Source organism: Micromonospora sp. C28SCA-DRY-2 (assembly GCF_030519475.1).
Taxonomy (GTDB): domain Bacteria; phylum Actinomycetota; class Actinomycetes; order Mycobacteriales; family Micromonosporaceae; genus Micromonospora.
The window spans coordinates 536,235-642,405 of record NZ_JAUMKD010000004.1 but is presented as its reverse complement, the minus strand read 5'-3'; the positions used below and the strand labels follow the sequence as shown (position 1 = coordinate 642,405).

At 70.7% G+C, this 106,171-nt stretch carries 92 protein-coding genes, 1 tRNA gene, 3 pseudogenes and 1 riboswitch (1 of these 97 running past the window's edge); of the genes and pseudogenes, 50 read left to right on the top strand and 46 right to left on the bottom strand.

What is annotated here, in order from left to right; all coding sequences use genetic code 11:
- The 8 genes from Q3W71_RS20660 to Q3W71_RS20625 form a co-directional block, all read right to left on the bottom strand.
- Window positions 1-1,022 (bottom strand): NAD-dependent epimerase/dehydratase family protein (locus Q3W71_RS20660; protein WP_302920990.1); only part of this gene is annotated, 1,022 nt, incomplete at its 3' end.
- Window positions 1,023-1,231: 209 nt separating this feature from the next.
- The gene (locus Q3W71_RS20655; protein ID WP_302920989.1) at window positions 1,232-1,534 is read right to left on the bottom strand and encodes a hypothetical protein; all 303 of its coding nucleotides are present in this window, start codon (window positions 1,532-1,534) and stop codon (window positions 1,232-1,234) included.
- Window positions 1,535-2,631: 1,097 nt separating this feature from the next.
- Window positions 2,632-3,816: a hypothetical protein gene (locus tag Q3W71_RS20650; protein WP_302920988.1), complete on the bottom strand. Its 1,185-nt coding sequence runs from the start codon at window positions 3,814-3,816 to the stop codon at window positions 2,632-2,634.
- On the bottom strand, window positions 3,813-5,996 hold the full coding sequence (locus tag Q3W71_RS20645) for an ATP-binding protein (protein WP_302920987.1): 2,184 nt from the start codon (window positions 5,994-5,996) through the stop codon (window positions 3,813-3,815). Before Q3W71_RS20645 ends, Q3W71_RS20650 begins: the two co-directional genes overlap by 4 nt.
- Window positions 5,997-6,258: 262 nt before the next feature.
- Window positions 6,259-9,168, bottom strand: a complete 2,910-nt coding sequence (locus Q3W71_RS20640; RefSeq protein ID WP_302920986.1) for a Z1 domain-containing protein — start codon at window positions 9,166-9,168, stop codon at window positions 6,259-6,261.
- Complete coding sequence (locus tag Q3W71_RS20635; RefSeq protein ID WP_302920985.1) at window positions 9,165-10,154, bottom strand: PD-(D/E)XK motif protein; 990 nt, start codon at window positions 10,152-10,154, stop codon at window positions 9,165-9,167. The genes Q3W71_RS20640 and Q3W71_RS20635 overlap by 4 nt, the downstream gene beginning before the upstream one ends.
- Window positions 10,151-11,665 (bottom strand): ATP-binding protein, encoded by a 1,515-nt coding sequence (locus Q3W71_RS20630; RefSeq protein WP_302920984.1) that lies wholly within the window; start codon window positions 11,663-11,665, stop codon window positions 10,151-10,153. The genes Q3W71_RS20635 and Q3W71_RS20630 overlap by 4 nt, the downstream gene beginning before the upstream one ends.
- Window positions 11,666-11,705: 40 nt before the next feature.
- Entirely contained in the window at window positions 11,706-13,691 is a 1,986-nt protein-coding gene (locus Q3W71_RS20625) for an AIPR family protein (protein WP_302920983.1), read from the bottom strand.
- 495 nt (window positions 13,692-14,186) lie between these two features.
- On the opposite strand from Q3W71_RS20625, the gene dcm reads away from it, so the two are divergent.
- Window positions 14,187-16,145, top strand: coding sequence for a DNA cytosine methyltransferase (dcm, locus tag Q3W71_RS20620; RefSeq protein WP_302920982.1), 1,959 nt, complete (start codon window positions 14,187-14,189; stop codon window positions 16,143-16,145).
- Here the strand turns inward: dcm and Q3W71_RS20615 are convergent.
- From Q3W71_RS20615 to Q3W71_RS20600, 4 genes are all read right to left on the bottom strand, one after another.
- Window positions 16,135-17,451, bottom strand: coding sequence for an ATP-binding protein (locus Q3W71_RS20615; RefSeq protein WP_302920981.1), 1,317 nt, complete (start codon window positions 17,449-17,451; stop codon window positions 16,135-16,137). The two genes, dcm and Q3W71_RS20615, sit on opposite strands and share 11 nt — an antisense overlap.
- A gap of 421 nt (window positions 17,452-17,872) precedes the next feature.
- Window positions 17,873-18,361, bottom strand: a complete 489-nt coding sequence (locus Q3W71_RS20610; protein WP_302920980.1) for a very short patch repair endonuclease — start codon at window positions 18,359-18,361, stop codon at window positions 17,873-17,875.
- 131 nt (window positions 18,362-18,492) lie between these two features.
- Window positions 18,493-19,365: a restriction endonuclease gene (locus tag Q3W71_RS20605; RefSeq protein ID WP_302920979.1), complete on the bottom strand. Its 873-nt coding sequence runs from the start codon at window positions 19,363-19,365 to the stop codon at window positions 18,493-18,495.
- 14 nt (window positions 19,366-19,379) lie between these two features.
- On the bottom strand, window positions 19,380-20,033 hold the full coding sequence (locus tag Q3W71_RS20600; protein WP_302920978.1) for a hypothetical protein: 654 nt from the start codon (window positions 20,031-20,033) through the stop codon (window positions 19,380-19,382).
- A 47-nt stretch (window positions 20,034-20,080) separates the two neighbouring features.
- Between Q3W71_RS20600 and Q3W71_RS20595 the strand changes: the two genes are divergently transcribed.
- Window positions 20,081-20,719 (top strand): tyrosine-type recombinase/integrase, encoded by a 639-nt coding sequence (locus Q3W71_RS20595; RefSeq protein ID WP_302920977.1) that lies wholly within the window; start codon window positions 20,081-20,083, stop codon window positions 20,717-20,719.
- A 76-nt stretch (window positions 20,720-20,795) separates the two neighbouring features.
- On the opposite strand, the gene Q3W71_RS20590 is transcribed toward Q3W71_RS20595, so the two are convergent.
- The 4 genes and pseudogenes from Q3W71_RS20590 to Q3W71_RS20575 all read right to left on the bottom strand — a co-directional run bounded on the left by Q3W71_RS20590 (window position 20,796) and on the right by Q3W71_RS20575 (window position 24,189).
- A tRNA-Lys gene (locus Q3W71_RS20590) sits at window positions 20,796-20,867 on the bottom strand.
- A gap of 215 nt (window positions 20,868-21,082) precedes the next feature.
- A pseudogene (locus tag Q3W71_RS20585) lies at window positions 21,083-21,762 on the bottom strand (GPP34 family phosphoprotein).
- Window positions 21,763-21,773: 11 nt separating this feature from the next.
- A pseudogene (locus Q3W71_RS20580) lies at window positions 21,774-22,786 on the bottom strand (acetamidase/formamidase family protein).
- The gene (locus tag Q3W71_RS20575; RefSeq protein WP_302921029.1) at window positions 22,783-24,189 is read right to left on the bottom strand and encodes an APC family permease; all 1,407 of its coding nucleotides are present in this window, start codon (window positions 24,187-24,189) and stop codon (window positions 22,783-22,785) included. Before Q3W71_RS20575 ends, Q3W71_RS20580 begins: the two are co-directional and overlap by 4 nt.
- A 562-nt stretch (window positions 24,190-24,751) precedes the next feature.
- On the opposite strand from Q3W71_RS20575, the gene Q3W71_RS20570 reads away from it, so the two are divergent.
- Window positions 24,752-26,389: a prolyl oligopeptidase family serine peptidase gene (locus tag Q3W71_RS20570; protein WP_302920976.1), complete on the top strand. Its 1,638-nt coding sequence runs from the start codon at window positions 24,752-24,754 to the stop codon at window positions 26,387-26,389.
- On the opposite strand, the gene Q3W71_RS20565 is transcribed toward Q3W71_RS20570, so the two are convergent.
- Window positions 26,365-27,753, bottom strand: coding sequence for a helix-turn-helix transcriptional regulator (locus Q3W71_RS20565; protein WP_302920975.1), 1,389 nt, complete (start codon window positions 27,751-27,753; stop codon window positions 26,365-26,367). The genes Q3W71_RS20570 and Q3W71_RS20565 overlap by 25 nt on opposite strands.
- A gap of 313 nt (window positions 27,754-28,066) precedes the next feature.
- On the opposite strand from Q3W71_RS20565, the gene Q3W71_RS20560 reads away from it, so the two are divergent.
- From Q3W71_RS20560 to Q3W71_RS20490, 15 genes are all read left to right on the top strand, one after another.
- Window positions 28,067-28,783, top strand: coding sequence for a hypothetical protein (locus Q3W71_RS20560; protein WP_302920974.1), 717 nt, complete (start codon window positions 28,067-28,069; stop codon window positions 28,781-28,783).
- Window positions 28,783-29,466, top strand: coding sequence for a dTMP kinase (locus tag Q3W71_RS20555; RefSeq protein ID WP_302920973.1), 684 nt, complete (start codon window positions 28,783-28,785; stop codon window positions 29,464-29,466). Before Q3W71_RS20560 ends, Q3W71_RS20555 begins: the two co-directional genes overlap by 1 nt.
- Window positions 29,456-30,292, top strand: coding sequence for an isocitrate lyase/phosphoenolpyruvate mutase family protein (locus Q3W71_RS20550; RefSeq protein ID WP_302920972.1), 837 nt, complete (start codon window positions 29,456-29,458; stop codon window positions 30,290-30,292). The genes Q3W71_RS20555 and Q3W71_RS20550 overlap by 11 nt, the downstream gene beginning before the upstream one ends.
- 35 nt (window positions 30,293-30,327) lie before the next feature.
- Window positions 30,328-30,789, top strand: coding sequence for an NUDIX domain-containing protein (locus tag Q3W71_RS20545; protein ID WP_302920971.1), 462 nt, complete (start codon window positions 30,328-30,330; stop codon window positions 30,787-30,789).
- A 5-nt stretch (window positions 30,790-30,794) separates the two neighbouring features.
- On the top strand, window positions 30,795-31,451 hold the full coding sequence (locus tag Q3W71_RS20540) for a TylF/MycF/NovP-related O-methyltransferase (protein ID WP_302920970.1): 657 nt from the start codon (window positions 30,795-30,797) through the stop codon (window positions 31,449-31,451).
- Window positions 31,448-32,356, top strand: a complete 909-nt coding sequence (locus Q3W71_RS20535) for a D-isomer specific 2-hydroxyacid dehydrogenase family protein (RefSeq protein WP_302920969.1) — start codon at window positions 31,448-31,450, stop codon at window positions 32,354-32,356. The genes Q3W71_RS20540 and Q3W71_RS20535 overlap by 4 nt, the downstream gene beginning before the upstream one ends.
- Window positions 32,353-33,231, top strand: coding sequence for a hypothetical protein (locus tag Q3W71_RS20530; protein WP_302920968.1), 879 nt, complete (start codon window positions 32,353-32,355; stop codon window positions 33,229-33,231). The genes Q3W71_RS20535 and Q3W71_RS20530 overlap by 4 nt, the downstream gene beginning before the upstream one ends.
- A 2-nt stretch (window positions 33,232-33,233) precedes the next feature.
- Entirely contained in the window at window positions 33,234-35,069 is a 1,836-nt protein-coding gene (locus Q3W71_RS20525; protein WP_302920967.1) for a radical SAM protein, read from the top strand.
- A gap of 28 nt (window positions 35,070-35,097) precedes the next feature.
- Window positions 35,098-35,817: a hypothetical protein gene (locus Q3W71_RS20520; protein WP_302920966.1), complete on the top strand. Its 720-nt coding sequence runs from the start codon at window positions 35,098-35,100 to the stop codon at window positions 35,815-35,817.
- Between the two features lie 89 nt (window positions 35,818-35,906).
- The gene (locus tag Q3W71_RS20515; RefSeq protein WP_302920965.1) at window positions 35,907-36,062 is read left to right on the top strand and encodes a hypothetical protein; all 156 of its coding nucleotides are present in this window, start codon (window positions 35,907-35,909) and stop codon (window positions 36,060-36,062) included.
- A 73-nt stretch (window positions 36,063-36,135) separates the two neighbouring features.
- On the top strand, window positions 36,136-37,050 hold the full coding sequence (locus Q3W71_RS20510; protein WP_302920964.1) for an HEXXH motif-containing putative peptide modification protein: 915 nt from the start codon (window positions 36,136-36,138) through the stop codon (window positions 37,048-37,050).
- Window positions 37,051-37,181: 131 nt separating this feature from the next.
- A complete protein-coding gene (locus Q3W71_RS20505) occupies window positions 37,182-38,708 on the top strand; it encodes a multiprotein-bridging factor 1 family protein (RefSeq protein ID WP_368050941.1) in 1,527 nt (508 codons plus the stop codon).
- Window positions 38,709-38,774: 66 nt separating this feature from the next.
- The gene (locus Q3W71_RS20500; RefSeq protein WP_302920962.1) at window positions 38,775-39,833 is read left to right on the top strand and encodes an asparaginase; all 1,059 of its coding nucleotides are present in this window, start codon (window positions 38,775-38,777) and stop codon (window positions 39,831-39,833) included.
- On the top strand, window positions 39,826-40,290 hold the full coding sequence (locus Q3W71_RS20495; protein WP_302920961.1) for a PPC domain-containing DNA-binding protein: 465 nt from the start codon (window positions 39,826-39,828) through the stop codon (window positions 40,288-40,290). The genes Q3W71_RS20500 and Q3W71_RS20495 overlap by 8 nt, the downstream gene beginning before the upstream one ends.
- A gap of 176 nt (window positions 40,291-40,466) precedes the next feature.
- Window positions 40,467-40,844, top strand: coding sequence for a hypothetical protein (locus Q3W71_RS20490; protein ID WP_302920960.1), 378 nt, complete (start codon window positions 40,467-40,469; stop codon window positions 40,842-40,844).
- Between the two features lie 57 nt (window positions 40,845-40,901).
- Here the strand turns inward: Q3W71_RS20490 and Q3W71_RS20485 are convergent, their stop codons facing one another.
- Window positions 40,902-41,102, bottom strand: coding sequence for a hypothetical protein (locus Q3W71_RS20485; RefSeq protein ID WP_302920959.1), 201 nt, complete (start codon window positions 41,100-41,102; stop codon window positions 40,902-40,904).
- A gap of 346 nt (window positions 41,103-41,448) precedes the next feature.
- Window positions 41,449-42,012 (bottom strand): annotated as a pseudogene (locus tag Q3W71_RS20480) (NADAR family protein).
- Window positions 42,013-42,100: 88 nt separating this feature from the next.
- Between Q3W71_RS20480 and Q3W71_RS20475 the strand changes: the two are divergent.
- Window positions 42,101-42,463 carry an ADP-ribosylation/crystallin J1 gene (locus Q3W71_RS20475; protein ID WP_302920958.1) on the top strand — a complete coding sequence of 121 codons (363 nt, stop codon included), beginning with the start codon at window positions 42,101-42,103 and terminating at the stop codon, window positions 42,461-42,463.
- Between the two features lie 6 nt (window positions 42,464-42,469).
- Window positions 42,470-42,961, top strand: a complete 492-nt coding sequence (locus Q3W71_RS20470) for a hypothetical protein (protein ID WP_302920957.1) — start codon at window positions 42,470-42,472, stop codon at window positions 42,959-42,961.
- A gap of 145 nt (window positions 42,962-43,106) precedes the next feature.
- Here Q3W71_RS20470 and Q3W71_RS20465 read toward each other — a convergent pair whose 3' ends face one another.
- From Q3W71_RS20465 to Q3W71_RS20455, 3 genes are read right to left on the bottom strand one after another with little or no spacing between them, the layout of a single operon-like run.
- Window positions 43,107-45,110 (bottom strand): hypothetical protein, encoded by a 2,004-nt coding sequence (locus tag Q3W71_RS20465; protein ID WP_302920956.1) that lies wholly within the window; start codon window positions 45,108-45,110, stop codon window positions 43,107-43,109.
- The gene (locus tag Q3W71_RS20460) at window positions 45,107-46,261 is read right to left on the bottom strand and encodes a 5'-methylthioadenosine/S-adenosylhomocysteine nucleosidase (protein WP_302920955.1); all 1,155 of its coding nucleotides are present in this window, start codon (window positions 46,259-46,261) and stop codon (window positions 45,107-45,109) included. The genes Q3W71_RS20465 and Q3W71_RS20460 overlap by 4 nt, the downstream gene beginning before the upstream one ends.
- 2 nt (window positions 46,262-46,263) lie before the next feature.
- Window positions 46,264-46,989, bottom strand: a complete 726-nt coding sequence (locus Q3W71_RS20455; RefSeq protein WP_302920954.1) for an NUDIX domain-containing protein — start codon at window positions 46,987-46,989, stop codon at window positions 46,264-46,266.
- Window positions 46,990-47,267: 278 nt separating this feature from the next.
- Between Q3W71_RS20455 and Q3W71_RS20450 the strand changes: the two genes are divergently transcribed.
- Window positions 47,268-48,263, top strand: coding sequence for a hypothetical protein (locus Q3W71_RS20450; RefSeq protein WP_302920953.1), 996 nt, complete (start codon window positions 47,268-47,270; stop codon window positions 48,261-48,263).
- 513 nt (window positions 48,264-48,776) lie between these two features.
- On the opposite strand, the gene Q3W71_RS20445 is transcribed toward Q3W71_RS20450, so the two are convergent.
- Genes Q3W71_RS20445 through Q3W71_RS20435 form a run of 3 tightly spaced genes read right to left on the bottom strand, consistent with a single transcriptional unit; the run spans window position 48,777 to window position 51,759 of the window.
- On the bottom strand, window positions 48,777-49,997 hold the full coding sequence (locus Q3W71_RS20445; protein WP_302920952.1) for a site-specific integrase: 1,221 nt from the start codon (window positions 49,995-49,997) through the stop codon (window positions 48,777-48,779).
- Window positions 49,997-50,194 (bottom strand): excisionase family DNA-binding protein, encoded by a 198-nt coding sequence (locus Q3W71_RS20440; RefSeq protein ID WP_302920951.1) that lies wholly within the window; start codon window positions 50,192-50,194, stop codon window positions 49,997-49,999. The genes Q3W71_RS20445 and Q3W71_RS20440 overlap by 1 nt, the downstream gene beginning before the upstream one ends.
- Window positions 50,191-51,759, bottom strand: a complete 1,569-nt coding sequence (locus tag Q3W71_RS20435; RefSeq protein WP_302920950.1) for a replication initiator — start codon at window positions 51,757-51,759, stop codon at window positions 50,191-50,193. Before Q3W71_RS20435 ends, Q3W71_RS20440 begins: the two co-directional genes overlap by 4 nt.
- A gap of 603 nt (window positions 51,760-52,362) precedes the next feature.
- Here Q3W71_RS20435 and Q3W71_RS20430 point away from each other — a divergent pair.
- From Q3W71_RS20430 to Q3W71_RS20420, 3 genes are all read left to right on the top strand, one after another.
- Window positions 52,363-52,851 (top strand): hypothetical protein, encoded by a 489-nt coding sequence (locus Q3W71_RS20430; protein ID WP_302920949.1) that lies wholly within the window; start codon window positions 52,363-52,365, stop codon window positions 52,849-52,851.
- 703 nt (window positions 52,852-53,554) lie between these two features.
- The gene (locus Q3W71_RS20425) at window positions 53,555-54,016 is read left to right on the top strand and encodes a hypothetical protein (RefSeq protein ID WP_302920948.1); all 462 of its coding nucleotides are present in this window, start codon (window positions 53,555-53,557) and stop codon (window positions 54,014-54,016) included.
- Between the two features lie 87 nt (window positions 54,017-54,103).
- On the top strand, window positions 54,104-54,328 hold the full coding sequence (locus Q3W71_RS20420) for a hypothetical protein (protein WP_302920947.1): 225 nt from the start codon (window positions 54,104-54,106) through the stop codon (window positions 54,326-54,328).
- Between the two features lie 315 nt (window positions 54,329-54,643).
- Here the strand turns inward: Q3W71_RS20420 and Q3W71_RS20415 are convergent, their stop codons facing one another.
- Complete coding sequence (locus tag Q3W71_RS20415; RefSeq protein WP_069088172.1) at window positions 54,644-55,045, bottom strand: winged helix-turn-helix domain-containing protein; 402 nt, start codon at window positions 55,043-55,045, stop codon at window positions 54,644-54,646.
- Window positions 55,046-55,418: 373 nt separating this feature from the next.
- Between Q3W71_RS20415 and Q3W71_RS20410 the strand changes: the two genes are divergently transcribed.
- Window positions 55,419-55,637 (top strand): flavin reductase, encoded by a 219-nt coding sequence (locus Q3W71_RS20410; RefSeq protein WP_302920946.1) that lies wholly within the window; start codon window positions 55,419-55,421, stop codon window positions 55,635-55,637.
- Window positions 55,634-55,807 carry a hypothetical protein gene (locus tag Q3W71_RS20405; protein WP_167435514.1) on the top strand — a complete coding sequence of 58 codons (174 nt, stop codon included), beginning with the start codon at window positions 55,634-55,636 and terminating at the stop codon, window positions 55,805-55,807. Before Q3W71_RS20410 ends, Q3W71_RS20405 begins: the two co-directional genes overlap by 4 nt.
- 464 nt (window positions 55,808-56,271) lie before the next feature.
- Here the strand turns inward: Q3W71_RS20405 and Q3W71_RS20400 are convergent, their stop codons facing one another.
- Complete coding sequence (locus Q3W71_RS20400; RefSeq protein ID WP_302920945.1) at window positions 56,272-57,192, bottom strand: tetratricopeptide repeat protein; 921 nt, start codon at window positions 57,190-57,192, stop codon at window positions 56,272-56,274.
- 406 nt (window positions 57,193-57,598) lie between these two features.
- On the bottom strand, window positions 57,599-58,417 hold the full coding sequence (gene map, locus Q3W71_RS20395) for a type I methionyl aminopeptidase (protein WP_302920944.1): 819 nt from the start codon (window positions 58,415-58,417) through the stop codon (window positions 57,599-57,601).
- An 89-nt stretch (window positions 58,418-58,506) separates the two neighbouring features.
- On the opposite strand from map, the gene Q3W71_RS20390 reads away from it, so the two are divergent.
- Window positions 58,507-58,788, top strand: a complete 282-nt coding sequence (locus Q3W71_RS20390; RefSeq protein WP_302920943.1) for a helix-turn-helix domain-containing protein — start codon at window positions 58,507-58,509, stop codon at window positions 58,786-58,788.
- On the opposite strand, the gene Q3W71_RS20385 is transcribed toward Q3W71_RS20390, so the two are convergent.
- Complete coding sequence (locus Q3W71_RS20385) at window positions 58,785-60,365, bottom strand: serine/threonine-protein kinase (protein ID WP_302920942.1); 1,581 nt, start codon at window positions 60,363-60,365, stop codon at window positions 58,785-58,787. The genes Q3W71_RS20390 and Q3W71_RS20385 overlap by 4 nt on opposite strands.
- A gap of 108 nt (window positions 60,366-60,473) precedes the next feature.
- Here Q3W71_RS20385 and Q3W71_RS20380 point away from each other — a divergent pair, with 108 nt between their 5' ends.
- Window positions 60,474-60,761: a DUF1905 domain-containing protein gene (locus Q3W71_RS20380; protein ID WP_302920941.1), complete on the top strand. Its 288-nt coding sequence runs from the start codon at window positions 60,474-60,476 to the stop codon at window positions 60,759-60,761.
- A 7-nt stretch (window positions 60,762-60,768) separates the two neighbouring features.
- Here the strand turns inward: Q3W71_RS20380 and Q3W71_RS20375 are convergent, their stop codons facing one another.
- Window positions 60,769-61,593 (bottom strand): DinB family protein, encoded by an 825-nt coding sequence (locus Q3W71_RS20375; RefSeq protein ID WP_302920940.1) that lies wholly within the window; start codon window positions 61,591-61,593, stop codon window positions 60,769-60,771.
- A 141-nt stretch (window positions 61,594-61,734) separates the two neighbouring features.
- Here Q3W71_RS20375 and Q3W71_RS20370 point away from each other — a divergent pair, with 141 nt between their 5' ends.
- The gene (locus Q3W71_RS20370; protein ID WP_302920939.1) at window positions 61,735-62,622 is read left to right on the top strand and encodes an SdrD B-like domain-containing protein; all 888 of its coding nucleotides are present in this window, start codon (window positions 61,735-61,737) and stop codon (window positions 62,620-62,622) included.
- Between the two features lie 61 nt (window positions 62,623-62,683).
- On the opposite strand, the gene Q3W71_RS20365 is transcribed toward Q3W71_RS20370, so the two are convergent.
- Window positions 62,684-64,261 (bottom strand): carboxylesterase/lipase family protein, encoded by a 1,578-nt coding sequence (locus Q3W71_RS20365; protein ID WP_302920938.1) that lies wholly within the window; start codon window positions 64,259-64,261, stop codon window positions 62,684-62,686.
- 136 nt (window positions 64,262-64,397) lie between these two features.
- Between Q3W71_RS20365 and Q3W71_RS20360 the strand changes: the two genes are divergently transcribed.
- A complete protein-coding gene (locus Q3W71_RS20360) occupies window positions 64,398-64,976 on the top strand; it encodes a TetR/AcrR family transcriptional regulator (protein ID WP_302920937.1) in 579 nt (192 codons plus the stop codon).
- 77 nt (window positions 64,977-65,053) lie between these two features.
- Here the strand turns inward: Q3W71_RS20360 and Q3W71_RS20355 are convergent, their stop codons facing one another.
- Window positions 65,054-66,217 carry a low temperature requirement protein A gene (locus tag Q3W71_RS20355; protein ID WP_302920936.1) on the bottom strand — a complete coding sequence of 388 codons (1,164 nt, stop codon included), beginning with the start codon at window positions 66,215-66,217 and terminating at the stop codon, window positions 65,054-65,056.
- A 200-nt stretch (window positions 66,218-66,417) separates the two neighbouring features.
- On the opposite strand from Q3W71_RS20355, the gene Q3W71_RS20350 reads away from it, so the two are divergent.
- A complete protein-coding gene (locus tag Q3W71_RS20350; protein WP_302920935.1) occupies window positions 66,418-66,882 on the top strand; it encodes a hypothetical protein in 465 nt (154 codons plus the stop codon).
- Between the two features lie 60 nt (window positions 66,883-66,942).
- On the opposite strand, the gene Q3W71_RS20345 is transcribed toward Q3W71_RS20350, so the two are convergent.
- The gene (locus Q3W71_RS20345) at window positions 66,943-67,434 is read right to left on the bottom strand and encodes a GNAT family N-acetyltransferase (protein ID WP_302920934.1); all 492 of its coding nucleotides are present in this window, start codon (window positions 67,432-67,434) and stop codon (window positions 66,943-66,945) included.
- A gap of 236 nt (window positions 67,435-67,670) precedes the next feature.
- Complete coding sequence (locus tag Q3W71_RS20340; protein ID WP_302920933.1) at window positions 67,671-70,058, bottom strand: glycoside hydrolase family 65 protein; 2,388 nt, start codon at window positions 70,056-70,058, stop codon at window positions 67,671-67,673.
- A 170-nt stretch (window positions 70,059-70,228) separates the two neighbouring features.
- On the opposite strand from Q3W71_RS20340, the gene Q3W71_RS20335 reads away from it, so the two are divergent.
- A complete protein-coding gene (locus Q3W71_RS20335; RefSeq protein ID WP_302920932.1) occupies window positions 70,229-70,864 on the top strand; it encodes a phosphatase PAP2 family protein in 636 nt (211 codons plus the stop codon).
- A 52-nt stretch (window positions 70,865-70,916) separates the two neighbouring features.
- Here Q3W71_RS20335 and Q3W71_RS20330 read toward each other — a convergent pair whose 3' ends face one another.
- On the bottom strand, window positions 70,917-71,720 hold the full coding sequence (locus tag Q3W71_RS20330) for an A24 family peptidase (RefSeq protein ID WP_302920931.1): 804 nt from the start codon (window positions 71,718-71,720) through the stop codon (window positions 70,917-70,919).
- Between the two features lie 640 nt (window positions 71,721-72,360).
- On the opposite strand from Q3W71_RS20330, the gene Q3W71_RS20325 reads away from it, so the two are divergent.
- From Q3W71_RS20325 to Q3W71_RS20270, 12 genes are all read left to right on the top strand, one after another.
- Entirely contained in the window at window positions 72,361-72,927 is a 567-nt protein-coding gene (locus Q3W71_RS20325; RefSeq protein WP_302920930.1) for a hypothetical protein, read from the top strand.
- Between the two features lie 74 nt (window positions 72,928-73,001).
- On the top strand, window positions 73,002-73,880 hold the full coding sequence (locus tag Q3W71_RS20320) for a hypothetical protein (protein ID WP_302921028.1): 879 nt from the start codon (window positions 73,002-73,004) through the stop codon (window positions 73,878-73,880).
- On the top strand, window positions 73,877-74,536 hold the full coding sequence (locus Q3W71_RS20315) for an SAF domain-containing protein (protein WP_302920929.1): 660 nt from the start codon (window positions 73,877-73,879) through the stop codon (window positions 74,534-74,536). Before Q3W71_RS20320 ends, Q3W71_RS20315 begins: the two co-directional genes overlap by 4 nt.
- A gap of 2 nt (window positions 74,537-74,538) precedes the next feature.
- Window positions 74,539-75,339 carry a ParA family protein gene (locus tag Q3W71_RS20310; RefSeq protein ID WP_302920928.1) on the top strand — a complete coding sequence of 267 codons (801 nt, stop codon included), beginning with the start codon at window positions 74,539-74,541 and terminating at the stop codon, window positions 75,337-75,339.
- Complete coding sequence (locus Q3W71_RS20305) at window positions 75,329-76,936, top strand: CpaF family protein (RefSeq protein ID WP_302920927.1); 1,608 nt, start codon at window positions 75,329-75,331, stop codon at window positions 76,934-76,936. Before Q3W71_RS20310 ends, Q3W71_RS20305 begins: the two co-directional genes overlap by 11 nt.
- A 3-nt stretch (window positions 76,937-76,939) precedes the next feature.
- Window positions 76,940-77,842, top strand: coding sequence for a type II secretion system F family protein (locus tag Q3W71_RS20300; protein ID WP_302920926.1), 903 nt, complete (start codon window positions 76,940-76,942; stop codon window positions 77,840-77,842).
- 34 nt (window positions 77,843-77,876) lie between these two features.
- Window positions 77,877-78,746 (top strand): type II secretion system F family protein, encoded by an 870-nt coding sequence (locus tag Q3W71_RS20295; RefSeq protein ID WP_302920925.1) that lies wholly within the window; start codon window positions 77,877-77,879, stop codon window positions 78,744-78,746.
- A gap of 22 nt (window positions 78,747-78,768) precedes the next feature.
- Complete coding sequence (locus Q3W71_RS20290) at window positions 78,769-78,972, top strand: hypothetical protein (RefSeq protein ID WP_302920924.1); 204 nt, start codon at window positions 78,769-78,771, stop codon at window positions 78,970-78,972.
- Window positions 78,973-78,976: 4 nt separating this feature from the next.
- Entirely contained in the window at window positions 78,977-79,417 is a 441-nt protein-coding gene (locus tag Q3W71_RS20285; RefSeq protein ID WP_302920923.1) for a TadE/TadG family type IV pilus assembly protein, read from the top strand.
- Window positions 79,402-79,881, top strand: coding sequence for a TadE/TadG family type IV pilus assembly protein (locus Q3W71_RS20280; protein WP_302920921.1), 480 nt, complete (start codon window positions 79,402-79,404; stop codon window positions 79,879-79,881). The genes Q3W71_RS20285 and Q3W71_RS20280 overlap by 16 nt, the downstream gene beginning before the upstream one ends.
- On the top strand, window positions 79,878-80,309 hold the full coding sequence (locus Q3W71_RS20275) for a hypothetical protein (protein WP_302920920.1): 432 nt from the start codon (window positions 79,878-79,880) through the stop codon (window positions 80,307-80,309). Before Q3W71_RS20280 ends, Q3W71_RS20275 begins: the two co-directional genes overlap by 4 nt.
- Window positions 80,310-80,324: 15 nt before the next feature.
- Window positions 80,325-81,557, top strand: a complete 1,233-nt coding sequence (locus Q3W71_RS20270; RefSeq protein ID WP_302920919.1) for a LysM peptidoglycan-binding domain-containing protein — start codon at window positions 80,325-80,327, stop codon at window positions 81,555-81,557.
- A 243-nt stretch (window positions 81,558-81,800) separates the two neighbouring features.
- Here Q3W71_RS20270 and Q3W71_RS20265 read toward each other — a convergent pair whose 3' ends face one another.
- The gene (locus Q3W71_RS20265) at window positions 81,801-82,652 is read right to left on the bottom strand and encodes a Rieske 2Fe-2S domain-containing protein (protein ID WP_302920918.1); all 852 of its coding nucleotides are present in this window, start codon (window positions 82,650-82,652) and stop codon (window positions 81,801-81,803) included.
- A gap of 94 nt (window positions 82,653-82,746) precedes the next feature.
- A complete protein-coding gene (bluB, locus tag Q3W71_RS20260) occupies window positions 82,747-83,382 on the bottom strand; it encodes a 5,6-dimethylbenzimidazole synthase (protein WP_302921027.1) in 636 nt (211 codons plus the stop codon).
- A gap of 34 nt (window positions 83,383-83,416) precedes the next feature.
- Window positions 83,417-83,614, bottom strand: a riboswitch (cobalamin riboswitch).
- Between the two features lie 197 nt (window positions 83,615-83,811).
- Between bluB and Q3W71_RS20255 the strand changes: the two genes are divergently transcribed.
- Entirely contained in the window at window positions 83,812-84,576 is a 765-nt protein-coding gene (locus tag Q3W71_RS20255) for a crotonase/enoyl-CoA hydratase family protein (protein WP_302920917.1), read from the top strand.
- Window positions 84,577-84,654: 78 nt separating this feature from the next.
- On the opposite strand, the gene Q3W71_RS20250 is transcribed toward Q3W71_RS20255, so the two are convergent.
- From Q3W71_RS20250 to Q3W71_RS20215, 8 genes are all read right to left on the bottom strand, one after another.
- Window positions 84,655-88,941, bottom strand: coding sequence for a discoidin domain-containing protein (locus Q3W71_RS20250; protein WP_302920916.1), 4,287 nt, complete (start codon window positions 88,939-88,941; stop codon window positions 84,655-84,657).
- A gap of 125 nt (window positions 88,942-89,066) precedes the next feature.
- On the bottom strand, window positions 89,067-91,904 hold the full coding sequence (locus Q3W71_RS20245; protein ID WP_302920915.1) for a discoidin domain-containing protein: 2,838 nt from the start codon (window positions 91,902-91,904) through the stop codon (window positions 89,067-89,069).
- 151 nt (window positions 91,905-92,055) lie between these two features.
- Window positions 92,056-93,705 carry an alpha-amylase family glycosyl hydrolase gene (locus tag Q3W71_RS20240; RefSeq protein WP_302920914.1) on the bottom strand — a complete coding sequence of 550 codons (1,650 nt, stop codon included), beginning with the start codon at window positions 93,703-93,705 and terminating at the stop codon, window positions 92,056-92,058.
- A 99-nt stretch (window positions 93,706-93,804) separates the two neighbouring features.
- Window positions 93,805-94,692 carry a carbohydrate ABC transporter permease gene (locus Q3W71_RS20235; RefSeq protein ID WP_302920913.1) on the bottom strand — a complete coding sequence of 296 codons (888 nt, stop codon included), beginning with the start codon at window positions 94,690-94,692 and terminating at the stop codon, window positions 93,805-93,807.
- Between the two features lie 13 nt (window positions 94,693-94,705).
- Window positions 94,706-95,656, bottom strand: a complete 951-nt coding sequence (locus tag Q3W71_RS20230; RefSeq protein ID WP_302920912.1) for a carbohydrate ABC transporter permease — start codon at window positions 95,654-95,656, stop codon at window positions 94,706-94,708.
- 82 nt (window positions 95,657-95,738) lie between these two features.
- On the bottom strand, window positions 95,739-97,118 hold the full coding sequence (locus Q3W71_RS20225) for an ABC transporter substrate-binding protein (protein WP_302920911.1): 1,380 nt from the start codon (window positions 97,116-97,118) through the stop codon (window positions 95,739-95,741).
- Between the two features lie 464 nt (window positions 97,119-97,582).
- Window positions 97,583-98,581 carry a LacI family DNA-binding transcriptional regulator gene (locus Q3W71_RS20220; RefSeq protein WP_302920910.1) on the bottom strand — a complete coding sequence of 333 codons (999 nt, stop codon included), beginning with the start codon at window positions 98,579-98,581 and terminating at the stop codon, window positions 97,583-97,585.
- Between the two features lie 115 nt (window positions 98,582-98,696).
- A complete protein-coding gene (locus Q3W71_RS20215; protein WP_302920909.1) occupies window positions 98,697-100,172 on the bottom strand; it encodes an NAD(P)/FAD-dependent oxidoreductase in 1,476 nt (491 codons plus the stop codon).
- Window positions 100,173-100,311: 139 nt separating this feature from the next.
- Here Q3W71_RS20215 and Q3W71_RS20210 point away from each other — a divergent pair, with 139 nt between their 5' ends.
- Complete coding sequence (locus Q3W71_RS20210) at window positions 100,312-101,379, top strand: serine hydrolase (protein ID WP_302920908.1); 1,068 nt, start codon at window positions 100,312-100,314, stop codon at window positions 101,377-101,379.
- Between the two features lie 16 nt (window positions 101,380-101,395).
- Here the strand turns inward: Q3W71_RS20210 and Q3W71_RS20205 are convergent, their stop codons facing one another.
- On the bottom strand, window positions 101,396-102,325 hold the full coding sequence (locus tag Q3W71_RS20205; protein WP_302920907.1) for a phytoene/squalene synthase family protein: 930 nt from the start codon (window positions 102,323-102,325) through the stop codon (window positions 101,396-101,398).
- A 66-nt stretch (window positions 102,326-102,391) separates the two neighbouring features.
- Between Q3W71_RS20205 and Q3W71_RS20200 the strand changes: the two genes are divergently transcribed.
- The 4 genes in view from Q3W71_RS20200 to Q3W71_RS20185 are tightly spaced (at most 32 nt apart) and all read left to right on the top strand, a layout consistent with a single transcriptional unit that may run on beyond the window.
- Complete coding sequence (locus tag Q3W71_RS20200) at window positions 102,392-103,546, top strand: polyprenyl synthetase family protein (protein ID WP_302920906.1); 1,155 nt, start codon at window positions 102,392-102,394, stop codon at window positions 103,544-103,546.
- A 28-nt stretch (window positions 103,547-103,574) separates the two neighbouring features.
- Window positions 103,575-105,056 carry a phytoene desaturase family protein gene (gene crtI, locus Q3W71_RS20195; RefSeq protein WP_302920905.1) on the top strand — a complete coding sequence of 494 codons (1,482 nt, stop codon included), beginning with the start codon at window positions 103,575-103,577 and terminating at the stop codon, window positions 105,054-105,056.
- A 32-nt stretch (window positions 105,057-105,088) separates the two neighbouring features.
- The gene (idi, locus tag Q3W71_RS20190) at window positions 105,089-105,700 is read left to right on the top strand and encodes an isopentenyl-diphosphate Delta-isomerase (RefSeq protein WP_302920903.1); all 612 of its coding nucleotides are present in this window, start codon (window positions 105,089-105,091) and stop codon (window positions 105,698-105,700) included.
- On the top strand, window positions 105,690-106,171 hold the 5' portion of the coding sequence (locus tag Q3W71_RS20185; protein ID WP_302920902.1) for a MerR family transcriptional regulator. 454 nt of this gene lie beyond the right edge of the window; 482 of the gene's 936 nt are visible here — the first part of the coding sequence; its start codon is at window positions 105,690-105,692; its stop codon lies beyond the right edge, outside the window. The genes idi and Q3W71_RS20185 overlap by 11 nt, the downstream gene beginning before the upstream one ends.

Below are 106,171 nucleotides of genomic sequence, written 5' to 3'. Positions count from 1 at the left end.
AGGTGGCGGGCGGCGGACATGGGTGGGCTGGGGGTGTGGGCGCGGTCGGCCATGCCGGCGAAGAGCTCCTTCAGGGCGGCGAGCGCGTCGGTGCGGGGCTCCCAGCCCAGTTCGCGCTCGGCCCGCTCGCTGGACATCAGCGGCGCGTTCAGCGCCAGCTCCACCCAGCCGGCGTCGATCGGTTGCAGCCGCGCCCGCCAGGTCAGCGCGGCGGCGACGCGCAGCACCGGGGCGGCCACCGGCACCGTCCAGCCGTGGAAGTGCCGGGCCACCAGCTCCGGGGTCAGCACCGGGTCCGCGGCCAGGTTGAAGGGGCCGCGCGCATCACCCAGCACAGCCCGGGCGTACGCGTCGGCGACGTCGTCGGTGTGCACCGCCTGCATCCGCAGCCGGCGGTGGGTCGGCACCAGCGGGATCCGCTCGTACCTCAGCAGCCGGACCGGCGCGAACGGGCCGAGGAAATAGCGGCTGATCTCGGTGGCGGCCTGCCGCTGGAAATTCAACCCGGGTCGCATCCGCACCACCCGCACCGCCGGATGCTCCCGCTCCAACCGGTCGAGCAGCGCCTCGACCTCGGCCTTGTGCCGGCTGTACGACGACCCGGGCACCCCGGTCGCCGGCCAGCGCTCGCTCACCGGGTGGTCCTTCGGGCCGGAGGCGTAGACGCCGACCGACGAGGCGTACACCAGGGCCGGGACCTTGGCCCGGGCCAGCGCGTCGAACACCGCCCGGCTGCCCTCGACGTTGGTCCGCCGCAGCACCCGCTGGTCGTGGCTGGGCTGGATCTGCCAGGCCAGGTGCACCACCGCGTCCGCCCCGGCGAACACCTCGGCGAGTTGCCCGGCCGCGCCGGGCTGGCCGATGTCGCAGGAGTGCCACTCCACCTGGTCGTACGGCTCACCGGCGTCCGGGCCGGGCAGCCGGCGGACCACCCCGGCCAGCTCGACGCCACGCTCGCGGCGCAGCCGCCGCAACAGGGCGGTACCCGCGTTGCCGGTCGCCCCCACCACCACGATCCGCATGCCCGACCCGTACCCGGTCAGCCGCCCATCAACCGCCCGTCTTCGCCACCTGCCGGCCCGTGGCCTCGGCGTGCTCCGCTCGCTCTCCCGGCTCGCTGCGGCAAACCTCGCGCCCGGGCCGGACCCCTGGTCGGGACACTCCCTGGACGCCCCGGTGATCCCGCCGCCCGGTGGCAAGCGCGCCGGGCCGGACAGCGGAGGAGCGGCCGTCAGGGCCGGGGAGCGTGGCGGACCCAGGCGCGCTTCTCGTCCCGTCGCCGGCCGGCGGTGGCGGCCAGGCAGCGCGGGCAGATCCAGCCGACCGGGTCGGCCTCGGTGAGCTGGTCGGTGCCCGAGTAGTCGAACCGCACGTGCGGGAAGCGGCGCAGTCGGGTACGGCTCAACGGCAGCCCGCAGACGGTCTGGTTCTGCCCCGGCAGCCAGGCGTGCACCTCGCCGCCCGGCTCCCGTACGCCATCCGGGCCGATCTCCTCGCTGGACGCCGCCACGGCCGGGGTGCTGCTCATCCTCATGCCGGTACGGTTCCCCGCTCGGCCTCCCCCATACCCGTACCGGACGACGGCGGGGGAGGCCGGGCCGGTGGTTCGGGAGCGCCGTGCGGCGTTGGCCGGCGCCCGCTGCCCGGCGGGAGCGGCGCGGCGGGCGAGAGTCGCATCGACACGATGTCCGGTAACCTGAGCGCGCGGGCCGCTAGCTCAATGGCAGAGCTGTGGACTTCTAATCCATAGAGTTTCTGTGGGCACATGAACGATCAGGCGCTTGAGCAGCGGGGTTGGCCCGCCTGCAACCCACTGTGGATCCACGGCGCTCGTGGGCTGCTCCCATTTTCTTATACGAGCATCTATGCCACCGGGCGGCAGACGGGTGCGGTACGGGCTGATCCAAAGACTCGGTCATCGCAACGGTTACTGGACACCCCCTGCGGTCGTCACGGCGTCGGGCCATGCCTTTGTTTCAGCAACTCCTCGGGAAAGACGACCCGACAGGCCGGTGGCAGTTCTACCCCCGCCGTTGGCCGGACAGTGGCTACCTCCCAGACCTCAAGTACCGCCTGGACGAGGTAGACAACATTGTGGGCCGCTCGGGCGCCTCGGGACCTGCTGGCTCGCCAGACTACGTCACGCCACCCACCTTCGGGTCTCCGCCGCTCAGAGTTCACGAGTGGGCCCAGATGCTCCTGTAACGCGTGCTCGAGCGCCAGCCCAACAATATTGGAACCGAGATCCTTGGTAAGGAGCCGGGCTTGAGGAAGCTCGGGCCAGGCCACGACTAAAACCTTGTGCCAGATCTCGCGCGGAAAGGTGCTGGCAAGGTGATGGCTCTCCCCCACCGCTAGGTCACGCAACCGCCGTTCCGCCTTGCTGGTCTGGCCAACATAGAGCAATCCCCAGCGCAGCCACACTCCGTAGATCACCGGTCCCTTGATCGGCCGGGCATTCGCATCGGTACCACCAACCAAGGCTTCACCAAGACGATGGGCGAAGCTGTACCTACCGTGACGCCAAGACCTCGCTGCCGCCCGCTCTGCGGTCAGCCGGTGCACGGCCTCCCTCCAAGCGAGGAAGGCATCATCATCGCTGTAGCTACGGGCATCGTCGGACAACGAGCACTAACTTCCACGACGGGGAGTCACAACGCTAGGTATTGGCCCCAGCAGGTTCCTCAACACCAGCTCTACAGGGAGGTCGGTCAACCCAATGCGCTGGTAGTAGCGTTCGCGATGGGCCAGTACGGCGGCCTTGTACCTCTCGGACAACGACGTCGTCCGACTCAGGTGCACTACACCGTCGCGTGGCACCGCGATGGTCCGTTCGACGTCAACGATCATGTCTGGTACGACATCGAGGTAGGCGGGGAGGTAGAAGTACCGTGGAGACTTGCCGGCGAGGATTTCCTTGACGGTGCCGTTACCTGGCGCTATCTTGTTCGCCCCTGCCGTTACGAGCCTTCTCGACTCGGTCAGCCAGTCCCTCGTGGAAGCGGCGACGGTGATTGGTTCAGCGGCGATCATGTTAAGCGTGTCGTACTTTTGGTGTTCGAGTGTGCAGGACGGTGTCACCACGATCCCGTAGAGGTTCTCACTGACTTGCACAATGTCGCCTGTGTCTAGGCGATCTCCGATGGGTGGGTGCACGTAGTAGAGGGCGGGATGCCAGTCGTCCCCAACGGAGAGCCGCCGGGCAAGATCCGAATCAGTGCCGTCATCGACGGCCCGTCGCAGGCTGGTGGCGAGCAGCTCGACAAGTTGACGGCCGAGGTGCTGCGGGGTGATCCCGGCCGCCGCGAGTGCCTGCCATTGGCCGCGAACGTACTCGCCGACGTAGCGGCGGATCACCGCCGCTACGTGTGCGTGGAGGTCGCGCAGGACGGCCGGCAACCCTGAGTCGATGACCTCGTCGAGAGCGTTGAACAACAACCGGTAGCCGGCAGTCTTCTCGATCACCGACCGCAGCGGAGGTTCGTGCAGATCACGGACGAGGTGATCGACGGCGGTGAAGAATACGACCGGAACGAAGCGGTGTTCGCTGAGACGCTCGTACAAGCGTCGACCCGCAGTGTCGTCCTCGGCCGGCGCCTCCTCAAGTGCATTCGACCGGGTGTGGAAATTTCGGACATCGAGAATCACCAAGTCGGGAGGCGAGGTGACCAGCCGGGTAAGCCCTTCGTCGAAATCGGTCACGCATTCGAGGAGATAGCCGTGCTCCTCCGCACCGCGTCCTCGGGCGAACTCTGTGACAGCGGCGTGGATCTCGACGTCGTCGTCGACCAGCAGTACACGCCATTCAGTGGTCAAACCCGCCTCCGGAATACTGCCTGGAACGCCGCTCCACCAAGGTCACTCTCGACTAGGGTGAGTTCACCGTCGTATACGTCGTCGACGATCTCGCCGGCTATGGCCAAGCCGAGTCCCGTGCCTTCCTCGCGTCTTGTGAAGTAGGGCTCGAAGATCACGTCGCGGATGTCGTGAGGGACACCGGGTCCTGAGTCATCGACAGTCAGGCATGCGGCGCCGTCGTCGAGTCTGCGAACGGACACGTGAACCTTTCGGGGCCGGTCGCGCACGGTTGACAACCAGTAGATGGCATTGTCGACGAGGTTGACCACGACTTGCTGCACCTCTGCCGGGTCAAGTCGGACCTGGGTGCGGCCGGATGCGTCGAGCTGCACGTCTACCTTGTGCTGTGCGGCACGGCTCGATAAAACGTCGACCGCATCACGCACAACCTGTTCGAGAACGTACTCGGTGGGTCGCCCGCGGCGTCGTCCACCGAAGGGCTGGATGCGCCTGAACAGGGCGGTGAGGGCGTCGGTCTGGGTTCTGACGGCCGCGAGATGCTTGGTCACCGCGGCAAGTTTGTCGGGGCATGCCTGGTCTCTGCGACCGATGGTCTGCTCGGCGAGGTCGGTGAGGCCGACGATGCGACCGGTGGGGTGTTGGCCGTCGTGAATAATGTCATCGACCAAGCGGCCGAGCACCGCCAAACGCGAGTAGCGAGATAGCGTTTCTCGTACCCGCCGCACCCCGTCAGCGATAAGTTGTTCACGCTCCTCGACGATGGAGACGAGGGGGTCGCCCGTGGGCAGCCGTTCTCGGACAGCGTCGGCGATGTCAGAGACCTCGAACTCGCTGAACAGTGGGCGTCTGTGTATGCGAGGTTCACCCGAGGGGGTGTCGACCGGCGGGTTCGTCGTGGTCTTAGTGCGTTCTCGCGTACGGTGTTGTTCCCGCCGCCACTCCAGTTCGTTGAGGACCGCCTTGATCGCGCGGACCAGGGCCCGATAGGCGGAATTGTCGATCAGTCCCTCGCGATTGGTCTGATCGCGCAGCGCGGCGTTGCCACGAGCGGATATAGCGACCTCGCCTATGACCTGATTGTTCGACAGCCTCAGCTGCGGATTGTTCACACGACTGCGGTCGAGGCCGAGCCAGTCGTTACCGGCCTCGCCGTACGGAAGGACACGGAAACCGTCGCGGTAAAGCGAGACGCCGGCAATGGCGGACAGGTCCTCCCGGAAGTCCTTCATCGGTACATCAAGTCCGAGAGCCTTGATCCCTTCCAGATCTCGGTCCCAGACGCTGATGTTGACGGTGAAGGCCCCGCAGGGGAGTTCGTCGTTGTCGTCGCCGGGAATGCGGAGGTCGAACGGCTGCGAGTTCCCGTGGACCGTGACGGTACCTGTAGCGTGCCCATCGGCGCCGACGGATGCGGTGAGCCGGTAGGGAGGGTTCGCCAGGGCGGGGTTGGGTTCGACGGGGCCGGCCAGGTGCTCGAGCTCTCCGGTGGCGTCGATGATGATGGTGAAGACGTCGTCTTGCCTGCTTCTGGGGCGACCGGGCGCGATGAGCCGGGACAGGTCGCGGCGGAGGTCGCTCACGTGGGCTTCTGTCCATGCCTGCGTGAGCGCGCCGAGGTGGAGCATGGTGCCGTGGGCGGTGGGGTCCAGTCCCCAGGCGAGGCGGACGGTGTTGGCCGCACCGTCGGGCGCGAAGTAGTCGGTCTGTCCCTCGCGCCAGCCGATCGGTATTTCGTCGAGGTACGCGGTCTCGTCAGAGAAGGCGTTCCAGTCGATGTCGAGGACGACCTCGTTAGTGTTGTCCGTTCTGCTGGCAAGGGTCATGATCTGGGCGAGTTTGGCGGCGGCGAACCGTCCGATGCCCTTCTCGCCGAGGAAAGCCCGGCCGAACCGTCGGCTAGTGGCCCCTCGCCGGCGGTTAGCTGTCGCGATCTCGATCCAGGTGTTGGCGATAGTGTCGGCCGACATGCCGTGTCCATCGTCCACGACCTCGATGGCGCCCTCTCCCTCTGCCAGGGGCGGGACGAAGCGGATGACGACGTTCTGGGCGTCGGCGTCGTAGGCGTTCTTGACCAGCTCGACGAGGGCGACAGACTCATTACTGATCAGGTCGGCGCCGAGGGCGCGTAGCAGCCGTGCCCTCGGTCTTAGTGCCGACTTGGCGGGATCTGTCGTCACCTATTTGTTCCTTCCAGCTTGGGCCATGGTGCTTCACGGGCTCGGCGATCGCGGACTTCGACTCTGTGTGAGCAGGGCAAGTAGCGCGGGCCACCGCTCGCCGCGGCAATGCTCGAACGGCCCTCCAGCAGTATCCCTTTCTTGCACAACTCGGCGAAAGCTCGCTGTCCCGGCTGTTCGATGACGACTGATCTGACCAGCTCGGGGACCTCGGCGACGACGGCGATGACGGGGTTCGGGAAGCGCGCTGCTCTAAAGGGCGTCAGGACACGGACACGTCGACAACCAAGGCCTGCGGATTTGTCTTGTCAACCGTCACCCACTGCATCAACCTGCCGCCGGCTGGCACCGTGGCGGGTGGAGTGATCAGGTGGAATCCGACAGTGACCTTTTCATCGGCGATGGCTTTGCCCTCCGCCTTGTCAAGGTTGTCCCTCTCAACCGTCGGATACAGGATGATGGCTCCTGTGGAGGCGCTCCGGAGCCCATCTGCTTCAGGATCCGGGGTAGACGTCTCGACTCCGGCGATCCTCATCGCTGCATTGCGGTGTCTTTCTTCGCTGAACACCCGAAACGAGGCACCGGACGAGGTGCGCTGGCGTTCGAAGACGCTGATCGGTCCGTGGCCGGCGACGACACGCCGAGTGGTGGACCGGGTCTGCTGCGGCAGGAGAACAACCCACCGCGCGAGTTGGTCGGCACTCAGTCGGCGTAGCCACGCGAGTTCGGGCTGGAAGGTGTCGTCGGCGAGCCACTTCAGGTTGCCGAGCACGGTGAGGAGCGTCGGATGGCTGATGATTGCCACCCCCGCCTCGTAGGTGGTCTTGGCGCCTGGCACTGCGAACCTGGCGGTCCGCTCAGTTGCGGCAGCAAGCAGCGGCTTCCACTGTTCAAGGTTGTGCTTGATCTTTGCCGTGGCCGACGGGAAGGCCACAGGTTCCATTGGCCTGCCGGGCGAACTCTTCAGGACGAGCTTGGCGTTCCACATCTTGTTGCGACCGGTGGGTCGTAGGTCCGGACGGTGCTGGGCGATTAGGGGTGGGATCTGCCGGGGTGTCAGCTGCGGCGTGCCATCGGTAGGGGCGGCGTACTGGCGCAGTTCTCGTCGAAGGAAGTCCTCATCGCGGCAGGCGGCTTCGAACATGTCGTGCAGATCAGGGGTGGTGTATAGGCGGACTAAGTCGCGGTAGCCGGGCCGGAAGCCGAACCACCGTCCCATCTGCATGAGGGTGTCGACCTGTGCTGTGGCGCGGCGATAATAGGTGACGGTCAGTCCTTCGACGGTGAATCCTCGGGCGAGCTTGTTGCCGCCGACGAGGATGCGCCAGATCTCGCGCTTGTCGAAGTCGAGGCTCTCCTGCTGCCTCTCGAGGTCTTTGTCGCTGTTGACGACGATGACTGGGCTGCTGTGGCGGTCGGCGGGGCTGATGAGCCGGAGGGCCTCGCCGATGTCGTCGCGCAGGTCGTCGAAGTTGTCTGGTAAGGGCAGCTTGGGCGCTTGGGCGCGGGACACGGGCAGGACGTCGGTGTTGTAGAGCTCCCGCAGCCGGGCGAGGCCAGCGGCCCGGTAGTAGCCGCCGGTGTTCCACAGGGTGGTGATCAGTTCTGCCGTCTGTCGGTGGGAGTCCTTGCCCATCGCCTCGTGGACGAGCATGGTGTGGTGTCGGTAGGTGGTGCCGTGCCGTTGGCGGTAGAGCTTCACGGCCCCGGTGAGGACGAACATGTCGACGGCGCGACGCAGCTCGTCGTCGTCGGGTTCGTCGCTGAGGTACCGGACGTGTGCCCGCTCCTTCGACGTCTCAAGCGGACGCTGCTCAAGGGGCAGTTCGGCGTCGAAGTCGTGGAAGTCGTCGGCGCCCATGTAGCCGTCGGGCCGGGGCAGGGAGATGAGGAAGTCGCGGGGGAAGATGTCCTCGACGTCGGACGGGTCGATGAACACGTTGGCGTACGGGGTGGCGGTGTAGCCGACGTACTGTGCGCGGGGCATCATCCGCAGCATCTGACCGATGAGCCGGTTGATGGCAGTTCGCTTCTTGCTGTCCTCCTTCCACTTCTTCGGGCTGACGGTGTTGACCGACGCTTGGTCGGACTCGTCGTCGATGATGAGGACTGGCACCTGCCCGAGGCGGTCAGTGATGCGGCCCAGGTCGGCCACGAGGTCCTCGAGGACGCGGGCGTTCTTCTTGGCGACGACCAAACGCGCGTCGCTCGTGTGCAGGTTCGCCGGGTCGTAGAACTTCTTGTTGCGCTCGCGCCCCTTGAATTCCAGGGCGGAGAAGCCCATCTTCAGCCGTTTGTAGTCACCGGCGTGGTTGCTGAGGCGGTGGATGTCGGGGTACCCGGCGTCGGAGGGCCGACCGCCGTGGCGGACGAAGCGGTCGCGTTTCCAGTCGGGGTCGTCCTGGTACTCGTGGGCCTTCTGGTCGTGGGGGGAGATCTCGCGTTCGATGTTCTCTCGGCCGCACAGTTCGATGTCGAGACGCCGCTGTGTCTGGGCGCGCAGCATGTTGGTGGTACCGGTGAGCACGATGACGAGTCGGTATCCGGCGTCGATGGCCTTGGCCACGACGCCGGTGAAGTTAGCGGTCTTCCCGCTCTGGACGTAGCCGACGACGAGGCCCTTGGCCTGGTATGCCACGGGTCGGGTTGGGTCGGACAGCCGTCGGACGACCTCCTCGGTGGCGTTGTCGAGATCGGCGACGGCGTCGGGGTTGCGCCACTTGTCGAGCAGGTAGCGTTGGTAGTGCGCCCAGTAGAAGCTGCGTTCGGTGCGTCGTTCCGGTGTGCGCCACTCCTCCCAGTCGTCGGCGATGACGATGGGGCCGTCGGCGGCGGCGTACGGGAACAGGTCCGCGAACAGGGCTGCCGTCGGCTCGTCGACACCGAGCGCGGCGACCACCGCCGCACGGCGTTCTGCGGTGTTGCGGCTGGTGCCGTCGGTCCAGGCAGCGATGTTCTGTTCGTGGTCCCAGCCTGCCAGGGTGTGGGCGAACTGCTGGCGCAGGGCGTCCTCGGGGCCGGCGTTACGCAGGTGGGTCAGGAGCGCCGACCCGTCGACGATATCCGGGGCGTCGCCGCCCAGCATGGCTGCCAGCGTGTGCAGACGCTTCGGTCCGGTGCGCTGCATGGCGTCGAGTGCGGCGCTGTAGGCGGTGGTGACGGTGTCGCTCATGGCAGCTCCAGCTGTCCCCTCGTGAGTACGTCGGTGATGATCTGCGGTGCGCGGTCACCGGCCCGCCCGGTCAGATCCAGCCGGTATCGGACGTCGGTCACGTGCGTGCCGTCGACGCCGGCGTCGGTCAGAAGCCGCGGTGTAAGGCGGGGGAACGACTCGGTGACCCGGAATGCCAGGGGTGGGGTTCGCAGTCGCCATCGGCGTTGGCAGGTTGCTGCGTAACGGTCCCGCCAGCCCGAGCTTCGAAGCCGGTCGTCGAATCCCGTGCGCTGGGCCGTGGACGGCAGGAGGGCACGGACACCTGTGATGAGGTCCGGCAGTGTCCGCCCCGCGCTACCGGCCGAGGTGATCTGCAGGGACAGCAGCCAGAGTGGTCGGTCGCCGGTCTCGACCATCTGTGTCAGGGAGGAGATCCAGTGGGCGCGGTGCTCGGAGACGGTCGTCTTGACCTCGATGTCGTGGTCCGGAAGCCCGAAGTCGTGCTCCTCGGCCTGTCCGCCCCGCCAGGATGCCAGCGCGGTGTCGGGACCGAGGGTGTGCGTGAGGCCGGCGAGGATCAGTAGTTCGCCGACGAGCCCGGTCTCCTTCTCCTGCGACAGGACGTCCTCCGCCTGTAGGAGGTGCCCGAGGCGGCGCAGGGTTTCGGTGAGTGCGGCGGTCATTGTCTGCTGGTCCAGCTGGACCCGGTCGGCGACGGCGCACAGCAGGGGGTAGGCGTCGGTGAAGAGCCGTGGGTCGGTGACGGCGATCTCGATCATCCGTTGGCCGTCGTGGTGCACGGCGCGCACGGTGAGGTTCTCCAGTCCTGCCGGTGGGGCCTCGTGGGGCGTCCCCGGTCCGCGCAGGCCCACGCGGCGCGTGTGGGGGTCGACGAAGAGCACGATACGTGGCGATCCGGGAATCGGGTGATCGATCGGGACCGGGCTGCGGAGGTAGGCGGCGAAGCTGTCGGTGCTGAGGTGGCGGTCTGCTGGCGTGGTCACGAGCGGGCCTCGAACGTCGACTTCTCTGCTTTGGCGGCGGCGGTGAGGATCTCCTGCCAGATGTCCATGTTGTCCTTGTCGCGGGCGCCGAAGTGCGCTCCTTCGAAGACGTTGCCGACGAGCAGGAACAGCAGGGCTTTGAGCACCGGCAGGTCGTTGCCCCCACCGCGACGCCCGCCGAGCAGGGCCTGTCGGTACGCGCGGTTGAGCCAGAGCGTCCTAGCGTTGCGGTCGAACTCGAGGAACGCGTCGGTGGTGAAACGCTTCCATTGGATGTTGAGGGGTTCCTCGTGGAGCAGGGGTAGCTCGTTGCGGATCTCGCGAGACACCTTGGGGTGAAAGCCCTTGCCAGGCGGAAGAACGGCCTTTCGCCGTGCGGTCGTTCTCCGGTTCGCGTTGATCCACGCCGCCTCGGCGGCCTGGAGGTAGTCGGTAATGGTGGTGCCGTCGTCGGCGCGCGCGGCGGCAACCGCACTGGCGAAGCGTGGTCCGGCCGACACGCGGGACTTCTCGGGGTTCATGGCGAACATCCCCGCGGTGTCTCCGTCGATGTCGATACTGACGCGGGCCAGTTGGAGTCGGGTGTCGGCCGCGTGGATTCCCTCCCAGCCTCCGGCGTGCAGAAGCCGGCTCCGGCGGTAGAAGTAGAGGCCCTGTCGGGCCTCCGCCCCGCCCGGGAGCCGGTACTCCGGGGTGTTGGATCGGCGCGGCCAGATGTGGCAGCGGAGCACCAAGTCGTTGTCGTTGACCCGCACCTTCAGGTCCTTGGGCCAACCGGGCAGCGTGTCGGGGTAGGCGAAGGGGTCGATGGGCGCCACACGGTGCCGTACGCCGGCGCCGAGATGGATGTCCTCCACGTCGATGACGATCCGGACGCCCCTGCCGGCGATGATGCGGTGGAAGGTCAGACCCAGGTGTCCTTGCAGATGTGAGATGGTGCGGCTGAGGAACTCGTCGACTTGGTCGGGATCGTCGGACGAGGGGAGCCCGTTGACCTGGTCCCACCGGACCACCGTCCCTGACGCGCTAGCCGGTAGCTGCCAGTTGCGGTCGAGTTCGGCGGCGGCGAACGTACCTGGCACGATGTCGCAGGCGAAGCCGTGCCGGCTGGCGTTGAGCTGCCAGCGCCGTCCGACGGCCTTGTGCCCGGCGGCGCGTGAGAGCACGGTGAGGCTGGCGGCTTGACTAAACGAGGCCGCCTTGAGCCCGAGGCCGAAGTGTCCGAGGTCCTCGCTCGTGTACCGGCGTTGACCGCCGACAGTCATTGCGGCGTCGATGCGTTCGGGCTCGATGCCTCGGCCGTTGTCGACGACGTACAGGCCGACCAGCCGGGTGCCGCGTTGGACGAAGCGGACGAGGATGTCGGTGGCCCCGGCGTCGATGGAGTTGTCCACCAGGTCGGCCAGAGCGGTCTCCAGGGAGTGGTTACGGCCGAGGGCGTTCATGGCTCGTGGATCGGGCGGCAACTCGACCGCTCCCTCGGTGGGGACTTCCTGAGACCAGACAGACATCTCGCGCTCCGTGTTGGTGGCCGGCGGTGCCGGCGGGCCTTCAGAGCCCGCTGACCGGGCGGAAGCCGTCGCGCCGGGCGCGGCGCATCGCCTCCAACCCGCTGCGCAGGTGCTTGCCCGCCGGGTCCCACCCCTGGTCGAGGGCTTGGGCGATCTCCATCGCGGACCGACGTTGCTCGGCGTCGAGAAACCCCGTGTCGATGCCCCAGGCCGCGAGGTCCGTCCAGTCGGTCGGCGAGGTACCCCTGATCAGCTTCGTGTCGTCGTCGTAGGTGTCGACGTCGAGGAGTTCCGCATCCAGCGGCGCGGGCACAACCCAGTCGAGATCGCGTACTGCCGCCCAGCACTCCGGGCGCTTGGTCCACTCGCCGACGTTGGTGCGACCCTCTGGCGGCGACGTGATGACCTTCTGGACCAGATGGGACAGGTCGGTGATCGCATCTTGTAGGGCAAGGGTGAGGTCCTGGCTGCGCCAGATGCGGTCCAGGTCGATCCTTCCCCGGGTCGCGTGGGCGAGCTTGGCGACGGTGTAGGTGACGATGTTCGCCTTGTATCCGCCGAAGTTCTGCCTGGCGACGATCTTGTCGGCCTTACGGAACAGGATCGCCTTGGCCACCAGGTGCCGGCAGTACTGCTTGTCCACCGCGGGAGGCTGCTCGTCGATCTGCTGTGAGAACAGGGTGAAGTTCTTCTCCGCCCCGAGGCTGACCAGGTGCGGCTGCATGGCCCAGGAGTGCTCGAACTTGGCCAGATCCGACTTGGTGAACTTCTGGGCGGGCGGGTGCACCGCCTTGAACACCTTCTGCCGCGCCGGTGTGCCCTCACGGGTCAGGGCGTTGGCGTACTGGCCGCGGGCCCGCTCGTAGAACCAGTGTGTGTCGTGTGGGTGCGTCGGACTCGGAGGCGCCCACAGGGTACGCATGATCCGCTCGACGTCGACGTGGAACGCGCTATTGGCCTTCAGGTCGGAGGCGGTGACCCGGTTCTGGGTGTTGGAGTAGGCGGAGATTTGCGGAACGATGTCGTCGAGCCTGTCCGGTGAGACGACCGTCAGTTTCATCTGCACGTGCGCCGCACCCACGTCGACCTTGTTGCGGTGGGCGTGGTGAATGGTCGCGGTGGTCTGTCCACCGTTGACGATCTGCAGGTTGTGGATGCGGCGTATCACCCGATGGCCGGACGGATCCTCCTCGAAGTCCACCCTTGAGGCGGTGGCGGCTATCCCGTTGTTGTAGGCGAGGAACCGCTCCGGGTTGTTCCTGAGGGTGTCCAGGATCCCTCGGTTGACGGCGCCGCGGACCTGCAGGAACGAACGGACGTTCAGTTCCAGCAGTCTGGCGCCATGGGTGGAGTACAGGTCGGCGAGGCCTCGGGCTGGCACGATGGCGAGGAGGACCGAGTAGTCCTCGTCGGTCCGAGGGGTGGCGAGACACGGCAGCCCACCGGGAAACTCCGCGACGATCGGCTCCGCCTTGTTTCCGGATGTCGACCAGTTGGCCAACCGGCGCAGGTCCCACAACTCCCGGGTCACGTGCCGCCCCTCGAACAGCATCGGGGCGATGCTGTCCCGCACGACGCTGCGCGCATTGGTGATCAGCACCAGGCGAACCACCTCGACACGCCCGAACTTCTCGGTGACGGCGGCGCACATGCCGGCCACCTCCGACGAACGGTCCCGTCTGGTCAGGGTGCCGGACACGCAGCGGGACAGGAAGTTCTCCAGACGCCTGAACGCCGCCTCAACTTCGGCACGGCCGATCTTGTGGTCCTCGTCGGCGCGGGGGCTGTAGTAGGTGAGAAACAGGTCGAGCGACCGGTCGTCGGACGCGGCGCCGTAGCCGCTGATCTCCATCCCGTGGTCCTTCAGGTGCACTGCCACGGCGTCCTCGGTGTGGCCGTCGGCAGCCAGTTGGTCGAGCATCAGCTGGGTGAAGGCCTCGTGGAGGTTGCAGCCCTCGATCTCGGCCTGTGCCCTGACGTCCTCGATGAGGCTGTGCGCGTAGGCGCCGATGTCCGCTTCAGCCACGCGAACCCCTGTATTTGGGTACGTGGGCACGGTTGGGGGAGCCACACATGCCGGGTGGGCTCGTGAGGGGCATGCATTTCTCCGGAGGATCGTCGGCGGGTGTGGTGACGGTGCGCGCCGAATCAGTTGCTGATGGCATCAACTCTCCACGATAAGGACAGGGCCGACAAGACCCACTGGGCCGAGGAGCTATCGGCGCATCGGGCCCTTTGTGGATCGGTTGGACCATCGTCTATCAGCGGCCGACTGCCAACACAGGTTGCGCCCGCCCCACTACCTGTTGGATTTGCCAAGCCTTCGGCTCCTCGGCCGCCCGGCCGGTACGGTACAGCCCTCTCGATGATCGGTAGGCGTTGTCGCCGGGGCGCCGCGTTACGGACCGCTGTGACCGGCACCGGAGTAAGCCGGGGCGACCATGCCGGTCGGCTGATCCGAACCGTCGGCCGGCGGAGGTACCCTGCCCCGTGCGTTGTGGCGAGACGGAGGGGTGACATCGTGGCGGACGATGGTGGCACGCAGCGGCGGGCGGGTTACGGGGTCAAGCTCGTGCGAGGTCCGTTCGTGCGGCTGGCGCCCCATCCGCAGGCATGCGTGGACGACGAGGAGTTCCTGCGCTTTGCCGCGGCGTGCCACGCTCGGGGCGAGCGGCTGGCGGCGGACCTGTTCAGCGGTGCGGGTGGCCTGAGCCTCGGGCTCACGGAGGCCGGCTTTCGGGTGGTTCTGTCGGCCGACCGCGATCCCGAGTCAGTCGAGACGCACCGACACCACTACCCGGGGCTGACCCTCGACTGCGACCTCGGGGAGACCGCGAACGTCGAGCGGATCGCATCGCTGATGAGGTCCGCCGGGATCGAACTACTCGCCGGCGGTCCGCCGTGCCAGCCCTTCTCCAGAGCGGGCCGCTCGCTGATCCGCCACCAGGTCCGCCACGGCCTGCGTCCGGCGCACGACGAACGCCGGGACCTCTGGCGTTCGTTCCTGGAGGTGGTCCAGCTGGCCAGACCCGCCGCCGTGATCATGGAGAACGTTCCAGACATGGCCCTGGACCGGGAGATGTTCATCCTCCGCACCATGGTTCACGAGCTGGAGTCGATTGGTTACGCCGTCGAGGAAAGAGTCGTCGAAACCCATCGTTACGGCGTACCGCAGTTCCGGCAGCGGCTGATCCTGGTCGCGCTCCGAGATGGCATCGCCTTCGACTGGCCGAACGAGGTGCCCGACCGGGTGTCGGTGTGGAACGCCATCGGCGACCTGCCCGAGGTTGAGGGCGGCTGGCGACCCGAGGGCGGTGCGGACGGCTGGGCGGACTACCAGGGCCCGGTGTCGGCCTTCCAGAAGAAGATGCGCCAAGGTGTCGCGCCGCAGGACGCGGGCAAGGTCTTCGACCACATCACCCGACCCGTCCGCGAGGACGACCAGCGCGCCTTCGACATGATGGACGCAGGCACCCGGTACTCGGACCTACCCGATGAGTTCAAGCGCTACCGCGATGACATCTTCGACGACAAGTACAAGCGTCTGAGCGAGGACGACTACTCTCGCACGATCACCGCGCACATCGCCAAGGACGGCTACTGGTACATCCACCCCCGGCAGGACCGCACGCTTACGGTACGCGAGGCCGCGCGGCTCCAGACCTTCCCCGACTGGTTCCGTTTCGCCGGCCCACCGTCGGCGGCCTTCCGCCAGATCGGCAACGCCGTGCCCCCTGCGCTGGGCACCCAGCTCGGCCGCGCCGTGATGGCAGCCCTGGACGCCCGCAGGCCGGCTCCCTACCGCAGCCACGACATCGCCGAAGCGCTTGCCACCTGGTTCGATACCCTGGACGACCCAGCCCTCCCGTGGCTTCGGGCCCGTACACGGTGGCAGGTGATCTCGGCGGAGATGCTGCTCGACCGGGCCGCCCCCGACCAGGTCAGGTTCATCTGGCCGCTGCTGGCACGTTGGGAACAGCCACAGGACACCGTCGCCGGCGGTATAGAACTGATCGAGATGGGGCGCTGGATCCAGCGTGAGCACCGCAGTGAGCGATTGCTCGAGCTGGCCCGCACAATCGCCTCGCAGCCCGACCTGCTCGACGACGACAAGATCGACAGCCTGCAGGGGGTCGAGACATCCGTGATCGACCTCGCCGTGCTCGCGGTCCCCACCCGCGGCGAGGATGACGCGGAGGAACCCGTGCTGATCACGAAGGGCATTCCACGCGTCGCCGCTCTTTTCACTGACGAGCACCCCGAGCGCAGCAACAGGATGACGGCGGGGCGCCTGGCCGTTGCCCGGATGATCGGTGACGGCACCAACGCACGCCGGGCGCATCTGGGCTTGGTCGAAGTCGCCAGCTCTGTCTGTCGCCCAGCGGAACCCGCCTGTCCGCGTTGCCCCCTGAACGACGCCTGCCGCGAAGCCGCCGTACGCGGTACCCGGACGAGGAGGTCGCCTGCGGTCAGTCCCTGAAGCCGAGCGCGGCGGCGACGTCCGGAGCCTCGGCCCGCAACGTCTCGCCGATACGCTGCAGAGCCGCGTACTCACCAGCACGCATCGCTGCGGCACGCAGCGCCAGTCCGACGACCGGCATGGAGGGGCCACCCGTCGACGCATCGCCTCGCGTGACCGCCGCCAGTTGCCCGGAGGCGCCCTTCGCGCCCTCCGAAGCGCTGCGGGAGTTCTTGCGGTAGGCGTCGTCGGCGCGCAGGCACAGCTCGTGAACGGGGCGCTCGAGCAGCTGTCGCAGCTGCGGCGGCATCGCCACTCTGATCTTGGCGACGTTGATGTTGAAGACCACGTCGAGATCGGTGTCGAAGTCAAGCGACGCTCGGGCGAGCTTGGTGTGCTCGTCGATGCCCCGCATCCCGTTCCAGCCGCCCCACTGGACCAACCGCTGTGCACGGTAGACGTAGAGGCCCTGCTGACGGTTCCAGTTGAGCTGACCCGACAACCGCTCGAACTCCGCCGGGGAGCTGAACTGATCACGAGACGGCAGTACATAACGTTGCAGCACCACCGCGCCGGTCGCCTCGCCGACCGTCACCTCGAAACGCAGCGGAGGAAGCACCTGACGGGCAGGCTCATTCGGGGCGAACGGGTTCCACGGTCTGACCTTCTCCCCATTGACCGTGATCACGAGTCCACCGCCGACATCGCCCTCAAGGAAACGATGGAAGACCGTTCCAAGATGGTCCGCCGTCTTCCCTGCCAGCGCCTCCAGCCGACGACGCGCCCAACCACCCTCCGGGTTGCGCTCCGGCAGGACCCTGTCAAGCCTGCGCCACAGCACCACGGTTCCACCCGAGCCTGCCACCGCCGCCCGAGCGCGGGTAACCTGCTCGTCACCCTCCGGCTCCGCGACGACCCAGTCGTCCATCTCCGCGATGAGGTCGAGATCAACCATCCGTGCCACCGTGCGGGCGGTGGCCGCCCTCCTCCGGCTCACCACCGTGAGCGACCGACACTGCGACAGTGAAGCGGTCTTCAGTCCCAGCCCGTACCGGCCGAGATCCCCACGACCGTAGTCACGCCGGCTGCCGTAGCGCAGCGCCTCCAACAGCCCGTTCGCACTCATGCCCTGACCGTCGTCGGCGATCATCACCCACGAGTCCGAACCGTCGAACACGATGTCGATCTCGACCCGGCTCGCACCTGCGGCGACACTGTTGTCGACGACGTCGGCCACCGCTGTCGGGAAGTCGTATCCGATGTCACGCAGGGAGTCGGTCAACCGCGCCGCAGACGGCGCCACGCTGTACAGGTTCCGTACGCTCACGACGCTTCCTTCGTTCCGACAACGACGATGGGGACCAGGATGTCACACTCCCCTGCCGCGCCGCGGGACCCACCCCGAATCCGGCGGCTGGCCTGTGGCACGGAAACTCGCTCCTCCGGGCGTCGGAATGCCATGCCTCACCCTTCCCGAGGATTCGTGCCCAGCTCGACCACACAGGTCGGACCCACCTCGATCGCCTCCGAGCCGGCGGTGCGACGCGGAGAAAAATTAGAACAAGGGTACGGCGGTTCCGGTTGGCCGCCGCCTCTACAGGCATCGTGCCGGCAACGAACACCGAGCGCGCAGTGAAAAAAGCTGAGAGTGATCGGGGCATTCGCCGCTGCAACCAGCCGTGCTTCTTCCACTACTGGCCTTCCGCACAGTCACCCAAACCCAGGGTCTCCCGGCCACTTCCCACGGCTCAGCCCGCCGGGGCCGAATCTGGCCACGACGGTCCACGCACCTCCACGGCAACCCGACGAGCCGCCTCCCCTGCCCCCCGACGCACCTCGCACTCCCACACCCTGACCACCCGCCAACCGGCCTCGCTCAGCTCGGCGTCAACCCGCTGATCACGAGCCCTGTTCGTGGCGATCTTCACTGCCCACTTCTCCGCGTTGGGACCTCTGAACCGGGAGGGCCCATGCTGCGGACAGCCGTGCCAGAAACACCCGTCGACGAATACGGCGACACGCGGACCAGGAAATACCATGTCCGGCCGACACCGATTCACCAGCGTTCGTCCCAGCCGGAAACGAAGGCCGAGAGCGTGCACCGCACGGCGCAGCGCAATCTCGGGCCCAGTGTCCCGAGTGCGCCGCCCCCTCAGGTGCGACCCCTCGGCCGTGGCCACCCAACCGCCCTGAGCGTCCCTCGACGGCGGGGAGCCAAGACCGTCAGAGCTTGCCATCACCCCACCCGAAGTCGCTGCATTGGTCGAGAACCACACCCACCCGCGCTCGTTCCGGCCTCAACCGACCCGTGGACACGAGCACATGACCCAAACCTGACGGTTGGTCTTCAACGTGACCCAAGGGCAGCTCACAGGTCTGCAAAAAAGTCCTTTTCGACACGCACGTCCTCAACTACCCGCGTTTCTGTCCGTACGCCCAGCTCATACTCCTTCAGAAGGTCGCACAGCCGCCGTCCGTCAATCAGGTCTACGGGCGGCGCGCCGTCCCGCGTCGCCTCCGCCTTGGCCTCCGCCGTGAACGTGCCGGTGGTAATCAGTAGGCCCTTGTCTCCCCGGCCCGCCATCGCGCCTCGAAAGTCCCGAACGGCACTTGATCCGACACTGCCTCGATACCGCTTCGACTGGAAGAAGACGGGAAACGAGACCAAGGACATGCGATATATTCCTAGTCCATCGATGCCGCCATCACCCGTTCGTCCGGTCACGGTCGTGCTGATGAATCCGGCTTCGCGGAGTAGGCGCTGCGCAAGCCGTTCAAAGGCAGCTGGCGAAACCGACATCAGGACGTCCAGCAACTGCTCTCGCCAGTCCTGCTCATCGTCGATCTGCTGCTCCGCTTCGGCTGATATCCCCTTGGACTGCTGCGCTCGGCGCTTGGCGCGCAACTCCTCGCGCTGCCGCGCCACAACCTCTGCATGCAGGCCCGGTATCTCTTCCCGGTGAACTGATCGGCCGCGCTCGGTGAGGGCCCACACGCCGCGGCGACTGTTGACCAGAAGATTCATGTACTTGAGATAGGTACGTGCCCAGGCAAGGCGGTACTCGATCTCCGTCCTCGGCCCGTCCCCATGCAGAACCTGCTGCTGCTCCTCGGTGAAGTCCTGCTGCTCGAGCACGGTTTCCACGATCTCATCGATAGATCCGGATCCACCTAGCGTGCGGACCGCCTGGATAGTCGGCCAGAGCAGCTGCGCTTGGTCCGGTACCGATGCTCGTGACATGGACGTAGTCTGCCTCAAGCAAGTCGGCACCTCCTCGCTGGCCTGCTCCTCCTGCCTCGCCTGTGCGCAGCAGTCGGTGTATCAATAATTGTCATTCTGCGGTCACCCGACCCTGCGCCCCGTCTCGGCTCAGATCCTGACCCTCTGACCTTCACATCCCGTGCTGCGCGCGGCGCCAACGTTCGTCGGCCGGCCAGTCGTCGGCCATCAGGACGACCCGGTCGGCCGTCGTGTCGTACCCGAGCACCGGATCGTTCCCGGAGCCCCTCGGGTGTCATCAGTACGGGCTTGCGGAGCCGTCGCCCGATCGTGGTCAGGAACCGGCAGAGGATATCCAGCTGTCGCTGGCCCTGTAGCTCCCGCAGGTCGACATCGAAGTCGATCTGCTCGGCCTCGTACGGTGGGAAGATCGCGAGTATGTCGCGGTTGGCCAGACGTTGAGCTGGATGCCGGCCGTCGCGGAGGCTCAGCATGTCCTCGGCCGCGGCGGGCGGCGGGCGTTCCTGGCCGTCGATCAGGTAGGCGAACCGCCAGTCCTCAGACCGGACGATGTCGAGGAGAGCCGGCCAGTCCTCGACGGTCGTCCCAGGGAGATGCACGTCCGGAAGGGTCCCGTTCAGGTCAGGGTCGAACCAGACCTGAACGTCCTCCCACAGCAGGTCGCTCACGTCGCCAGGTTGCCGAAAAGGCGAGCCCTCTTCGCCGCCGGGTTTCGATGGCGTGGATCAACGCCCTGATCAGCGTCACCCAACAGATGGCCACCCACGGCTACACACCCGTGATCAAGAAGGTCAAATCCGAGTCCGGCAACCGGGTCGTGTCCCTCGACAGCTTCACCCAAGCGGCGCTGCGCGCCCACCACACCCGCCGCGCCCAATGGAAACTGGCCTGCGGCAACGCGTGGCCCCACATCGGGCTGTTCTTCGTCCAACCCGACGGGCAGCCCTGGCACCCCCAGACCGTCACCGACCGATTCGAAGCCCTCGTCCGCGACTCCGGACTACCCCCGATCCGGCTGCACGACCTACGACACTGCGCCGCCACCTATCTCAAGACAGCCGGCGCCGACCTCAAAGACATCCAGGAACTCCTCGGCCACTCCTCCATCACCATGACCGACACCTACACCTCCGTCATCGCCGAACTCGACGTCGAACGCGCAAAGCCGAAGCCGCCGCCAAAATCGTCCCCCGCCGACGCCGACGCGCGGCATAAACGCCATCGGAGGCACCACCCGCCTTGGCGATGTGCGCGTGGCCCCCACGACACCGGACCGCGCCCGACCAGCGGCGGCGCGCCACGTCGCCTGCCGTCATCCCCCGAGCTGGGTGCTCGGCGGGTGCTCGCAGACTAAAACCAAAAATCCGACAAATGCTCGCACCAAGAGCAAGGAAAGACAGTGGTGCCGGACTATTTTCCCAGTTCGAACGTGGGCCGCCTGGGACTCGAACCCAGAACCTAAGGATTAAAAGTCCTCAGCTCTGCCATTGAGCTAACGGCCCGCTGGGGCACCAGGCTACCCGATCACGCGCCTCCGGGTTGATGTCTGCCTGGCTGTGCCGGTGGGCCACGCCGGGTCGGGCGCCAGGCGGGCGGCGAGAGGACCGGGGGCGTAGTGCGTCGACGATCAGTACGGCGATGTGGTCCTTGTCCGCCCAGCGGGCGGCACGAGCACGGGCATTTGGTTCCGTGGCGGTTGGCGTCCTTGTCGTGTGGGCTAGCGGTACGTCGCGGTGGCGAGGTCACCGACCGCGGCGTCGACGGCGGCGGTGATGTCGCATACCCGTCGGTGGTGTTGGTCGGCGATCGCCCGCAGCTGGGCGGTGACCGCGGCGGTGTGTCGTCGTCGAGGTACAGGTGGGTGGCGAGGCCGAGGACGGCGACGAGGCCGGCGAGGGCGGCGGTGTGGTTGTTCGGCTGTTCCCGGCCGGCAGCGAGGTAGCGCAGCCGTGCCCGGGCCACGACCGCCCACTTGGTGTCGGTGGCGAGGTAGACCTCGGTACGGACCAGGCCACCGAGTCGGCGACGGGTCGTGTGTCGGAGGATTCCGCCGGCGAGCAGGCCGGCGCGGGTGCGTTCGTACAGGTCGTCGGCGAACCCGCGCAGCCACGCGCGCAGGGGTGGGGCGGGGTGGGTGTAGCGGATCGAGGAGATGGCGGTGTCGGTGATGAGGTCGCCGATGGGCCGGTCGATGTGCAGGCGCACGCGTTTGTCGCCGGCCGGGCGGGTGTCCCCGTCGAGGGTGATTCGCCCGGCCAGGAACAGGTCGATCAGGACCGCGCCGGCCATGCCGAGTGCGAGGGCTTGGCGGTGAATATGGGGTTGGCCGGTGTCGTCGTTGTGGCCGAGCAGGAACAGCTCGTCGCGCAGTGGCAGGCGGGGGATCGACGCGGTCATCGCACCGCCTCCTACCGTGGCCTGGCCGGGCGCTGCCGCAACCGGTCGTGCACCCCGCCGTACGCGGCGGCCGGGTCGGAGAGCAGCGCCTTGTCGACGGCGGCGAGGATGTGTAGTTCGGGTCGCACACGTTGCCGATCGGCGCCCGCCCCGCCTGCGAGACGAGCTGGTAGGCGTCGAGCTCGTCCAGGCCGGTGAGCGCGCTCGTCCAGCGGACGAGGTCGCGCTGGGCGATGCGGTACGTGTCCTCGAGGGGCCGGGCGCAGCCGATCGACATGAGCGACGTGTCGGTCTCCAGCCGGGGCCACACCGTCGGCATGCCTTTGATGACCTCGACGATCAGAGTGGTGGTCGTGGCGATCTCCACTCCAACCCCGCAGGCCTCGCCCTCGCCCTGGCGGGCGTGGCCGTCGCCAAGGGCGAGCATCGCCCCGTGCACGTTCACCCCGAGATAGAGCGTGGTGCCAGCGCGCAGTTCCGGGGTGTCGAGGTTCCCGCCGTGGCTGTCCGGGACGATCGTGGAGCGGGCCTCCATGCCACCCGGTGCGACACCGATGGTGCCGATCATCGGGTCCAGCGGCAGGTCCACGCTGTGCTCGGTCTCCGTGGCCTGGAACCGCACCGTCCCGGCCTGCCGGTCGATGCCGTATACCCACACCCGCTCCTGCAGGGGCGGCTGCAGGGTGGCGGTCTGCGACGTGGAGGTCAGCGCCCCGAAATGCGGGAACGTGGACGACACACCCCAGTCACGGGCAGGTGTGATCGACACAAGGTGGACGGCGAGGGTGTCGCCGGGTTCGGCGTCCTCGACGAAGAAGGGCCCGGACACCGGATTCAGGTAGGGCATGCGGCACACCTGCGACGGCAGGTCCGCCGGCCCGCGAACCAGCCCACCGAAGCAGTCCTCGGTGAAGACCTCCAGCAGGTCGCCGGAGCGCACGTGCGCCACCGGCATCCGCCCGCCGAAGGTGTAGGCGAGCTCGTCGCGGGCGGGCCGGTACACGATCGTGTCCATGCCGTTCACACCCGTTCCATGTCACGTCGGGCGGGCTGGGCCGGTGCCAGGCCCGACAGGGCTGGCCGGCGACCGGACAGGTACAGGCCGGCCAGCACGACCACGCCCAGGGCCAGCCACGCCAGGCCGAGGCGCTGGGCGGCGATGTTGGCGTTGACCACGACGTAGGCGAGGATCGCGAACCCGATGCCCGGCATGACCAGGTGTGCCCACCAGTTGCGGCTGCGGCAGCGGATGAGGTGGTGCACGACGACGGAGACGTGCAGGACGAGGAAGGCGACCAACGCCCCGAAGTTGATCAGCGACGACAGCAGGGCGATGCCGTCCGCGCGGGTCGCCATGTACAGGCCGAGGGTGAGGGACACGGCACCGGTGAGCAGGGTGGCGTTGATCGGCACGCTGCGGCGGATCGACACCTTCGCCAGAAAGGCGGGTAGCTGCCGGTCCCGTGCCATCGCGTAGAGCAGCCTTGAGGTGGCGACCTGGGCGACCATCGAGTTCGGCAGACCCCACGCGATCGCCGTCGCCACGGCGCACAGCGTTGCCAGCCAGCCCCCGCCGGCCACCTGCGCGGCGTCGTAGAAGGCGGTGCCATTCGGATCGCCCTCTGCGAGCAGGCCGTCGGCGTCGGGGACGAGCATCGCGGCCAGCCACGTCTGCGCGATGAACAGCACTCCGGCCAAGACGAGGACGGCGGCCATGGCCCGGCCGATCTGCCGGGCGCCGTCGCGGGTCTCCTCAGCCAGCATGGAGATGCCGTCGAAGCCGAGGAACGACAACACGGCGATCGACACCGCCCCAGCGACGAGCGACCAGGTGAAGGTGTCGGCGTTGTAGAACGCCCCCCAGCTGAACCGGCCCTTTCCGGAGGCGACGGCCCAGCCGGCGACAGCGAGGAAGACCGCCAGGACGATCAGCTCCCCGATCAGCATCACCCGGGTGACCATCGCCGTCATGCGGATGCCGACCGAGTTGATGATCGTGTTGACCGTGACGAAGCCCAGTAGCCACACCCATACCGGCACCGCGGGGACGGTCGCGTGCATCGCCAACGCCGCCACGAGATACAGCAGCCCTGGCACGAGCACGTAGTCGAGCAGGATCACCCAGCCAGCGAGGAAGCCGACCGGCGGGCTGATGCCGCGACCGGCGTAGTTGTAGACGCTGCCCGACATCGGGAACGCCTTGACCATCTGCGCGTACGAGAACGCGGTGAACACCAGCGCCACCACACCGACCGCATACGCCAGGGCCACCATGCCGCCAGAGCCCGCGTAGACGCTTCCGAAGATCGCCATCGGCGCGATCGGCACCATGTACACCAGGCCGTAGGCGATCAGGTCCCGGAATCGCAGCTTCCGGGCCAGTTCCTGGCGGTAGCCGTACCGCGCCAACTCCTCCTGTAATTGCATCGCACCCTTCCAATGAGCTCGTTTCTCGGCGGCAGAAACATTCATTGCTGGGCCGCCCGTGAATGGCCTAACCGCTCGGAAAGGTTCGCTCGAATCGTTGGCCAGGGTCGATACCGGAGATGCGGACAAACACTGTTGTCCGCATCGACTTCGTCGCCGACGAGGTAGCGCGGCCGATGGGCACTTCGAGACAGGATGTCCAGCGGTAGGGGGCGAGAGGCTCGGGCGTAGAGTCGGCCGTGTCCGAGGAGCACTCGCGCCGGCCTGGCGACACGAAAGCCTTCGCGGCCCCGGCGTCCGACGCCTCCGAGCCCGGTTGACGAGGAGCTGCCGTTTGGGCCACGGTCCGGAAGTTGTTCGAGGGGGGTCCGTGAGGTTGGCGGAAAGTACCGCTGTCTCGGTGGAGGACGCTGTCCGCGCCTCTGTGAGCTATGACCAGCTTCGTGTCCGTGATAGCGCGCTGTACTGGTTGGAGACTCGTCCTGAGGCTGGCGGGGTCGCGACAGTGACGAGGTGGCGGCCCGGCGAGGGCACGCACGACGTCAGTCCCGAGGGTTTCGACGTGACCAGCGGTGTTCACGCGTACGGTGGCGGATCTTTCGCTGTTGTCGAGGGAACGTTGTGGTGTGTTGGCGGAGGTGGCCTTCTTCGGAGCCGTCGTCAGGGCGATGAACTCGAGTTGGTGCGCCGAGGAGCCATCGGAGACCTGACCGTCGGTGACGGCGAGCTACTGGCGGTGCGCGAGTCGGAGCAGGGTGACGAACTCATCGCGGTGTCGCTCACGGAGGCTCAGCAGATGCGGACACTCGTCGCATCTTCAGGATTCCTTGGCGCGCCTCGGCCGGGTCCAGGCTTACTGGCCTGGACCGCTTGGAGCGACCACGACATGCCCTGGGACGCCTGTGAAGTGTGGGTCGCCTCGTACTCGCCTGGTGGGCGCATCGGGAGCCCAGTGAAGGTCGCCGGTGATCCGGATGAGTCGGCGGTGGAGCCGCGGTGGGGGCCCGACGGGGCGTTGTACTTCGTGTCGGACCGCAGCGGCTGGTGGAATCTGTACCGCTGGGACGGCCACACAGTCGAGGCCGTGGCACCGATCGCGGGTGAGTGTGCCGCGGAGCCGTGGGAGCTGGGTTACGCGTCGTACGACTTCCTTGACGACGGACGGATCGCCGTGGTGGTGCAGGAGGGGCCGCGGCACCGCCTCGTCGTCATCGACCCTTGCGGCACCGTTCGCTCGGTGGACCTCCCTTACACGTCGATCAAGCCCTACCTTGCGGCGCACGGGACGACGGTGGCGCTGATCGGGTCGTCACCGACCGCGGCCCCGCAGGTCGCGCTGGTGCACCTGACCGACGACAGTCCGCGGGTGGAGGTGATTGCCAGGTCGGAGCACGCCGAACTGTCCAAGGCGCAGGTGTCCACACCGACGGAACTGCGGGTCCCCGTCCCGGGCGGCCGTGAGGTGCTGGCACTGGTCTATCCGCCGACGGGATCGACGGCGAGCTGGCGGGCACCCGTGATCGTTCGGGCGCACCCTGGGCCCACCGCCTCCTGCCTGTTGCGCCTGGACTGGCAGGCACAGTTCTTCACCAGTCGCGGGTTCGCCGTCGTCGATGTCGACTACGTGGGCAGCACTGGGTACGGCCGGAGCTTCCGGGAATCGCTGTACGGCCGGTGGGGCCTTGACGACGTCGCCGACTGCGCGGCAGTGGCGGACCACCTGCTGGCGGCAGGGCGGGCAATGCCGGGGCAGGTCTTCATCCGTGGCGCCAGTGCTGGCGGATACACGGCGCTGCATGCCGTGGCACAGGACGGTCCGTTCGCCGCCGCCACCGCCGTGTCAGCGATCGTGGACCCTGACCGCTGGGCCAAGACCGTGCCCCGATTCCAGCGTGCGCATGCCATGCGGCTGCAGGGTGGCGCCGGGCGGGTCAGTGCTGCCGCTGTCCAGCGGCCGGTGCTGTTCATTCACGGCACCGCCGATCAGGTGGCCGTGGTCGAGGATGTGCGGGAACTCGCCGACCAGTTGGCGGCCACCGGCACGGCGCCCGAGTTGCTGCTACTTCCCGATGTCGGTCACTACGTGGCGACGTCCAGCCAGGCGGGTGCGGCGCTGGAGGCGGAACTGGCTCACTACCGCTCCGTGATGGCGGCTGCGGCGACGCGCCGCTGGGGTCACACCGCCGCCAGCGGTAGCTGATGGCGCACGTACTCGCCGAACTCGCGAACCTCCGGCTCGCACCGATAGGGCTCAAGATCGGCTTGTACCTCGACGATGCGCTGCAAGCAGCGGTGCGACGTGGTCCGGGCGGCGTGGTCCACCGCCGCCCGGGCGGTGGCGCACGCTTCGTCGATTCGGCCGGCGGCAGCTAGCGACGAGGCCAGGAGCGCGGTGTCGATGGCGAGTCGCCGGACGTGGGTGGGGCTCAGCGCGGTAAGGGCCTCAGCCACGTGCCGTTGGGTCTGCTGCGGTCGGCCCAAGTCGTGGAAGCAGTGGGCGATCTCGTCGGCGAGGTAGGCCGGATTGAAGTACCGGATCCACGGCGGCTCGTCCTCGGGCCCGCTGCGGGCCAGCTGCCTCTCCGCGATGTCGAGGTGGGTCAGGCAGTCACCTTCGCGTCCGAGGCGGGCGTGCGTCCGCGCCACCACGGCGTGCGGCGAGGCTCCCACGGCTGGCGTCGCCTGAGTCTCACTTCCTCGCACCGCCGTGAGCGCCATCCGCAGCGCCGGCTCGGGGTGACCGCAGTGCAGCGCCAGGTGGCCAATGTTCACGGCGAGCAGGTAGCTGCCGTAGAGGCGGTCGTCGGCGGCCTGCGTCAGCCGTAGAGCGCGTAGGTACCGGCGCTGCGCGAGACCATGGGCGCCAGCGTCGACCGCCTGGTACCCGCACAGTTCGAAGAACCCCGCCGCCAGCGTGTAGAGGCGCCGACCGATCGCTTCCGAGGCCGGGCTCTTCGCCAGCAGCCTATTCAGTTCCCCTTCGACGTACCGCTGAACCTGCGCGTGGATTCGTCCGGCGCCGTGGGTGTGGTCCAACTGCCGGAACATCGCCAGAGCGGTCTCAGCGGAGTAGAGATCCTCTTCGCAAACCTGATCAGACGAGCCAGATCGTCCGGCCACGGACAGACGGGGTCCCGCCGGAGCGTTCAGCCAGTCCAGGGCGGCGCGATCGAGGACGCCTGGCTGGAACGGAACCCGCACGACCATCTCAGCCAGCCGTGACGTCTCCGCGGAGTGATTGGACAGCAGGCTGCTGAGGTTGCCCTGGCCGGCTGGTGAGACGGCCATCGGCTTGCCCTCGCTGGTCCGCTTCTTCCCGAGAAGCGGTAGCAGGCGCATCAAGGCTCCTCCGGTCCCCAACGCCTTGTCGCAGGCCTCGACGAACTCCCGAGAGGGGAATCGGTCCGCTGTCTCGACCCGACGCACCAGGTCGGCGCTGAATCGGATCACGGCGCCCAGCCGTGCCTGCGAAAGGTTGGCCCGCTCCCGCAGCCGACGCAGCTCGGCGCCGAAGAAGTGGCGCTCGGACAAGGACGGCTGGAGCGCCCGCGGAGTCTGACCCATGACACCGCCTCCTCAGGCTGCTCGCACCCGCACGGCATCGAGCAGCGTGGACATCGCCCACATAGGGTCACGCAGCGTTCAGCGCGGCGCAACCAAGAACAACGGCGTGGATGCAGGACTCGCACCGTGGGCACGTCGCATGCGGACAACCCGTTCACGCATGCGGACAAGCGGATCTGTCCGCATGCGCCTCCTGGCTCTCTGTAGCGGGGTCTGCGTCAATTGACGTGCGGCTGCTGCCGTTAATCGTCCGCCCGATCCTGCATGAGGGGTATCCGTGCCTCCTCCACCTCAGTTACGACCTACTTCAGCAGTGCCCCTGCACCGCTTGTGGCTGGCGGTCGGTGACGGCCTCCAAGTACAGCGGGTTCACCTGCATCTCTCTGAATGGCGAGAGGTGCTTGCATCGAACACCCCTTTGCCGGACGTCCAGGGTGTTGGACTCGCAGCGGCGTTGGCAGCCGTTGAGGTCACACACCTCGCGTCTGTGTCCAGTCACGTCGACGACGCCGGACTTCGTCCGTGGCTGGACCTTCCAGCGCGCTATGCGTTTCCGGTAGGTCCGACGAACGTGCTCGCACCTGCGGCAATGGCTCAGGCCAACGAGCTGATCATGGATGGGGTCGACCAGGTGGTGGCTGCCGATCTAGCGGCTGTTTGCGGCGCGGCGGCCTGGTGGGTCGGGTTCTTCGCGATCATCCGCCATCGCGGTGTGCATCACCGCAGTTTGCAACCCAGCACTGCATCAATAGCGCGGATGGTGCTGGAGGAGGCGGCCGGCATTGTCGCGCTTGGTATGGCGATCCGCGTGTTGGAGGAACACCTGCGAGCAGGCGGAGTCGCTGAGGCCGGCTTGCGGATGGCGTACTGCCGGGCGTTGGCGGCGAGCGTCGCGGTCGAGCGACGGATGCCGGCGCTGTTGGAGGAACTCGCCGAGCTGCGCTTGGTCGACCTGGTGTCGATTGCGGTGCCGTGGCGGGGTCGGTTCACGAAGTACGCCGGCGGTACCGGCGCCGGGCAGGTGGAGTAATGCGGGGCTATCCGTTCATCGTGATCGAGGGATTGGACGGCACGGGCAAGACGACGCTGCGCAAGGGTCTGTTCCGGCTGTGGGAGGGCCTCTACGGGGTGACACCGCTGTGCATCCTGACCAGCAACTTCATGGCCGCCGACGCCGCCGCCGACATCGTGGAGGGCAAGTACCAGCCATCGCCGGACAACCGCGACCGGTACTTGCAGGCGCTGGTGGCCGACAAGGAGGCGACGCTGGTGCGGCTGGTGCGGCCGGCGTTGCCGAACCGCCCGGTAATCAGCGACCGCTGGCTGGTCAGCGAGCTGGCGTTCTTCGCCGTCAAGCACGACATGAAGCCGGGAGAAACCTACGAGCGGCTGGCTGCCGGCATCAGCGAGCCGGTTGATCTGACGCTGGTGCTCGACCTGGACCCGCGCGACTCGCTGCGGCGGGCGCACGGCCGGCAGGGTGACGCTGTCCGGGAAGACTGGGACGTGCTTGACGTGCAGGCCCGGGTTCGTCAGGTCTACACCGAGATCGTCAACGGGCCGGCGGCCTACCCGCTGCTGGGCAGCGTCGCGCACATCGACGCCAGCGCCAGCCCCGGCAGCGTCTTGGACCAGGTCTGGCAGGTGCTCATCGCGCACGATCTCGTGCCGCCGCTCGATCCCGCGACTGAGGCGGTGGCCGGTGAGCGCTGAGAGTCTGCGCCGGGCCTTGACGGCGCGCACCGGTATCCCGGTCCGGGCGGTCGGCGCGGTCAACGCGCTGGCCGCCACCGCCGCGGCCGGTGCTGGCTTCGACGCGCTGTGGGTCAGCAGCCTGGAGGTCTCCGCCGCTGCCGGGCTCGCCGACGCCAACGTGCTCGGCGTGCGTGACCTGTGTGACGTGGTGCTCGCGGTCGGGCGCACGGCCCACCTGCCCGTGGTGGTCGATGTCGACAACGCCGGCGGGTTCGCGGAATCGGCCCGCCGCTGCGCCTTCGATCTGGCCCGGGCCGGCGCCGCCGCGCTGTGCCTGGAGGACAGCGCCTACCCGAAGTGCAACAGCTTCAGCACCCACCGCGCCCAGGGACTAGCCGATGTCGGCGTCGTCGCCGACCAACTGCGGGAGATGCGCCGGGCCAGCGACGAACTGGTGCTCATCGCCCGCACGGAAGCGCTGATCGCCGGCGCACCGTTCTCGCATGCCCTCGAGCGGGCCACGTACTACGCCGTTCACGGCGCGGACGCGGTACTGATCCACTCCCGCGACGCCTCGGGACACGAGGCGCTGCGCACCGCTCGGGAGTGGAACTCGCCCGTTCCGCTGGTCACCGTGCCGACCGCCTTTGCCCACCTCGGATGGCAGGAGCTGGGCCTGGCCGGGTTCGCCATGTGCATCTACGCCAACCAGCTCAGCCGCGCCGCCCTGGCGGGCATGCGCGCCGCCGCCGCGGAGCTGGCCGGCACTGGCTCGCCAGGCACGGTGCCGCTGGCCACCGTCGGTGAGCTGCTGGCCATCGGCGATCCCTACGCCCGCGTCTGAACCTGCATCCGACCCCTCGACCAGGAGACCCCCACATGCCCCCATTGCCGCAGATCAGCGTGTCGGTGAAGGCCGCCGTCCTGCGCGACGACCATTTCCTTCTGCTGTCCTACGACGACGCTGCGGGCTTCCACTACAACCTCCCGGGAGGCAAGGCCCGCGAGGGAGAGTGCCTGCGCGACGCCGTGTACCGCAAGGTCGCCGAGGAGACCGGGCTACGCGTGCGAGCCCGCCGGCTGCTGTTCGTCGTCGAGTACGTCCCCCATGCTTGGCAGGGCGAGTTCGGCGACGTGCAGAAGGTTCAGTTCAACTTCCTCGCCGAACCCCTCGACGACGCCGCACCCCGCATGCCCAACCCGCCCGATCCCGACCACGTCGGGTTCGAGTGGGTGCCGGTGACCGCGCTGGCCAGCAAGTATCTGCTGCCGCGCGTCGTGCCGCACCTGCTCGACGCGCTCGGTCAGGACCGCAGCGACTGCCTGGTGGACCGGTGGTGACGGCGATGACCGTCCACCTCTCGGCGCTACGGGCCTGGTTGCTCGCCGAGCACGCGAACACCGTCGACGCCGATCGGCTGACCGCCATCGCCGGCCACCTTCGGCGCATGGTCGAAGACGGCGTCGAGGGGGCGGTCGTGGAGGTCGGCTGTTACCGGGGCGCAATGGCACTGTGGATGCGCGCCGTCTTGGACGAACTCGGCGACACCGATCGGCCGATCCACGTCTACGACTCGTTCGCCGGCCTGCCGGCCCCCGGCGATCGGGACTCCAACCACCTCGGTGAAGGCGAACTGGTGAGCACGCCAGCGGACGTTGTGGCAACGCACGCCGCCTGGGACAAGCCCAGCCCGGTCTTCCATCCCGGCTGGTTTACCGACACCCTGCCCGACCAACTGCCAGAGACGATCGGGTTCGGCTACCTCGACGGCGACTTCTACGACTCCATCCACGTCTCGCTCACCCACTGCGTTCCCCGGCTGAGCCGCTGTGGCGCACTGATCGTGGACGACTACGCCGACACCGCTGTGAACCCGAAGGCATGGGACGGCCTGCCCGGGGTCAAGCGCGCCTGCGACGACTACTTCGGCACACCCTCGCCGATGGAAGTCCTCGTCGGCGACGGCGACCTCGCCTTCGGCCTGTACCGGCGGACCGCATGACCACAGTCCTGGTCATCGAGGGCAGCGCCGACCCTCACCAGCTGACCCAGGCGCTGCCAGGCGTACGCGTCGAGGTGCTCGACCGGCTACCGGCGGCATCTCACCCCGCAGTCGCGGCCGTCGTGCGTTCCGGCACCCGGCTGTCGGCCCACCACCTCGACCGTCTGCCGGCGCTGCGACATGTCGTGCGGCCGGGGTCCGGCACCGACAACATCGACCTTCCCGCGCTCGCGGCCCGCGGCGTCAACCTGCACCGCAACCCCGCCGCCAACGCCGCTGCCGTTGCGGAATGGACCCTGCTGGCCGCGCTCAGCCTCACCCGTCGCGTTGCACTCGGGCACAACGGCCTCATCGCCGGCCGCCACCTGAAGGCCGCCTGCCTTGGACCCCACCTGGCCGAGCAGCGCCTCGCCATCTGGGGCGCCGGCCCCGTCGGTCTCGCCATCGGGCAGGCACTCGGCCCGGCCGTGAAGAACTTGGCGTACGCGGCGTGGCCGTCCAATCCACCGCACCTGCCGCAACGCCCCGCCGAACTGCTGGCCGGTTGGGCAGACCTGCACGTCGTGGCGCTGCCACTACGCGAAACCACCCGAGCGGCCTTCAACCCCCCGTGGCTGGCCGAGGCTGGGCGACACCGCCCGGCGCTGATCTGCGTCGGGCGGGTGGAGACGCTCGACCTGCCAGCCTGCCTGGACGCCCTCGACGCGGACACGCTGAGCGGCCTGGCCATCGACGCGATCGACCCCGAACACGTCGCCTCGCTCACCAGACTGGGTGAGCCGCGCAACCTGCTCCTCACCCCGCATGTCGGAGCGCAGCGTGCAGACGTGCGGCGTGTCCTCGACCACTGGGCGGCCCAGACCCTACGCACGGCTCTGTTGGCCGGACGAGGTGAGGGCGGGTGACCAGGTCAGCCGACATCCGCACCGCGATCGCGGCCCGGGTCGCGGCCGAGCTGTGCGGTGACCGTCGCGTCAGCGATGTCTGGCTGGAGGGCGCGCTGGGCGCCGGGCTGGCCCATGCCCGCAGCGACATCGACCTTCGGGTCGTCTTCTACGACCAGCCCCCGGCGCTGCACTCCCGCTTGGTGGACGGCGTACGGGTCGACCTCGCCGCATGTACCGAATCCATGATCGAACCGCTGCGGAGCAGGCTGGACTCCTTCGACGTGCGCTTCGATGACGTGGAGCGCTTCCGGCAGGTCCGGGCCGCGCTCGGGCAACTGACCCGGCTGCGCACCGCACGGCGGTACACCCCGTTGGGATGGCAGCCGGTCGCCACCGCCAGCGAGATCGCCTGCTACCGGCACTGGGCCGTCGCCGACCGGGTCGAGCACGTCCTCAGCCTGGTCGAAGACCTCCTCGGACTCACCACCGACCACCTGTATGCCGAGGCCGAGGTGGTACGCCGCCAGCTGGAGATCTGCCTTCTCGGCCTCGACGTCGTCGCGGCGGACCAACCGCTGCTCGGCGACAAGTGGCTACCCGCCCTCTGGCGTCGAGCCAACGACGGCCCGCCACCGTCGCTGCCCGCCCCATCCTGGAACGCCGACGACACCTCCTGGTTCCCGTCCGTCCGGAAGCGGGTCACCGCCGCACTCCTTCGGTGTTGGCCGGACCGCACCACCGCCGAAGAGCCGCCTCCCGCTGGTACCGGCGAGCTGGGTTGGCTGCCCCAGCGCTACACCGACGGCTGGTTCCTGCGCCGCGGCGACGAACGCATCCGCCTCACCCCCGGCCAGCTCACTGGCTGGCACCGGGCGAACCGCCAGGGAGGCTAACCATGCCACCGGCCACCCCCACCCCGGAGGCCATGTACCGGCCCCTGTCCGCCGACGACCGCCGGCCGGTCTCGGTCATCCTCAAGCTGCGCGGCGAGACCTGCAACATCGACTGCCTTTACTGCTACGAGAAGCGCAAGGAAGCCCCCGGCGGAGCACGACTGTCCGCCGACGACGCCGCCCGGCTGACCGCGATCTTCGGTGCCCGCCCCGTCGCCGTCGAGCTGCACGGCGGCGAGCCGCTGACGATTGACCGCGCCGCCTTCGCCGAAATCCTTGACCGGCTCGCGGCCCAACCCAACGTCGTGCGCGTCTCAATGCAGACCAACGGCCTTCTCCTCGACGACAGCTGGCTGGACCTCATCGACACGCACTACCCCGGGCTGGAAATCGGGATCTCGCTCGACGGCGACGCCGCCGGCAATGCCTGGCGCGTCGGCTACGACGCCCAGCCCACATACGACCGGGTCGCCGCCGCCCTGCGCCTGCTCGCCGCCCGCGGCAGGCACGTCGGGGTCATCAGCGTCGTCACCTCTGCCGTGCTCGGCCGCGCCGCCGAGATCCTCGACCATCTCGCCAGATTTGCCGCCGTGCGCGCCGTCAACCTCGTCCCCTGCTTCGACGCCACCGTCGCCGCCCCGACCCGGCTCGCTGGTGCACGCGTGCCGGCGAGCCGCCATCTGCAACAGGCGGCCCTCACCGGTGGCTCCGGGCCGGCCTGGGCGATCACGCCTGCCGAGTACGCGTCCTTTGTCCTCAGCGCGACCGCGCACTGGATCGGCAGCGGCCTGTTCCGGCGCATCAAGCTCGAGCCCGCGGTGTCGACCATCCACCGGCTCACCGGCGCAGCGGCGACCATCTGCCACTTCTCCGACGCCAAGTGTGACCACGTCTTCACCGCCTACCCCGACGGGCGCATGGGCAGCTGCGACGAGCTACCGGCGCCGCAGGCCCAGCTCACCGGCCTGCCGGGTGCTTCTGAGGAGGCCGACGTCATTGGCGCGCAGCGCCGCCTGCCGCTGCTTGAGGCGGGCCGGTCGCTGATGGCCAAGTGCGCGAGCTGCCGGTACCGCGACACCTGCGGCGGCGGCTGCGTCGCCACCCGGTGGCGGGCGCACCGGCACGCCGACGGCGACGATGAGTACTGCGCCTACCGAATGCGTCTGGTCGACGGTGTCGCAGCTCTCCTCGCCGAACCCCACCGACCCGGCGGCGCCTCATGCCGCGCGGTGCCATGGCGCCCCCGTCGGCCCAACTCCATGCCCGACGTCGCTGGCTTCCTTGCCCGCTGGGACGACCCCGGCCGACCCCGACCGGCGGCCACCTTGCGGCACAGCGATCACGGCAACATCAACAGCGCCGGGTTGGCCGGTACCCACCCAGCCGACGACCTCGACCCCCACCATCCCCAGTGGCGCGACGGCATCGAACCCGCCGTCTGGCCGCTGGTCGACCTGCTCACCCGGCGCCTAGGCTACGTCACCTACGACAGCTGTCAGGGCCACCGGTACACGGGTCTCGACCTCGCACCGGTCGGACTGCATGTCGGCGTTCTCCCACGACACCGTACCGAGTCCGCCCGGCTCAGCGCCGTTCTCTGCCGGCTGGACACCCGAGCGCGACAGGTGCTGCCGGCCGCCTGCCAGCTGCTGGTCGGTCGGGACCGGCTGACATGCGAGACCACCAGCCGCCAGTACCCGGTCCTCGGGCTCTCCCTCGCCCCGACGGCCGGCTGGGACGCCTACTTCGCCGCCCTCGACGACGCCGTCACCGCCGTCACCACCGCACTCACCGACATCGCCAGCACCGCGCCCGCCGACTGCGAATGCCGCCCCTGAGCCCGCCTACCCCTCGAGGACGGACGCCATGATCCACGTAGCCGAAACCCTGACCACCCACAGCGTGGAGGGCTTCCTGAGCCCTACCGACGTCGAACAGCTCGCGACAGCCATGGACGAGATCCTCGCGGCAGCCGGCACACGCCGTTTCGACTGCGGCCGTACCACCACCATGCACGAGATCCCGGGCCTGACCGCCGCGCAGGCCATGGCGGTCTACGAACCAGCCGGACGTATCGAGATCACCGAGCTGCCTTCATCGGTGACCGCCATCCTCGACCGGGCGACGAACCGCGCCATGCCGACCATCCGCCGCGCCATGCCGTCGGTGACCGCGCTGCGTCCGTGGACCTACGTCGAGTACCGCACCGGACAGCACATCACCCCGCACGCCGACGGCATCGCCCCCGACCCCCACACCTGGCCCCGCCAGATCGGCGGCATTGGCATCCCCATCCGTCACGCCGATGCCGGAGGCGATTTCTACGTCGAGACGACGGGAGCCCCTGACATCTGGGCCAGCACCGACCTGGCCAGCGCCGCCGGATACGTACCCGGCATGTCGCTCATCCACGACGGTGCCGACAACTCCTCCGCCTGGTTCCGCGACCTACCACGCACCCGCTGGACCGTCCGTCCCCGCCTTGGCGACGCCATCGTCTACGGCTCCCAACTGACCCACGGCACCGAACCAGTCAGCTCCGGACGGTCCCGCAAGTTCATCAGCTGGCTCATCGCCGAACGGTGAACGCCAGTGCCACCGCGCACCCGCAGCCCGCCGCCGCTCACCGCCCTCAGCAGCCCTGACTTCCGAGACACCCAGACAAGGAGCACATCGTGGACACACCCACGCCCTACGACGACTTCCTCGCCGCCGTCGACCAGCTCCGCGGCGACGACACTACCGTCCAGGTCACCGCGCACACCTCCAACGTATCCACCACCGGCTGGCCTCCCGCGGACAACGCAGACAGCTCCACCGGCCAGCAGTAACCGTCCGCCCTCGCCTGGTGCCGGGCCCCGCCCCGGCACCAGGCGCCCACCACGGCGCAAAGGAGAACAGCCGGTGCCGCCCCTTGACGACCTCTTCAGCCTGCCGGCCACCACCGACCTACGCCGGCGACGCACCACCGCTATCCACCGCGTCCTCGGCACGAACGCTCCCGCCAGCACCCCGCTCAGCTACGCCCTAGCCCACCACTGGCTTGAAGGTGCCGAAGCCGCGGCACGATCCGCCGACGGCACGCTGCTGGCCTGGTACCGCCACGCCACGGCCAGCGACACCGCCCGCCTACGCACCGACCCTGGTGACAAGATCCCGATCGTGGTCAACCCGAAGCCGGAGCAACTGCACCGCTCGGCCCTCGCCGCCACGCCCTACTACGTCATCAACCCCGAAACGACGCCGGCCAGCCCACCCGCCCTGGAGCAAGTGCGGAACGGGCTCGCGTCGGCAGTCAGCGCCGGCTTTGGCACGCTCCTGCGCGACCACGCGCCGATCATCTGCCTCCTCAAACGGAAGACGCTCCACGACACCCTGCTCAGCTGGACCATCACCCGCCTGCCCGGCACCGTCTTCACCGACTACACCAACCACCCAGTCGTCCTCGCCCGCGACCTCATCCACGAAGCCGGCCACAACTGGCTCAACGACGCCCTGGCCGCCTGCCACGTCACCATCCCCGACGACCGGCACTTCTACTCACCCTGGCGAGCCACCAAACGACCCGCCTTCGGCTTCCTCCACGCCTGCTGGGCCTTCCCGCTCACCGTCCTGTACGCCGCACGCGTCGCCTCCACCGCGCCAGCCGAGGTACGCGACTTTCTCACCGCCCATCTGCGCCCGCAGGCCGAACAGCTCGCCCAAGCAAGGGACAGCTTCCAGATCGCCATCACACTGGTCGACCACGACGATCTACGCCGCCGTATGACCGAGATCTTCGCCACCGCCGTCAGCATCACCGCCGCGCAGCCGACCTGATCAGCGATGGTGAGGTAGGACGGACATCGCCGTGTGCACCGTGTACCGTGGGCGACACCAATCGCTACCAAGCGGCCGCCGAATCCGCCCTCCGAACCGGGCACACGGCCGGCGCATTCCGTGAGGTTGGGATGGCCCAGACTCCACGCGAACTCGCACCCCACACCTCCGCCAAGCATTACTTCGGCGCCCAGCTGCGATCATGGCGAGAACAGCGCGGCTGGTCACAAGCGCGGCTCGGCGAGCACCTGCACGTCAGTTCGGATCTCATCGCGAAGATCGAGAAGGCCCTGCGCTGGCCGACCCCGGAATTCGCAACCGCCTGCGACACCGCGCTCGCCGCAGGAGGCGCGCTCACCAACCTGCTTCCGCTGGTCGAACTGGAGCGACACCAGGAGCGTGCCGCCGTGGCCGCCACCGCCCGCGCGGTGCGCGCCGCCGTCTCCCAGCAGCGGCCCAGCACCACGCCAACGGCATCCGCGTTCGCCGCCTCACCGGGTGAGATCGCCACTGGTGCGGCGGCGGACTGGGCATCAGCGCTGCCCGGTGTGCAACTAACGGCGCCCCCACCGGTATGGCCGGTCGACCGACTGCTGACCCTGCCATACGGCCGAGCCGTACCCGCTACGACCCTGACCCTCACCAGCATCCCCGTCCAAGACCGCCGCCACGCCGCCCGCTACCCACGTACGCTCAACGGTGGCCACGCCGCCGCCTTCGGCCTGCGCGATCTCGTGGCGACGGAACTGCTGGACGGCGACGAGCCCATCCTCGCCGTGGCCACAACGCCCACCCTTGGAATGGCGGTACCGGCATACCGCCTCGACGCCTTCACCATCGGCATCCTGTGGGCCCTGTGCGGCATGGACGACGCTCTCCTGGCCGATGATGCCGCGCTCGCCGACAGCGTCCCCAAACTACGCCGCTACGCCCAACTACCCGGCTCCGCAGTCAGCCGCAACGTCGCCGCCGACCTCAACACCTTGAGCCAGATGTGGCTTGGCTCCGACTTCTGCGCCCGCTACATCAGCCACCGCCTCGATGCCGCGACCGACCAGCCCGTGTTCTGGACCCGCGAGCAGTACGGCGAAGAAGCCAGTACCTGGCTGCTCTTCCGCCACAAGATCGGCTATCTGCACGCCACGAGTGAACGCTTCACCACACCCACCGCCCCGGCCGCCCGCGTCTTCTGCATCCCAGAGACCGCCGTGAGGGGGAGCCCCCACGCGGAACGCATTCTGCTGCTGCTCTCGGCAGCGTTCATGGAATCCCTGCGCATCGCCGTGCACGTGAGTCCAGACCCGGCGTACGCCACCGTCGAAGGCTTCGTGCTGACCCCACACACGCAGGTCATTCTCGCCAACTGGGTGCGCGCCGACGGACTCTGGCACGTCGACGCCCTCGATCGCCGTACCGCGCTACGCCGCTACGACGACGTTGCCCGCGGCGGCCAAGCCGGCTCCATCACCGCATCGGGCCGGTCCACCCGCCGCCTACGAATCCTCGCCGAGTACCTCGGCCTGGAATGGCCCTGGCTGCGTCGACGCTGCACCGAGCTGGCCGCCGTCGGCGTCGAAGGGATGATCCGACCGCGCAGCCGGTTACTGACCACCGACGGGATCAACGCAGCCTGCCGCTACCTGGCCAGCCTCCCTTGAGCCTTCGCTTCACTCAGAAACTGTGACAGGCTGCCGCAGGCACACAGGCACGGACGAGGAGGTGCGGTGGCGGAGAAGCCGACATCGGTCTTGATGCTCTCCCTCGGCGGGACAATCGCCATGACCGCCGGCAGCGACGCTGGCGGCGTCGTGCCGACCCTGACCGCCGAGGAGCTCATCGCCGCCGTACCTGGACTGGCCGAGACTGGTATCGACGTGCACGTCCAGACCTTCCGCCAACTGCCGGGCGCCTCGCTCAGCTTCGACGACCTCACGGCGCTGGCCGCACTGATCGCCGACCGCATCGCGACCGGCGGTATGGATGGCGTCGTGGTCACCCAGGGCACCGACACCATCGAGGAAACCGCCTACCTGCTCGACCTGCTGCACACCGGCGAGGCGCCGGTTGTAGTCACCGGTGCGATGCGCAACCCCACCATTGCCGGCGCCGACGGACCCGCGAACATCCTCGCCGCGATCCGCACCGCCGCCAGCCCGGCCGCCCGCGGCCTTGGCGCCCTCGTGGTCTTCGCCGACGAGATCCATGCCGCCCAGCACGTCCGCAAGACGCATTCCACCAGCGGCGGCACCTTCCGCTCGCCGAACACCGGCCCGCTCGGCCACGTCGTCGAGGGCACAGTACGGCTGCTCACCCACTTACCGCACCGCCTGACCGTGCCGCTGGAGACGATCACCCGGGTTCCACGAGTCGGGCTGTACACCGTATCCCTGGGCGACGACGGCGCCCTCCTCGCCGGCGCCGACGGGCTCGACGCCCTCGTCGTGGCGGGGTTCGGCGTTGGCCACGTACCTCAACGCCTCGTCGAGAAGCTCACCGCCCTCGCGGCGAGGATCCCGGTCGTGCTCGCCTCCCGTACTGGTGCCGGACCGGTCTTGGCGTCCACCTACGCCTTCCCCGGCTCCGAGAGCGACCTGCAGCGCCGAGGGCTCGTCGGCGCCGGCTTCCTCGACCCCTACAAGGCGCGCATCCTGCTGCACACCCTTCTCGCCGCCGGCGCCGAGCCCGAGATCATCGCCGCCGCATTCGCCGCCTGCGGCACCGGCGATCCTGCCCGCTGGCCCTGGCCGACCCTCAGCCAACAGCCGGAGATGCAGCATGCGTAGCCACGACCTCACGCCCGGCCACATGATCGGCGTCACGTTCGACCACGGCGAGGACTTCTTCACAGCCCTCGCCGACGCCTGCCGCACCAACGGCATCCGCCACGGCTACATCCCCGTCTTCATCGCCGGCTTCAGCAGCGTCGAGATCGTCGGCACATGCCAACGCCTCGACAACCCCCAGGCACCCGTGTGGGACCGCGTGCACCTGTCCAACGTCGAAGCACTCGGAGGCGGCACCATCGCCTACGACGAGGCCGAGGACCGGATCCTGCCGCACATCCACGTCAGCGTCGGCCTCAAGGAACACAGCGCCACCGGCCACACCAGCCACCTGCTTGCCGCCACCGTCCAGTTCCTCACCGAAATGTTGGTTATGGAGGTTGCCGCGCCGACAATGCGCCGGGCCCCCGATCCCACGTTGTACGACGTGCCACTCCTACAATTCGGCAACGGCTGATCATCTCAGATGGCGGCGTCGTCTTGTGGGCTGACGGGTTGCCGCGATGCGCGCGAAGGGCAATGGGCCCCGATCGTGTCAACCATCCGTTTAGCCGCGCAAGGCGCGGTAGCCTCTGCGGGCCGCCCACCCTGAGTAGTCAACCCAGGGCCAGCTGTTTGCCGTAGGTTAGATCGGTGCTCGACCTGCCACTGTCGTCCGCGTTCGTGATCTTCGACGCTCAGGGCTCTGGCTGCCTGTCCCACGGCATCGAGGTGATGGGGCGGCGTTGGTTCGTAAAGCGTGCCACTACACGCGAAGCCCGGCTTTCGCTGGCGCGGGCCAGCCGACTGCATGCCGCAGTCGCGCACTCGGCGATCGTCGGCCCCGAACAGGTCCTCGATGGTCCGGACGGACCGGTGCTGGTGTACCCGTGGCACGACGGCAGCGTCCTGAACCGAGCCACCGTCCACGGGTCGGACCGTGCGGCGCTGGCCCGGTTCCAGCAGCTTCCCATCGGCGAGGTGGAGGCAGCCGTCGACACGACGCCCAGTTGCTCACCGCCTGGGGGGTGACGCTGGCCGCGCGAGCCACCAGCTCCCTGTTCATCAGCGGCTCCGGCGCGGACATCGTCAGCGCCCCTCTCGGTCACGCATGCGGGAGCCGCCCGTTGAGCGAACCTGTCCCCGTACGGCGCGGATCAGCTGCGTGAGGTGCCGGGTTCGACGCTCACTCATGATTACCCAACCCAGAAACAGTACCGGCAACAGAATCGCGCCCATGATGTACGACTCGGGAAGATCACCGATCGTCTGCATCAGCCTTACCACCACGCCGGCTCCTCCCAACTGGTCTGTTGTCCGCTCTCGAAGCTAGGGGCAGCGGGCCGACGGGGCGATAGCGTATTGATGATACGCGCCATTCTGTTTCGCGCTGCCCGACGAAGCGGCCGAAGGAGTACAACACCGCCGTCGTCCTGCTGGGCGACCTGAAGGCGCTGGCCGATCGGGACGGCGACGTCGAGGCGTTTCGGCAACGGATGCGGCAGGTGCGGGAGCGGCATGCGCGTAAGCCGAGCCTGCTGGACCGGCTCGACCGGGCCGAACTCGGCTGACTGCAGCGGGGACGATTCAGCTGCTACCGCCGGCGACGGCGGTGAAGCCGCCGTCAATCCTGAGGTCATCCTGCATTGAGTTGTACGCGGGCGCGCATCAGCGCGAATCCGAGGAGGTTCTGGCCTCGCCACTGAGCTGGCCGGCGCGCAGGTCCGTGGCGGCGAGGCCGATGCCCCAGACACGATCCACGGGGCTGGCTTCCGCCAGCACCCGGTTACGCGTGTGCGACAGGTACTGTCCGGGGTCGGGGTGCTGGCTGAACTTCGCCACGTTGGCGGCGACGACCAGGTCGAAGCGGTGCGCGTCCCACCTTGCCTGATCGAAGCCGCGTACCTGCCGGCCCAGGGTCTTGACTGCGCCCGGATGCGGCGCGGTCAGCATCCGCTCGACGATCGCCTCGTCGCCGAACAGCGTGCCTTGCCGACCATCATGCAATGCTCAGCCGTGGCATATCGAATGCCGTCCACGATGAACGGGCCGGCCACCACTGGCTCAGGCAACCCGAGCCGATGCTGCCGTCGGGTTGGGGCTGATGGCTCCAGAAGAACAGGTACTTGAGGCGCCTTTTCGCAGCGACGAGCGCCCGCAGCTCGGGCAGGCTGCACGGCAAGGAATCCGTCTCAGGCACGTCCAGCAGGCTGGCAGACCCGCGGTTCGGCACCAGCGCGTTTCGCGACTGCCGGTACCGTACCTCGATCTGGGAGAGGAGATTTGTGGTGACGGAGACGATGACACTGTGGCGGCCGACCGGCCCGCAGGAGCTGGACCTCGTCCGCGCGTCCGGTTGGAAGGCCTGGCCGGCGCGGCTGCCTGACCAGCCGATCTTCTACCCCGTCCTCAACGAGCAGTACGCGATCATGATCGCCCGGGACTGGAACGTTCCTGCCTCCGGGGTCGGCTACGTCACCAGGTTCCACGTGGACCAGGAGTTCGCCGACCGCTACCCCGTCCGGCAGGTCGGTGGCCGCGACATCCTTGAGCTGTGGGTACCGGCCGAGGATCTCGACGAGTTCAATCGGCACATCGTCGGGCTCATCAAGGTGGTCCACGAGTTCCGACCGGTCCAGCAGACCGGGTGAGCGGCAGTGGATTCCACCGAGCGGCTCGTCCGGATCCGGCAGCTACTGGCTGGGCTGCCGGGCCCGTACGGTAACGGGCAGCTGTGGACCGTGATCCGACATGCCGACACCAGCGACCCCTTCCCTGACGCGTTCGCGCTCTTGACCGGCGTCGGCGTCTTGGATGCTGGCGGCCCGAATGGAATGCCGCCGCAGGCCCCGCAGGACGCGGCGCAGCTGTCGGCGCGGATGAGCGAGGCGAGCCAGGAGGTTGCCCTCGCCGTACTGATCGGGATGTCCTCACGCACCCTCGCCTACGGGGCGCCGGGTCGATACCCGGAGGAGCGCGCTCGTGATGTGTTCCGGACGCTGGTGAAGCTGCTGGGTCATGGAACCCGGTGGTGGACGAACACCGACCTGGTCTCGTGGGACCCGGTCACCCGACACGTGATGGACGCCCTCGTGATCGGCATGGGCTGCGGAGTCATGCTCGCGGTGCTGGCGACTGACGAGGACTGAGGCAGGACGAGGACAGTCGCTATCGGCCTGACGAAGTCTCCACCAGTCCCCGGTCGCCCGTAGGGACGGGAGCTTGCCGCTTCGATCACCTCGGCTGTGAACAACAGTCCATGGAGATTTCGGCGTCGGCCGGCCTTGTATGACTTCAGTCGAGCAGGCCGCTGGTGCGCCGGGACAGCTCGGCGAGCCGGTCATCGGCCTGCTCTCGGCGGTGTCGAACCCAGTCCTTGCCTTCTGCCGCGACGCCCTCCAGCACGTGCAGGGTCTGGCGGAGTCCCGAGGCGTCGAGAGTCAGGTCGGTGACTGGGCGGGGGTCATCGTTGCGTTCGGTCGGGTCGGTGTCCGTCCCAGTCACCTGGACCGTGATCGTCTCGCCGCTGTTGAGCGTCAGGTGGAAGGTTGGTTTGTCTAGTGCTAGTCCATCGATCCGGACTGCAGAGATCGCGTGGAATCGGTAGTTGAGCCGCTGTGTGTCGCGGTGTGCGGCGCGTCTGAAGTCCAGCTCCAGGTCGATCTGCCGAACTCCATCCTCGGTGAGAAGAAAGAGCAGTAGTCGGTAGTGGGTGTACCGCCACGGACCGTCCGCGGCACGTCTCTTCCGAGCGGAGCGTGCTGGTGATTCGAGGAAGGCGTGAGCGACAACCTGGCTGGGTTGGAGCCGGAACTGCTGCAGGGCCCGGTCGGTGATGACCTTGCGGTCGCACTCCAGCCATGCGGCCATCTCCGTGTCTGTCGGCTTGTCGGCGAGCCTGGCCATCCAACGGTGATACGCCTCCATCCGTCTGGCCTGCTCGGCAGTCCGATAGGCGTTGTCGGCGACCACCCGCCGACGCTCGGCGACGATGCGGAACGCCGCGCGCGTCGCGGTTATCGCCGTCGGCACGGTCAGCGCCAGCCAGAGGGTGCCGGGCAGGACGGCAGCCGAGAAGACGGCCGAGGCTGCCCAGAGAAGACCGGTGGTGAGGGTGATGGCGCCGGTAATCTGCAGCAGCCATGTCGAGAGCGGCGCCCGCAGCTCCTGGCGGTACGCGGTCAAGGTTCCTTGCGTCCAGCGGGTCCTCACGTCACCTGCCAGGTATCGGACCAGCCAGGCGACCCGCTCTGCGTCGACACGCTCCTCTCGGTAGGCATCGACCACTTCGTTGCGTAAGTGCCGACGGATGCCGGCGGTTTCGGCGAGCCATTGAGCGCTGGCCATTCCCTCGGGCACGTAGCGAGCGAAGTAGCGGGTGAAGAGTCGGTCGATTTTGCCGGCGAATCCGCCCGGCCGAGCGTCGGTGTGCTGACGGCGGGGTGGTCGCAGCTCGCTGTCCTTCGCTCGTCTGCGACTGTGCCGGAAGTGCCGGTCCGCCCCGGCTACACCGAAGGCCGCCAGCCCGGCCATCGCACCGTACAGGCCGACCAGCCCTCCGATCTCGCCGTTGACGGCCAGCAGCACGGTCAGCTTGCCTGTTGCCAGCAGGAGAAGAGCGCCTCCCGTTCCGACTTTGACGCGGTCCGTCATGGCGATGACGGCCGGCGCGGCTTTACGGGTTCTCGGCGGTATGGGCATGGGGTGGAAGAACTTCCACGCTCGGTCGAGCCGGTTGCCGGCGGTCTGATGCTGTTGCGCCTGGGCGACCGCCTTCTGCCACAGCTTGTTTCGCAACGCTCCTTCCAGCAGTCCGTCCAGATGGTTGTAGATGTAGCCCTGCTGGCGTGGGGGCAGCGACTCGAGCTCCTTGGTCACGGCTTTGGGTGTGGCAGTGTCATCCGCGTTGAGTAGCCGCAGGATGGCCCGGAGTCCCAATGTCCACTCATCGCGTTCGTCGAGGTTGGGCGGGTCGCTCCAGATCGTCAGAAGGCGCCGCCACTCCTCGGCCTCCAGCTGGCGCGGGGTGCGTCCACTGAGCAAGGCGACCAGTCGATAGAACTGGACTCGGGCGGTGATGGGGTAGCCCCGGGTGACCGCCCGCTCGATGTGCTTTCGTGCGGTGTCGAGCAGGAACCTGTCGAGGTACCGCACGCCGGCTTCGAACTCGCCCTGCGGAGTGGAGCTGGGGTCCGGGGGCGCGTGGTGGTGATGGTGAACGTCGCCGGTCATGACGTTCGCTTGGACGCCGACGTACGCGTTGCCCTGGGCGATGTTGGAGGTGGAGTGCGTTGTCACGCTATGCCTCGTGCGGCCGCGATGATCATTGCCAGCCTTGCGGCCAGCTCAGACACGTCGGCGACCAAGCCTCGCAGCCGCTTGAGTGACATCAGCAACCCGCCGCGGTCGGCGGCGGATCCGTCTCGCAGGCAGCCGGTCGCCGCGTCGAGCTCTGCCTCGGCCGCTGCGTAGGTCTCCTCGTCCAGCCGGCCATCCAGGCACGCCTGCTTGAGCCGGCTTCGCAGGTCGGCGATGCTGATCGCGAGGTCGACCGGTTCCTCCCGGCTGGCGCCGATGGTGACGTTGCCGTGGATCTGGCCAGCTTGCACGCCGACCCGGGCGTTACCGGTGGCGAGGTTCTCGTTCTTCATGGGCATCGGAGCGCTCCCGTGTCCGTCTGGCGTGCCGTCTTCACGGCGCCCGCTGTCGATGGTCAGTTCCTGGGCCAGCGCGGTGGCGAAGGCGGCAGCGTGACGCGCGGCCCGTGGCTGCCAGTTCTGGCCGTCAGTGATGGCCTTGCTGCCGTCGGCCCGGTCACTGATGCCTCGTACGACCACCACTGGCAGCGCTCGGTTGAGGTGGCCGGCCTGCGCGACGCCGGCGGCCTCCATCTCGATCGCCACCGCGTCGTTGTAGTGCTGCCGAATCCACTGGGCCTGGGCGGAGATCGCGGAGTCCTGTACGACCTCCCCGGCAGCGATCGCGCCGAAGTGAACCCGAGGGTGGGAATCGGCGGAGAGTTCACGGCACCATTCGCCCACCCGGGCGACATGGTGGGCGACCTGGTCGGCCTCGTGCGGGATCTCCCACGCCTTCGGCCGAGCCTTCAGCCCGTCGTCTTCGCTGGTGCCTCCGTGATAGGCGTAGACCTTGCTGGCGACGACGACATCGCCGAGTGCGACGCTGGGCCGCAGACCGCCGGCCACACCGACGAAGAGCAGGGCGGTGGGACGGAACTCGGCAATCGCGCGTTCGGCGAGTACCGCCGACGGATGATTGCCCTTACCGACCAGCCCCAGCGCCACCCGAGGGCCACTGCGCCCGATACGGCCGACTTCGAAGCGGGTACCGGCCGCGTGCCGACGCACGGCCAAGCCGGTCAGCCGGTCACGGACCGCCTCGTACTCGAGATTCAGGGCCGTGAGGATCACAACGATGTCGTCGTCCATGCTTACGTCGGCTCCTTGTCTGTCAGGTTGGGTCTGGTCATCGGCGGCCTCAACGTCACTTGCGGTCCGGGGCGGAACAGCCGCGCCGGACGCCCGCTCTCCGCCTTCCGGGTCGGACCGGCAGGGACGATGAAGCCGGGGACGCTCTGCACCTTGCGATAGAAGTTCCGGGCATCGAGTCGTACGCCCCACACCGCCTCGTAGACGTCCTGCAGGTCGGAGATAGTGAACGTCGACCCACAGAAGGCGGTGGCGAGCGCCGTACGTTCCAGCTTGTCGCGGGCCCGCTCCACACCGTCAGCCAGGATCTGACGGTGGTCGAACGCGAGGTGCACCTGATCGGAGAGAGCCGCCTCGATCGGCATCCAGTAGGCGCGGGATGCGTTCTTGCCTGCGGTCGGTTCCGGAAGCCGAGGTGCGATGGCCAGATAGGCGACGGACAGCACCCGTCCCCTCGGGTCTCGGCCCGGGGCGCCGTACACACCGAGATGTTCGAGGTGTGGATGCTCTGAGCCGAGGCTGGCCTCCTCCGCCAGCTTCCGATGGGCCGCGTCGAGGAGGTCCTCCTCGGCGTGCTTGAGGAACCCACCAGGGAGAGCCAGGCGGCCGAGATGCGGCTCAATGCCCCGCTCGATCAGTAGCGCATGGAGGCGGGACTCACGCAGCGTGAGGATCACAAGATCCACCGCGACGAGAACAGCCGGTCCGCTGCTTTGAGGCTTGGCCATGAGCGAACCATAGACTTCTTGTCACTCTGACAGGAAGGCGTGATGTGTGTCGGATTTCGGCACCCGTCGATCGAAGGGTCGAGCCGTACTCCACGACAGCGGCACTGACGCACGGGTTCCGGACCGAGCCGTCATCCCCCACGGCTCCGCCACGCCCGAGCTAGTGGCTGTGCGGACATTCAGTCCGTCCCCGCCGTGCTCGAACCTGATAGCACCGACGTGAGCAACCCCCACGTCAGACGCGTACGCGGCTGGCTCGCGACCATTGCCCTTGGATGGTGACCATGACCGACGGCCGGTGTGCCGACGCGGTTCAGGTGGTGGCTCCCAACGGAGTTACCTGGACCCGCATTCCGGACGGCCGGAGCAGCCCAGCCGATCTGCTCCGTGAATTGGCCCAACTCACGATGAACCACGTGGAGCGTGAGTGGGACTGGTGGCAGGAAGGCCGAGCACAACAGGAGCATGACCGGCAGTGGGCGATCCTCGGCGAATGGGACAACGGCGCCTCACGGCGGAAGCCGCACCAAGATCCGGAAGCCAGCGCGGAGGCGTTCCTCGCTGAGTGCGATCGCCGCCACGAGGTGGAGAAGCAGCAGCGCGCCGCTCGGGCAACCGAGCTCTACAGCAAGGAACGCGAAAGCCTGCGTCTTGAGCTGATGCGAACGGAGGCCGATGCGGCCTTCTTCGCTCACGTCCTCGCTGCACCAGCCAGCAAGGAGCAACAGCACGCGGCGGAGCGCCGCATGGCCGAGCGGCAGACGGCCGCGCGGGAACTGCGAAGCAAGCTCGGCGACCCCGAGGATGTCATCGACCACGATGGCTACTACCCGGCCGAGCGGCGAACGTCATCTCTCAGCTCCCACATGACCGTCTGGCGCCATCCGATGCTGCGCGAACTGCACAAGGCCAAGCAACGCAAGCGGTTTAAGACGCTTCTGGCGATGCGCCCGCCCGCGCCCGCCAGCATGTGCTCCGAGTGCCAGGCGCCTTCCCAGTGGCACGAGTACGCCTTATCACTGTGCCTGTTCCGGCCCGCTCCCCCCGCAGGCTCACCGGCCGAGAAGCTGGCGCGGCTGTTGCCCGGGTGGTGGCGGCGATGCTCGGCATGCACCGCCTACCAACTGGAGCACCAGTGGGGCGGAACGCTTGCCTTGCCGGACTTCACCGGTGAGCAGTGGCGGGCGATGCTGCCACCGATGCTGAGGGAGATCTTCGCCCCGGATCCGCCCAAGGCAAAGAAGGCCGTCGCCCGCCCGAACCGCTGGCGGTGATACCGGCCGGGAAAATCGACGAGGTTCTCGTCCGACTCGCCGAGGCCAAGGCCCGATTCCCCGGCGCCGAGGTGCGCGGCGGACCACGCGGCACATGGGAACTGTGGCCCAGCACCTGATCGACTGAACGGCTCCGGGTTGACACCGGCCTCGCCCTCCGACGAGTGGCCGCCCTGATCGTGGATGCTCCACGGGTGCTCGGATGTTCCGATGCCCGATGGATTCACGGCACGATTCCTGGATTCGTACCTCTGCCGGCCACTCGCCGCGGCATCACTTTCGATAGGCGCGGGGCGGACCAGCACAAACGCGGCCGGACGACGCGCCTGGAATCCGGACCGCAGAAAACGGTGAGACCCTGAATCGGTTTTGCCCTGTTCTGGTAACTTTTAATCCATAGGTTCAGGGTTCGAGTCCCTGGCGGCCCACTCCTCCGCAGGTCAGCGGCCCTTTGCGGGGTCGCTGTCTTTGTCAGCACGGCTCGTACAGCAGCGAAGTACAGCAGTAGCCGCCTCACCGGTCCAGTGCGCTGCCGAGTCGCTTGAGCGCGTCGCGGGTGGCCGCCGAGGAGACCACCGTGTAGATCTCCATGGTGATGGCGAACTGCGCGTGCCGGAGGATCTGCATCGCCACCCGGGGATGCACGTCCAGGTCCGCCAGGAGCGAGACGCAGGTCCGCCGGGCATCCCTAACCGTGATCCGCCGGACGCCAGCCGCGTCGCAGCGTCGGTCCCAGAAGCGGTTGAAGTTGCGCGGCTCGACCGGCCGACCGTAGCGGGTGGTAAAGATCAGGTCGGACGGCTGCCAGGCGGGGCCGGCGGCGTCCCGGGCGGCGGTCTGCGCGACACGGCGACGGCCGAGGGCCACGGTGCAGATGTCCGGCAGCGGCAGGGTGGCGTCCGAGGCGGCCGTCTTCGTCGCCCTGTGCAGCAGTTCGGCACCGATCCGCTGGAGTTGCCGATCGATGGTCAACTCCCCCGCGTCGAGGTCGACGTCGGCCCAGGTGAGCCCCAACATCTCACCCTTGCGCAGACCGAGCACCAGGACCAGGACGTACGCGGCGTAGAGCGGGTCGTCGTCGGCGCGGGCCGACTCCAGGAAGCGGCGGGCCTCGTCGCTCGTCCACGCCTTCCGCTTGCGCTTCCGTACCGGCGGCAGCTTCACCAGGGATGCGACGTTGCGGGAGATCAGCCCTTCGGTGATTGCCTGGGACAGCAGCGTCCGGAGCACGGTCCGGAGGTGGGTGACGCTGGTTACCGAGGGCAGATCCTTGCAGCAGCGGCCGAGGGCACAGCAGCGACGTTGAGCGGGCTTCCGCCGCTCGTCCTTGCCCTGGGCGCAGCACTGACAGGTCCGGCCGACCTCGTTGATCCAGGTCTGCACGTCGCTGACCCGGAGCTTGTCGAGGCGCTTCCGGCCCAGCCCCGGCACGAGGTAGAGCCGGACCACCACCTCATAGGTGACGTAGCTCCCCGGGGCCAGGTTCGGCTTGACGATCTCGCGCAGCCAGTAGCCGGCGTACTCCCCCACCGTTGGGGAGCGCGTCGCCACCGGACCGGCCTTGGCCTGCCCGTGCAACTTGATCCACTTGTCGTGGACCTCCTCGCGGGTCTTGCCGTAGACCCACTTCCGGCCGCGCTTGCCGTCGGGCTTCTCGACCCAGACGTACGCGGCGAAGCCGTTCCGGTACGGGAAGATCGAGCCTTCGCCGTTGGCTCGTGCGCGTCCGGGCATCAGGCGGCCTCCTGCCGCTCGACCTGGCCACGGATGTAGTCGTCGACCCATTCGGGGAGGATGCGGCGGTATTTGCCGTCCTTGATGGAGCGCAATTCGCCGGTGGCGATCTTCATCTTGACCTTGGAGATGCCGAAGCCGAGCAGGACGGCGACCTCGGCGGGCGAGTACCAGCGGGGGTGGAGGTCGTGGTTCATGCGGCGGCCCCGGTGAGCCAGGCCTCGTGGGCGAGTTCTTCTCGTCCGATGCGTCTGCTCTCGCGTCGCTGTCGGGCGGCGGTGTTGGCGAGCAGGGCGTCGCCTTCGGTGAGCCAGCCGGCTCCGATGTAGGTGAGCGTGCCGACGCTGACGGTATCGGCGGGTTCGTTGTCTTCGGTGCGGCGGTAGGTGGTGCGGGTGTCGCGGAGCAGGGCGAAGGTGACGGAGTATCGGCGGGCTTTGGTGAGGAAGTGGCCGCCGAAGCCGAGCATGTGGGCCCAGCGGCGCAAGCCGCCGTAGATGTTGGGTTTGGCGTCAAGGCTCTCTTGACGGTCGTCGGCGGTTGCGGCGCCGCTGCTGGTGCCGGTGGCGGTTTGGCGGCCGAGATGCCAGCAGGCGTCGATGAGGCGGGCGACGTGGTCGCCTTCGGGATCGGCGTAGTCGTCGACCGTGGCCGGGGTGAGCCGGGCGGACGAGTGGCCCGTGGCTTCGGTGGCCTTGGTGGCGTACTTCGCCAGGTAGGCGGCGACCTTGCCGTCGGTCAGTTCGCCGCCAGCGCTGTTGATGCGTCGGACGTCGACTTGCTCGCCCCAGGCGACCACCCAGCCTTCGGGCCGATCGGGATGTTGGGGTGTGGTGACGGCGATCCGGGAGGCAGCGACATCGACCGCTTCCTCCAGGTCGTCGACGGTGATGCCGGCCGGCGGTGGCACGAGCGCGTCCGGGTCGTCCGGGTCGACGCCGTCGAGGCGCAGCAGGCAGTGGAAGTGCACCGCTGCCCGGCGCTGCATCTCGGCGACCTTGCCATGCGACACCCGCACGGGCGGCACCCAGCGGACCTTGCCCGAGGCAGTGACGACCCGGACGAGCGGAATGCCGCGCCTGCGGCAGAGGACGGCGAGGTGACGTTCAATGGCCTGCTTGGTACGCCGCCACAGCTCGCCGGAGAAGTAGTTCCACACGACCTGGTGGTCGTGGTCGTAGCAGTCCAGGCACAACGGCTGACCGAGCCGCGGATCGTCGGCGTCGTGGCGGGCGAAGCACCCTGCGGGCTGCCCGTGCGAGCAGGTGCCAGCGGTGCTGCGGGCGCGGCAGGGCGCGGGTCGGCAGTCGCAGCGCTGCCGGCTGCGGCAGGTGTGGCGGACGACGTGCCGGTGGTGGACCGGGCCGAAGGACGGGGCGGTAAGGGTGGCGAAGACGACCGGGTGCCGGCCGACCGAGGCGGGGACGCCCTTGCCGCCGGTCAGCCCGCGACAGACGACTTGGTAGGCGTCGCCCTGGTAGATCCAGGCGCAGTCCGGACACACCGATTCGCGGCGGTTGCCGCACGCCTTGTAGAGCGCGCGGTCGGGCAGCTCATCGGTGTGCAGCTGACCCATGATGCGGCCGGTGTTCCGGTCGACGGCGGCAATTGTGCCGGTGAGCCGGACCGGTCGAGCACAGCCGCCGGCGGGTCGGGTGTGCTCCAGCCAGCCGGAGAACTCCGGCGAGGCGGCGCGGTGCAGGACCTGGACGTCCCGGTCGACGGCGAGACCGGGCCGGTAGAGGGCGAGTGGGGTGGACACGACTGTCTCCTCATAAGGGGGTGGCAGGGACGGGAGACGAAGCACCACCAGCCGTGGACGTGGGTCCGCTGGTGGTGTTCGTCGTGTCTCCTGGCACCGCCGAGAGGGCGGCTGACGCCGGAGGGCGGAGTCGTGGTGGTGCCACGTTCCGCCGATGGATCATGTCCTTTCGCGCTCGTCGAGCCGATGAGTGGAGCCGGCACGGGTGGGGAGCCTGAGAAGTCGGCATCCGGCGGGTTGCCGCAGGCTTCCCCACCCGTGGAGATGTGCGAATCCGGGCCATCGTGGACGACCGAAGGCCGTGCTGGGCCACTCAGCGGATTCCGGAAACCGGCACGGCGGCCAGTGCGATCGAGAGCCGGCGGGACGTGGCCCGCATCAGCGGCAGGAAGGCCGCTCAGCATCTCCGACGTCGAGTCCAGCGATCCGGCAGGAAGACCGCGCCAGCCTGCTCGACGAGCGCCAGAGTAGCACCGGGCACCGACACGTCAACCCGCCGTAACCCCGGCGCACCGGGCTGCTGGCTCCTGACCCGGGAGGTCCTGCGCTTCTGGCGTTGGAAAGCCGTAGGAGGCAGAGCAAGCACTGACGCATGATCAGTTGGTGAAGCGAGAGGATGCCTTGGCAGAGCTAGCTAATGTTGCTGCGCTGTGGAGCGTGGGCTACGTACGGGCCGCCGAGGTGGTCCGCGTCGCCTGCGATGTACTGGTCGCAGGTCTCGAGGGGGACGGTCTATGCATGCTCGCGGGAGTGGCCTACCGGAACGCCGACGATGACGTACCCCAGGTGCTGAAAGCTGCTCTGGGGGAGTTGGGCTTGGACTACCACGCGCCAGGAAGTCAGGAGGCTAAGGCGGCCGCTGTCAGGGTCCTCGCCGGACGTGTCATGGCGGGGTTGATGGCACCCAGAGACCTCGCGTTCTGGGCACACCGAACCATCGGCCACGACCAGTTACCCCTTGCCGAGCGCTTGGTGGAGCTTGACGACGTCTACGACTGCATCGAGTACAGCGACCAGACGGCAGCCGAGGTCGACGCCGACGTGGTCGCCGAAGCACGCCGGATCATCGAAAGCAGCAGGCTGCTTCCCTGAGCGTCCACGACCGTCGATCAGGCGCCGCGCACGTCCCCGCACCGACTACCGGCCGACCTGCCGGCCTGTCCCGTCGACTATGTCGGTCAACGTGGGAGAAGTTTCCTTACGTCTATCAAGGCGGCCCTGAACGGGCCGCAAGCGCCGCCGCCTGGGCGCGCGTCCGACGCTCCGCTGTCGCTCCACGCCGGCCACGCAACACGCCCGGCGGCTGGCACGGACAGCGGGAAGCCCGGTGGGCCGCCGCATGACGACAGGGGTGTTGACCGGTGAGAGGTTGGGCCGGCAGCCGGCCGGGCCGCGCGGCCACGAGCCGGCGCGGCGTAGGGGAGCGCACGCCGGCCGCGTCGGCGAACTGGCGGCGGTCGCGGGGCCGCGGTTACTGCGCCTCCGGCGGGGGCGCTCCGGCTCCAGGATGGCCGGGGCTCCGTCGGCGGGTCACGGTCGGTGGGTGGTTGCGGTGGGCCATCCCACCGCCGACGACCCGGGACGAGCCGAGCAGACCACCGCCGAGGCCGCCAGCGTTCGTCCGTGCGTCAAGGCCGTCTTGACGTGGCGGCCCCGGCGGCGGCCCGCTCCCACAAGGGCGGGTCGACGGCGACGGGATGGCGAGGCTTCGCTGGCTGGATCATCGCCTCACCAGTCGCGCCGTCGCTAGGGAGTCGGTGTTCGGCCGTCGCTGACACCCACTAGTGTTCGCGCCGTGAACCTCACGATCGACGAGAGCAGTCGCCAGGTACGAAAGTTCGTTTGCCAATGCTGCAATACGCCGGCAGACCGGACTTGGGCCAACATCTACGAGGGTGACACCGCTCTAGCCGTCTACTTCGCGAGTTGCTACCACCACAACGGGGTTCACGAGGTCTGGATCGATGCGATCTTGGGGAGCTGGGGCCACAACCGCTTCGACGATCACATTACCTTCGGCTGCCGGGTTGGCCCAGTGGCCGACTCGCCGACGCCTGCTGCGACGCTCGTCAACGGTGGCGAGGTTGCAGGAGACAGTCCGATCTTCGGCCGCAAGCTCAGCCGTGAAGAGGGGCTGAACCACCCTCGGCTCTCTGAGTTCTGGCAGGTTGTCGACATGATTCTGGAGCAGGATGAGCTCGTGCGCCGTCATGTGTACGGGCCGGTGACGCCGGATGGTGCGCAGCCCGCCGAGTAGCGCCGCCAGGTCGTCGACGAGGAGCCAAGGCAGTGCATCTCGGCGGACACCGTGGCTGGGCCGTTTGACGACCGTAGGGTGCGGGACATGCCTGAGGAAGTTGTTCTTCGCCTTGACCGACCGACAGCCACGTCGCTCGCGGACCTGATCTACATCATCGGCGAGCACCAGGCCGCAGGCATGCCCATCGCTCAGTTGTCGAGTGACGACAGCGAAAGGCTCGGGCGGGTGCTCCACGACCTCTGGCGAGCCTTGGGCGTCTCGCTTCCGTACGGCGACGTTCCCGAGGAGGAACCTCGACGCCGGATCTGATCGTTCTCGCGCGGAAGTCGCTGACAGCAGCGGTGACAGCAACGTGCCGAGAGAAGGGCAGCCGCCGGCGGCCGGAAGCAGACAGCCGTCCGAGGTCGCGAACGCGGACGGACCCCGCCGGACGGAGCGCCCAGAACTTGTAAGCGAGGCGTCACGCAGCGAGGCAGCATGAAGGCAGCGCGAGCTCTGATGCGGACTTGAACCGAACGTCAGCCAACGAGGCCGGCCACCTGCTCGTCGGCGCGGATTGCCACCAGGTGGCAGCAGCCAACAACCTGAAACCGGATCCCCCCGACTGGGGTCACCGAGGTTGCGTCAGCGGCCGACGCGGATGCGGTCGGCGGCGTACAGCTCGCGGGAGCCGTCAGCGCGGAAGATCACGATGACCGGGATGCCCTCGCCCATCTCCAGCTCGCGCCGCTCGACAGGGGTAGGCATCCGAGCAGTGGCGGTGTCGCCCTTGAGGAGAGTCACCGTTTCGGTCGGCTCGACGGCTCGAACGAAAGTGCCGCGCGGCGGTTCCACGATCACGAGCCCTTCCGACCGGAGCAGTGCTACCGCTTGTCGGACGCTCGTACGGCTCAGCCCATACTCCTGAGCCAACCGCAGCTCGCTGGGCAGTGAAGCCCCAGGCGCGAGGTCGCCAGACGTGATCCGGTCTCGCAGGAGGTCTGCGAGCTGCCGGAATACGGCGCGATCCGCACTGGGGTCGATCACGAAAGTGACGCTACGTGTCCAACAGCTCTACATCTTATTGTATCTACAGTCCTACGTCGTTACGGTGACATGAGCTGCGGCATCACGCTGCGAGCCGGTCTGCGGGGTACCCGCGACCTTGATCGAGAGCTGAGGGAGGCCCGGTGCCTCGTGTCTCGTACGAGGAGTACCTGATCGCCGTCGCGCTCACCCTGGCCAGGCGGCACCGGCCGATCTGGTCATGGGAGCGATGGCGGAGGGTCTGCCGATGCGGGAGCGAGCTGCCCTGCCGTAGAACGCATCGGATCCCGATCAATCGGGGCCACTGGCCCTCACAGGATGACCGGCGAGGTGCCCGGCCAATGGGTCAGCCGGCAGCGAGGGAGACCCCGAGATGACGAGCCACCTACCAGTCACGCCGGCTTGGACCTGTGGTGGCTGCGACGCCGACTGGCCCTGCCAGACCCGACGGCGCGAGCTGCGAGCCGAATACGAACGCGCCCCGGCGTCGCTGGCCCTCTACCTGGCCGCCCAACTCGTCGACGCCGCCCAGGACCTGGCCCACGTCCCCGCCGGCCACCTGCACCACCGATTCCTCGGCTGGACCCGATGAGCATCCTGCGACCCGGCGACGAGAAGTTCCACTACAGCGACGGCTCCCACAGGTGGACCCCGCCAGACCTGGACTACGACCAGGAGGTCTGGGAGGAGCAGGTCCGCCAGCACAAGCAAGGCCACCTCAGGAACGAGCGCCCCAAGGTCCGCATCCAACGCCTGATCTGACGCCAGCAGTACAGCAGCGAAGTACAGCAACCGTGCCAGCCGAACCCAGCCGAGAAGCACGCCAGCAGGCTGGATGACCTCGCACCGCACCCGATCCGGCCGGCTCGCCGGCAATCCATAGGTTCAGGGTTCGAGTCCCTGGCGGCCCACCACTTACCGTCTCTGACCTGGTCAAACGCCCGGCTAAATCATCCGGACACAACCAGGGCGCAACTCACGTCCGCTCCTGGCCGGCAGGGGGTTCCTGCCGCTTGCCCTCTGCCTGTCGCAGGAGGTTGCCAACCAGGCCGCGCGGCCGATCCTTCTTGGGTAGCCAGTGAACGTAGGTCTCCAACGTGATCCGCAGGTTGGCGTGCCTCAGCGCCTTCTGGGGCTCCACGCCGTTACTCATCAGCGTGGTGGCGAAGAAATGGCGCAGGAGTGGAAGAGCCTTTCCTGGGCCAGCCAGCGGCCTCGCGCCAGTTTCAGGACTTGCGTGACAGATCAGCGTCGGGACGCGTGTGACCCTTCCGGCTAGAGGATCCGCCTCCGGTCGTGGGCTCTTCCGGCACGCCGCCGTACCGTGCGGGGCGAAGCAGGTAGAGCCAGAAGAAGCCCGATACCGCGACCGAGGCCAAGCTGAGGGCGGCTGCCGCTCCGACGGCGTGGGTGCCGGCGTACCCCGCACCTGCCGCGATGACTCCGGCGACGCCCATCGCGATGGACGCCTGGGGCAGTGTGAGCATCAGCGGCGCGTTACGGGCCGGCCTCGCGACCAGGAGGCTGACAAAGCCGATGGCCCCGGAGACAAGACCAGGCCACATGATCCAGCCAGCGTCGCTCGACGCGTCGTCAACGGCGAACCAGCAAGCCAGCAGCACGACCGCTGCCGGGGCGGTCGCAAGCCATACCGCGACCGTCATGCTGTAGCGGCGGATCCTTCGGTATTGCTCGGCGAGGTACCGCGCCGGGGCGCTGCTCGAATTCAGGGTGAGCGCTCGCCGGAACAGCTCCTTGAACCGGGCCACGTCGCGATCGACGTAGAGGACGTTCAGGGCGAGCAGGGCCAGAGCCTCATGATCATCAGGTGCGAGCTCCACCGCGCGCTTCGCGTCGGAATACGACGCCCGATGCCGGGCGAGCAGGGAATGAGCCAGCGCCCGGTGGCGGTGCGCCGCTACGTCCTCGGGGCTGACTTCGATTGCTCGGCCGGCCGCATCGACCGCAGCGGCATGGTCGCCGGCCCCGATCAACGCCCCGGCGAGGCGGCGCCACGCAACGGCGTCCTCCGGATGCGTCGTCAGATACGCGCGCAGCAGCGAAATGGCAGGCTCATACTGCTTGGCCAGAACCAGCTCACGCGCACGTGCGACGGCGTCGTCGAGGTTTCTGGACTGGGACTCCATGCGGCTGCTCCTTGTCCCCCATGATTAGCGGGCAACGAAGTATCACCGACGTCCGCGACCCCGATGAAGACGGGAGTGTCACGCAGGTCCTGATACCGATTGGTCCATGTGGCCGTAGTCGACTTCGCGGGCCGTGTCGACGGCCGGCGGAAGTGCGGACCTGCGAAGAAACACGGCCGCATCGCTCTCCACCACGAGCCTGCCCCTGCGGCAGCAGCGAGCCTCGCCAGGTACCGGCCGACTGTAGCCGGGGGTGGGCCGGTGCCAGAACCAGCTCAAGCGTGAAGATCAGCCGGGTCAGCGCGGCCTCAACGCTCAGGACCCAGGAATCCTCTAGGACGGTGTTTGCCAGGCTGGCGAAGAGCTCCTGATAGCGCCCCGAGTCCCAATTGGAGCGGGCAGTGGGTCAGGCGGCGGTGGCGGGCTTCCTGGTGGGATCGGCCGAGCTGCCGTCGGGAGCCGGGCGGCGGGTCAGGACCCGGGGGCCGGACGGCGTGATGGCGACCGTGTGCTCGGAGTGGGCGGTGCGGGAGCCGTCGGCGGAGCGGATCGTCCAGCCGTCGCTGTCGAACCTGATCTTGTCGGTGGAGCGGCAGAACCAGGGCTCGATGGCGATGGTGAGGCCCGGGTGGAGTTTCAGGCCACGGCCGGCGCGACCGGTGTTGGCGACGTGCGGGGCCTCGTGCATGGTGCGGCCGATGCCGTGGCCGCCGAACTCGGCGTTGACGCCGTAGCCGTAGGAGCGGGCGACCTCGCCGATCGCGGCCGAGATGTCGCCGAGGCGGCCGCCGGGCTGGGCGGCGGCGATACCGGTTTCCAGTGCGACCTCGGTGGCCTCGATCAGCTTCTCATCGGCCGGGTCGCCGGTGCCGACGATGACGGAGAGCGCGGAGTCGGCGACCCAGCCGTCGATCCCGACCGCCATGTCGATGCTGAGCAGGTCACCGTCGCGCAGAACGTAGTCGTGCGGCAGGCCGTGCAGCACCGCGTCGTTGACCGACAGGCACAGCACGTTGCGGAACGGGCCGCGGCCGAACGACGGGGCGTAGTCCCAGTAGCAGGATTCGGCGCCGCGTTCGGCGATCCGGCGGCGGGCGTGGTGTTCGATATCCATCAGGTTGACGCCGACCGCGGCGACACCGCTCAGCTCGGCGAGCAGCTCACCGACGAACTGGCCGGCCACCGCCATCCGGCCGATCTCCTCGGCGGACTTGAGCTCGATCACGACAGTCTCCCCCTCCGGATGCGGTATTGTTATACCGTTATTTTTATACCACGCCAGGTCGGGGCGCTCCGGAGGGATATCCTGCTCGCATGGTTCGCCAACCACTCACCGCCGAACAGATCGCAGCGGGCCAGCGCCTCGGAGCCGCCCTCCGGGCCGCGCGCGCCGGCCGCAGCCTCGTCGAGGTGGCCGTGGCGGCCGGCATCTCCCCCGAGACGCTGCGCAAGATCGAGGCGGGCCGCCTTCCCGCCCCGGCGTTCGGCACCGTGGTCTGCCTCAGCCAGGCCCTCGACGTTCCCCTCAGCGACCTGGCCGATGTCTGGCTGGCCGACCTCCCCGTCCCGGTCACCCCCAGGCGTGGCGCCGCCTAGTCGTCGTCCTTCTCCTCGTCCTTCTTCTCGTCGTCCTTCTTTCCTTCGTCCTTCTTCTTGCCCTTGTCGTCCCTGCCCTTGTCTTCCGGCGGGTCGGGGCGGGTGGTCTGGCCGGCGACGGAGAACGTCAGCTGGCACCGGGTGCCGTTGAGCGTGACCGCGGTGGGCAGGGCGTTCACGCCCCGGTAGGTGCCGTCGAAGCGGCCGGCGAAGGACTTCTTGGCCGGCAGGTCGCCGCCGCGTACCTGCACGGAGCGGCCGGTCTGCCGCCACGTGCCAGGTGAGCCCGACAGCAGCCGTTGCTCGCCGGGCAGGTCGAAGGTCAACTGCCAGTCGTCGATGGGCGTGGTGCCGGTGTTGGAGACGCTGACAGCGCTGGAGAAACGGCCGTTGACGGCGCCCCGGACGGTGTAGCGGACGCTGCATTCCGGCTTCCGCTCGCCCATACCGGTGACGGCGGCGGGCGTCGCGACCCGGGACGGCTCGTCGTCCCGGCCGGATGCCGCGACCACCCAACTGGCGCCGGCCGTGGTCAGCGCCAGCAGGGCGACCACGCCGACCGCCACCACCTGCCGACGCGCGTGCGCCGACAGTCCGTGCCAGCGCGCCCGGAGCGCCTGGTGCGGGGGTGCGGTCAGCAGCCCGACGGCGACCCTGGTCAGGTCGGTGGCCCGGGCGGACCCGAGCGGTGCCGCCGCCTCGGCGAGCCCCGTCCCGCCGGCGACGTCCCGGTCGGGTACGACGAGGGTGGCGGGCGGGAGGCCGGCGATCCCGCCCAGCCGTCGGGCCAGCTCGGCCGCGCCGGGGCGCTGGCCGGGGTCCTTGTCCAGGCAGCTCCGGCACAGCTCGGCCACCTCGGGCGGGAGGTCGTCGACCGGTGGCAGGACGGCTGGCTCCTGGTAGCGGTGTGCGGTCAGCATCTGGGTGGTGGTCGAGGCGCGCCAGGGCAGGGTCCCGGCCAGCGCCCGGTACAGCAGCAGGCCGAGCGCGTACACGTCGGTCGCCGGCTGGACCACCCCGGCACTGAGCCGCTCGGGAGCCAGGTAGGCCGGCGTGCCGAGCAGCGGACCGGCCGGGCCGTCCGCGTCACCGGACGCGGCGGAGACTCCGAAGTCGACCAGCTTCACCCCGGCCGCCGTCACCATCACGTTGGCGGGTTTGACGTCACGGTGCACGATGCCGCGGTCATGGGCCGCCGCCAGGGCGGCGGCGACCTGCGCGCAGGTCAGCACGGCCACCCGCCACGGCAGGGCACCACCGGTCAGCAGCTGCGCCAGCGAGCGGCCCTCGACCAGCTCCATCACCACGTAGGGCAGTCGGCGCCCGCCGGCGTCGGTCGTCTCGCCGTAGTCGTACACCTCGACGATGTTGGGGTGGCGCAGCCGCGCGGCCGACCGCGCCTCCAGCCGGACGCGTCGCAGCAGGTGCGGGTCGGCGGCCAGGCTGGTCGACAGCATCTTGACCGCCACGTCCCGGCCGAGCACCTCGTCATGGGCGCGCCACACCACCGACATGCCACCCGCGCCCAGGCGATCCACCAGCCGGTACCGACCGTTGAGCAGCTCCCCGGTCTCCATACCTGGTAGCGATGCCCATACCGGCACCGGGCAAAACAGCCGCTCCTCCGGCGAGGACGCCCGTCGGCCGGGTCTTGCCCCGGGCCCCGATCTCCGTATCCTGCGGCGATGGAGCTGGAGTTCGACGGGGAGATCTGGTTCTGGCGGGGCCCGGCACCCTGGCACTTCGTCAGCGTCCCGGCACCGGAGTGCCGGGAGCTGGCGGCCACCTCCGCGCAGGTCAGCTACGGCTGGGGCATGATCCCGGTGACCGTCCGCATCGGGGCGAGCGAGTGGCAGACCTCGCTGTGGCCCAAGGACGGGGGCTACGTCGTACCGGTGAAGACGCGGGTGCGCAGGGACGAGGACCTCGAGGTGGGCGACACCGTGACCGTCCGGCTGACGGTCGCGGACTGAGCCGGCGTCACGCCCCGCGCGCCTCCAGCACGGCGAGGTCGCGCACCGCGAAGCGGCGGTGCTCGCAGTGTTCCTCCAGCACCACCCGGAGGCACTCGCCGACCGGATGCGACTCCACGCCCCACTCCGGCGTCAGCTCGGCGGTACGCATCTCCGCCAGCTCCGCGTCGGTGACCGCCGCGACGACCTCGCGCACCCGCCGCCGGCGGTCGGCGAAGACCGCCACCACCTCGGCGTACGCGGGGCGGGCGGCGAGGTCGATGCCGAGTTCGGCGGCGCCGGCCGGCGAGGTGTCGGTGGGCGGCAGGCCGAGCCGGTGGTACGGGGTCGGCTCGCCGCGGATCACGCGCCCCACCCACACGTCGGTGGCGAAGACGAGGTGGCGCAGCGTCTCGACGAAGGACCACTCGTCGTCGACCCGCTCGTGCAGCGCGGCCTCGGGCAGCCGCTCGGCCCGGGCGAGGGTCTCCGCCCAGAGGCGTTCGAGGGTGTCCCACATCGCGCGGACGTCGTCGGCGGTGCGCACCGCGCGCAGCCGCACCCGCTCCGGGTGCCGCCGGTCCAGCTCGGCCGCCACGTACGCGGTGACGTCGACGTCGTCGACGACCACCGTGCCCCGCCCGGCGTGCCGGGAGACCCGCAGGTCGCTGATCGCCGAGGCGACGATCCTGACCCCGCTCAGGTTGCTGTCGCGGACCGTCGCGCCGGCCAGATCGACGCTGTGGAACGTGGCGCCGGCCAGGTCGACGTTGCGGAACGCGGCCCCGGCCAGGTCGGCGTGCCGGAAGGTCGCGCCCCGGAACGCGTCGGTGTCGGCGTGCTCTGCTGCCATCGCGCCATTGTGTCCGGGGGGTGGGACATCAGTGGGGACGTAACGCCAAAGGCATCGAAAACGCCGGATGGATGGAGGAGAGTCGATCTCCACCTCGGCCGCCGCTCCCTGGTGCGGCCGATCCTGCGACGTGAGGACGCCATGCGATCCCGTTCGATCCGACGTACCCTCGCCAGCTCGCTGGCCGCCGTGGCGCTGGCCGGCGCCTCGGCGACACTGCTTCCGGCCGACGCGGTGGCGGCCGGACGCCTCCAGCCCGACCTCTTCGTCGAGCTGATGATGACCGACGTCGTGAACCCGGCGGAGGGCGAGACCTTCCGCGTCCACGTCGACGCCTACAACGGCGGCACCGGCGAGTCGGGGCCGGTCAGCCTCACCGTCTCGGTGCCGGCCGGGCTACGGACCACCGAGCTCACCCCGACCGACGGCGAGTGGACCTGTGCGGTGGCCAGCGAGACGAGCTACACCTGCGCCCACCCGGCGGTGGCGCCCGGCTGGGCACCGCGGCTCTGGCTGCCGTTGGTGGTGGCCGGCGCGGAGCCGGGTTCCCGGCCGGCGATCACCGCGACGATCGCCCCGCAGCGCAAGGAGATCAGCACCGAGAACAACACGACCTCGGTGACCGTGGCGATCTCCGGCAGCTGCGTGGTACGCGGCGTCGTCTGGCACGACCTGGACCGGGACGGCCAGCGCGACGAGGGCGAGCCGGGCATCGCCCCCGGCCCGGACGGCGTGCTCAGCGTGCGGGTCGGCGCCCGGCAGGGTCAGGCCGTCGGCGGCGGCTCCGCCACCGTCAACCCGGACGGCACCTGGTCGCTGACCACCCGTACCGAACTGCTCTACCAGGTCTGGCTGGAGGCCGCGAGCAGCTACGACCGCACGGCCGCCAACGTGGGTGACGACGCCACCGACTCGGACCTGGTGAGCACCTACCAGTGGGACCCGGTCCTGCTCACCGCCAGCGGTGAGTTCGAAGCGGTGCACGGCGGCGAGTACGTCGTCGACGCCGGCCTGGTCACCCGGAGCTGACCGGGCCCGCACGCGGAAGCGGTCCCGGTGCGCGTGCACCGGGACCGCTTCCCGTCGGCGCTCAGCCCAGCCGGGACCAGAACGCGTACCCGTGGTCGCGGACGAACTCGGTCGGCTGCCAGCGGCCCGAGGTGAGCGACTGGACATGCGGGCGGCGCTCGGTGAACCGTTGCCAGCCGCCGTCCCGCCCGCCGTTCGGGTCGCCGTCCCCGGCGAACCGCGTCCAGGCGCCGATCATCCGGTCGGCGAGCCGGTCCTGCTGCCGGGTCCGCGGCACGAAGAGGTCCAGGTCGAACAGGTACGCCAGCTCGGCCATGTGCTGGGCTCGCCACGGGAAGCTGGGCAGGTCGTAGCCGACGAACCAGGGCGTCTCCTGCTCGGCGAACTCGAACATGTAGGTCCGCGTCCAGGCCGACAGCAGCTTCGCGGTGTCGTAGGTCGGCTTGGCCCAGTTCCGATCGGTCCCGATGGTGGACAGGGCCAGACCCGCCGAGTTGCCGTACGCCGACAGCGGGTACCGGGCCAGGATCGCGTCGGCGTCGGCGGGGTACTGCTCGCGGACCGTCGACTCGTACGCCTCGGCCGGGATCGGGCTTCCGCCCGGGTTGACCTCCAGGCCGGCGTACCTGCCGTTCTCCTCGTCGTGGTTCACCCCGACCAGGACGGGGACCCGGTTGAACCGGCCGGTGCGGAACGCCTCGGCCGGGCTGAGCGGCAGCAGCGGCGTACCGGACACCGGCCGCGGCTCGCCCCACGGGCCGTACGCCGCCAGCAACTCGGCGACCGTTGTCCCGGACGACCGCAGGCACCCGGCCAGGTCGGCGGCGTCGGCGCACCCGACGGTCCTGATCACGCCGGCGCTGTCCGCCTCCGCCTCCGCCCGGGTGCGGGAGCCGCCCGTCGCGCAGGGGGCACTCTGGATGATCGCCTGGTGGAACAGGCCCGCCGACATCGGTGAGGCGAGGTGGTCGCAGACCGCGTACCCGCCACCGGACTGGCCCATGATCGTGACGTTGCCCGGGTCGCCACCGAAGGCCGCGATGTTCGCCCGCACCCAGCGCAGCGCGGCCTGCTGGTCTTCGAGGGCGAGGCTGCCCGAGCCGTACGGGGAGCCGGCGTCGAGCGCCGGGTGGGTGAGGAACGACAGCACGCCGAGGCGGTAGTTCATCGAGACCACCACGGCGTCGGCGGCGAGCCGGTCCGGCCGGTACATGTCGCCGGTGCCGAACATCAGGCTGCCACCGTGGATCCACACGATGACCGGCAGGTCGTCACCCTTCCGGCCGGGCGTGGTGACGTTCAGGTAGAGGCAGTCCTCGGCCTCGCCGGGCACCCCGATGGGCAGGCCGACCGGCTGGGCGCAGGCCGGGCCGGGGCGGGTGGCGTCGCGTACCCCGGACCAGGCCGGCGCGGGCGCCGGGGAGGTGAAGCGCTGCGGCGGCGCCGCGTACGGGATGCCCTGGAAGGACCGCAGGTCGGCGGTGACCGTGCCGCGGACCGCGCCCCGGTCGGTGCCGACGACCGCGGGGTCGCCGCGACCGGCGACCGCCGGCACGGCCGTTCCGGCGGTGAGCGCGGTCAGCGTGGCCAGCGCCAGGCCGGCGAGGATCCGCCTCCGGCGTCGGGGAGGGGTCTGCATGGCGGTTCTCCTGTCGATCGTCGGGACCGGAGTGGTCGTGCCGAGAACCGTAGAGCAGATTTGGGCGATCGCACAAGGCGTACGCCTCAGGCGCTCGCCTCAATCGGTCGCGCAAAAAGGTGCTACCCTGCCGCCCATGGGGAATCGGGAAGCCCTGCTCGCCGGGGCCAGGGCCTGCCTGCTGGAAAAGGGCTTCGACCGCACGAGCGTGCGCGACATCGCCACCACGGCGGGTGTGAGCATGGCGGCGATCGGCTACCACTTCGGCTCCCGGGAGAACCTGCTGTTCCAGGCGCTCTTCTCGCTGCTGGACGAGTGGGGCGACCTCGCCGGCCGGGCCCTGGTCCCCGCCGACGCACCCGACCTCAGCCCCGAGCAGGCGTACGAGCGGATGTGGGACGACCTGCTCGCGCAGGCTCGGGCGCACCCGAAGCTCTGGCTCACCTCGGTCGAGCTGTTCATGCAGGCCCAACGGCAACCGGACCTGCTGCCGCAGCTCGCCGACGGGATGCGGCAGGGGCGCAGCGGCATGGCCGCGATCCTGGCCAGCGTCCCGGAGGCGGAGGTGCCGGACCGGACCGTCCGCACCCTCGGCATGGTGCAGCTCGCGCTGATGTCCGGCGTGATCATGCAGGCCCTCGCCGACCCCGGGAACGCCCCCACCGGGGCCGACGTGGTCGCCGGGCTGCGCGCCCTGGGAAAGATCGTCGGGTAGCGCCCGGCGGGACTGCCGGACCGGCCAACGCGGAGGTGCCGGGCCCGCGATCCGGTGCCGGGCTGGCGGTCGCGCGGTCAGTCCTGCCCGGTCGAGCGTGGCGCGAAGAAGCCGGTGTGGTCCAGGGCCGCGGCCAGGAACAGCACCGACGTGGTGGCCGCGGCGAGCACCAGCAGCGGCCGATCCAGCGTCGCCACCGCCACGGCGGGCATCGCGAGCAGGGCGGCCAACTGCGGCCAGGAGAACCGGCGGTGGATCGCCGCGGAGAGCAGCATCCGCCCGGCCAGGAAGAGGGTGGGGCCGGTGCCGGTCACCACGACCGCGCCCATCCCGGCCGGTGCGGTCGGGTGGGCGATGGCCAACTCGATACCGACCGCGGTGGCCACCACCCCGGCGATCATCACGATGTGCAGGTACCCCACGGTGACGGCGAACCGGGACGGGGCGGCACGGTCGATGGCCGGGCCGAGAGCCACCCCCGCGGGTGTCACGTAGAGCAGACCGATCAGCACGGCCACGGCGAAGCCCAACAGGAACGCGGCGGTCGCGCCGGGGTCGGGGGCGGTCTCGACGTACGACAGGCCGGCGGACAGCACCAGCTCGCCCAGCGAGATGATGAAGATCTGCTGGAAGCGCTCGGTGAGGTGCCGCCCGCTGAGGCGCAACTCGTCCTGCCCGGTGCGGCCGAGCCGGGGAGTGGGCCAGCCGAGCCGGGGTCCGACGAAGTCGACCGCCAGCGCGAGGAGCCAGAGCGGTGCCCGCACCGCCGGCACGAACGCCCCGACCAGCCAGGGCACGCTGGTCGCGCCGTACCAGACGAGCACCCGCAGGGTCCGTCGGCGCAGCGGGTGACCGCGCAGCGCGGCGCCGATGATCAGCCCGCGACCGAGGTGGATCGCGACGTACGCCCCGGCGAACATGAGGGCGCGCCCGTCCAGCGCCTCGGGGACGGCCGCCCCCATCAGCAGGCTGCCCAACGCCGAGCCGACCAGCAGCGCGCGCACCGCGCCGGTGCCGGGGTCGTACCAGTCGGTGGACCAGGTGATGGTCAACCAGATCCAGAAGATCGGGGCCAGCAGCAGCATCGTCCGCAGCGCGCCGACGACGGTCAGGTCCGCCGACAGGACGTTGGAGAGTTGGTTGAGCGCGAGGACGAACGACAGGTCGAAGAGGAGTTCCAGGAACGAGGTGCGCATCGGGTCCTGGCGCCGGCGGAGCAGCCGCTCGGACCTGCTCTCCATCGGCGCTCCTCCCGGCGGATGACCTGCCCAATTCGTACCATTTTCGGCGGTCTGCCATCGCCGGAGGCCGAGGCCGGCCCGGACGGCGCACCGGTGCTTCCGCACCGCGACGACCAGCGGTGGCGTCCTGTCGTTGATCCGGCTGCACCCGTCGATCACCCGGACGACGGTGGGGGCACCCGACCGTCGAGGAGGACGCCGTGACCAGTCAGCGGGAGACCGTACAGGTCGATCAGGACCTGTTCCGCGCCGTGTACGACTCGCCGGCCTCGCTGCCCGGCCAGCACCGGTGGACCACGCCCGAGTCGGACGTCCGGCGGATCGAGAAGCTGCTCGGCATGCCGTTGCGCAGCATCGGCGCGCCGCTGTGGGTCAGCGGCGACCACCCGGACTGCCCGAAGTGCGGCCGCCGGATCAGCTGGTACGACATCGTCTCCTCGGCCCTGACCGGGGTGCACGACCCGATCATGATCGCGACGGTGATCCTGGGTGACCGCAAGTACGTCAACACCGAGGTCCCGGACGCGATCGCCGGGGTGAACTGCTCGGACTGCCGCACCCCGATCGAAGGGCTGCGCAGCTTCAAGTGCCACAACTGGGCGTACGCCTTCGAGGCGCTGGAGGAGGTCAGGCAGCGGATGTCCGGCGGCCGCACCGCCGGCTGACACCCGCTCGGCGGCATCGCTCCCGGCCGACGGCGGGTCGGACGGCCCGGTCGCCGCGGTTCAGTCGGCGGCGGTCAGCTCGCGGACGTGCCGCAGCCCGGGACGGCCACCGAGCAGCACGTCACCCGTCGGGGTGAAGCCGGTGCGCCGGAGCACCGCCCGCGAACCGGCGTTGTCCAGCGTGGTGGCGGCGACCAGCCGGCGCAGGCCGTACGCGTCGCGGGCCAGCACGCAGACGCGGCGGACGCCGTCGGTCGCGACACCCCGGCCGGCGACCCGCTCGGCCACCCGGTAGCCCAGCTCGGCCTCGCCGTCGGCGACGTCGACCAGGTTGAACCGGCCCAGCACCGAGCCGTCGTCGTCGACCAGGACGTGGAAGTGGCACTCGCCGGTGGCCTGCTCGGCGAGGAGCGCCGCGTGCCGCGCGGCGAACCCGGTGAAGTAGTCGTCGCCGCGGTCCGGCACCGTACGGGCGAACCACTCCCGGTTCTCCCGCTCGAACCGCAACACCGCCTCGGCGTGCCGCTCCGCCAGCCGCTCAAGATCAGCCACCGCGCCACCCTACCGGTCACCCGCCCGGCGCGCCCCCGAGTTCCACTCCCGGCCGCGCCGCCGGGATCGCGGCGGCGGGAGACGGCGGCGCGGCGGGGAGATCGCGCTCGAACATGGATGTAGTGGCCTCCGAGCGACACCGATGCCCCTACATCCTGGATACAGCACCATCTTGCGGGCGCGAGCACGATCTCGCGCTCGGGGCGTCGCCGCAGGCGCGGGCACGCGGGCGCGGGTCAGCGGCGGGCGGGGCGGCGGCCGGGGGGCGACAGGGGCTCGGGGCCCGGGTCGGGGACCGGCGGCATCGGGCGTACCACCGGGGTCCCGCCGGTGACGGGGAGCGGTTCGCCGTGGTGCCACAGCTCGACGGTGGTCTCCGGGCCGGCGTCCGGCAGCTCGTAGCGGGCCTCGTCCCGGGTGAGGGTGACCCGCAGCCGCTGGCCGTGCCAGTACAGGTGGAACACCAGCCGGTCGATCGCCGCCGGCAGCCGCGGGTCGAAGGAGAGCACGCCCCGGTCGTCGCGCAGCCCGCCGAAGCCCTGCACCAGCGCCAGCCACGCGCCGGCCAGCGACGCCAGGTGCAGTCCGTCGCCGGTCTTGTCGCCCAGGTCGGCGAGGTCCTGCAGGACCGACTCGGCGAACAGGTCGTACGCCAGGTCGAGGTGCCCGACCTCGGCGGCGAGCACCGCCTGCGGGGAGGCCGACAGCGACGAGTCCCGCACCGTGCGGGCCTCGTAGTAGGCGACGTTGCGGGCCTTCTCGTCGGCGGTGAACTCGCCCGGGCAGCGCTGCATGGCCAGCACCAGGTCGGCCTGCTTGACCACCTGCTTGCGGTACAGCTCCAGGTAGGGGAAGTGCAGCAGGAGCGGGTAGTCGTCCGCGCCGGTGCGGGTGAAGTCCCACTCCGGCTGCTCGGTGAAGCCGGCCGACTGCTGGTGCACCCCGCGCTTGCGGTCGTACGGGATGAAGACCGCGTCGGCGGCGGCCCGCCAGCCGGCCACCTCGGCCGGGTCGACGCCGAGCCGGGCGGCCACCGCCGGGTGCCGCTCGGCGGCGTCGGCGGCGCCGCGCAGGTTCCGCCGGGCCATCAGGTTGGTGAAGACGTTGTCGTCGACCACCGCGGAGTACTCGTCGGGGCCGGTGACCCCGTGCAGGTGGAAGGCGCCGGTGTCGGACCAGTGGCCGAAGCCGTGCCACAGCCGCGCGGTCTCCACCAGCAGTTCCAGCCCGGTCTCGGCGAGGAACTCCTGGTCACCGGTGGCCGCGACGTAACGCAGCACCGCGTCGGCGATGTCGGCGTTGACGTGCAGCCCGGCGGTGCCGGCCGGCCAGTAGCCGGAGCACTCCCGGCCGCCGATGGTGCGCCACGGGAAGGTGGCCCCGGGCAGCCGCAGCTCGGCCGCCCGCTCGCGGGCCTCGGCCAGGTGCGCGTGCCGCCAGCGCAGCGCCGAGCGGGCCACCCGCGGGGCGAGGTACGTCAGCACCGGCAGCACGTAGCCCTCGGTGTCCCAGAGCACGTGACCGTCGTAGCCGTTCCCGGTCAGCCCCTTCGCCGGGATCGTCCGGTCGCCCTCGGCGCGGCCGGCCTGGATCAGGTGGAAGACCGCGAACCGGATCGCCTGCTGCAACTCGGCGTCCCCGTCGAGCTGCACGTCGGCGACCCGCCAGGCGGCATCCAGCGCCGCGCACTGGCCGGCGAGCAGCGCGTCGAAGCCGTCCCCGCGGGCCGCGTCCGCCTCCCGGACGGCCAGGTCGGCCAACTCCTGCGGCGGGGTGGCGTCCACCCGCGCGCACTCGTACGCGGCGAACTTGACCAGCCGGGCCCGCTCCCCCGGTCGCAGCGTGCCGGTCAGCGTCAGGCGCAGCCGGTCCGGGCTGCGGTCGGCGTCCGCGCCGAAGCCGTCCGGCGCGTCGACCTGGTGGGCCACCGCGACCGCGACCCGCTGCCCGCTGCGCTCGGTGCGGTGCACCAGCACGCCGTCGTGGTCGGCGCCGCGGCGGTACTCGGCGGTCAGCGGGTCGGTGATCACCGCCGCGGCGCGCGGGTCGTCGGAGCGTTCCGGCACCCGTTGGTTGGCCAGCAGGTCGGAGCAGATCCGCACCTCGACCGGCCCGTCCAGGGCCTCGACCGCCCAGCGCACCGCGGCCACCGGGCGCCGGGGCAGCGACACCAGCCGGGTGCTGCGGATGCGTACGCCGTGGCCGGCCGGTGAGATCCACTCGGTGCACCGCTCGACCGTGCCGGCCCGCAGGTCCAGCACCCGCTGGTGGGTGCGGAGCGTGCCGGTGCGGATGTCGAGCGGCTCGTCGCCGACCCAGAGCCGGATCAGCGCGGCGTTGGGCGCGCTGACCACTGTGTCGCTGAGCTGCGGGAAGCCGTACCCGTCCTCGGGGTAGCTCAGCTCGCGTTCCTCGTAGAAGCCGTTGAGGTAGCTGCCCGGCATGCCGTACGGCTCGCCCTCGTCGAGGTTGCCGCGCCAGCCCACCCACCCGTTGCCGAGCGCGAAGATCGACTCGGTCTCGGCGAGCCGGTGCAGGTCCGCCTCGGTGCGCCGGATCCGCCAGCTCTCCTCGTCCGTCACCGGCCCGGCCGGCGGTCGATCACTGGTGCGGGTCTGCGGCACCGCGCCTCCCTGGTTCGACGTACCTGGCACCACCGAAGCAGACCCGGCTGTGAGGTCACTGAGACGAAAGTCAGGGGGACGTCCCGACCATCGCACACTGCGGTGACCGCCAAGGTGTTCCAACCTTGTCTGCGCGGTAAACCCGGTATGAACGGTTGGTGAGGTGAGTCATGGTTGTTGCGAGCAAGCCGGATGTTCCGGAGATCAGCATCGAGTGGTACCAGGACATCGTCGGCTTCGCCGCGGATACCCCGCAACCGGTGCAGTGGTTCGCCGGGCACTTCACCGAGGGAGCGATCCTGCTGCTCGGCGCGCTGCTGCTGGCGGCGGCCCTCAGCCGGTTCGGCGGCGGGCCCCGGGACCGGGCGCTCGCGCTGGTCGCGCCGCTGTCGGTGATCCTGGCGTACGGGTGCAGCGAGGCGCTGAAGTCGGTGGTCGACCAGGAACGGCCGTGCCGGGCGCTGGCCGACGTGGTCATCGTGGCGAGCAGTTGCCCGCCGACCGGTGACTGGTCCTTCCCGAGCAACCACGCCACCATCGCGGGCGCGCTGGCGGCGGCGACGCTGCTGCTCTCCCGCCGGATCGGGCTGGTGGCGCTGCCGCTGGCGGTGCTGGGTGCGTTCTCCCGCACCTTCGTCGGGGTGCACTACCCGCACGACGTCATCGCCGGCGCGCTGCTCGGTGCGCTGGTGGCGGTCGTGGTCACGACGCTGCTCGCCCGCCCGGGCGGCGACCTGCTGCGCCGGTGGGCCCGGCGCGCCGAGCGCCCGATGGCTGACACCGTGGGCGGCACCGCGCGCCGCTGACCGCCCCCATCCGGTGCGCCGGGAGCCGGGTGCTGAACCATGCGGCGAGGTGTCACCCCGCCAGGAGCAGCGCGCCGACCGTGCCGAGCACCAGGTAGGGGCCGAACGGGAGGTGGCTGGACCAGCGCACCCGGCGCGCCACCAGCAGCGCCGCCGCGACCAGCCCGGAGGCGGTGACCGCGAGCAGCAGCCCGACCACCGGCAGCCCCCAGCCGTACCAGCCGGGCAGGGCGCCGGCGCCCAACGCCAACTTGGCGTCGCCGAGGCCGAAGCCGCGCCGGCCGAGTAGCAGCGTGCTGGTCGCGAAGAAGGCGGCCAGTCCGAGCCCGGCGCCGGTGGCCCGCAACCAGGGCGCCGGGTCGGCCCCGGCCAGCGCCGCCAGCCCGAGCAGCAGCCAGGTCCCGGCCGCCGCCGGCCAGGTGAGCCGGTCCGGCAGCCGGTGCACCGCCAGGTCCACGAAGACCAGCGGCACGGCCCAGCCCAGCCACCAGGCGGTGGCGGCCAGCTCGACCGGCGGCGGACCGGTCAGCACCAGCAGCCCGAGCGCCGCCAGCGCGGCCAGTTCCACGGCACCGGGCGGCGGGCCGATCCGGGCGCCGCAGCCGCCGCACCGGGCGGCCGGGCCGAGCGCCGGCCGGGGCCGGTCCAGCCCGATCGGGGCGGCGCAGCCGTCGCAGCCGGTCCGCTCCGGCCGACCCGGCGGTACGGCGTACCGGATCGCGGCCAACCGCAGCAGCGGGGTGACCGTCAGCACGGCCAACCGCCCCGACCAACGGCGCGAGCCGGCCGGCGACCCGGCGCCCGCCGACCCGCCCTCGGCCCGGTCGAGCCCTTCGGCGGGTCCGGTCAGCGCCATCCCGGAACCCCCGCACGGGGAGGCGCGGCGGGGTCCACGCCCCGGACGCGGTGTCGAACGGCCGACACGGACGGTAGTGCTGGCGCCCGACCTGTGTGACGGCGGGCCGCATCCCCGGCCGAGGGGGCGACACAGCTGCCGCCGGGCGGGAAGCCCGGCTTGTGCGGTGATGGGATTCCCATAAAGGGCGAATAGCGGCCGGTCGGGCCGGCGTGGCCGGTGGACGGATCGGGCCAGATGCCGCGTCGAGTCGGCCCCTTCCCGGCAGCGCGGCCGCCCCGATCTCGGATGGGAAATCCATGCCGCGAACACCACGAGACGATCACCCCGTCCCGCCCCCGACCTTCCCGCGATCCCACCTCGACCACCCGTCGCCACCACCCGTCATCACTCTCGGTATTCGAATGAATTGCCTCTGTTGCATCGGCGGACGTCAGCCTATGCTCGCCCCTTGGGTGTGACGCAACACACGTTCGACCGACAGGACGCTTTCTGGAACGTGCATTGGTAAGTAATCCATAGCGGTAAATGTGGCTGCGCAATTCACGAGCCCGGATGTGGTCATCCGGCCGCGCTGCCGCATGCCCCCCGCAGGCCACCGTGACGGTGGCCCCCGGGGCGCCATCGAGGAGGCACGACGGTGCGAGGACGGCAGCTCAACCGCTGGGTGGCCGGCCTGCTCACGCTCGCGGCGGTCGGCTCGGCCACCGCCTGCGGGGCCGAGCGGGAGGCGATCGGCCGGCCGGTCGACGACCGGCGGGCGCCCGCCCCCGAGCAGCGGAAAGCCGCGGAACAGGCGGCGGAGAAAGCGGCGCTCGCCGCGTATTCCGGTTATCTCGACGCATCCCGTACGGCCAGCCGACGAAGCGATCCACATCATCCGGAACTGTCCAGATTCCTCGCCGATCCGCTGTTGACCCGGGTCCGGGTGAGCATTCGGGAGGCGAAGGAGCACGGCGCTATGCGTACCGGGACGCTGCGCTCCGCCCCGACCGTCACCTCCGTCGACCTGGACGCCGACCCGCCCACCGTGGAGATCCAGGACTGCCTGGACGCCACCGGCTACCGGCTGGTCTACGCCCGGACCAACCGGGTGGTCCCCGGCACCGGCGGAGGCCGGCACCTGGCCACCGCCACCGCCACCCGCTATCCCGACGGTCGCTGGTTGATCAGCGCCGGCGCGGGCCACCAGGACCAGCCGTGCTGACCTGGGGAGGAAGGGCCGCCCCGGGCCCCGGTACCCGGACCGGGGCGGCCCGCCGCGCGCTCGGCGGCGTCGGCCTGGCGCTGCTGCTGGCCACCGGGGCCACCGTGCCGGCGGTCGCCGCCGGACGGGCCGACCCGGGCGTCGAGTGCCCGCCGGGGCAGCCCGACTGCAGTGTCTGGGACGACGACCCGGGCACGCCCGGCGGCCCGGGCGGCGGCGACAGCGGCGGAGGTGGGGACTCCGGGGGTGGCGGCGGCGGAAAGTGCCAGTGGAACGGCCGCACCATCCCCTGCTACGACGACCTGCTCGGCTGGTTCAACAACGGCGACGGCTGCTACTACAAGCTCGCCCAGCCGCAGCCGGCGAACACGCCGCCCGGCCAGCAGTGGTACGTGCGCACCTGCAACGGCGGCGACCTGGGTGACCAGACCACTGTGCTGCGGGACAGCCCGCCGCCCGGATTCGGCGCGCCGCCCGACCCGGAGGAACTGGCCCGCCGGGCGCTCGCCTCGATCCGGCTGCTCCCGCCCCGGGTCGCCGTGGCGCCGCGCAAGAGCAAGGGCCCGGGGCTGGTCGGGCTGCCCGTGTGGATGTGGGCCAGCCGGGGCCCGAACTACTTCGGCCCGCTGCGTGCCTCCGCCTCCGACCGCGGGTTGACCGTCTCGATCGCGGCGAAGGTCGACCGGATCGTGTGGAGCATGGGCAATGGCCGGAAGGTCACCTGTACCCGCCCGGGCACCCCGTACTCGACCACCGGGCCCCGGGCCGGGCGGACCTCCCCCGACTGCGGCTACCACACCGGCTACCCGAAGGCCGGCACGTACCGGGTCAGCGCCACCACGTACTGGACGGTGACCTGGCGCGGCGGCGGCCAGCGCGGCGAGATCCCGCAGACCCGCACCAGCGGCACCGTCCCGATCCAGATCAACGAACTCCAGGTGGTGACCCGATGAGCCTGGCGACGCGCAACGGAACCGGACCGGTGGACGCGCCGGTCGCCCCGCCCAAGGTGGTCCGGCAGCGCCGGACCCGCCCCGGACTGCTCGGCCTGGCCGTCCTGCTGATCGCCCTCGGCGGGCTCGGCGCCGCGTTCGCGGTCACCTCCGTCCGGGCCACCGGCAGCTACCTGGCGGTGGCCCGCCCGGTCGAGGTCGGCCGGCAGCTCAGCGCGGACGACCTGGTGCCGGTGCAGGTGGCCGGCGGCCAGGGGCTGGCGCCGGTGCCGGCCGGCCGGCTCGACGAGGTGGTGGGCAAGCGGGCCGCGGTCTCCCTCACCCCCGGAACCCTGCTCACCATGGCCCAGCTCACCGACGACCCGCTGCTCGCCCCCGGCCAGCAGCAGCTCGCGCTGGGCCTCGGCCCGGCCGAGGTACCGGCCCGCGAGCTGCACCCCGGCGACAAGGTCCTGCTGGTGAGCACCCCGGACGACGACGACACCGGCCCGGCGGCCACCGCCACCCGGTTCGAGGCCACCGTGATCGACACGGCGACCGGCCAGAACGACACCGAGATCGTGCTCTACCTGGCGCTCGCGGTGCGCGACGTGCCGGCCGTGGTGGCGCTCTCGGCCCAGGAGCGGATCGCCGTCGTGCTCACCGAGGCGGCCTGAGCATGGCGATCATCGCGCTGGTGTCGGCGAAGGGCTCGCCGGGCGTCACCACCACCGCCCTGGCCTGCGCCCTGAGCTGGCACCGCCGGCTGGTGCTGGTCGAGGCCGACCCGGCCGGCGGGTCGATCCTCGCCGGCTATCTCGGCGGCGCGCTCGACGGGCCCCGGGGCATCGGTGAACTGGCCGTCGGTGAACTGCGCGACGGCAACCTGGAGACCGCCTTCTGGTCGCAACTGGTCGACCTCGACGCCCCGAAGCGGGAACGGCTGCTGCTGCCCGGCGTGGTGGACCCGGCGCAGGCGGGCAGCGTCGCCCCGCTCTGGCAGCGGTTCGCCGACTTCTTCACCGGGCTGGAGCGGGGCGACCCCGGCTACGACGTGCTGGTCGACTGTGGCCGGTTGCAGGTCCCCGGCCCACCCTGGCCGATCCTGCGGGCCGCGTCGGTGGTGCTGCTGGTCAGCGGCGCCCGACTGCCCGACCTCTCCGGCACCCGGGCGATGGTCCGGGCGATCGAGCGGGACTTCACCGAACACCGGGTCTCCCCCGGCACGCTGCGGCTGCTGCTGGTCGGCGCCGGCCACGGACGCGGCGAGATCAGCAAGGCGCTGCGGCTGCCGGTGATCGACCGGCTGCCGCACGACCCGCGTACCGCCGAGGTGCTCGCCCTGGGCGGCACCGTGCGGGCCGGGCGGCCGCTGATGCGCGCGGCCGCGGCCCTGGAGGTGCCGGTCGGGTCGCTGCTGGAACGCCGGCGCGCCCGGTTGGCCTGGCCGGTGTCGCAGGGGGTGCCGGATGCGCTTTGAGCCGGTCTCGTCGGACCCGCGCCGCCAGCCGCCCGGTGCCACCTCCACCGCGCCGCCGCTGCCCGCGGTGCACGGTGCCGTCCCGCCCGGGGCGAACGGCGCCACCCCGTCGGGCACGGGGCACGGGACCCAGGCGAACGGGGTGACGCCGAACGGGCGGCACCACCACGGCACGCCGGTCCCGGTCGGCGCGCCGCCGGAGCCGCCGCCCCGGCCGCGGGTCGACTTCCAGGTGGTCCGCGAGCTGCGCCGGGAGCTCAGCGAGCGGCTCACCCGGTGGCAGCGCGGCCGGGAGTTCGACGCCGACGCCGAGGACACCGAACGGGCCCGGCTGGCCGTGGCGGTGGTCGCCGAGTACGCCGACTCGGTGCGCCGGGCCGGCACCCCGATGGCCGCCGGCGCGGAGCGGCTGCTGCTCGACCAGGTCACCGCCGAGCTGGCCGGGCTCGGCCGGCTGCAGACCCTGCTGGTCGACGACACCATCGAGGAGGTGCACATCCTCGGCTGCGACCAGGTGCGCGTCACCCGGCACGGCGGTGGGGTCGACTGGGCCGAGCCGATCGCGGACAGCGACGACGAGCTGGTGGAGATCCTCCAGGCGGCCGCCCGCCGGGCCGGCGCCACCGAGCGGTCCCTGTCCACCTCGAAGCCCACGCTCGACCTGCAACTGCCCGACGGCAGCCGGCTCGCCGCCGTGTTCCTGGTCAGCCACCGCCCGTACGCGGTGATCCGCAAGCACAACACGCTGGACGTGAGCCTGGACGACATCGCCGGCGGCCGGGGCGACCTGGCCGAGATGATCGACCCGCTGCTGCGCGACTTCCTCCGCGCGTCCCTGCGGGCCGGGCTGAACATCATGGTCGCCGGCCTGGCCGGGGCGGGGAAGACCACCGTGATCCGGGCGCTGATGAACGAGATCCCGGCCGACGAGCCGTACGTGCTGCTGGAGGAGAGCCGCGAGCTGCTGCCGGCGCGCCGCCGGGCGCGGCACCGGGCGGTGATGAGCTTCGAGGCCCGGGAGGGGCACGGCGAACGGGGGCTGGACGGCCGCCCGGCCGGCGAGGTGAGCATCGCCGACCTGATCCCGCTCGCGCTGCGGATGGGCGTCCTGCGGATCATCGTCGGCGAGGTCCGGTCCCGGGAGATCGTCCCGATGCTCCAGGCGATGACCACCAGCCGGGGCTCGATGTGCACCATCCACGCCCGGACCCCGGCCGGGGTGGGCGAACGGATCATCGAGCTGGCGTTGGCGCACGGCCGGGAGATGACCGTCGACCAGGCCCGCCGGATGGCCGGCAACGCGCTCGACCTGATCGTCTACGTCACCGTCGAGGACGAGACGGCGATCGGTGGGCGCAAGCACCGCTTCGTCTCGCACGTCGAGGAGGTGATCGGCGTCGGCGAGGGCAACCGGATCGTCACCACCGCGGTCTTCGGCCCCGGTCCGGACGGCCGGGCGGTTCCCCGGCACCTGCCCGAGCGGATCCGCGCCCAACTGCTCCGGGTCGGCTACGACGCCCGGCTGCTGACCAGGTGGATCGAGGCCGGCACCGGCGCCTGGCGGCGGCCCCTGCAGACCCGACTCGGCCGGCGGTGACCGGTGCTCGCCGACGTCGAACTGATCGCGGTGGTCTCCGGGGCGGCCTGCGTCGCCGGGCTGCTGCTGGCGGCGGTGGCGCTGGTCGGCACCCGCCGGCCACCCGGCCCGGCGCCCGGCGCGGGGCGGGGGGTCAGCCGGCTCTGGCGCGGCTCCGGCGCGACGCCCCGGGAACAGCGGGCGTACCAGGCCCTGCTGGTCGGCGCGCTGGTCGCCGGCGCGCTGGCCTTCCTGCTCACCGGACTGCCGGTGGTCGGCCTGCTGGTGGCGGTGGCCGTGCCGGGCACCCCGTGGCTCTTCTCGGTCGGCCGGGCCGAGCAGCGGGCGATCGCCCGGATCGAGGCGGTCGGCGAGTGGACCCGCCGGCTCAAGGACGTCTCCGCCACCGGCCAGGGGCTCCAGCAGGCGGTGATCGGCACGGTCAGCACCGCTCCCGAGGAGATCCAGGAGGAGGTACGGCTGCTCGCCGCCCGGCTCCAGGCCGGCTGGCTGGCCCGCTCGGCGCTGCTCGCCTTCGGCGAGGAGATCGGCGACCCGGTCGGCGACCAGGTGGTGGCGGCGCTGATCCTGCACCTGTCCGACCGGGGCGAGCGGCTCGGCGACGTGCTCGGCTCGATCGCGTCCGCGGCGGCCGCCGAGGTGGCCACCCGCCGGGAGATCGAGGCCAAGCGCACCCAACCCCGGTTCGCGGTCCGCTTCCTCACCGGGATGACCCTGGCGACGCTGGCGTACGGGCTGGTGAACACCGAGTACATCCGCCCGTACGGCACGCCGGCCGGGCAGCTGGTGATGGCCGCTCTGGGCGCGGCCTTCGTCGGGCTGCTGGCCTGGGTGCGCTCGATGAGCCAGCCGCGGCGGCCGGCCCGCTTCCTGCCCGCCCCCGACCCGCAGGAGGCGATCGCGTGAGCACCCGTCCGGACTTCCCGGAGGGAGGGCGAGGATGACCGGCAACTGGCCGCTCGCGCTGGCCGTCTGCGGCGGGGCCGCGATCGGGCTCGGGCTGTTCCTGGTGGTCCGGGAAGTGGTGCCGGCGACGCCGGCGCTCGGCCCGGCGCTGCGCCGGCTGCACCAGCCGGCCGCCGGCCCCGGGCGAGCCGCCGCCGGCCGCCGGCTGGAATGGCTCACCGGCCTGTCCCGCTGGCTGCGTCCGCCGCACCGGCAGCTCGCGCTGATCGACCGCACCCCCGAGCAGTACGCGCTGTCGCTGCTGCTCTCCGCCCTGGTCGGGCTCGCCATGCCGAGCGTGCTCGGGGTGGCCCTGTTCGTGCTCGGCATCGGGGTGCCGGTGGCCGTACCGGTGCTGGGCAGCCTCGGCATGGCGCTGCTCGGCGCGCTGCTCGCCCACCGGGCGGTGCTCACCCGGGCGGACGCCGCGCGGGACGAGTTCCGCCAGGCCGTCTGCACCTACCTGGATCTGGTGGCGTTGCAGCTCAGCGCCGCGCACGGGCCGGTGCAGTCGCTGGAGCGGGCCGCCGCGGTCTGTGACGGCTGGGTCTTCGACCGGCTCCGGGAGGCGCTGCGGCTCGCCCAGTTGCAGATGCACTCGCCCTGGGACGAGTTGCGCGACCTCGCCGACCGGATCGGCATCCCGGAGCTGGGCGACGTGGGGGCGATCATGCGCTCCTCCGGCAGCGAGGGCGCCCAGGTGCACGAGACCCTGCGCAGCCGCGCCGACTCGCTGCGCGACCAGATCCGTACCGACAACCTGGCCCGCGCGGAGGGGGTCACCAGCCGGCTGGACATCCCCGGCGCCCTGCTCGTCTTCGTCCTGCTCGGCTTCGCCGTCTACCCGTTCATCGCCCGGGTCTGACCCGCAAGAGAAGGAGCACGTCATGTCCCTCGTCACCTACCTGCACGTCGCGCTGACGGCGCGCCTGGCCGAGCTGCGCCGCGACGGTGAGCGCGGCGACAGCCCGGTGCCCACCGCGGTGATCATCTTCGGCCTGGTCTTCGTGGCCACGGTGGTCACCGGGGTGGCACTGGCCAAGGCCAACGACTGGATGAACGCCATCCCGGGCCACAAGAACCCGCAGTAACTCGATGCGTCACGCGGCTTTCTCCAGCGGGCGCCGGGCGGTCGCCCCCACCGCCCGGCGCCCGCGCCCGCCCGCGGACCGCGGGGCCAACCCGGTGGAGCTGGCCGTGGTGCTGCCGCTCATCCTGGTGCTGCTCTTCGCCTCCATCCAGGTCGCTGTCTGGTTCGTCGCCCGGTCCACCGCGCTCAACGCGGCGCAGAGCGCTGTCAACGCGCAGCGGCTGCACCAGGCGCCGCCCGGCGCCGGGGAGGCGCGGGCCACCCGTTTCCTGCGGTCCGCCGGCGACTGGCTGGTCGGCTGGGACGACCCCGGGCCGAGCTGCGTCACCGGCGCCACCGAGGTGACCTGCACGGTGCGCGGGCGCTCCCTGTCGGTGATCCCCGGCGTCGACTTCCCGGTGCGGCAGACCGCGCACGGGACGGTGGAACGGTGGACCGAGCCGTGAGCCGTACCGCCGAGCGGGGCTCGGTCTCGATCGAGGTGGCGGTGCTGGCGCCGGCCTTCATCGCGCTCATCGTGCTGGCCGGGGTGGCCGGGCGTACCGCGGTGGCGGCCGAGGCGATCGACGCCGCCGCGCACGACGCCGCCCGGGCCGCGTCGATCTCCCGCGATCCGGCGACCGCGCGGCGCGCGGCGCGGGACGCGGCCCGCCGGCAACTGGACTGGCGTGGCCTGGACTGCGCCGGCACGCCGGAGGTCACCTTCAGCGGTTCGGTACGCGGAAGGCCGTCCACGTTCGACGCGGCGTTCCGCAGCCCGGTCGGACAGGACGCGACGGTCACCGTCCAGGTGGCCTGCACTGTCTCGTTCCGGGACATCCAGCTCGCGGCGCTGCCCGGGATGCCCGCCGGGAACCGGGTCGCGGCGAGCTTCACCTCGCCGCTGGACCGCTACCGGAGCCGGGGATGACCCGCCGGGCCGCCGCGTCCGACACCGGCCGGGTGAGCGTCTTCCTCGCCGTGACGATGGTCGGCGTCCTGGCGATCATCGGTCTGGCCGTCGACGGCGCCGGGCAGCTGCGCACCCTCCAGCGCGCCGACAACCTGGCCGCCGAGGCGGCCCGGACGGGCGGCCAGGCCATCGACCGGGCCACCGCGATCGAGGGCGGACCGAAGCGGATCAACCAGCCGCAGGCGCGCCGGGCGATCGCCGACTACCTGGCCGCGGCCGGGGCGACCCGGCACACGGTGAGCTTCCCGACCGTCGACGGCGAGACCGTCGTCCGGGTCGAGGTCACCGTCACCTACCGCAGATCCATGCTCGGCCTCTTCGGCTTCGACGACACCGTCACCGTCTCCGGGGAGGCCACCGCGCGGGCGCTCACCCGCGCGCCGTAGGGAAGGAAGGCAGCCATGGCCGCATCGGGTCGCTCCGCCCTCCGGCGGACCGGACGGGTCCTGACCGGGTTCGCCGCGCTCGTCGTGCTCTGCGCGGTGGTGGTCGGCGGGCCGGTGGCGCTGCTCGCCCTCGCCGGCAACCCGCTGCCCGACCACGTGCCCACGGTCGCCGAGATCGGCGCCACCCTGACCAGCCGCGACGACGGCCGGCTCTTCCTGCGGGCGCTGGCCTTGGCCGGCTGGTTCGGCTGGGCCACCTTCACCCTCTCGGTGCTGGTCGAGCTGGCAGCGCAGGCGCTACGCCGGCCGGCGCCCCGGCTGCCCGGGATGAGCCGCCAGCAGCGCGCGGCGGCCGCGCTGGTCGGGTCGGTCGCGCTGATCGTCGCCGCCGCCCCGGCGGCGAGCGCCGCCACCGCCACCATGCAGCCGTACGCCCAGCCGGCCGCGGTCGCGCCGCTGGTACCGGCATCGGTCCCGCCCTCGGCGCCCGAAGCGGCCTGGTACTCGATCGCGTCGCCCGCGCTGCCACCCGGCGCGAGCGAGTCGGGCGCGCTGCCGCCCGGCGCGGGCGGGTCGGGTGCGGGCGGGTCGGGGAGCCGCGCGCCGGTCGCCGGCGCGCCCGTCTACCGGGTGGCGAAGGGGGACTACCTCGGCGCCGTCGCCGAGCGCTACCTGGGCGAGTTCGCCGACTACCGGGAGCTGGCCCGGCTCAACCGGCTGGACGACCCGGACCGGATCCGCCCCGGCCAGTTGCTGAAGCTGCCAGCGCAGGCCAGCGACCGGGGCGCCCGTCCGCACGCCACCGGCCGACTGGTCGCCCGCCCGACCCGCCCCGGCCACCCGACCCCAGGTCAGGTCGCACCGGGCCAGCCGAACCCCGGCCAGGCCGGCGCGGGCCAGCAGACCGCGGCCCCGACCACGCCCGGTCGGGCGACCCAGGGGAAGGCCGGCTCCGACCGGGCCGCGCCGGGGTCGGCGGAGACGACGCGGGAACGGCCGGGCGTGGCGCCGCCGGCGGCCGAGGCTCCCGGCGGCGCTCCGGTGACGGTCGGGGCGGCCCGGGCGGGTGAGCCGGACCGGATGAACCGGCCGCTGGCGGTCTCCGCCGTGCTCGCCGTGGCCAGCATCGTCGGCGCCCAGATCGGCGCGGTCCTCGGGCTGCGGCGCCGCCCGGCCACCGGACGCGGCCGGACCGGGGCGCAGGCGAGCGCCGGAGAACTCCCGGTGGGTCGGCACCGCCGCGACTAGCCGGCCGAGCCGACGCAGCCGCCGTCCCGACGACCGCGCCCAGCACCGACCTGAGCGCCCGACAACCCAGCGCCGACACGTCAGAGACCGACCCCCGACCGGACCGGACAGGCAGACCGTCACCGACGGTCACCTCGGACCCGGCAGTACATCCAGAAGAGCGTGATGACTCTGCGGCAGCGGCCCGCTCGGGCGGCGGCGCGCCGACCTACCGCCGCGCGACCTCACCGCACGCGTCGCGGGTCAGGGGAGTCGGGCCTCCAGCACGCCCTCGCGGATCCGGGTCTGCAGGATCTGCTGGTCGTTGCCGGACGGGCCGTGCACGACCTCGCCGCCGTTGAGCCGGAACGTGCTGCCGTGCCACGGGCAGACCACGCACTCGTGCCCGTCGACCACCTGCACCTCACCCTGGCCGAGCGGGCCGCTCTGGTGGGGGCAGCGCTCCAGCATCACCGTGACGTCGTCGTCGTGCCGGTAGAGGATCACCGACACGTCGTCGATCTCCCGGGTGATCAGTTGGCGCTGCGGCAGGGCCGCCATGTCGCCCAGCGGGTGCCAGCCGCCGCTCATCCGGTGCATCTCGGAGATGCTCTGGTTGACCTGCGCGCCCTGCTTGTACGCCAGGTGCCCGCCGATGTAGGCGCCCATGCTGGCCGCGCTGAGCCCCATCATGCCGAGGGCCCGGCCGAGCCCGTGCCGCCCGCGCAGGCGCGCGCTCACCGAGCCGGCGTAGAAGGCCAGGGCGACGGTGTTGGACGCGGCGTGCACCAGGCCCACCCGGCGCTGGTCGGGGGCGAGCGCGGCCCAGTCGTTGAGGCCGGCGACCGCCGCCGGCAGGGCGCTCACCGTGCCCAGCGTGGTGAGCGTGGTGGCCGCCCGCTGCTGCCCGGGCAGCACGTCCAGCACCGCCGCGCTGATCCAGGCGCCCACCGGCACCTGCACCATCGCCGGGTGCAGCGGATGGCCCAGCCACACCCCGTGCAGCAGGTCGCGGACCCGCTGCGGCCGCAGCGTCGCCTGCACCGCACGCTGCAACCGGTCACCCACCCGGTCCAGCCGGGTGTTCTGTTCGATCTTCGTCAACAGTGCTCGCACCCGTACCGACTTCCCGGCGTTCGCGGTCGCAAACCGGTCGGCGGTGACGGATCCGCCGCGGTGCGTGGCGACCGGGCGACGGCCCGGTCCGGGATCACCGGGCCGGGGCCGCCCAGCGGTCCTGGTGGACGGCGTCGGCCAGCGGCCGCTTCTGCCGCCAGCCGTGCCGGGCCAGGTCGGGCACGGACTCGAGGTGGGTGACCGGGCCCAGGCAGAGCCAGGCCACCGGCCGGATGCCGGGCGGGATCCCCAGCAGGTCGGCCAGCCACGGCTCCCGGTAGAAGGACACCCAACCGACGCCGAGTCCCTCGGCCGTGGCGGCCAGCCAGAGGTTCTGGATGGCCAGGCAGACCGAGTAGAGCCCGGTGTCGGCGATGGCGTGGCGGCCCAGCACGGCCGGGCCGCCCCGGTCCGGGTCGTAGGTGACCACGATCGACAGGGTCGACTCCAGCACGCCGTCGATCTTGATGCGGACGAACGTCTCGGCCGCCGCGCCCTCCAGCGTGGCGGCGAACGTCTCCCGCTCGGTGCGTACGTGGTCGTGGAAGCGGCGCCGCAGCTCGGGGTCGCGGACCACGACGAAGTCCCAGGGCTGGGAGTAGCCGACGCTCGGCGCGGCGTGCGCCGCGGTGAGGATCCGGTGCAGCACCTCCTCGGGCACCGGCGCGCCGGTGAACTGGGCGCGCACGTCCCGGCGGCGGTGGATGACGTCGTACAGCTCGGTGTTCAGGGCAGGCTCCCGCTGCGCTCGGCCCACGCCCCGGCGTGGGCACCGGACGCGAGGCCGGTCTTCGGACTCCCGGATCGACGCCTGGCCGCCCGCCTTCCCGGCCGTCGGCCAGTGGCTGCGCTGCTGCGCGTGGACGGTGGCTCCCCGGTCACCGCGGCGGGCCCGTGCCGGATTTCCACCGGCTTCCCGATTCTCCCCGCTCGCGCGGGGCACCTCGCATGATCGTGCCGTCGGTGATGCTAGCCCCGCGCCCGGTCGCCGGACACCCGGGCGGGTGGTAATCCGGTCGCGGGCCGGAGCCCCACGACCACTGTGGTTCCTGAGTGGTCGGGGCCGCGCTCGGCGCGACCGTGGTGCGACGGGACGGAGCCCGAGACCACTGACGGTCACCCCCTGGCGTGCCGGCACCGCCGGGGGCATGCTGTGCCGATGGGCGTACGGGTCGAGCGGGACGGGCCGGTGACCACGGTGATCCTGGACCGGCCGGCGGCGCGCAACGCCGTCGACGGGCCGACCGCCCGGGCACTGGCCGACGCGTTCCGGGCCTTCGACGCCGATCCCGACGCGGCGGTGGCCGTGCTCTGGGGCGCCGGCGGCACGTTCTGCTCCGGGGCCGACCTGAAGGCGATCGGCACGCCCAGCGGCAACCGGGTCGAGGCGGAGGGCGATGGCCCGATGGGCCCGACCCGGCTGACCCTGACCAAGCCGGTGATCGCCGCCATCTCCGGGTACGCGGTGGCCGGCGGGCTGGAGCTGGCGCTCTGGTGCGACCTGCGGGTGGCCGAGTCCGACGCGGTGCTCGGGGTGTTCTGCCGGCGGTGGGGGGTGCCGTTGATCGACGGCGGGACGGTCCGGCTGCCCCGGTTGATCGGCGAGAGCCGGGCGATGGACCTGATCCTCACCGGCCGGCCGGTACCGGCCGACGAGGCGTACGCCATGGGGTTGGTGAACCGGCTGGTCGCGCCGGGTGAGGCGCGGGCGGCGGCCGAGCGGCTGGCCGCCGAGATCGCCCGGCACCCGCAGACCTGCCTGCGCAACGACCGGGCCTCGGTGCTGGCCGGCGCGGGCCTGCCGGAGCCGGCGGCGCTCGCCACCGAGCTGGCGTACGGGATGGACTCGCTGGCCGCCGACGCGGCGGCCGGGGCGGCCCGGTTCACTGCCGGCGCCGGCCGGCACGGCGCCCCGGCCGACTGACGCCGCGACCGCATCGGAGCCGAGGGACGGGCGCCGCCGGGGGGCTGGTCCTCCCGGCGGCGCCCGATCCGGTGCCGCTCAGCTGCGGTTGATGGTGAAGGTGGAGGTGGTGTTGCGGATGTCCTGCCAGTTGTCGGTCAGCCGCAGGTTCACGAAGGTGGCCGAGCCGACGGCCGGGCCCTGACCCTGCTCCGGCATCTCGTTGACCCAGATGCCGAAGCCCGACTTGGCGTCGAACGCGTCACCGCTGCGCCGGGCCCCCGAGATCGACACGTTGGTGAAGACCGTGTCGGTGATCGGGTTCTCCGGCTGACCCCCGTTGTACTTCGTCTGGAACATGATCCCGGAGTACGTGGGGTCGACGATGTCCACGTCCGAGACGCGGATGCCGCGGAACTCCTTCGACGCCGAGAAGACCCAGATCGCCGGGAAGGTCTGCGCACCCCAGAAGTGACCGCCGGCCCGGATCAGCGAGATGTTCTGGAACTGGGTCGGCGGGCTGGCGCCGAACCCGATGAACGGGTAGCCGAAGTCCAGCGAGCTGATCGTGATGCCGGAGTACGTCAGCATGTCCGCGATGTAGAGGTTGCGGAAGATGTTGTCGTAGCCGCCGTACACGGCGATCCCGGCCGCCCGCCAGGTGAGCGTGGCGGTCAGGTTCTCGAAGACGTTGCCGTGGTTGGCCGTGGACCCGCCCTGGTCGACGGCCGAGAAGAGGGCGAACGCGTCGTCGCCGTTGGACCGGCCCTCGGAGTTGCTGACCAGGTTGTTGGTGCTGCCGTTGGTCATGTTGACGGCGTCGGCGAAGGTGTTCCGGAAGCGGCTGTTGGTGATCTTCAGGCCGCTGACGCTCACCCCCCAGTACGCGCAGACGGTGTGCTCGACCCAGACGTTGTCCAGCGTCAGGTTGTCGACGTCGCGCAGCTCGCCCCAGACCTTGCCGGGGCCGTCGATGCGGTTGGTGTAGTTGCCGAAGAAGGCCAGGTGCTCGAAGGACGACCCGCTGGCCGAGGACTCCACCCGGAAGCCGGCGTCGGTGTTCTGCTGGCCGACCGGCGTCTGGAAGCGGGTGAACCACATGCCCGCGCCGACCACCTTGACCGCCTTGCCGTAGACCTGGAACTTCTGCGCTGTCTCGTACGTGCCGGCCGGCAGGTAGACGCCGACCAGGTTGCCGGTGGTGTCCATCCGGACCGCGTCCAGCGCGTTCTGCACGTCGGAGTGGCTGAACCCGTTCGGCACCCGGTACCGCGCCGGGTCCGGGTTGGCCCGCGGCGCCACCTGCTCCAGGTTCACGAAGTCGATGGCGTACGTGGTGCTGTTGGCCGGGTCCTTCTGCAACCGGATCCGGCTGCCCGCCGGGATGGTGGAGTCCAGCAGGATGTTCGCCTCGTCGTAGATGTGCCGGGGCGGGCCGGCGCTGGGCGAGTCGCTCGGGCTGGCCTCCGCGCCGTACAGCCAGATGTGCTTCGAGGTGAGGCTGATCGGCTTGTGCAGCACCCCGTTGACGTAGATGTTCAAGGTCGAGGTGATCCCGCCGCCGCCCGGCGCGTCCGGGATGGAGAAGCGGGTCACCAGGGCGTTGGCCGGGGCCCGGGTGGTCCACTCGACGTACGCGCCGGTGCTGTTCAGGGTCACCGCCCGCCGGCCGGACGCCTCCCCGGCCAGGTCGCCGATGGTCCGGTTCGGCCCGACCACCTGCGCCCCGCCGCCGACCGAGCCCTCCTCGGCCTCGTACATGTCGTACGGCAGGTTGGCGCCGCGGCCCACGAAGAGCGACCGGTCGCTGGTGTTGTTCTGCCGCTTCACCGGCAGTTCGTTGGCGTCGTCGGCGAGCACCACCCGGACCGTGTACCGGCCGTTGGCGGCGGTCCAGGTGCCCAGGTTGACCGGGCCGGCGCTGCCCCCGACGGCGATGGTGCCGGTGTACGAGCCGGTCAGCGTACGGACCACCGCGCCGGTGTCGTTCAGCACGGTCAGCGTGACGCCGTGCGCGCCGCTCGCCGAGGCGACAGTGCCCTGGTTGCGGATGGTCACCGCGAAGCTGACAGTGGCGCCGGCGCTCGGCGTGCCGGGCGACCAGGTCACCGCCGAGGCGACCAGGTCGGAGCTGGCCACCGGGCTGACCGTGAGCGCGGTCGGGCTGGTGTGGCCGTTGTTCGCCTCGTTCTGCTCGATCACCGTGTTCGCCGGGTCGACGGTGGCGCCGACCTGGTAGCTGCCGGCGTTGCGCGGCCCGATGTTCGCCGAGACGGTGGTCGACGCGCCGGCCGCCAGCGCCCCGACCGAGGCGGTGCCGACCTTCGTCGTACCCAGGGTGAAGTCGACGGTGGTGGCGGCGGAGGCCGCCGTGCCGGCGTTGCGCACGGTGGCGGAGAGGGTGATCGCGTCGGTCTCCACCGGCGCGGCGGGGGCGGCGGTGATCCCGGTGACGGTCAGGTCCGGGTTCGGCGCCGGCACGCCGATCACCTGGAGTTCGGCGACCTGGCCGTTGGACGAGCCGGAGTTGGCGGTGAACTGGAGCCGGACGTCGGCGGCGGTCGCCGACACCGGGATGGTCACCGTGTTGCTGCTGGCCGGGCTGAACGAGTACGTCGCCGAGCCGACCAGCGTGCCGAACCCGGAGGCCGACTGCTCCCGGCCGAGCACCTGGAAGGTCTGCGTACGCGGGCCCCAGACCGGGTCCGGGTTCAGCTTCACCACCAGCGCGCTGATGCTCGCGTTCGCGCCCAACGCCACGGTCAACGTGCTCGGGTACGCCCCGGGCGCGCCCTCCCAGTAGGTGGTGACGTCGTCGTCGTTGGCGTTGGCCGCGGCGAAGACGTGCACCATCGACGAGGCGGTGATCGGCTTGTCGACCGCGAGGTTGCTGCCGCCCGGCGTGCTGCCGGTGCGGGTCACCGTGTTGCTGTTCGCCGAGGTGTTGCCCGCCGCGTCCCGGGCCCGGACGACGTAGGAGACGGTCGCGGTGTCCGGTTGGTTGTCGGTCCAACTGAGGGTGGAGCCGTTCACGCTGCCCCGCAGCGCGCCGTTGGCGTAGACGTCGTAGCCGGTCACCCCGACGTTGTCGGTCGACGCCGACCAGGTCAGCCGGATCTGCCCGGCGGCCGGCTGGGTGTACGCCAGGTTGCCCGGCGCGGTCGGCGCGACCGTGTCGCCGGAGCTGCCGTTCCGGGTCACCGTGTTGCTGTCGGCCGACACGTTGCCCGCCGCGTCCCGGGCCCGGACGACGTAGCTGACGGTGGCGCTGGTCGGCTGGTTGTCGGTGTACGCCAGCGTGCTGCCGCTGACGCTGGTGCGCAGGGTGCCGTTGGCGTAGACGTCGTAGCCGGTCACCCCGACGTTGTCGGTCGACGCCGACCAGGTCAGCCGGATCTGCCCACTCGCCGGCTCGGTGTAGGCGAGGTTGCCGGGCGCGGACGGCGGCTGGGTGTCACCGGTCGCCGGGCCGTAGACCTCCAGCTCGGAGAGTTGACCGGCGGGCCAGCCGGTGTTGCCGGTGAAGAGCAGCCGCAGGTAGCGGGTGCTGGCCGCGGTGAAGGTGATGGTCACGGTGTTGTTGGCGCCGGGGGTGAACGCGTACCCGGCCGAGGCGACGATGGTGCTGAAGGTGGCGCCGTTGGTGCCGCCCTGCACGGTGATCGTCTGGGTACGGGCGTCCCAGCCGGCGGGCAGCTTGAGCACCAGCCGGTTGACGCTGACCGTGGCCGCGAGGTCGACCTGGAGCCACTGCGGGAAGGCGTTGTTCGCGCTCTCCCAGTAGCTGCCCTGGTTGCCGTCGTTGGCGTTGCCGGCGACGTAGACGTCCGCGTGGGCGCTCGCGGTCATGCTCCGACCGGCCGCCAGGTTCGCCGAGGAGGTGGCCGCGCCGTAGACCTCCAGCTCGGCGAGCTGCGCGGCGCCCCAGCCGGTGTTGGCGGTGATGGCCACCCGGACGTACCGGGTGGTGGTGGCCGGGAAGTCGAGGGTGACGGTGTTGCCGTTGGCCGGGCTGAACTGCCGGCCGGCCGAGGCGACGATGGTGCCGAAGCCGCTGCCGTCCGCGCTGCCCTGCACCGACAGCGTCTGGGTGCGCGCCTCCCAGCCGGCCGGGAGCTTCAGCTTGACCTGGTCGACGGACCGGGCCGAGCCCAGGTCGACCTGGGCCCACTGCGGGAGGGCGCCGCTGCTCTCCCAGTAGGTCGACGGGTTCCCGTCGGTGAGGTTGGCCGCGGCGTACGGGCCGTTGACGCTGCTGGCCGCGGCGTTCCGGCCGGCGGCGAGGTTGGGTCCGCCGGCCGCGGCGGCCGGCGGCGCGGGGGCCGCGGTGACGGCGAGGCCGAGCACGGCGAGCGCCGCGACGACCCGGGTACGGAATCTGGACATGGTGGGGGGACACCTTCTTCCGGGGACGTGGAGAGGCGTGTGCGGGGTGTTGCGGTGCGGGTGTTGCGGTGCGGTGGTGCGGCGTGGGCGGGGCCCCGGTCGGCGTACGGGGCCCCGCCCACACGTCAGGTGGCGTGGACCTCGAACTCGGCGAGCTGGCCCGCCGGCCAGCCGGTGTTGCCGGTGACGGTGATCCGGACGTACCGGCGGTCACCGGCCGGCACGGTGATCGACACCGTGTTGCCCGTGGCCGGGTCGAAGGTGCGGCCGGCCGGGCCGGCGAGCGTGGCCCACGACGAGCCGTCGGTGGAGCCGAGCACCGACAGCGTCTGGGTACGGGTCTGCCAGGCCGGGGACGGCGGCAGCTTCAGCACCACCCGGGACACCGGACGGGCCGCACCCAGGTCGACCGTCACCGACTGCGGGAAGGCGTTGTTGGCGCTCTCCCAGTAGGTGTTCGGGTTGCCGTCGACCGCGTTGGCGGCCACGTACACGTCGGCGTGGCTGGTCTCCGCGACGGGCCGGCCGAGCGCCAGGTTGCCGGTCGGTGGCGGCGACGTGGTCGGTGGCGGGGTGGTGGGTGGCGGGGTGCCGCCGTCGCCGTACACCTCGAACTCGGCGACCTGGCCGGCCGGCCAGCCGGTGTTGCCGGTGAAGCTCAGCCGGACGTAGCGACGGTCACCGGCCGGCAGTGCGATGGTGGCGGTGTTGCCGCTGGCCGGGTCGAAGGTGCGGCCGGCCGAGCCGGCGAGCGTGGCCCACGACGAGCCGTCGGTGGAGCCGAGCACCGACAGGGTCTGGGTGCGCCGCTCCCAGCCGGCGGGCAGCTTCAACACCACCCGGCCGACGGCACGGGCCGCGCCCAGGTCGACGGTGAGCGTCTGCGGGAACGCGTTGTTGGCGCTCTCCCAGTAGCTGGCCGCGCTGCCGTCCACCGCGTTCGCCGCCACGTAGTTCTGGGTGGAGCTGGTGGCGGTCACCGGCCGGCCCGCGGCCAGGTTCCCGCCGGTGGGCGGCGGGGTGGTCGGCGGCGGGGTGGTGGTCGGCGGTGGGCTGGTCGGGCCGCCGCCCCACTGCGGCTCCGGCCAGGGCCCGCAGTACGGGGTGGCCGTGTACCAGCCGGAGTTGCCGGGCCCCTGGGTGATCTGGAAGCCGCTGCCGACGCAGTTGTGGATCGGGTTGGCCTGGGCGATCCCGGTGGCCCGTACGTTGGTGAAGGAGACCTGGCTGGGTGCCTGCACCTGGAGGGCGTACGTGCCGGCGCCGTCGATGCGCACGTTGGTGAAGCTGATCCCGCTGGTGGCGCCCTCGATCCAGTGCAGCGCCGCGTACGAGCTGTCCAGGATGTCGGTGTCGGTGACGGTGATCGCCGCGCCCTGGATCGGCTCGTTCAGCGCCGAGAACCAGATCGCGCCGACCCCGAAGCGCCAGTTGTAGTCGGAGTTGCCGTTGCGGATCAGGGTGTTCCGGGCGACCGTGATCGTCCCGGCGACGGCGGTCGGGCCGTTGACGCCGGGGTAGCGGTTGGCGACGTGGATGCCGCCGCCGTTGGTGACCGAGTCGGCGGTCACGTTGTCGGTGATCCGGATGTCCCGGCCGCCGTAGGTGACCAGGTGGTTGGCGAGGATGGTCACGCCGATGGTGTTGAACGTGAAGGAGTTGTTGACGTTCGGCACGCTCTGCGCCCACATCGCCAGGGCGTCGTCGCCGGTGTTGCGGACGAAGGTGTTGGTGACAGTGGAGTTGGTGACGCCCCAGTGGAAGTTCACCCCGTCCGCCGTCTGGTCGAGGATCCGGCTGTTGCGGATGGTGAAGTTGTCCATCGGGCCGTCCATCCAGGCGCCGACCTTGGTGTGCTGCATCCAGACGTTGTCCACCACCGAGTTCGACATGGCCCCGCCGATGGCGTTGACCTGGTGCTCGTCCACCCGCTCGCGGATGTCGCCGATGATGGCGAAGTCCCGCAGGGTGACGTTGCGGCTCGGGCCGCCGGCCTCGTGCGGGCGGATCTCGCCGCTGTAGCCGCCGCCGGGGACGTACTTGCCGTAGATGCCGACGGCGCGCTTGCGGTCGGTGGGGTGCCGGCCGCCGAGCACCGAGTACCACGGCCCGGCGCCGCGCAGCGTCACCCCGTCGACGACCACGTGGTCCCACAGGGTGAAGGTGCCGGTCGGGATCCAGACCGCGCGGCCCTGGGCGCGTCCGGCGTCCACCGCGGCCTGGAACTTCGCAGTGGAGTCGGTGGCGCCGGTCGGGTCGGCGCCGAAGTCGGTGACCACGTCGAGGACGCCGGCGGGCTTGCCGATCGGGTCGCCGACCAGTTCGAAGTCGGCCAGGTCGATGGTGAAGGTGGGCGACTGGGCGGTCGAGGAGACCTGGAGCCGGATCTTCGTGCCGGCCGGGTAGGTGGCGCCGAACATGGTCCGGGTCTCGTCGTAGAAGTGGTGCGGGTTGGTGTCGCCCGGGTTGTTGTTGAACGGGTAGCCGCCGTAGTACCAGCCGTACCGGGAGGTCACCGGCACCGCCTTGACCAGGGCGCCGTTGGCCCGCAGGTCGATGCTGGCGTCCCGGCCGGTGCCGGCGGCGTTGTCCGGCAGGCTGTACCGGAAGGTGACCGCGTTGGCCGGCGCGGTCAGGGTGAACTCCACGTACTCGCCGACGGCGTCGAGGGTGACCGCCTCCCGGCCGGAGGCCTCGGACGGCAGGGTGCCGTAGCGCCGGTCCGGACCGATCTTCGTGCCGGTGTGCGCGACCTCCTCCGCCTCGTGCTCGACGAACGGGACGGTCGCGCCCCGGCCGGGGATGTCGAACGGGGAGATCCCGGCGGCCCGGGCGGGGGTGGCGGTGCTGGTCAGTGCGACGGCGGTGAGCGTGGTCGCGGTGAGGGCGGCGCCGGCGAGGGCGGCGACGCCCGCGCGGGCCCGGCTTCTTCGGGGCGGGGTGGCGGTGGGGTGGTCGGGCATGAGCTGGCTCTCCCTTTCGTGGCGATCCAGGTCCCCCGTGCGGTGCGGCGTGGCGCTGGGGTCGCGTACCTCCTTGTCGAGGTCGGCCGGTGCGAACCGGCGGGCGCTGCGGCGCCGGCGGCCGGGACGGGGCCGCCGGCACCGCGGCTGGTCAGGCCGTTTCGGGTCCGGCCGGGGTCGGTTCGGCGGTACGCAGCCAGACGGCGGTGTCCGGCGGCAGCAGGTCGTCGTCGAGCGGCCCGCTGGCGAGCAGCCGTTCGGTGTGCGGCGGCAGCGGCACCGCCGCGGCGGAGAGGTTGACCAGGCAGGTGAAGCCGGGCGGGCGGTGGAAGGCGAGCACCCCGTCCGGGGCGGGCAGCCAGGTCATCGTCCCGTCGCCGAGCGCCGGGTGGGCCCGCCGGATCCGGATCGCCGCCCGGTACAGCTCGAGCATCGAGGTGGTGTCGCCGGTCTGCGCCCGGACCGTCCGGTCCTTCCAGTCGGCCGGCTGGGGCAGCCAGGGCGCGGCGGCGCCGTCGGGGCTGAACCCGAACGGCGGCTCGTCACCGGTCCAGGGGATCGGGACGCGGCAGCCGTCCCGGCCGGGGTCGACGCCGCCGGAGCGGTGGTACATCGGGTCCTGGCGCAGCTCGCGCGGGATGTCCTCGACCTCCCACAGGCCGAGTTCCTCGCCCTGGTAGACGTAGGCGGCGCCGGGCAGGGAGAGGGAGAGCAGGGCCGCCGCCCGGGCGCGCCGGGTGCCCAGCTCCAGGTCGGTGGGGATGCCCTCGCGCTTGGCGGCGAAGCTGAACGTGGTGTCCGCCCGGCCGTACCGGGTGACGTGCCGGGTGACGTCGTGGTTGGAGAGCACCCAGGTGGCCGGGGCGCCCACCGGGGCGTGGGCGGTGAGCGTCGTGTCGATGCAGGCCCGCAGCGCGGCCGCGTCCCAGGCGCAGCCGAGGAAGTCGAAGTTGAACGCGGCGTGCAGTTCGTCGGGGCGCAGGTAGTTGGCGAACCGCTGGTGGTCGGGGAGCCAGACCTCCCCGATCAGCGCCCGGCCGCCCGGGTAGCTGTCGGTGATCCGCCGCCAGCCGCGGTAGATCTCGTGCACCGCGTCCACGTCGACGAACGGGCTCGGGCCGTCCGGCGTCGCCTCCGGCAGCGTCGGGTCCTTGGCCAGCATCGCCGCGGAGTCGATCCGGATGCCGTCCACGCCCCGGTCGAGCCAGAACCGCAGGATGTCCTCGAACTCGGCGCGCACCCGCGGGTGGTCCCAGTTGAAGTCGGGCTGCTCGGGGGCGAACAGGTGCAGGTACCAGTCGCCCGGCGTGCCGTCCGGGTTGGTGGTCCGGGTCCAGGTGTCGCCGGCGAACGGCGAGACCCAGTCGGTGGGCTTGCGCTCACCGTCCGGGCCGCGGCCGGGGCGGAACCAGAACAGGTCCCGTTCGGGCGCGTCCGGGCTGGCCAGTGCCGCCTGGAACCAGGGGTGCGCGTCAGAGCAGTGGTTGGGCACCACGTCGACGATGGTCCGCATGCCGAGCGCGTGCGCCTCCGCGATCAGCGCCTCCGCCTCGGCCAGGGTGCCGAAGACCGGGTCGATGTCGCGGTAGTCGGCCACGTCGTAGCCGGCGTCGGCCATCGGCGAGGGGTACCAGGGGCTGAACCAGATCGCGTCGACGCCGAGCGCGGCGAGGTGGTCCAGCCGGGACCGGATGCCGGCGATGTCACCGATGCCGTCGCCGTCACCGTCGGCGAAGCTACGCGGGTAGACCTGGTAGATCACCGCTTCCCGCCACCACCGGCCGTCGTCTGCTGTGGACACGAGCACCTGCTTTCTGCCTCGGTACGTCGGCGGGCCGCCGGACCTGGATGTGTCGGGCGAACGTCGTTGTTCGCCGGGGTGGTTGCGCTGGTGGTGGGGTCAGCCCTTGAGGCTGCCGGTGGTCAGGCCGGACATGATGTTCCGCTGGAAGATCAGGAAGACGATGACGGTCGGGATCGCGGCGATCACCGACGCGGCGACCACCACGTTCATCGGCGTGCCGCCCGAGAAGGCGTAGATGCCGACGCTGACCGTCCGGGTCTCGGGGTGCGGCATGACCAGCTTCGGCCAGAGGAAGTCCTTCCAGACCGCGGTCACCGCGAAGATCGAGACGACGCCGAGGATGGGGCGCGACATCGGCAGGATGATCGACCAGAGCGTGCGCAGCGGCGTCGCCCCGTCCATCAGGGCCGCCGCCATCAGGTCCTCGGGGATCGAGTCGAAGAACCGCTTCAGCAGGAAGATGTTGAACGCGTTGGCGACCAGGGGCAGCCAGATCGCGAACGGCGAGTCGAGCAGGTTGAGGTGCAGGATCGGCAGGTCGATCACCGTCACGTACTGCGGGACGATGAGGACCATCGCCGGGATCATCAGCGTGGTCAGCATCAGGCCGAGGATCGCGTTGCCGAAGACCGGCCGGAGCTTCGACAGGGAGTACGCCGCGGCGGTGTCGAAGACGAGCTGGAACGCCACCGCGCCGGCCGCGTAGTAGAACGTGTTGAACAGCAGCTTGGCGAGGTCCAGGTTGTGCCACGCGTCCACGTAGTTCTGCGGCTGGGGATCCTTGGGGAACAGCGTCGGCGGGGTCTGCGCGATCTCCTGGCCGGACTTGAGCGCGCCGGTGACCATCCAGTAGAGCGGCCCGAGGAAGACGAGCGTGAACACCACCACGACGACGGCCAGCAGCGTCCAGTAGATCACCTTGCCGCGCCCCCGCCGGAGCTGGGCGTGGGAGATGAGGGTCCGGGTGCCGGAGTCCTGTGCCATGTCCTCGTCCGTCCTAGTCCTGTTTCGCGGTCAGCCGCACGTAGACGGCGGAGAAGCCGGCCAGCACCACGAGCATGATCACGCCGAGCGCGGCGGCCCCGTTGAGGTCGTTCTGGAAGAACCCGTGCTGGTAGATGAGGTACGCGACCGAGGTCGCCGAGTCCTGGGCGCCGGCGCCGTTAGCGAGGATCAGCGGCTCGATGAAGAGCTGCATGGTGGCGACGATCTGGAGCATCGCCAGCAGCGCGAGGATCAGCCGGGTCTGCGGGATGGTCACGTGCCGGATCCGCCGCCAGATCCCGGCGCCGTCCAGCTCGGCCGCCTCGTAGAGCTCGCCGGGGATGTTCTGCAGCGCGGCCAGGTAGATCAGCACCGCGCTGCCCATGTTCATCCAGGTCGACGCGATCACCATCGCCGGCATGGTCATCTCCGGCGACTGCATCCACTGCGACGTCGGCAGGTGCAGCGCCTTGAGGATCGCGTTGAACAGGCCCGCCTCGCTGGGGTCGTACGCGTAGTACTTGAAGAGGAAGAGCGCCGAGGCGGGCGGCAGCATCACCGGCAGGTAGACCAGGATCCGCAGGTACCCCTTGGCGTGGCGGAACTCGTTGAGCAGGATCGCCACGAAGAACGGCACCGCGTAGCCGAGGACGAGCGCGAGGACCGTGAAGTAGAAGGTGTTCTTCCACGCGGTCCAGAAGCTGGGGTCGTCGATGATGCGGGCGTAGTTGTCCCAGCCGACCCAGGTGGTCTCGCCGCGCCGGGTGCGCTGGAAGCTCATCACGACGCCGCGGATCATCGGGTACCAGGAGAAGACCACGAAGCAGAGCACCGCGCCGATCAGGAACGCGTGCCCGGTGAGGTTGTCCCGTACCTTGCGGCCGAGGCCGGTGGGCAGTGGTCCGGGCGGAGCCGGTGGGCGACCCGGCTTCCTGGTGGCACCGGGGAGGGTGGTGAGCGTCAAGGCAACTCCTGCGCGGAAGTCGGTGACCGGACGGTGCGGCGCGGTGGTGTGGGGGCCGGCGGACCGACCCCCACACCACCGGTCAGCTCTCCGCCGCGAGGAGTTGGTTGACCTTGTCCTCAGCCGTCTTGAGCAGCGCGTCGATGTTCGCGTTCGGGTTGGTCAGCACACCCGACATGGCCGCGTCGAGCACCGCGTAGATCGCCTGCGCGTTGCGGGGCTCGCCCTTGATCGGGACCGGGTTCGCCTCGAAGATCGCGAAGTTCGCGGTGTCCACGTTCGCGTTCGCCTTGCGCAGTTCCAGCTCCTGCTTCTGCGCCTCGCTGCCGTTGGCGAAGAGCAGCGGCTGGGGCAGACCGACCGGGTAGTTCTGCGGCTTGGACCGGACGTAGTCGAACTGGCCCTTGCCCGGCGTCAGCTTCTGGTACGCGATCCACTTCAGGCCGGCCTTGACCTGCTCCGGAGTGAGGCCCTTCTTGAAGAAGTACCCCTCGCCGCCACCGAGCGTCGCCTTCGCCGGCCCGTCCTGGCCGGGCAGTGGGCCCATCGCCCAGTCCTGGAACTTGCCCTGGAACTGGCTGACGATCGCCTGGGTGGTGTCCGGCGCGCCGATGAACATGCCGACCTTGCCGGCGGCGGCGTTGGTCAGCAGGTCGCCCCACTGGAGCAGCTGGCGGCTGCCCATGCTGTTGTCGCCGTACCGCATGTCCTTGAGGTTCTGCAGGACCTGCTTGCCCATCGCGTTGTTGAAGTCGGCCTTCTTGCCGTCGGCGGTCAGCACCTGGCCGCCCTGGGAGTAGAGCAGGGAGGTGAAGTGCCAGCCGCCGGTGTTGCCGGCGCTGTACTCGGCGTAGCCGGCGATGCCGTTGCCGAGCGCGGCGATCTTCTTGGCCGCCGCCCGGACCTCAGGCCAGGTCTTGGGCGGGTTGTTCACGTCGAGCCCCGCCTGCTGGAACAGGACCTTGTTGTAGACCAGGCCCATCGAGTAGTTCTTCACCGGGACGGCGTAGAGCTTGCCGCCGTCGCTGAAGACCTCCTTGAGCGCCGGGTCGATGCTGTCCCAGGTCGGGATGGTGTCCTTGGTGGCGTACTGGGTGATGTCCATCGCCTGACCGGAGTCCAGCACCTGCGCCAGGTCGGTCATGTACCCGTAGAAGACGTCGGTGACGGTGCCGCCGGCGAGGCGGGCGGTGAAGTCCGGCGGGTTGTTGCACTGCTCGCCGACGCTGACGCTCTTGATGACGATGTCCGGGTTCTGTCGCTGGAACTCGGCGACATCGTCGTTCCAGTTCTGCAACAGCTCTTTCTGGGAGCCGACCGGCTGGCAGTCGACGGTGATGGTGACCTTGCCACCTGCCTCGTTCGAGGCGTCGTCGCTCTTCGTGGAGCAAGCGGTGAGGCTGAGCCCGAGGCCGGCCACGAGCGCTAACGCCGCAGCCTTCCGGTACTGCGGTACGGACATCTGTCCATCCCTTCGCGGAACGAGTGTCTCCATGACCTTCGCGGAACTGCGGTGGTCGTCACCGCGGCCGATGCCCTGCTACGTGAGGTATCCGTCCTGCGACCTGACCCGCGGTGACTACGCCGGGGCCCGGTGTGAGTGGAGTCACTGTAACGAGAGCGACTGATCTCGGCAAGGTTTCGATCCTGTTTTGAAAAGACACGACTGTATGACGAGAGATCGGGACAAGGCTCACCCCGGCGCCGAGAATCCTGCTCTTCGTCCCCTTTCGGTGCCCCGGACGGCAGCTCCCGGCCGGTGGATCTCGCGGGGTCCGCCCGGCGTCGGCCCACAACGAAACGGCCGCCGACCGCGAGCAGCGGTCGACGGCCGGAGCGTCGTTCTCGGCAGTCAGGGAGGCGGTCCGTGGCCGGACGGTGAGTCGGCGGTGGACGGTCAGCGGCGTGGCCGCCGGCCGCGCCGGGTCAGCGGCCGGGTGCGGGGGCGGTGGAGCCGCGTACCACCAGTTCGGGCTCGAACAGCAGCTCGTCGTGCAGCACGCCGGCCCCCTCGATCTGGGTGACCAGCAGGTCCACCGCGGCCTGCCCCATCGTCTCGATCGGCTGGCGCACGGTGGTCAGCGGCGGGTCGGTGCAGGTCATGAACGCGGAGTCGTCGAAGCCGACCACCGATACGTCGGCCGGCACCGCGCGGCCGAGCCGCCGGGCGGCCCGGATGGCGCCCAGGGCCAGCACGTCGCTGGCGCAGATGATGCCGGTCACGCCCCGCTCGACCAGCTTGGTCGCGGCGACCCGGGCCCCCTCCATCGAGAAGCTGGAGCGTTCGACGAACTCGTCGTCGGTCCAGCCCGCGGCCTGGATCATCGCGTTCAACTTGCGCCGGGACGGCACGTGCCCCTCCGGGCCGAGCACCATCCCGATCCGGTCGTGGCCCAGCGAGCGCAGGTGCCCGTACGCCTGCTCCACCGCCACCGCGTCGTCCGTGGAGACCCGGGGGAAGCCCAACTCGTCCACCCCCGCGTTGACCAGCACCACCGGCAGGCCCCGGTCGGTCAGCCGGCGGTAGTGGTCGTGCCGGGCGTCGGCGAGCGCGTACGAGCCGCCGGCGAAGATCACCCCGGAGACCTGGTGGTCGAGGAGCATCTCCACGTAGTCCATCTCGGAGACGCCGCCGATGGTGCGGGCGCAGAGCGCCGGGGTGAACCCACGCTGGGCGAGGGATCCGGTGACCACCTCGGCGAGCGCCGGGAAGATCGGGTTCTGCAACTCGGGCAGCACCAGCCCGACCAGCCGGGCCCGCTCGCCGCGCAGCTTGGTCGGCCGCTCGTAGCCGAGCACGTCCAGCGCGGTCAGCACCGCCGTCCGGGTCGCCTCGGAGACCCCGTCCCGGCCGTTGAGCACCCGGCTGACGGTGGCCTCGCTGACGCCCGCCTTCTTGGCAACTTCGGTCAACCGCTTCGTCACGGCCGCAATCGTACGTCATCGCGCTGAAAGAAATGAGCAGCCATCTGCCGGGCGACTGCTCACTTCTGCCGGACGCTGCCGGCGCCCGTCAACCGGCTCCGCGGCGCCCGGCAGCTCAGGACAGGTTGCGCAGCGCGTCCTCGATGGCCCGGTGGAAGGTCGGGTACGCGTAGATCATGTGCCGGAGCAGGCTGAGCGGCACCGCCGCGTGCACCGCGACCACCAGCCCGGAGAGCACCTCGCCGCCGGCCGGCCCGACCGAGGTCGCCCCGATCAACACCCCCTGGTCGGCGTCCGCGACCAGCTTGATGAAGCCCTCGTCGCCGACCCCGTGGATCCAACCCCGGGTCGAGCTGCCCAGCTTGGTGAAGCCGACCTGCACGTTGATCCCGCGGGCCCGGGCCTGCTGTTCGGTCAGCCCGACCGCGCCCACCTCCGGGTCGGTGAAGGTGACCCGGGGCAGCGCCCGGTAGTCGGCGCGCGGCACGGTGCCGGCCGAGCCGCTCGACCCGCTGGCGCTGAGGCTGCTGGCCGCGCCCATCGCGCCGCCCACCACGCTCGCCGTGCCGCTCGGATCCGCACCCGCCCGCGCGTGCCGGGCACGGTCGAGGATGTCGGCGATCACGATCGCCGCCTGGTACATCGCGATGTGGGTGAACGCGCCCTCCCCGGTCACGTCACCGACCGCCCAGAGGTCGTCGGCGACCCGCATCCGGTCGTCGACCGGCAGGTAGCGCTGGCCGGCGTCCACCCCGACGGAGTCCAGCCCGAGCTCCTCCAGGTGCGCCCGGCGGCCGGTCACCACCAGCAGCCGCTCGGCGGTGAACTCGGCGCCGCCGCTGGCGGACAGGGTGAACCGCTGCCCGTCGTGGCCGACCCGCTCCGCCCGCACCCCGGTGTGGATCTCCACCCCGTCGGCGCGGAGCGCCGCGGCGACCACCTCGGACGCCTCCGGCTCCTCGACCGCGAGCACCCGGTCCAGCGCCTCCACGACGGTGACCCGGACCCCGAACCGGGCGAAGACCTGCGACAGCTCCAGCCCGATCGCCCCTCCGCCCAGCACCAGCAGCGACTCGGGCAGTTCCGTGACCTCGACCGCCTGGTGGTTGGTCCAGTACGGCGTGTCGGCCAGCCCGCCGATCGGCGGCACCGTCGGCCGGGTGCCGGTGCCCAGCACCACGCCGTAGCGGGCCTGGAACACCTGGTCGCCGACCTGGACCCGGCCCGGCCCGGTCAGCCGGCCGCTGCCCCGGACGAACCGGCCGCCCCGCCCGACGAAGCGCTCGACCGCGACCCGGTCGTCCCAGTTGTCGGTGGCCTCCTCGCGGATCCGCCGGGCCACCGGCGCCCAGTCCGGTCGCACCTCGGCGGTGCCGGCGAGGCCGTCGACCCGGCGCGCCTCGGCGAGGGCGTTCGCCGCCCTGATCATCATCTTGCTCGGGATGCACCCCCAGTACGGGCACTCCCCGCCGACCAGGTCCCGCTCCACGCCGACGACGCTCAACCCGGCCTCGGCGAGCCGCCCGGCCACCTCCTCGCCCCCGACGCCGAGCCCGACCACGACCACGTCCACCTGCTCCGGCTCCGCCACCCGGACAGCATCCCCCAGGCGACCGGCGGCGGACCAGCCGGCCACCGGAAAAGGTGCCCGGCCCCGGCCGCGGCGCCCCGCCGAGGCGGCCACCGGAATGGCGGCGCGGCCGGCGCCCCCGATCGCCTACCGTGACCGGATGCCCGACACCCGCTTCGCCGCCGTCCACGACTGCTTCCGGGACCTGCTCGCCAGCGGCCGGGAGACCGGGGCCGGCCTGGCCGTCTGGTACGACGGCGCACCGGTGGTGGACGTGGTCGGCGGCGAGCGGTCCCCGGGCCGGCCGTGGCGGGCCGACACGCTGGTCAACGTCTACTCGGTCGGCAAGCCGGTGGCGGCGCTCTGCCTGCTGCTGTTGGTCGACCGGGGTCGGGTCGGGCTGGACGACCCGGTCGCCGCGCACTGGCCCGGCTTCCGTGCCCCGGCCACCGTCCGGCAGGTGCTCGACCACACCGCCGGGCTGCCGGCCTTCCCGGTGCCCCGGCCGGCCGCCGCGATCGCCGACTGGGACCTGCTCGCCGGCGACCTGGCCGCCGCCGAGCCGGAGTGGGAGCCGGGCAGCGTCGCCGGCGAGCACGCCTGGACGTACGGGCACCTGGTGGGCGAGCTGGTCCGGCGGGTGGACGGCCGGTCGGTGGGGCGGTTCCTGGCCGAGGAGATCGCCGGCCCGTGGCGGCTGGACCTGGGTTTCGGGCTGGACCCGGCGGACCAGCGCCGCTGCGCCGACCTGTCGTACGGCGATCCGCAATGGCCGGTCCGGGTGGCCGGTACGCCCGGCTCGCTGCGGGCGCGCGCCCTGGACAACCCGCCCGGCGGCCGGGACCTGGCGATGGTGAACAGCCCGCTGTGGCGGGGCGCCGAGGTGCCGGCCGTCAACCTGCACGCGACCGCGGGCGCCCTGGCCCGCCTGTACGCGGGCCTGCTCGCCGGCGGCACGCTGGACGGCGTACGGCTGTTCAGCCCGGAACTGGTGGCCGAGGCGACCCGCGTCCAGTACGACGGCCCGGATCTGCTGCTGGAGCGGCGGACCCGGTGGACGCTGGGCATGCAGGCGGAGGAGGACGGCAGCTGGGGCATGGGCGGGATCGGTGGCAGCTGCGCCTGGGCCGACCCGGCCCGCGGCTACACCTTCGGCTACGCGACCGCCCGGCTGGCCGACTTCGACCGGGTGGAGGCCCTGGTCGACGCGCTGCACAGCTGCCTCTGAGCCGCCGTAGCGGCGGTCACGGCGCCGTCGGGCACGGCACCGGCGGCCCGGGGACGGTGACCACCGGCGTGCCGGTCGGGGTCAGCAGGGCCCGGGCCGCCACGGCCAGCCGGCGCCGCTGGCCGACCACGGCCCGGCGGGCGAAGACGTCGTAGTCCTGCGCGGCCACCTCGTCGAGGATCCCGCCGTAGAGCGCGTACGCGGTCCGCATGCAGGCCTGCGAGGCGGGTGCGAGCAGGGTGATCCCGGGCGCGGCCGCCGCGTAGTGCGCCCGGGCCCGGCCCACCTCGTACGCGACGAGTTCCCGGATCGCCCGGGTGGCCCGGCCCCGCGCCCGGGCCTCGACCAGGTCCTGGCGGGTGACGCCGAACCGCGCCAGGTCCTCGTCCGGCAGGTACGTCCGCCCCCGGTCCAGGTCCTCCGCCACGTCCCGGATGAAGTTGGTGAGCTGGAAGGCGAAGCCGAGTTGGCGGGCCGGTTCCCGGGCCGCCGGCGGATCGCTGCTGCCCAGGATCGGCAGCATCATCGTGCCGATGACCGCCGCCGAACCCTCCATGTAGTCGAGCAACTGGTCGTAGGTCCGGTACGAGTCGACGGTCAGGTCCATCGCCATGCTCTTGAGGAACGCGGCGAAGTCGTCGTGGTCGAGGTCGAAGACGGCGATGGTGTGCAGCACGGCGGGCAGCAGCGGGTCGTCGAGCGGCTGGCCGTGCAGGCCCGCCATGAACCGGCCGCCCCAGTCGTCGAGCCGGGCGGCGCGCTCGGCCGGGGGCAGGTCGTCGGTGCGGTCGACGATCTCGTCCGCGTACCGGGTGAAGCCGTAGAGGGCGTGCACATGCCGCCGTTTCCACCCGGGCAGCAGCCGGGTGGCGAGATAGTAGGTGCGACCGTGGCGTCGGTGCAGCTCACGGCAGCGGTCGTAGGCAGCGGTGAGATCAGTGTCCACCGGCCCTCCCTCGAAAATCGACGCACCAATCGACGCAACTCACAACCCTAGGGTACGCTCAGCCGCATGGCCAACGACGCATCCGCGGGTAATACGCTTCGCGACGCGCCGGCAGATTCAGCCGGCCGGGACGATCCGATCCGCGCGGTGCTGGCCGCGTACACCAGGGAGCTGGTCACGGCGGTGGACGACACCCTCGGCGCCTTCCTCGCCGCCGAGGTCGACGCGCTGGCCGGGATCGACGCGGCGATGGGGGGCTTCGCCGCGACCGCGCGCGAGCACGTGCTCGCCGGCGGCAAGCGGGTCCGCCCGACGTTCGCCTACTGGGGCTGGCGCGGGGCGGTGGGCCCGATCGAGCCGCTGCCACCGGTGCTGCCGGCGCTCGCCGCCCTCGAACTGCTGCACTCCTTCGCGCTGGTGCACGACGACGTGATGGACGCCTCGACCACCCGGCGCGGCCGGCCGACCGTGCACGTGGCGGTGGCCGCCCAGCACGCCGCCGCCGGCCACCGGGGCGACCCCCGCCGGTTCGGCGAGGCGGTCGCGGTGCTGATCGGCGACCTCTGCATGGTCTGGGCCGACCGGCTGCTCGCCCGCGCGGCAGTGCCACCGGCCCGGCTGCTCGACGTCCGCCGCTGCTACGACCAGATGCGGGTGGAGACCGTGGCCGGGCAGTACCTCGACGTGCTCGGCGAGAGCGACACCGCCGGCTGGTCGGTCGACCGGGCGCTGCGGGTCGCCCGCTACAAGACCGCCAGCTACACGGTGCAGCGGCCACTGCTCTTCGGCACCCACCTGGCCGGCGCCGGCGCCGACGACGCGCTCGTCACCGCCTACACCCGCTACGGACGGGCGGTCGGCGAGGCGTTCCAGCTCCGCGACGACCTGCTCGGGGTCTACGGCGACCCGGCCACCACCGGCAAGCCGGCCGGCGACGACCTGCGCACCGGCAAGCCGACGGTGCTGCTCATGCTGGCCCGGCAGCTCGCCACCCCGACCCAGCGCCGGGCGCTGGACCGGGTGGGTACGGGCGGCGACGACCGGGAGATCGCCGGGCTGGCCGAGCTGGTCGCCGACACCGGGGCCGTCGACCGGGTCGAGCGGATGATCACCGACCGGGTGGCGGAGGCGCTCACCGCGCTCGGCGACGCGTCGATCGACGAGACGGCGCGGATGGCGCTCACCGGCCTCGCCGGCACCGCCACCGACCGGCGGGCATGATGGGCAACTTCGTGAAGGAGGTGGTCGCGTGCGGACCGTGAGCGGACCCACCGACCGGGTGGTGGTGGTCGGGGCCGGCCTCGGCGGGCTGGCCTGCGCGCTGCACCTGGCCGGCAGCGGCCGGCAGGTGACAGTGCTGGAACGCGAGCCGGTACCGGGTGGGCGGGCCGGCCGGCTGGGCGTCGACGGCTACGAGTTCGACACCGGGCCGACCGTGCTCACCATGCCCGACCTGATCGCCGAGGCGCTCGGCGCGGTCGGCGAGGAGCTGGCCGACTGGCTCGACCTCACCCCGCTCGACCCGGCCTACCGGGCGTACTACCCGGACGGCTCGACGCTCGACGTCATCACCGACACCACCCGGATGGCCGCCGAGATCTCCCGGGTCTGCGGGCCCCGGGAGGCAGACGGCTACCTGCGCTTCGTCGACTACGCCCGGCGGCTGTGGCAGCTGGAGCGGGCCGACTTCATCGAGCGCAACCTGGACGCCCCGACCGACCTGCTCACCGGCAACCTGCTGAGGCTGCTCGCCGGCGGCGCGTTCCGCCGGCTCCAGACCAAGATCGACCAGTTCTTCCGGGACCCGCGCACCCGGCGGATCTTCGCCTTCCAGGCGATGTACGCCGGGCTCGCCCCGCACGACGCGCTGGCCATCTACGCGGTCATCGCGTACCTCGACTCGGTGGCCGGGGTGTACTTCCCGCGCGGCGGCATCCACGCGGTCTCCCGGGCGATGGCCGGCGCGGCCGAGAAGCACGGCGTGCAGATCCGGTACGGCACCACGGTCAGCCGGGTGGAGACCGCCGGCGGGCGGGCCACCGGGGTGCTGACCGCCGACGGCGAGCGGATCCCGGCCGACGTGGTGGTGCTCAACCCCGACCTGCCGGTGGCCTACCGTGACCTGCTGCCGCCGGTCCGGCAGCGGCGGCTGCGCTACTCGCCGTCCTGCGTGGTGCTGCACGTCGGCTCGACCCGGGGCTACTCGAAGATCGCCCACCACAACATCCACTTCGGACGGGCCTGGCGGGGCACCTTCGACGAGGTCATCCGGCGCGGAAGGCTGATGAGCGACCCGTCGCTGCTGGTCACCAACCCGAGCCGGACCGACCCGTCGGTCGCGCCGGCCGGGCGGCACACCTACTACGTGCTCGCCCCGGTGCCGAACCTCGACCGGGCGCCGTTCGAGTGGCGGGGCGACCTCAGCCGCCGCTACGCCGACCAGCTCGTCGACACGCTGGAGGAACGCGGCTACGTCGGCTTCGGCGCGGGCGTCGAGGTGCTCCGGACCATCACCCCGGCCGACTGGGCCGAGCAGGGCATGGCGGCCGGCACCCCGTTCGCCGCCGCGCACAGCCTGTTCCAGACCGGCCCGTTCCGCCCGGTCAACCTGCACCGCACCCTGCCGAACGTGGTCTTCGTGGGCTCCGGCACCCAGCCCGGGGTGGGCGTGCCGATGGTGCTGATCTCCGGCAAGCTCGCCGCCGGCCGGATCACCGGCGGTGACCGGTGAGCCATCCCCTCGGAACGGAAGGGCAGGAACCGGTGACCTCCCGGGAGAGCCACCAGGTCGAACTCGTCGACGACACCGGCCGGGCGGTCGGCGAGACGAGCGTGTCGGCGGCGCACCAGCCGCCGGGCCAGCTGCACCGCGCCTTCTCGGTGCTGCTGGTCGACCCGGACGGTCGGGTGCTGCTGCAACGGCGGGCCGCGGCGAAGACCCGCTTCCCGCTGCGCTGGGCCAACTCCTGCTGCGGGCACCCCACGCCGGGCCAGTCGCCGGTCGAGGCCGCGACCCGCCGGCTCCGCGAGGAGCTGGGCGCCGGCCCGGTCGAGCTGACCGAGGTGGGGGTGTACGTCTACTACGCCGAGGATCCGGTCACCGGACGGGTCGAGTTCGAGTACGACCACGTGCTGCGCGGCGAGTTCCGGCCGGACAGCCCGCTGCGCCCGCACCCCGACGAGGTGGCCGAGCTGCGCTGGGTGGATCCGGTCGGGCTGGCGGCCGACCTCGACGCCGACCCCCGGGCGTACGCGCCGTGGCTGGGCGGGGTGGTGAACCGCCTGCTGAACCCGAACGGCCAACTGGCCGGCCCGGCGGTGGTTCCGCCAGGGCTGCCGGCCGACGACGCGCCGGAGCGGCCGGGTGGCCGATGAGGCACTGAGCGCGGGAGCGGTCGCCCGGCGACTCGGGGTCGCGGTGACCACGCTGCGCACCTGGCACCAGCGCTACGGCCTCGGGCCGAGCGAGCACGTCCCGGGGCACCACCGGCGCTACACACCGGCCGACCTCGCCCGGCTGGAGGTGATGCGCCGGCTCACCGCCGAGGGGGTGGCCCCGGCCGAGGCGGCCCGCTGGGCCCGCCAGGGCCCGGACGTGGTTCCCTCCGGCGCGTCGGCGCGTACGGCCGTCGGTCGTGACGGCGGACCGACCATCCCGGTGGGCCGGGCGGGGCCGGCGGCCCGCGGTCTGGCCCGGGCCGCGATGCGGCTGGACTCGGTGGTGATCAGCGAGACGATCGCCCGGGCGATCGCCACCGACGGGGTGGTCGCCACCTGGGACGGGCTGCTGCGCCCGGTGCTCGTCGGCATCGGCGAGCGACACGACGCCACCGGTGGCCTGGTCGA

What these genes read in the sequence shown, in the direction of transcription:
- Q3W71_RS20655 (WP_302920989.1), bottom strand. Translation starts at nt 1,534, where the DNA reads ATGAGGATGAGCAGCACCCCGGCCGTGGCGGCGTCCAGCGAGGAGATC.
- Q3W71_RS20640 (WP_302920986.1), bottom strand. Translation starts at nt 9,168, where the DNA reads ATGAGCGACACCGTCACCACCGCCTACAGCGCCGCACTCGACGCCATG.
- Q3W71_RS20630 (WP_302920984.1), bottom strand. Translation starts at nt 11,665, where the DNA reads ATGTCTGTCTGGTCTCAGGAAGTCCCCACCGAGGGAGCGGTCGAGTTG.
- Q3W71_RS20610 (WP_302920980.1), bottom strand. Translation starts at nt 18,361, where the DNA reads ATGGCAAGCTCTGACGGTCTTGGCTCCCCGCCGTCGAGGGACGCTCAG.
- Q3W71_RS20605 (WP_302920979.1), bottom strand. Translation starts at nt 19,365, where the DNA reads ATGTCACGAGCATCGGTACCGGACCAAGCGCAGCTGCTCTGGCCGACT.
- Q3W71_RS20595 (WP_302920977.1), top strand. Translation starts at nt 20,081, where the DNA reads ATGGCGTGGATCAACGCCCTGATCAGCGTCACCCAACAGATGGCCACC.
- Q3W71_RS20575 (WP_302921029.1), bottom strand. Translation starts at nt 24,189, where the DNA reads ATGCAATTACAGGAGGAGTTGGCGCGGTACGGCTACCGCCAGGAACTG.
- Q3W71_RS20565 (WP_302920975.1), bottom strand. Translation starts at nt 27,753, where the DNA reads ATGGGTCAGACTCCGCGGGCGCTCCAGCCGTCCTTGTCCGAGCGCCAC.
- Q3W71_RS20555 (WP_302920973.1), top strand. Translation starts at nt 28,783, where the DNA reads ATGCGGGGCTATCCGTTCATCGTGATCGAGGGATTGGACGGCACGGGC.
- Q3W71_RS20545 (WP_302920971.1), top strand. Translation starts at nt 30,328, where the DNA reads ATGCCCCCATTGCCGCAGATCAGCGTGTCGGTGAAGGCCGCCGTCCTG.
- Q3W71_RS20540 (WP_302920970.1), top strand. Translation starts at nt 30,795, where the DNA reads ATGACCGTCCACCTCTCGGCGCTACGGGCCTGGTTGCTCGCCGAGCAC.
- Q3W71_RS20535 (WP_302920969.1), top strand. Translation starts at nt 31,448, where the DNA reads ATGACCACAGTCCTGGTCATCGAGGGCAGCGCCGACCCTCACCAGCTG.
- Q3W71_RS20525 (WP_302920967.1), top strand. Translation starts at nt 33,234, where the DNA reads ATGCCACCGGCCACCCCCACCCCGGAGGCCATGTACCGGCCCCTGTCC.
- Q3W71_RS20520 (WP_302920966.1), top strand. Translation starts at nt 35,098, where the DNA reads ATGATCCACGTAGCCGAAACCCTGACCACCCACAGCGTGGAGGGCTTC.
- Q3W71_RS20505 (WP_368050941.1), top strand. Translation starts at nt 37,182, where the DNA reads ATGGCCCAGACTCCACGCGAACTCGCACCCCACACCTCCGCCAAGCAT.
- Q3W71_RS20495 (WP_302920961.1), top strand. Translation starts at nt 39,826, where the DNA reads ATGCGTAGCCACGACCTCACGCCCGGCCACATGATCGGCGTCACGTTC.
- Q3W71_RS20460 (WP_302920955.1), bottom strand. Translation starts at nt 46,261, where the DNA reads ATGGACGACGACATCGTTGTGATCCTCACGGCCCTGAATCTCGAGTAC.
- Q3W71_RS20455 (WP_302920954.1), bottom strand. Translation starts at nt 46,989, where the DNA reads ATGGCCAAGCCTCAAAGCAGCGGACCGGCTGTTCTCGTCGCGGTGGAT.
- Q3W71_RS20445 (WP_302920952.1), bottom strand. Translation starts at nt 49,997, where the DNA reads ATGCCCGGACGCGCACGAGCCAACGGCGAAGGCTCGATCTTCCCGTAC.
- Q3W71_RS20440 (WP_302920951.1), bottom strand. Translation starts at nt 50,194, where the DNA reads ATGAACCACGACCTCCACCCCCGCTGGTACTCGCCCGCCGAGGTCGCC.
- Q3W71_RS20420 (WP_302920947.1), top strand. Translation starts at nt 54,104, where the DNA reads ATGCCTGAGGAAGTTGTTCTTCGCCTTGACCGACCGACAGCCACGTCG.
- Q3W71_RS20410 (WP_302920946.1), top strand. Translation starts at nt 55,419, where the DNA reads ATGACGAGCCACCTACCAGTCACGCCGGCTTGGACCTGTGGTGGCTGC.
- Q3W71_RS20405 (WP_167435514.1), top strand. Translation starts at nt 55,634, where the DNA reads ATGAGCATCCTGCGACCCGGCGACGAGAAGTTCCACTACAGCGACGGC.
- Q3W71_RS20400 (WP_302920945.1), bottom strand. Translation starts at nt 57,192, where the DNA reads ATGGAGTCCCAGTCCAGAAACCTCGACGACGCCGTCGCACGTGCGCGT.
- Q3W71_RS20390 (WP_302920943.1), top strand. Translation starts at nt 58,507, where the DNA reads ATGGTTCGCCAACCACTCACCGCCGAACAGATCGCAGCGGGCCAGCGC.
- Q3W71_RS20385 (WP_302920942.1), bottom strand. Translation starts at nt 60,365, where the DNA reads ATGGAGACCGGGGAGCTGCTCAACGGTCGGTACCGGCTGGTGGATCGC.
- Q3W71_RS20380 (WP_302920941.1), top strand. Translation starts at nt 60,474, where the DNA reads ATGGAGCTGGAGTTCGACGGGGAGATCTGGTTCTGGCGGGGCCCGGCA.
- Q3W71_RS20375 (WP_302920940.1), bottom strand. Translation starts at nt 61,593, where the DNA reads ATGGCAGCAGAGCACGCCGACACCGACGCGTTCCGGGGCGCGACCTTC.
- Q3W71_RS20370 (WP_302920939.1), top strand. Translation starts at nt 61,735, where the DNA reads ATGCGATCCCGTTCGATCCGACGTACCCTCGCCAGCTCGCTGGCCGCC.
- Q3W71_RS20365 (WP_302920938.1), bottom strand. Translation starts at nt 64,261, where the DNA reads ATGCAGACCCCTCCCCGACGCCGGAGGCGGATCCTCGCCGGCCTGGCG.
- Q3W71_RS20360 (WP_302920937.1), top strand. Translation starts at nt 64,398, where the DNA reads ATGGGGAATCGGGAAGCCCTGCTCGCCGGGGCCAGGGCCTGCCTGCTG.
- Q3W71_RS20355 (WP_302920936.1), bottom strand. Translation starts at nt 66,217, where the DNA reads ATGGAGAGCAGGTCCGAGCGGCTGCTCCGCCGGCGCCAGGACCCGATG.
- Q3W71_RS20335 (WP_302920932.1), top strand. Translation starts at nt 70,229, where the DNA reads ATGGTTGTTGCGAGCAAGCCGGATGTTCCGGAGATCAGCATCGAGTGG.
- Q3W71_RS20330 (WP_302920931.1), bottom strand. Translation starts at nt 71,720, where the DNA reads ATGGCGCTGACCGGACCCGCCGAAGGGCTCGACCGGGCCGAGGGCGGG.
- Q3W71_RS20315 (WP_302920929.1), top strand. Translation starts at nt 73,877, where the DNA reads ATGAGCCTGGCGACGCGCAACGGAACCGGACCGGTGGACGCGCCGGTC.
- Q3W71_RS20310 (WP_302920928.1), top strand. Translation starts at nt 74,539, where the DNA reads ATGGCGATCATCGCGCTGGTGTCGGCGAAGGGCTCGCCGGGCGTCACC.
- Q3W71_RS20305 (WP_302920927.1), top strand. Translation starts at nt 75,329, where the DNA reads ATGCGCTTTGAGCCGGTCTCGTCGGACCCGCGCCGCCAGCCGCCCGGT.
- Q3W71_RS20295 (WP_302920925.1), top strand. Translation starts at nt 77,877, where the DNA reads ATGACCGGCAACTGGCCGCTCGCGCTGGCCGTCTGCGGCGGGGCCGCG.
- Q3W71_RS20290 (WP_302920924.1), top strand. Translation starts at nt 78,769, where the DNA reads ATGTCCCTCGTCACCTACCTGCACGTCGCGCTGACGGCGCGCCTGGCC.
- Q3W71_RS20285 (WP_302920923.1), top strand. Translation starts at nt 78,977, where the DNA reads ATGCGTCACGCGGCTTTCTCCAGCGGGCGCCGGGCGGTCGCCCCCACC.
- Q3W71_RS20275 (WP_302920920.1), top strand. Translation starts at nt 79,878, where the DNA reads ATGACCCGCCGGGCCGCCGCGTCCGACACCGGCCGGGTGAGCGTCTTC.
- Q3W71_RS20270 (WP_302920919.1), top strand. Translation starts at nt 80,325, where the DNA reads ATGGCCGCATCGGGTCGCTCCGCCCTCCGGCGGACCGGACGGGTCCTG.
- Q3W71_RS20255 (WP_302920917.1), top strand. Translation starts at nt 83,812, where the DNA reads ATGGGCGTACGGGTCGAGCGGGACGGGCCGGTGACCACGGTGATCCTG.
- Q3W71_RS20250 (WP_302920916.1), bottom strand. Translation starts at nt 88,941, where the DNA reads ATGTCCAGATTCCGTACCCGGGTCGTCGCGGCGCTCGCCGTGCTCGGC.
- Q3W71_RS20245 (WP_302920915.1), bottom strand. Translation starts at nt 91,904, where the DNA reads ATGCCCGACCACCCCACCGCCACCCCGCCCCGAAGAAGCCGGGCCCGC.
- Q3W71_RS20235 (WP_302920913.1), bottom strand. Translation starts at nt 94,692, where the DNA reads ATGGCACAGGACTCCGGCACCCGGACCCTCATCTCCCACGCCCAGCTC.
- Q3W71_RS20225 (WP_302920911.1), bottom strand. Translation starts at nt 97,118, where the DNA reads ATGTCCGTACCGCAGTACCGGAAGGCTGCGGCGTTAGCGCTCGTGGCC.
- Q3W71_RS20210 (WP_302920908.1), top strand. Translation starts at nt 100,312, where the DNA reads ATGCCCGACACCCGCTTCGCCGCCGTCCACGACTGCTTCCGGGACCTG.
- Q3W71_RS20200 (WP_302920906.1), top strand. Translation starts at nt 102,392, where the DNA reads ATGGCCAACGACGCATCCGCGGGTAATACGCTTCGCGACGCGCCGGCA.